This is a genomic window from Candidatus Accumulibacter sp. ACC005, from assembly GCF_907163215.1.
Taxonomy (GTDB): Bacteria; Pseudomonadota; Gammaproteobacteria; order Burkholderiales; family Rhodocyclaceae; genus Accumulibacter; species Accumulibacter regalis.
On the sequence record NZ_CAJQUB010000011.1, the window covers coordinates 56,962 to 171,273 of the forward strand.

A 114,312-nucleotide genomic window follows, 5' to 3' on the forward strand; every position below is an offset into this window, starting at 1 on the left:
TGCAGAACGGTCGCTGAGCGAAGCGACGCAAGTGGATTCCACGATGCAAATGACTGAATCATCCGACCCGCAATTACACCTCAAGAAGAAAGCGCGTCGCCGTCTCGTTGGCGCGGTGGCGATTGCCGGGCTGGCTGCGGTGGTCTTGCCAATGGTCATGGACGAAGAGCCGAAGCAGCCCGTCCAGGACATCCAGATCCGCATTCCGGGGCAGGACCAACAGCCCTTCGACCCCGGCGAACTGGTGGCGCGCTCGTCTCCGCCAGCGGCCGTGGCGACGGGTAGCGACGAGCACGTCGCTGCGCTGCCGGCCGACGCGCCAGCGGTCGCCGAGAAGGCGGAGGAAAAACGTCTGGAACATGCGGCCAAGCCGGTTGAGAAATCGCCGCCGAAAAAAGCCGAGAAACCGGTGCCGCCGCCCGCTCCGGCCATCGTCAAGAAGCCCGAACCGCCGCCGCCCCCTCCGCCGCCCCCGCCGGTCTCCTCGGACGGGCAGTACGTCATCCTGGTCGGCGCTTTCGCCGACCCGGCCAACGTCAAGAAGCTGGTCGCCAAGATCGACCGTGCCGGCGTTGCCACCTATACCGAAATCCTCAATTCGCCAGCCGGCAAGCGAACGCGCGTGCGCGCCGGTCCGTTTCCCAACCGCGAGGCGGCCGAGAAAGCCCTCGACAAGCTGAAGAAGATTGGCGTTGGCGGAGTCGTCGCCGGCCGCTCATGACCGTCTTCGACTACGTAGTGTTGTTTGTCGTTGGCGTCTCCCTGGTGCTCGGCATGTGGCGTGGTGTGGTTGGCGAGATCATTGCCCTGGTGGCGTGGGTGCTTGCATTTTTCGCCGCCCGCTGGTGGGGCTCCATGGTCGCCGAGGGGTTTACGTCGATTGCTGACCCGGCGCTGCGACTGGTCGCCGGCTGGGTGACCATCTTCGTCGCCGTACTGGTGGTGATGTCGCTGCTGCGTCTGGCCGTGCGTAGCCTGCTCAAGGCGCTCGGAATGACCTTGACCGATCGTCTGCTGGGAATCATCTTCGGCGCCGCTCGCGGCCTGTTGATCGTCCTGGTTCTGGTGTCCGTTGGCGGCATGACGTCGCTACCCAAAGAGAAGTGGTGGAGCGAGGCGTACTTTTCGGCGCCGCTTGAAACGGCAGTACTGGCGAGCAAGCCGTGGTTGCCATCAGAAGTGACTAAACGAATCAGGTTTGGCTAGGAAAAACACTATGTGCGGGATCCTCGGAGTTGTCGCAACGTCACCTGTAAACCAGTTGCTTTATGATGGGTTGATGGTCCTCCAGCATCGCGGCCAGGACGCGGCTGGCATTGCGACTGTCGAGGATGATGCCTTCCACATGCACAAGGGGTCCGGGCTGGTGCGCGACGTTTTTCGCACGCGCAACATGCGCGCTCTACCGGGCAACATGGGGATCGCGCATTGCCGTTACCCGACGGCTGGATCGGCGTTCGATTCCTCGCTCTCTCAACCTTTCTATGTGAACTCGCCGTTCGGGATCGTCCTCGGTCACAACGGCAACCTGACCAATACCCAGGAGCTCAAGGAAGAGATGTTCCGCCAGGACCTGCGGCACATCAATACGCACTCCGATTCGGAAGTGCTGCTCAACGCGCTGGCGCACGAATTGCAGGCCACCGCCAAGGGCTATCGTCTCGATCTCGATATCATCTTTGGTGCCGTGTCGGCGGTTCATCGTCGCTGCCGCGGCGCCTATGCCGTGGTGGCGATGATCGCCGGTTACGGCATGCTCGCTTTCCGTGACCCTTTCGGAATTCGTCCGCTGGTCTTGGGCATCAACGAGACGGCCGAAGGCACCGAGTACCTTTTTGCTTCCGAGTCGGTGGCGCTCGACACCCTGGGATTCAAGGTGCTGCGCGACGTCGATCCGGGCGAGGCGATCTTCATCGACCTCGATCATCGCATGCACCAACGGCAGTGCGCGCGCCACTCGGCGTTGGCCCCGTGCATTTTCGAGTTTGTCTACCTCGCGCGTCCAGACTCGGTAATCGACGGCGTTTCGGTGTATGAAGCGCGACTGCACATGGGCGAGCATCTGGCCGACAAGCTGGTGAAGCATATTCCGGTCGAGGAGATCGACGTGGTCATCCCGATTCCCGATTCGAGTCGCCCCTCGGCGATGCAGCTCGCGCAGCGCATCAACGTTCCCTATCGCGAGGGTTTCGTCAAGAACCGCTACATTGGTCGCACCTTCATCATGCCGGGCCAGGCGACACGCAAACGCTCGGTTCGCCAGAAACTCAATACGGTTGCCCAGGAGTTCAAGGGCAAGCGCGTGTTGCTGGTTGACGATTCAATCGTGCGTGGCACGACCAGCCGCGAGATCGTCGAAATGGCGCGTGCTGCGGGGGCGCTGAAAGTTTATTTCGCGTCGGCGTCACCGCCGGTGCGCTACCCGAACGTCTATGGAATCGACATGCCGACGCGCGGCGAGCTGATTGCCACCGGCCGCACCGGCGAAGAGATCGCCCGTGAAATCGGCGCCGACGCACTGGTCTACCAGGATCTCGACGCGCTGAAGGCGTCGATCAGGGAATTGAAACCGTCGCTGTGCTGCTTTGACACGTCGTGTTTTGATGGCTCCTACATCACCGGCGACGTCAGCCCGGAGTATCTGAATGCCATCGAACTGGCCCGCGAAGGCTACGGTGCGGCGCGGGAAGAACTCTGGTCGTCCAACCAGTTGCAGTTGAACCTGATGTCCGTGGATTGAAGATGGAGCCAATGGAAGCAAGCGAATCGATGGCCTCAGGGGACACCCCGCGCAGCTACTCGCTGGAGACGCTGGCCGTGCGCGCGGGTCAGGAACGTAGCCAGTTCAACGAGCACAGCGAGGCGCTGTATCTGACCTCTAGTTTTGTCTTTGACAGCGCGGCCCAGGCAGCCGCCCGCTTTTCGGGTGAGGAAGAAGGCAACGTCTACTCGCGCTTTACCAATCCGACAGTGACGACCTTTCAGGAGCGTCTGGCCGCGCTCGAAGGCGCCGAGGCCTGCGTCGCCACCGCCTCGGGGATGTCGGCCGTTCTCTCGCTGGTGATGGCGCTATGCAGCAGCGGCGACCACATCGTTGCCTCGACGGGGCTGTTTGGCGCGACGCAGCAGATGCTTGGCAGCATCATGCCGCGCTTCGGAATCCAGACCAGCTTTGTCGCCCAGACCGACAATGCCGCTTGGCAGGCGGCGCTGCGGCCAGAAACCAGGCTCCTGTTCCTGGAAACACCGTCGAATCCGCTGACGGCAATTGCCGACATCGCTGCGCTGGTCAGCATTGCGCACGCCCGGGGTGTCCTGGTGGTGGTCGATAACTGCTTCTGCACGCCGATTCTGCAGCGGCCGCTCGATCTCGGTGCCGATCTGGTACTGCATTCGGCGACCAAATATCTCGATGGTCAGGGTCGGGTGCTCGGCGGCGCCGTCGCCGGGCCGAGGAGACTGACCGATGAGGTGTTCAGGTTCCTGCGCACCGCCGGCCCGACGCTTTCCGCGTTCAACGCCTGGGTACTGCTGAAAGGCCTTGAGACGCTGCAGATTCGCATGCACGCGCAGTCGGCGAAGGCACTGCAACTCGCGCAGTGGCTGGAGCGGCATCCTCGGGTGGAACGTGTCTACTATCCGGGCCTGGCTTCGCATCCGCAGTTCGACCTGGCGTGCAGGCAGCAGAAAAGCGGTGGGGCGATCGTCTCGTTCACCGTCAAGGGGGCGCGTCAGGAAGCCTGGAAGGTGGTCGATAGCTGCCGTTTGTTGTCGATTACCGCCAATCTCGGCGATACGAAAACGACGTTGACGCATCCGGCGACGACAACGCACGGGCGAATCACGCCCGAACAGCGGGCCGCGGCAGGCGTCAGCGAGGATCTGCTGCGCATTGCCGTCGGCCTCGAAGCCGTCGTTGACCTGCAGAACGACCTCGACGGCGGCTTGTCTTCGATCTAGCGGCCGACGCTGCGCGGCTCCCGGCGTTTCGGCCGGGCGAGATCGTCGCGGTCACCGGCTGCTTTCATCAGCGCCTCCTTGGCGTCTCGGGGCATCATCAGATAGGTCATCAGGCTTGATCCGATGCAGACCAGCCAGAAGAGCAGAAAACCTGTCGAGTAGGTGGCGGTGACCGACCATTCGACGCGTTGTCCGAAGAGGTACAACTGCTCGGGGTCGATCATCGTAAAGAAGATCGTTTCGGCAATTCCGGCCGCGATGAACGCTGGCCAGAATACCCAAATCACGTATTTCATGCTTTCTCCATGTGCCTGGTGGGCTTGCTGGGTGGTGTTTCGATGCCGTGCTCGCGCTTAGGAATTGCGCCGAAAAGGCGCGCCCAGGACCGCAAATGTGGCACAGACGACGCTCCTGTTCAAGGAGTGGAAGAGCGCAGGGGGCGTGCGCTGGCGGTAAGGCGGGCAGATGGTCCGCGCCCGGCGCGCACCGCGGGACCGTGCCCGGGCGGGTCATTGCGTGGCGGCTTCCCCGGAGCTTTCCTGTTCTCCGTTCGCCATCGCTTTTGCCCGACGCGCGAAATAATCGCCAAACGCCAGATCGTGCTTGAGAATGTGCTCGACCAACCAGTTGCGGAGGAAGCGGTGGGTGTCCCTGTCGATCCGCAACGAGCCCGCGGCGAGTTCTTCCGAGAGACGGAAGAGCGTCATGTAGAGCGCCTCGTGCAGCGCGCAATGCTCGGCGTGTAGCGGATACTCGCTTTCCCGCATGCTCTCCTCCTCGTGGCGAAAATGCTCCTCGGCATATTGCACCAGGCGGTTGAGAATCTGCGCCAGAGCTTGCGCATCGGCGCCGCCGCGGTGGCTGTCGTGGAATTCGTTGATCAACTCGAAAAGATAGCGATGCTCCTGGTCGATGTCGGCGACCCCGACGCGATACTGGTTTCGCCAGCTCAGAAAAGGCATCGTTTTTCCCCGCTCAAGTTATCCCGGGCGCAGCCGGGTCGTCGATGAATGTGTTGCAAGACCGGCTAGATTAAGGGATTCTGCGCCAAGAATCGAGGGGTTGCCCTTGCCCCATCCCGGGGATGCGAACTGCAGGCGTCTTCCTCCCCGCCACGGGCAGCTTGCGCACGCAAAAAAAACGGGCGCCACGTGGGCGCCCGAAGGGGAGAGTTCTTGACGGTCGATCGGCTCAGTAGTGGTAGGCCGATTCGCCGTGTGAGGTGATGTCGAGGCCTTCGCGCTCTTCGTCTTCCGGGACCCGCAAGCCGATCACCAGGTCGACAAGCTTGAAGGCCACGACTGAGACGACGCCGGACCAGACGATCACCGTGCCGACGCCCCACAGCTGGCTGATCACTTGCGCGGTCATGTCGTATTCGCCGACAGCGTTGGCGACGTAGTCATAGACGCCGCTGCCGCCCAGTGACGGTGCTGCGAAGACCCCCGTCAGGATCGCGCCGAGAATGCCGCCGACGCCATGGACCCCAAAGACGTCGAGCGAATCGTCGGCGCCGAGGAGATGCTTCAGACCATTGACACCCCACAGGCAGATCACGCCGGCCAGCAGGCCGATGACGATGGCGCCCATGACACCGACGAAGCCGGCTGCCGGAGTGATCGCCACCAGCCCGGCGACCGCTCCGGAAGCTGCACCGAGCATCGAAGGCTTGCCCTTGATCATCCATTCGGCGAGCATCCAGGACATTGTCGCGCAGGCCGTTGCCAACCAGGTGTTGACCATCGCCAGCGCCGATCCACCGCTCGCTTCGAGTGCCGAGCCGGCGTTGAAGCCGAACCAGCCGAACCACAGCAGTGAGGCACCGATCATGGTGAAGGTGAGGCTGTGCGGGGCCATCGATTCGCGGCCGTAGCCGATCCGCTTGCCGATCATGAATGCACCGACCAGGCCGGCAACCGCCGCGTTGATGTGCACCACGGTGCCGCCGGCGAAGTCGAGCGCGCCTTTCTGGAACAGGAAGCCGGCGGTTGCCCCGGCCGCCTCGCCGGCAGCGGCATCGACATAGGCATCGGGACCTGCCCAGTACCAGACCATGTGTGCCATCGGTGCGTAGGAGAGGGTAAACCAGATCACCATGAAGACTAGGATCGCTGCGAACTTCGCGCGCTCGGCGAAGGCGCCGACGATCAGGCAGCAAGTGATCGCTGCGAAAGCACCCTGGAAGATGACGAAGGTCAACTCGGAGATGAACACGCCCTTGGAGAAGGTGGCGCCAAGCGAATCGGCGGTGATTCCTTTCAGGAAGACCTTGTCGAGCACCCCGAAGAAGCTGCCTCCTTCCGTGAACGCCAGCGAGTAGCCATACACCACCCAGAGCACGCTGATCAGCGCAAAGGTCACGAACACCTGCATCAGCACCGAGAGCATGTTCTTGGTGCGTACCAGGCCACCGTAAAAGAGGGCCAGCCCGGGCAGCGACATCAGGATGACCAGCGCGGCGCAGACCATGATCCATGCGTTGTCGGCCTTGCTGAGGGTCGCCACCGGCGCAGCGGCGGCAATGGCCGCGGCGGTGGCGGCAGCGACTTCTGCCGTTGCTGACGGAGCCTGTGCCAGAGTCATGGCAGCGCTCGTCGCGGTGAGCCCGGCCGGGGTCTCGGCAGCCCACGCCGGGGCGCCGATGCCGACGGCTCCAAGCAGGGCGAGGATGGCGAAAATGCGTATCATGGCAGGCTCCTCACAGGGCTTCCTCACCGGTTTCACCGGTGCGGATGCGGATGACTTCTTCAATGGTCGAGACGAAGATCTTGCCGTCGCCGATCTTGCCGGTGCTGGCCGACTTCTCGATGGCCTCGATGGTTTGCTCGAGGAGGTCGTCGCGGATCGCTGCTTCGACTTTCACTTTCGGCAGAAAATCGACGACGTACTCGGCGCCGCGATAGAGCTCGGTGTGGCCTTTTTGACGTCCGAAGCCTTTGACTTCGGTGACCGTAATGCCCTGCACGCCGATCGCCGACAGCGCTTCTCGCACTTCGTCAAGCTTGAAGGGTTTGATGATGGCGGTAACCAGTTTCATGTTGCACTCCATGTCAGGGGAGGGCGGAGCCTCCCCGGTCGAAACAAAAGTTGTCTAGAAGCTGTGCGGCTCACCCGCATTGCGGCGCTTTCCCTGGTGGACCTGCCTGTGCCTTACCCGCTGGCCAGTACGCCGCCGGGAACGAGCTTGAAAGCGCGCCATTTTTCATGCTTGAGCCCTGAACAACGGAATAAACGAACTGCTGCCCAGGTACAAGCATTTTCCGTGCCACGATTTTTTATGTTGATTAATCAATGGTATGAAGGATCTCTTCGGCACCCTGAATTGGTTGCTGCACTGCGATAGAGCGGCGCCGGCAAGGAGATGCACCGTAATGGTGCGTTCGCGGTTGCGCGACGCGCCTGTGCTAAACTCGGCGCACTCAGAAACCAACTGCGTCCCGGTGATTCCCATGCTCGACCCCAGAATTCTCGAAGAACTTGGCGCCCGGCTGGGAGGCATCATCGCCGCCAGTCCCGCTGCCGATATCGAAAAAAACGCCCGTTCGCTACTTGCCAGCTTCTTCAGCAAGCTCGATCTGGTCAGCCGCGAGGAGTTCGATATCCAGACGCAGGTCCTGCAGCGCACCCGCGAGAAGCTGAAGGCGCTCGAGCTGCGCCTGGAGTCCCTGGAGCGGCTTGAAAACCCGCCGGACCCGTCGGCCTGAGCGGGGGCGCGGCAGGTCCACCGGATTGACTGCATTTCGTCGCCCTGCCCCTGGCGCGCATTGACGATCGGCGACCATGTCACTGGCCATCGTTCACAGCCGCGGACTGGACGGTCTTTCGGCCCCGGAAGTGGCCGTCGAAGTGCATCTCGCGGGGGGCTTGCCGAGCGTGACGCTGGTTGGCCTGCCCGATACCGAGGTCAAAGAGGCGCGCGATCGGGTGCGGGCGGCGCTGCAGAACTCGGGCTTCAGCTTTCCCAGCAAACGGATCACGGTCAATCTCGCGCCGGCTGACCTGCCCAAGGAATCGGGCCGCTTCGACTTGCCGATTGCGCTCGGCATCCTGGCGGCGACAGGCCAGATTCCCGCCTCCGCGCTGGCTGACCATGAATTCGCCGGCGAGCTGTCGCTCTCGGGCGAGCTGCGGCCGATCCGTGGCGCCCTGGCAATGGTCCTTGCCGCCGGCAGCCGGGGACGAAGCTTCGTTCTGCCGGCGAGCAGTGCGCGCGAGGCTGCGCTCGCCCGCCAGGTGCGGGTCCTTGCCGCCAATACCCTGCTCGAGGTTTGTGGTCACCTGACCGGACAGGGTGCCTTGGCCGAATGCCTGCGCGCAGACGACAGCCGCGAGGACGACAGCGGCGACGATTATCCCGATCTCGCCGATGTGCGTGGTCAGGCGCAGGCCAAGCGCGCGCTCGAAATTGCCGCAGCGGGCGGGCATTCGATCCTGCTCGCCGGCCCGCCGGGTACCGGCAAGTCGATGCTCGCCAGCCGCCTGCCGGGCTTGCTGCCGCCGATGACCCTGTCAGCGGCGCTGGAGTCGGCGGCCGTATTGTCCCTGGCCGGGCAGTTTCGCCCCGAGTTCTTCCGCCGCCATCCCTATCGGGCGCCACATCACACCGCTTCGTCGGCGGCACTGGTCGGCGGCGGCAGTGTGCCGCGTCCCGGCGAGATATCACTGGCGCATCAGGGCGTACTCTTTCTCGACGAAATCCCCGAGTTCGACCGGCGCGTGCTCGAGGCGCTGCGCGAGCCGCTCGATAGCGGCCGCATCCACATCTCGCGCGCCGCGCGACAGGCGGAGTTTCCAGCCCAGTTTCAGCTGGTTGCCGCGATGAATCCCTGCCCCTGTGGCTATCACGGCGACCCGGCTGGCCGCTGCCGGTGCACGCCGGAGCAGGTGCGGCGCTATCGGAGTCGGCTCTCGGGTCCCCTGCTCGACCGCATCGACTTGCAGATCGAGGTTCCCGCCTTGCCCGCCGAAGCGCTGCAACAGCCGGCTGATGGCGAGGCGTCGGCGGTGGTGCGTTCCCGCGTCGTGCTGGCGCGCGAAACACAGATCAGGCGTCAGGGCAAGGCCAACGCGCGCTTGGAGACCCGGGAAATCGACCATTGGTGCGCGCCCGAAGCGGCCGCTGCGGCCCTTCTGAAACACGCGATCAGTCGCTTCGATCTCTCCGCCCGTGCCTACCATCGCCTGCTCAAGGTCGCCCGCAGCATTGCCGACCTGAGCGGCAGTTCGACCGTCGCGGCGCAGCATGTTGCCGAAGCCGTGCAGTACCGCCGCATCACAAGAGATTGAAGTGCCTGCGCCGCGGCGAAATCAGGGCGTCTGCCTGGCGTAGGTTTCCTTGGCAAACGGGATCAGGCACAGCGAAACCACCAGGCAGCCGGCCATCAGGCTGAAGCCGGTCTGATACGCGGTGGCATCATAAATCCGGGCGCCACCCTCCGTCGCTCCCAGCCAGTTGTCGTCGAGCAGCCAGCCAACGGCCGGCTGCAGCAACATGCCGCCGAGCAGCGGCCCCATGTTGCAGATCCCCGAAGCGGTTCCCGTCAGGCGCGCCGGCACCGATTCCTTGGCGAAAGCGAAGCCGATGATCAGGTTGCCGGAGACCAGCCCGGTGAACAGCAGGGTGACGATCAACAACCACATCGGTAGCGGCGCGTAGATGATCACCAGCCAGCCGGCGAGTGCCGCCGCGGTCGTCCACACATAGAGCGGTCGGCGGCGGCCCATGCGCTGGGACAGGGTGCCGAGGAGCGGTCCTCCGACCGCCCAGGCGATCAGCAGCAGCGACGTAATCGCCGCCGCGGTGCGGGTATCGAGGCCATGCACCTGGCGCAGAAAGGGTACGCCCCACAGACCGGCGAAGGTGAGGACCGATCCGGCAATGCCAATCGGCGTAATCAGCAGAATCCAGGTGTTGCGGTAGGAGAGCACTTCGGCCATCCCGCGCAGGATCGAACCGTGCTGCCCGCTGCCGTGCGCCGCCTGCGCGTGGCTTTCGTAAGCCCAGTCGGCCGGGTCGTCGCGCACGCGCAGCCAGATGGCGATGGCCAGCAGTGCGGTCAGCGCCGCCGAGACGCCCATCACCGAGCGCCAGCCCCAGGCTTCGATGAGCATGCGCAGAGGGACGCCGGCAATCACTCCGCCGACGACGCCAAAGACCAGCGCCAGTCCGGAGGCGAGGGCGAATTGCTGCGCCGCGAACCAATGGCTGGCCAGCTTGAGCATCGAGACGAAGGCAACGGCGACCGAGGCCCCGATCAGCAGACGTCCGCCGTTTGCCCACCACAGATCGGGAGCGCTGGCAAAGAGCGCGCTGCCGATTGCCGCGACGAACGCGCCCGCGCTCAGCAGACGGCGGGGCCCCCAGCGGTCGGCAAGGATCCCGGTCGGGATCTGCATCGCCACGTACGAGTAGAAATAAAAGGCCGAGAGATTGCCGAGTTCGGTCGCTCCGATCGAGAAGTCGATCATCAGCTGGTCGGTCATCACCGCCGGGGCGACACGCTGGTAGAAGCCGACCAGATAGAGGAGGGCGCCCAGCCCCCATACGCTCCAGGCGACGGCGGCGGGCGGATAGCCGCGCTGGCCAGCGTTCAAGGGCGATCCTCGCGACGACATGCAGTGCCTTCTATGGCTTCTGCCGATAGACGCCGTCGCCGGTTCCCGAGCTCTGCACGGCGTCCGCATTTGCTCGCCGGCTGCGCTGCCTTGCGGGCAATACCTGCGGGTTCGATCGGGCTCACAGGGGCTCCTTGCTGTCGGGTCGTCTATACTCGCGGCTTCGCGGAACCGATTCTAGTCGCAGTCAGTGGAGCGCGGTAAAACATGTCGATGAAACTCTTCGCCGGTCTCCTGCTTTCCGGACTGGCCGCACTTGCCTTCTCGGCCTGCGATGCGGACCGGCTGAGCAAACTCAAACCCGGCGTCAGCAGTGCCGATGAAGTGCGCAAACTGATGGGCGAACCCACTCTGGAGTGGGTAGAAGCCGACGGCACGCGTATCTGGGAGTATCCGCGTACGCCCGAGGGAGTCGTCAACTACATGCTGGTCATCGGGCCCGACAAGTTGCTGCGCGAGGTGCGTCAGGTGCTCACCGAGGAAAACTTCGCCAAGGTTCGCCCGGGCATGAGCAGCGACGAAGTGCGTTACCTGCTCGGTCGACCGGCGCACGAGCTTTACTTCTCGCTGAAACAGGAAAAGGTGTGGGACTGGAAGACCAAGGTCGAGCCGGGGATGACCTGGTACTTCAACGTCCATTTCAACAACGACGGGGTGGTCACCAGGACCAGTACCAACTTTGCGCCGGCCGGCGGGTGATGCCGTGCCGCTTGGCCAACGCTCCTTGCCCGTGGCCGGCACGGGCGCACACCCGCCGGTGACAGATTCCAGCGCCTCGTTTTTCAGGCGAGAGCGGTCTTGCGCAGCCCGTAACACCGACCTTCCGGTGCCTTTTGCGGCGCCGCTCCGTATTCGGCGGTGGTGATCAGTAGGGGTGTCCCGGGGTATACTCCGCGGATTCGCTCAACAAGAAGAATGCCGGGAGGTTTCGTGGAATCGCTGCGCATTACCCTCGATCAGTCCGAAATTCCGACGCACTGGTACAACGTCGTCGCCGACCTGCCGACGCCGCCGCTGCCGCCGCTCGCTGCGGACGGCGAGCCGGTTTCGCCGGAGCAGATGGGGGCGATATTTCCGGCGGCGATCATCGAGCAGGAAATGTCGGGTGAGCGCTGGATTCCGATCCCCGAGCCGGTGCGCGAAGTCTACCGGCTGTGGCGTCCGTCACCCTTGATCCGCGCTCGGCGGCTCGAAGAGCTGCTCGCCACGCCGGCGCGGATCTATTACAAGTACGAGGGTGTTTCACCCGCCGGTTCGCACAAGCCAAACACCGCCGTAGCACAGGCTTTTTACAACCAGCAGGCGGGGATAAAACGGATCACTACCGAGACCGGGGCTGGCCAGTGGGGTTGCTCGATGGCTTTTGCCGGCCAGATGTTTGGCCTTGACGTACGCGTCTACATGGTCAAGGTCAGCTTCCAGCAGAAGCCCTACCGGCGTTCGATGATGCAGACCTGGGGTGCCGAGGTGTTCGCTAGCCCATCGCCAATGACACAGACTGGGCGTGATCTGCTGGCGAGCGATCCAGACAACCAGGGCTCGCTCGGAATTGCCATTTCCGAGGCCGTCGAAGAGGCCGCCGGGCGCGCGGATACCAGTTACGCGCTCGGCTCGGTGCTCAATCACGTGGCGCTGCATCAGACGATCATTGGTCAGGAAGCGAAGAAGCAGTTCGAGAAGGTCGCCGACTGGCCGGACGTCATTTTTGCACCCTGTGGTGGCGGTTCGTCGTTCGCCGGGCTGGCATTTCCGTTCATCGCCGACAACGCCGCCGGTGGCCGGAACGGTCGACCGACCAGGCTGGTCGCCGTCGAGCCGACCTCGTGCCCGACCTTGACGCGTGGCGCCTACGCCTATGACTTTGGCGATGCCTCGGGCTTTACGCCCTTGATGAAGATGTACACCCTCGGGCATGACTTCATGCCCCCGGGGATTCATGCCGGTGGATTGCGGTACCATGGTGACTCGCCGCTGGTCTCGCAGCTCTACCACGAGGGCTTGATCGAGGCGGTCGCGGTCGCGCAGCTTGCCACTTTTGAAGCCGGCGTCATGTTTTCTCGTGCCGAGGGAATCATTCCGGCGCCCGAGTCCAATCACGCGCTGCGGGCGGCGATCGACGAGGCTTTGCGTTGCAAACGCAGTGGCGAGGCGAAAACGATTCTTGTCAATCTAACGGGTCACGGGCATTTCGACATGGCAGCCTACGACCGGTATTTCGCCGGCGAACTCGATGATTTCGAGTATCCGGCGGAGGCCATACGTGCTTCGCTAGAAAACCTGCCCAAGGTCGGATGATCATTTCGATGCGAATCACCGTTTTCCTGCTCCTGCTCGCCAACCTTCTGTTGTTCGTGTGGACGCAGGGTTACCTGGGCGCGTCGGACAACCCTGACGCGCGGCGCCTTGCGCAGCAACTCGTGCCGGAGCGTGTGAGCATCGTCTCGCGTGGCGAACCGCCCCGGCCAACGAGCAAGAAAGCGGACGCCGAGAAAGTGCTCGACAATGGGGGGGACAAGAAGCCCGTCGAAAGCTGTCAGCGGTGGAGCCAGCTGGTCGCTGGCGATGCCGACCAGGTCGAGCGTCTGCTGGCGGATCGATTTGCGGCGCTGAAGGTGAAACGCAATACGGTTGGCGAGATCACTGGTTACTGGGTTTTCATTCCGCCGCTGGCCAGCAGGGAGGAAGCCAACCGGAAAGTCGTCGAGTTGCAGGAGCTCGGTGTGAAGGACTATTTCATCGTTTCGAGCAGCGGCCCCAGCCCGCTGGCGATTTCGCTGGGAACCTATCGCAACGAGGACGCCGCCAAGGCGCGCCTCGAAGCGCTGCGCGCCAGAGGGGTGCGCTCGGCCCGCGTCGGCGAGCGCCGGAGTGAGGCGGCGCTTACCGAGCTTGAAGTCCATGGTCCTGCGGTCGAGCTGGACGCCTTGCGGCGGGCGGTTGTCGCGCTGCTGCCGAAGGCCGGCGCTGCCCCCTGTCCCGCGCCGGCTGAGGTGACGCAATGAGTTTTGTCGTTGGTTTGACCGGAGGCATTGGCAGTGGCAAGAGTACGGTGGCTGAGCTCTTCGCGGCGCGTGGCGTGGCGCTGGTCGATACCGACGCCATCGCCCATGAGCTGAGTGGCCCGCAGGGTGCGGCAATGCCGGCGATCGAGGCGGCCTTCGGTGACGCTGTGCTGCGTGCTGACGGCGGTCTCGATCGCACTGCGATGCGCCGTCTCGTGTTCGCCGATCCGCTCGCCAAGGAGACGCTGGAAGCGATCCTGCATCCGCTGATTCGCCTGCGCAGCGACGCGTGCTGTGCCGCCGCCGAGAACGCCCCGTACGTAATGTTGGTGGTGCCCTTGCTGATCGAAACGGCGAGCTATCGTCGGCGCGCTGATCGGGTGCTGGTGGTCGATTGCCCCGAAGCTCTGCAGATTTCCCGGGTTACGGCGCGCAACGGCCTGGCCGTCGAGGCCGTGCAGGCGATCATGGCCGCACAGGCGACGCGTGCCGAGCGGCGAGCGGCGGCCGACGACGTGTTGCACAACGATGGCGGACTCGACGCCTTGCGTCCTCAGATCGAAGTCCTGCACCAGCGCTATCTGCAGCTGGCCAGTGCCAAACTTCATGCTGGGCGTTGAGGTTTTGTTGCAAATGCTTCAGAATTATCGAAAATTCCCGTTTCTGACGCTGGCGGAAGTGTGATTACCTACGAATATCCTTTCAATGAACGCATACGCACCCTGTTGCGTCTGGAGGATTTGTTCCAGAAGGTTGGCAGCTTCATGCAGCGTGACGGCTCGCATGAGCACCACGTCGCGCTGCTGACCCTGTTCGAGATTCTCGATGTCTCGGGCCGTGCCGACCTGAAAATGGACTTGATTCAGGAGCTGGAACGTCAGCGCCAGAGTCTGCTCGCTTTTCGCAACAACCCGGAAATCTCAGAACAAGCGCTCAACGCCGCCCTCCAGGAAGTCGAGCAGGCGTCGGCGGCGCTGCTCGCCATGACTGGAAAGATCGGCCAGCACCTGCGCGACAACGACTGGCTGATGAGTATCAAGAGTCGGGCCAGCATTCCCGGTGGGGTCTGCCAGTTCGATCTGCCGTCCTACCACTACTGGCGGCACCAGGAGCCTGGCGCGCGGCGTGAGGCGCTGCTTGGCTGGCTACAGCCGATGCTGCCCCTGCGAGACGCCCTGGCAATCGTCCTACGTCTGTTGCGTGCGAGCGGCCGTCCCGAACATCACGTGGCTGCCAATGGTGCTTTCCAGATGATGCTCGGTGGGAGCAGCTCGCAGATGGTGCGTATTTCCCTGAAGCTCGACGATCCCTACATTCCCGAAATCAGCGCCAACAAGTACGCACTGAATATCCGCTTCACTCGTCCCGACAGCGATCATCGACCCCGTCAGTCGGATAGTGAAGTCGAATTCGACATGCTTTTCTGCAATCTGTAGGCAGCAAGAGCGCTCTTTCGGGCGGGCTTCAGATCGCGCCGGCCTCGCTTCCTCGCTTCCTCCTTCCTCCTTCATGTTTTACTGCGTGCTGCCGTCCTGATCCAGCCCGCTCCTCGCCCGTCGACGCGTCCCTTGCCGGCAGGGTCGGCAAAGGCGACCCGAACGGGAGCCAACTCGTTCTACAATCCGGGCTTCCGGACGACAGTCCGCCAGATCGCGAGCCGCCCGATGTTCCGCACTCTCAATCAACCTGCCTTGTGGGCGGTCACCCTGTCGGCTGCCGGCATCCTGATGGTCACCATGGGCGCCCGGCAATCGCTCGGGCTTTTCCTCTCGCCGTTGAATACCAGCACTGGCCTGGGCGTCGTCTCGATCAGTCTGGCGATGGCCGTCGGGCAATTTACCTGGGGCGCCATTCAGCCACTCGCCGGCGCAGTGGCTGACCGTTACGGGCCGGGGCGGGTGCTGTTCGGCGGGCTGCTGCTCCTCGCTTTTGGCAGCGCGATTACCCCCTTCATGAGCAGCACCGCCGGTCTGGTCGTGTCGCTCGGCCTGTTCTCGGCGATCGGCTCCGGTGCCGGCAGCTTCTCGGTTCTGATCGGGGCTTCGAGCCAGCGGCTGCCGCCAGCGGCGCGGGCGGCAGCTTCCGGGGTAATCAATGCGGGCGGATCGTTCGGGCAGTTCGTTTTTGCCCCCCTCCTGCAGGCCTTGATTCAGATGTTCGGCTGGATGGGGGCGATGTGGTCACTGGCGGTGATGACTCTGGCGGCGACGCCGCTGGTCCGGGTGGTGTCGCGACCGATTGAAAAGCCGTCGGCGCCCGCCGGCGAAGCGGGTTTGTGGCAGAGCGTGCGCGGCGCCGTCGGCGATGGCAGTTACCAGCTGCTCAATCTCGGCTTCTTCAGCTGTGGCTTCCACATCGCCTTTCTGGTGACGCACTTGCCGGGCGAAGTCGCCCTTTGCGGCCTGCCGTCGTCGGTCGCCAGCTGGGCACTGGCAATCATCGGCCTGACCAATATCTTCGGTAGCCTCTACGCGGGTGCCTGCATCGGCCGCTACCGCAGCAAGTACGTCCTGTTCTGGATGTATGCCTCGCGTGCGGCGATGATTGCCATCTACCTGCTGGCACCGAAGACCGACCTGACCTTCTACATTTTTGCCGCTGGACTGGGTTTCACCTGGCTGGCCACGGTGCCCCCGACGGCAGCGATCGTCGGCAAGCTATTCGGCGTGCGCTACCTCGGAACGCTGTTCGGCATGACTCTGCTCTCGCACCAGGTCGGTGGTTTTTTCGGCGCCTATCTTGGTGGCCTTGCGCTGACGCAGTTCGGCGACTACAGCTGGATGTGGTATGCCGACATTGCCCTGGCGGCGGTGGCGGCGTTGCTGAACCTGCCGATCAGGGAAGCGGCGCTTCCCCAGCCCGGCACGGCGAGCTAGCGCTTCAGGGCGTCGCGCCGTTGCCGGTACGCGGCGTGGAAAGCGCTGCGTTCGGCGGCACTCCAGCCTTCGGTATGGCGCATCAACTGGTCAAGATCGTGCGCACCGACACGCCCGCGGCTGATCCCCTGGCGTAGTTTTTCCAGGTCGATGAAGCGGATGTCGCTTTCCTGGTAGGCGGTGCCCAGCTTCGCCGCACGCGGCACAAAGATATGTTTGCCGTACAGACAGCTGTGCTGCAGGCGGTGATGATGCAGGCGCGCGCAGGCCTGGGCAACGGCCGTAATCAGCGATTGGCGCTGCCCCTGGCCGCTGTCCGCATGCGCGACATTCCACTCGTCGAGGCTGCTGAAGCTGTCAAGTGCGCGGGTGACGAGGATTGCCTGCCAGTGACCGGGTTCCTGCCGGTGGCCATAATAGAGGGCCTCGAGCGTACCGATCCGGTGCTGGTCTAGGCGCCGGATGTTGCGGTATTCGCGATAGAAGGTCGGGATGCCGCGGAGCGGATGGCGCAACGTCCGGCAGAGATGGTTGTCCTGTCGCTTGAGGAAGATGGCGCTGCCGTCGCGCAAAAGGTGCCGACTGACGCCGCTCCAGCCGCCGCGCCGTTCATTGGGAGCCTCGTGCCAGTCGGTCTCCAGAGACCACAGTGCGCCAAAGCCCGCCAGATCGTTGGCGGCCAATTGCTCGCGGCTTGCCTGATCGCGAAAGAGGTCGACCGCGTTCATCGCGCAGTTCCAGCTCGTCTGGACTTCGCGGGTTCGGGCGGCTTTCTTGCGCAGAACGTAGGGGGGCCAGACGAACAGGCGCAACCCGAAGTCGCTAGGCGGTCGGAGAACCACTTGCGATGGCGAACGTGGGGGTGCCGTCGCGAACGAACGTCCGCCGAGTTATCCGAAACGCATGGCTGGAGGGGCCGTTCTTGCTTGGCGCGCATAGGTCTGCTCTGAGTCGGAGGCCCGGGCCGGAGCGGCACTCGGGAGGGCTCAAGCATAGCACAGCGCCCTCACGGCCAAGCCCGGGCTGGCGCTGCGCTGGGTGCCGATGGTGTGCCTCCTATGCCGAGCTCGGCATAGTCGCCACTATGCCGCGTTCCGAACTATTCCGAGTTTGAGTCTCGACCCTGCCAAGGCTGGTCGATGAGCACCGGTATGCTCGGCATAGTCTGATCTCCTTCCGGGGCAATACGCCCCTATGGAAGGAGATCGTAATGGAACAGTTCTACAAAGATCCGCATACGCCGGTCCGCATGCGAGAAGGCTTGTTCGGTGCGTATGTCGACGTGTTTGCCAAGCAATTGAGCGCCGAAGGATACGCCCGGGCTTCGAGCCGTTATGCGCTGCAAGTCGTGGCCGATCTCGGTCACTGGTTGAGTGAGCGCGGAATCGTTGTCCCGCAACTGACCACGAAACACCTTGAACGCTATCTGGATTGCCGATCAAGCCACCGGCACCGCAGGTCGGGTGATTCGGCGATCCTGCGACGACTGTTCGCCCTTCTGGTCGAGCAAGGCATCGTAGCCCAAGAGCCGGAAAGGGAGCGCACGCCGGCCGAACGGTTGGCGCAGGAATTCCGATGCTATCTGGAACAAGAACGCGGATTGGCGCCGGCGACGGTGGTCACCTACCTGGAATTCACTACGCGCCTGCTCGTTCACTGCTTTGCCAATGGCGAACCGCGGCTCGAGGATTTGCGGGCGGCCGATGTGGTGGGCTTTGTCCAGCGGGAAGCGGCTCGCCTCCATTGCCCCAAGCGCGCCAAGCTGGTGACGACGGCCGTACGCGCATTTCTGCAATACGCGCGGTACCGAGGCCTCATCACGATTGATCTGCGATCGATCGTTCCGACGGTGGCCATTTGGTCGATGGCGTCGTTGCCGAAGGGACTGTCATCGGACGAAGTGGAATGCCTCCTGTCCCACTGTGATCGAGAAACGGCGCTTGGCCGCCGCAATTGGGCCATTCTGCTCTTGCTCGCTCGGTTGGGGCTGCGTGCCGGCGAAGTGGTCGCCCTGCTGTTCGAGGATCTCGATTGGGAAGCGGGAGAGATTTCTATTCGGTCCAGCGAGACGCGTACGGACCGACTACCGATTCCTCAGGATGTCGGCGCGGCATTGGCTGAGTATCTGCATCACTCGCGTCCCGCTTGCTCCTCCAGACGGGTGTTCATCCGCATGCGCGCGCCGTACCGCGGATTTCTGAGTTCGGCAGCGATTGGCACCATCGTTCGTCGCGCACTGGATAACGCCGGCCTGAATCCCGCCCACAAGGGCGCGCATCTGCTGCGCCATTCGGTAGCGACCCGGATGCTCCGGCAAGGGGCGTCGCTGACCGAGATCGGTGAGATCCTGCGCCACCGCAACCCGCAAACCACGATGATCTACGCCAAGGTCGATCTGGATTTGTTGCGTCCTTTGGCCCTGCCGTGGCCGGGAGGTGCGCAATGAGCCCACTGGCACAAGCAATTGAGGATTACCTGGCCTTGCGACGTAGCTTGGGATTCAAACTGCGCGATGCCGGAATCTGTCTGGCGAAGTTTGCCGCGTTTCTTGAGGAGCGAGGCGCCGCGCACGTCACGATACCGCTCGCTCTCGAATGGGCACAGCAGAATCCATCCGCTGAGCCGTCAACCTGTGCACAGCGTCTTGGCCATGTACGCAGTTTTGCCCGTCACTATCAGGCGAGCGACCCACAAACCGAGATTCCGCCGCCGGAGCTACTGCCGTATCGCCCCCGCCGAGCACGACCGTACCTGTACTCAGACGAGGAAGTCGCGCGCCTGCTTCGTGGTGCTCTGGACCTTCCGCCTGGCGATGGCTTGCGCCCCTGGACGTTTCACTGTCTGTTCGGCTTGCTCAGTGTCGCTGGCTTGAGGATTGGTGAGGCCATTCGCTTGCAGATCGACGATGTCGATTTGCAGGAGGGCTTGTTGACGGTTCGCGGCACGAAGTTCGGGAAATCCCGTCTGGTGCCGATTCATCCGTCGACCCAAACGGTGTTGGCGCAGTACCAAGCACGCCGAGAACGCTTCGTCGCAGATCACCCCGCTTCCTCGTACTTCTTCATCACCAGCCGAGGAAATCATCTGGACATCGGCGATATTCACCGCACCTTCTACAAGCTGTCACGCCAGATAGGCCTGCGCGGTGAGACGGCCAGTCACGGGCCGCGCCTGCATGACTTTCGGCATAACTCCGAGACCGGGATTATTCCGAGGGCGGTGCCATACGGCGCCGCGCCGTCGGAGTTGAATGGGCGATCAGGCAGCGAAATCCTCGGAATTATCAGAGGCTCTTCAGGAAGTCCATTACATGGTCGCTTGGCCGGAAGCGGGGTGTCGGGAGCTTTTTGGCAGTCGTATGGGCGAGCGCGCGTTCCTTGAGCTGCATGTCTGCATGAAGGTAGATCGACGTGGTTTCGGGCGATTCATGCCCGAGCCAAAGAGCGATCATGGTCTGGTCGGCACCGTTGTGAAGTAGGTCCATCGCCAGCGTGTGCCTCAGCACATGGGGGGTTACCCGCTTGCCTGCCAACGATGGGCACTGTCGACCTGCGGCGATGAGATGCTTGTCCAGCATGTATTGCAGCGCATCGTGACTCAATGCAGTTCCGCGCGTAGTCGGAAAGACCGGCTCGCAAGGCTGGCCTTGGCGCTCGCGCAACCAGCTGCGTATCACGCGAACGGTGTCTTTACGCAGCGGCGTGCACCGATGCTTGCGGCCCTTACCCTCGCATCGCACGTGTGCACCGGCTCCGAGCACGATGTCCTCGCAGCGAAGGCCGGTGAGTTCCGCGGCGCGCAGCCCCGTCTGGATGGCCAGCATCATGAGCGCCCGATCACGGCGCCCTGACCAGCTCGTGAGGTCAGGCGCGGCAAGCAACGCGTCGACTTCGACCGACGTCAGAAAGGCGATCGGGCAGCGCGAATAGCGCTTGCTCGGCATGGCCAACACGCGCTGCGCCACTGCGCTGTGCTCCGGTGCATGCAGTGCCACGTAGCGGAAGAACGAATGAATGGCAGCGAGGCGAACGTTGCGGCTGCGGGCGCTGTTCTTGCGCTCACGCTCAATGTGATCGAGAAAAGCGCCGAGCAGCGGCGTGTCGAGTTCTGGCACCGTCAAATTCGAGGGCGCCTTGCGCAGGCGTTGTTGCGCAAACTGCATGAGCAAACGAAAGGTGTCGCGATAGCTCGCAATAGTGTGAGGGCTCGCCTGACGTTGCTGCATGAGCCGATCCATGAAGAACCCCTGCAGCAGGGACGGCAGCGTACTGATGGCGGTCATGGCCGCTGTCCTTGCTTGGAGCGCTCCACGCGTTGCAGGGCGTAGTGCAGCAACTTCGGCGTGGCGGTCAAATACCAGTAGGTGTCCGTGATATGGGCGTGCCCGAGATAGGTCGACAGCTGCGGCAGGTGCCGCTCGACGTCGACGCCGCGCTGATACCACCGGAGGAGCGTGTTGATGGCCAGTCGATGACGTAGATCATGTAAACGAGGTCCTCTGGAATCGCCAGCGCCGCGCAGGCCGATCTCATGCGACAACTTGACGAAGGTCCAACGCACGCACCAATCCGTCAGCCGGGTTCCGCGGTCCGAGACAAAGAAGCTCGGCGTTTCGGGATCGTGGCACCAACGATCCCGTCGCGCGGCGTAGCGTTGCAATGCACGTTGCGTGGTGGGGTGCACCGGCACGTAGCGCGACTTCCCGAATTTCGTGTCGCGAATCGTCAGCACTCCGTTGACGAGATCGACGTCATCGCGGTCGAGCCGCAAGGGCTCATTGGCCCGCAGACCGGCGGCCACGTACAGGCCGAACAGCGTGGCGAATGTATGAGGCCGCAGACCCGTAGCAGACGGTAGGCGTCGTGCTGCCTCGAGCAGGCGCGTGATCTCCTCGTCGCGATACAGGTAAGGTTCGGGACGGTGGTACCGGTGGGGAAGCAAGTCCGACGGTGGCACGATGGTGCGCGGATCGCTCGCGCTGCAATATAGCGCGAAGCGACGCACCATCCCAAGGCGGTTAGCCCATTGGGCGGGCTGCGCAGCGGCGGGCTGTGTTGCCCAATTCAATGCGAGCTCGGAGGTGATGTGGGTGGCACCCTCGCGCTCGGCGAATTCGACAAAGCGTTGCAGCAAGCGCCCGGCCAAGCGTAGCTTGTACCCAAGGGCGCGATGAACCGCGAGGTACTCATCGAGTGCAGCTTGCAACTTGCTCATGACGCACCTCCCGGCCACGCCAGGGCAATGCCACGCAGGGCCGCGATGTCCACCTTGGCATAGATCTGTGTCGTCGTTGGCTGCTGGTGACGCAGCAGCTGTCCAATCTCGCCCAGGGACGCGCCTCGGTGAAGCAGGTTGGTTGCAAGGGAGTGCCGCAGTAGGTGAGCCCCCTTGAACTCGGGGTTCAACCCAGCGCGCTGGAGGGCGCGCCGAACAATGCAACAAACGGCCACGGGGCCCGCAAGACCCTGCAGGGGAGCCTTCATCCGGATGAATACGCGACGCGTCGCACAAGCGGGGCGGACCTCACACAAATAGCACGCCAATGCCGCGCCAACGTCCTCGGGCAGCGGCAAACGTTCCAGCCGTTGGCCCTTGCCGCGCACGACAATCTCACCGCGCTCCCAGTCGAGATCCTCCAAGGTCATGGCCAGCACCTCGCCGCCACGCAATCCAAGCCGGGCCAGGAGCAACAGGATCGCGTAGTCGCGCTTGCCCGTCGGGGTGCTGCGATCGCAGCACGCGAGCAATTGTTCCACCTGCTTGGGAGGTAGCGACTTGGGCAGATGCGACAGTCTCCAGCTGGCCACTCCTGGAAGCGTGCGGGCCAGGTCGGTCTGGATAGCGCCACGCTGCAGCAAAAAGCGCAAGAACGAGCGCAGCGCGGTGATGACTCTCTTGCCATGGCTACGACTGATACGCAGGAGCTCGCGAAGAATGAAGCCGTGCAAATCCTGTGGTCGCAATAGTTCGAGGTGCAACGCCTCGCGCCCAAACCGCTCATCGAGGAAGCGCCGCACGATGGGCAAGTAGGAGATCAGTGTTGACCGTGACAGACCTCGCTCGGAGTGGAGGAACTCCTCGAAATCGCCCGTGAGGCAGGCGGCCGGAGTTCTATCAATCCTCTGTGCAGCCGCCGCGATTTCGTCACTGCCGCGCAGATACTCGAGAAGCTGCTGACCGGTGGCCGAATCGCCTCGCCACTTCTTCTCCCCGTGGCGAAGGGTTGCCAAGAACTGCGTCAGCCGATCCTCATCAAGCGCTGCCAGAGTCAGCCGACGCCGCTCGAGCCAGCGGCTGAGATCGGCCAGCACATTACACTTTGCGCGAACCGTGGTCTGCGCGTACCCCTTGCGCGAAAGTTGCGCTGCAAAGCCCTCGACGTGGGGTGCCAGCGGGCCAGTGCAAGGCTGTCCATCGGGTGCTGTTGTCGCACCGTGGCGAGTGAGCGTCATCGTCTGTCTCCTTGAAGATCCGGGAAGATTCCCAGTTGGAGACGACAATCGAATAATGCCGAGAAATCAAGCGCCGCTTCCGGCGCAAGTCGAGCAACAACTCGATGTATTGAAAACTACCGACACCGCCCTCGGAATAATCCCGGTCTCGGAGTTATGCCGATAATTCCGGTCTCGGAATTAACGTCATCGCTTTGCGGTTGAGACACTGTTGCAATGGTACCGCTCGGGCGAGGACGTCGAGCGACGCTTGCCGGTCCTGTCGACCTACCTCGGACATGTCCATGTCGCCGACACTTACTGGTATCTCAGCGCTTCTCCGGAATTGATGGGGCAGGCGATGGCGCGTCTCGAACAACGCTGGGAGGAACAGCCATGAACGTGACGGTCAGTTTCCCCGCGCTATTGCAGGGCTTCTTCACGCGGCGGCTGATGCAGCAACGTCGGGCCAGCCCGCATACGATTGGCTCCTACCGGGACACCTTCCGCCTGCTGCTGCGGTTTGTGCAAGCAAAGCTCGGTCAGCCACCCAATCAATTGGCATTCGAGCAGATCGACGCCCCGTTGATTGCTGAATTCCTGGAGGACCTGGAGAAGAACCGCGGCAGCACTGCTCGCAGCCGCAATTTGCGACTCACCGCGATCCGCTCCTTCTTTCGCTACGCGTCCTTCGAGGTGCCGGAGCACGCGGCCCAGATCCAGCGAGTGCTCGCCATTCCCAGTCAGCGATTTACGCGCCGTCAGGTCGGTTTCCTGACTCGACCGGAAATCGAAGCCTTGCTGGCCGCCCCCGATCAGCGTACGTGCTCGGGACGTCGCGATCACGCCATTCTCCTGGTCGCCGTTCAATGCGGGCTGCGCCTTTCCGAGCTGACCGGCATGTGCCGAAATGCGGTGTTTCTGGGCACGGGTGCTCATGTCAGAGTGCTTGGCAAGGGGCGAAAGGAACGCGCCACGCCGCTGACCAGGGAAACGGCAGCCGTTCTGAAAGCGTGGCTGTGCGAGGTTCCAGACAGCGCTGATGCCATCGTGTTTCCCAGCGCCCGTGGAACTCGCCTGAGTTCGGACGGGGTCGAATATCTCCTTGCCAAGTATGTCGTGATTGCCGCCAAGACGTGCCCGTCTTTGATGCACAAGCGGGTGACACCGCATGTGCTGCGTCATACCGCGGCCATGGAATTGTTGCAGGCCGGGGTGGATCGTTCCCTGATCGCGTTGTTGCTTGGTCATGAATCGGTCGAGACCACGCAGATCTACCTCGACGCGAATCTGGCCATGAAAGAGCAGGCTTTGGCCAAGGCGGCACCTCCCGGTAGCAAAGCCGGCCGCTACCATCCCGATGATCAACTGTTGGCTTTCCTCAAGGGGCTATAGTCCGCGACGATCAAGACTATGCCGACCGAAAATGCCATGTGGTGCTCGAAAGGCAGCTGGTTACGTGCTTGAGGCGCAACCAGCTGCATTGATCGGCATAGTTCGGAACGCGACATAGTGTTGCACAGCGTGCAGCAATGCCTCCATATGAGGGCCGCTGGCGGCCGGGCCGTGCTAGCTGAGAACGAGGTTGTCGCGGTGGATGATCTCGGGCTCCTCGACGTAGCCGAGGATGCTTTCGATGTCCTGGCTGGCGCGGCGCGCAATTCGTCGCGCGTCGCTGCTGCCGTAGTTGATCAGGCCGCGCGCGATCTCGCGGCCTTCATTCGAAACGCAGGCGACGGCTGCGCCGCGCTCGAACTCACCGCGCACGGCGGCGACACCGATGGACAGGAGGCTTTTCCCTTCGCGCAGGGCGTTGATCGCGCCGTTGTCGAGAACGAGTTTGCCGTTGAGTTGCAGGTGGTCGGCGAGCCATTGCTTGCGTGCCGTTATCGGCTGCGTTTCGGCCACCAGCAGCGTACCCAGCGACTCACCGCGCGCCAGACGCAGAATGACGTCGTGTTCGCGACCACTGGCGATGACGGTATGCGCGCCGCTGCGCGCGGCACGCTTGGCGGCGATGACCTTGGTCAGCATGCCGCCGGTGCCGAACTGCGTGCCCGCGCCCCCAGCCATGGTCTCCAGAGCGGCGATCCCGGCACGTGCTTCACTGATCAGGCTGGCTGCCCGATCCTTGCGCGGGTCGGCGGTGAACAGGCCCTGCTGATCGGTGAGAATGATCAGGCAGTCGGCTTCGACGAGGTTCGCCACCAGTGCCCCAAGCGTGTCATTGTCGCCAAACTTGATCTCGTCGGTAACCACGGTATCGTTTTCGTTGACGATCGGCACGACGCCGAAGCGGAGCAGCGTGTTCAGGGTCGAGCGCGCATTGAGGTAGCGCTTGCGATCGGCGAGGTCGTCGTGGGTCAGCAGGACCTGCGCCGTGTGCAAGGAGTACCTGGCAAAGGCTCGCTCGTAGACCTGTGCCAATCCCATCTGGCCGACGGCTGCCGCTGCCTGCAGTTCGTGCACGGCGTGTGGGCGCTTGCGCCAGCCAAGACGCTGCATGCCACAGGCGATCGCACCGGAGGAGACGAGAATGACCTGCTTGCCCGCCTGGCGCAACTCGGCGATCTGTCTCGCCCATTCGTCGATGGCGCCAAGGTCCAGGCCTTCGCCGTTGTTGGTGATCAGCGCCGATCCGGCCTTGATGACCAGTCTGCGGGCGTTGCCGATGCGGCTGCTGGCCATCTTCAGGTTTCGTCTTGCTGGTCTGCGAACAGGTCGCCGGCGAAGGGGGGGGCGACTGTAGCGCTCCTCGTGTCGACGGCTTCGGCGGCGACCAGGTTCTGCAACGCCTCCTGCAACTGGCGCGTGAGTTCGCGGCAACCCTCGGCACTGATCGCGCTGATGCGGAAATGCGGAATGCCCGTCGCCTGCGCGTGACAGCCCTGCAGGAAGTCCGCAATGCGTTGCTCGCGTTCGTCCGCGGGGATCAGGTCAAGCTTGTTGAGGACCAGCCAGCGTGGCCGGGTGGCGAGTTCCGGATCGTACTTCTCGAGTTCGCGAACGACCGTTTCTACGTCGCGTACGGGATCGGCGGCGGGGTCGACCGGCGCCAGATCGACAATGTGCAGCAGCAGGCGGGTTCGGGCGAGGTGCTTGAGAAAGCGGATGCCAAGGCCAGCGCCCTCTGCCGCGCCGTCGATCAGCCCGGGAATGTCGGCGATGACGAAGCTCTGGTCGTGGCCTACCCGCACCACACCGAGATGTGGCTGCAGGGTGGTGAACGGGTAGTCGGCGACCTTGGGACGTGCTGCCGAGACGGCGCGCAGGAAGGTGCTCTTGCCGGCGTTGGGCAGGCCGAGCAAACCGACGTCGGCCAGCAAGCGCAGTTCCAGGCGCAATTCGCGCTGCTCGCCTTCCTCTCCACGCGTGCACTGACGGGGCGTGCGATTGACGCTCGACTTGAAATGGATGTTGCCGAGGCCGCCTCGTCCGCCTTTGGCGAGCAGCACCTTCTTGCCGTCGACGTCGAGGTCGGCAAGGAGTTCGTTGCTGTTGACGTCGGCGATGGTGGTGCCGACCGGGACGCGCAGCGTCAGGTCCTTGCCGCGCTTCCCGTAGCAGTCGCTGGAACCGCCATTCTGGCCACGCTGGGCGCGATGCCGGCGCGCATAGCGATACTCGATCAGGGTGTTGACGTTGCGATCGGCGACAAAATGTACGCTGCCGCCGTTGCCGCCATCGCCGCCGTCCGGGCCGCCCTCGGGCTCGTACTTGTCGCGTCGGAACGAGGCGATGCCGTTGCCGCCGTCACCAGCGGCGACAAGAATTCTCGCCTCATCGATAAATTTCATGGCTGCGTCTGTCCGCTCTGTCCGTCTTTCCAGATATGCAAGCAAAAAGCCCTATCGCCAGCGATAGGGCTTGGTACCGCCGGGCTGGCTGCTTGCGCAAGCCAGCGTACCGGTGGTTCAGTCGGCAGTTGGAACGATGCTTACTGTGCGCCGGCGCTGGGCGCCTTTGATGGCAAACTGGACGTGGCCGTCGACCAGCGCAAAGAGCGTGTGATCCTTGCCCAGGCCCATGTTCTCGCCAGGGTGAAAGGCCGTGCCACGCTGGCGGACGATGATGTTGCCGGCGCGGACCAATTGACCGCCGTAGCGCTTGACGCCCAGCCGTTTTGCTTCGGAATCGCGGCCGTTGCGTACGCTGCCGCCAGCTTTCTTGTGTGCCATGAGTCAGACTCCTCTCAAATCAGGCTGAAGGGTCGAGCGCCGCGCCATTGGCAATCGCGTCAACCCGGATTTCGGTGTAATTCTGGCGATGCCCCTGATGCTTCTGCGAATGCTTGCGCCGACGAAACTTGAAGATCCGGATCTTGTCGTGACGACCTTGCGAAAGCACAGTGACCTTGACCGAGGCGCTGGCGATGAACGGTGTGCCAATGGCCACCGTTTCGCCTTCGCCAACCATGAGCACCTGGTCGAAGGTGATTTCTGCGCCAACGTCTGCCGGTATCTGTTCTATTTTCAATTTTTCGCCGTTGACAACGCGATACTGCTTGCCACCGGTTTTTATGACCGCGTACATGTTGGACTCCAAGGAACTGAACAAAGTGAGATGAAGAACCGCGCATTATACGGAATCTTCCTGCTCCGTCAAAGAGTTTGCGATCACTTGGGCCATCGCTCGCTTGACGCAAGGCGGGCCGGCGCCTAAGATTCCGAGGTTTTTGTGCCAAGGTGCCTTCTCGTGAGAATGGAGCAGTTGTACAGCCTGATCGGGGCGGACATGAGGGCCGTTGACGCGGTGATCCGCCAGCGCCTCCATTCCGAAGTGGCTTTGGTCCGTCAAGTTGCCGAGTACATCGTGCAGAGCGGCGGCAAGCGGCTGCGTCCGGCGCTGGTACTGCTGTCGGCTGGGGCCTTGGGCTACCGCGGCACCCATCATCACGAGTTGGCGGCGGTGATCGAATTCATCCACACGGCCACCTTGCTTCATGATGATGTCGTCGATGGCTCGGACTTGCGGCGCGGCCGTGAGACGGCCAATGCCATGTTCGGCAATTCGGCCAGTGTGCTGGTAGGCGATTTCCTGTACTCGCGAGCTTTCCAGATGATGGTGGTGGTCGACGACATGCGCATCATGCGGGTGTTGTCGGATGCGACGAACGTCATCGCCGAGGGCGAAGTGCTGCAGCTGATGAACTGCCATGACGCAAGCATCGATGAGCAGGGCTACCTGCAGGTCATCCGCTACAAGACTGCCAAGTTGTTCGAGGCGGCGGCGCAGTTGGGCGCGATCATCGGTGGCGGTGACGCAGCGGTCGAAAAGGCCATGGCCGTTTACGGCATCCACCTGGGCACGGCGTTTCAGCTGATTGACGACGTTCTCGACTACTCGGGCGCCGAAGTCGAGACCGGCAAACATCTGGGCGATGATCTGGCTGAAGGCAAGCCGACGCTGCCGCTGATTTTCGTCCTGCGCAATGGCAATCCGGAACAGGCGGCTTGCGTACGCCGGGCCATCGAGAACGGTGGCCGGGACGATTTCCCGCAGGTTCTGGCGGCCATTCGTACCACCGGTGCACTCGACTACGCGAGACAGAAAGCCAAGGTCGAGGCTGAACTTGCAGCAGCAGCTTTAGACGTTGTGCCTGCTTCTCAATACAAGGATTCCTTGCTAGAATTATGCCTCTTCGCTGTCGCTAGAAATTATTAGCGCAGTTGTCGCCTCGGTCGGGGCGTAGCTCAGCCTGGTAGAGTACTGCGTTCGGGACGCAGGAGTCGGAGGTTCGAATCCTCTCGCCCCGACCACCCGTTTCACCGCGGCCTTTCTGGCCTTCGCGGCATCGTTTGATCAACTTCGGATCCTCTTCGTGACCAGTCGCAGCCATCTTCGCGGTGACTGCCAGGTCCGTTCCGTGCGCCATGGTTGGTGGCAATGCTTCGCCCCTGCCGGTCTCGTTGCTGGTGAGGCTTTTTCCTGGCGTCTTGTCGCTTGTCGTTCCCCGTCTGCGAGCGCCTCTGCTATTCTTGCGCGCTGTGCTGGGTTTTTCTTTCGATGACGAAATATCTACTGCTAATCGGGCTGGTTTGGGTGCTCTGGTGGTTCTGGCGCAAGTCGCGGACGTCGTCACGCGGCAGCGCTGCCAACCACCACACCACTGTCCAGCGCGAAGCCGAACGCATGGTGCAGTGCACGCGTTGCGGGGTTAATCAGCCAGTGAGCGAGAGTGTTCTGGCCGACGGCCGCTACTACTGCTGCGCTGCCCATCGCGACGCTGGTGCGTCTGACGATTCCTGAGGTGCCATCTTGACCACCGCCACCCTCGGCGTTGAACATTTCTCCGAGACGCACTGGAAGTCACTACGCTACTTCAACCTCTACCGCTTCGTCGTCGCCTCGCTGCTCTTCACGTCGGCGCTGTTGTACCCCTCCGCTTTTCCCTTCCTCAGCCCGAACCAGAGTCTGCAGCACCTGGGCCTGGCCAGCGCGTACCTGTTGAGCACGGCGCTGGCGGTGATCTTGGCGTATCGTCATCGGCAGCACGCCACCATGCAGTTGACGGCCAGCGTGCTGGTCGACGTCCTGGTCATGACGCTGTTGATCCATGTCGGCGGCGGCCTGGGCAGCGGTCTTGGTTCGATGCTGCTGGTGACCCTGGCCGGTGCCGGTCTCGTCGGGCAGGGGCGCCTGGTCTTGTTCTACGCGGCGATGGCGACCTTGGCGGTCTTGTTCGAGCACTCCTACCGCGCCTTGCAGGACGCTGTCGACGTGGCCGGCTTCTTTCACGCCGGCCTGTTCAGTGCCGGCTTCTTCGCGGTCGCGGTATCGGCGCGCTTGCTGGCTCGCCGGGTGATCGCCAATGAGGCCTTGGCGCTGCAGCGTGGCGTCGACCTGAAGAACCAGACGGTGATCAGTCAGCGGGTCATCGAGGAGATGCAGGATGGTGTGGTGGTCCTTCGCCGTGATGGCCGGGTCAGGCAGAGCAACCCGCGCGCCAGGCAATTGCTGGCCCTCGACAGCAGTCGCGAAGATCTATTGGCCGAGTACTCGCCCGAACTGGCGCTTGGTTTCGTCGAGTGGTGTCGGAGCGGCGGCGAAGAGGTGGTGCTGGTGCGCATTCCGGGGAGCGGCATGCAGTTGCGAGCAAGGTTTGCGCCGACCGCGAGTTCGGAAAGCGATGTCCTGGTGTTTCTTGAAGACCTCGGTCGCTTGCAGGAACAGGCTCAGCAACTGAAGCTGGCCGCGCTCGGCCGCCTGACGGCCAATATCGCGCACGAAATCCGCAACCCGCTGTCGGCGATCAGTCATGCCGGCGAACTGCTGCGTGAAGAACGCCGTGGCGAGATGTACGAACGCTTGCTGCGCATCATGCTGGATAATACCAAGAGACTTGAGCGTATCGTCAGCGATGTGCTCGAACTCGGACGCCGCGATCGCACCTATCGGGAAGTGATCAACTTGCGCGAGACTTTGCCGTTGCTGATCGAGGAGTATCTGGTCAAGGAGAAGTTGCCGGCCGATGTCGTGCACCTCGAGTTGTCGGGCGTGGCCGCTCTTTGTTTCGATCGCTCACACTTTCATCAGGTGTTGGGAAATCTTCTCGGCAATGCGCTGCGTCATTCGCAGCGCATTGCCGGCAGCGTCTGTGTCGTCGCGTGCGATGGCAAGGCCGACACGCAGGTCGAATTGCATGTCATTGACGACGGCGAAGGGGTTGCCGCCGAGCAGCGCGAACACATTTTCGAGCCCTTCTTCACCACGCATCACCGCGGTACCGGTCTGGGTCTCTATATCGCACGCGAATTATGTGAGGCGAACGGAGCGCTGCTCGAACTTCATGGCGCCGGGCCGGGTGCCGATTTTCGTATGTCGGGGAGGGCTACAGGGTGTCAATAGCCAAGACGGAGCGTCGCCCGCGCGGCGAGTTGGCGAGAGTGCTGGTGGTCGATGACGAGGCAGACATTCGTGAACTTCTCGACCTGACGGTGGCGCGTATGGGTTTGTCCGCCGACTGTGCGGCAAGTATCGCCGAGGCACGGGGGTTTCTCCAACGGCAGTCCTATCAGTTGTGCATTACCGACATGCGATTGCCCGACGGTGACGGGCTGGAGATCGTCAAGCTGATCGGTGAGGATTACGGCGAGACGCCGGTGGCGGTGATCACGGCTTTCGGCAGCGCCCAGAACGCCGTCGCTGCACTGAAGGCGGGTGCCTTTGATTATCTGGCCAAGCCGGTCGCCCTGGACCAGCTGCGCAGCCTGATCAAGTCGGCGCTCAGTTTGCCACGGCGGGACGGCGTTTCGGATGACGGGCGTTTGGTCGCCGCCACCGGCCGGCTGATCGGTGCGTCGGGGGCCATCGAGCAGGTTCGCCAGATGATCGAAAAGCTGGCACGAAGTCAAGCGCCGGTCTATATCTCGGGCGAGTCAGGAACCGGAAAGGAACTCGCTGCGCGCCTGATCCACGACCAGAGTTCACGGCATGCGGCGCCCTTCGTTCCCGTGAATTGTGGCGCGATTCCCGAGAACTTGATGGAGAGCGAGTTCTTCGGCTATCGCAAGGGGGCGTTTACCGGCGCCGATAGCGACCGTGAAGGTTTTTTTCAGGCGGCGAAAGGGGGGACGCTCTTTCTCGACGAGGTTGCTGATTTGCCCTTGGCGATGCAGGTAAAGCTGCTGCGCGCGGTACAGGAGAAGAAAGTCCGCAAGGTGGGTAGTGCCGTCGAGGAGTTGGTCGACGTGCGCATCATATCGGCGACCCACCAGATCCTGAAGATCTGCGTTGATGAGGGGCTCTTTCGCCAGGACCTCTACTACCGTCTGAACGTCATCGAACTGCGTATGCCGCCGCTGCGCGAACGTCACGAAGATGTGGCGCCGTTGGTGGCGGCCTTGCTGGCGCGCATCTGCGACGGGCAAGTGCCGCGTCTGGAGCCGCAAGCCTTGCGTGCGCTGGAGAATTACAGTTTTCCCGGCAATGTCCGCGAACTTGAAAATATTCTCGAACGCGCCACTGCCTTGTGCTCCGGCAATGCGGTCCTCGTTGACGACCTGCAACTGGCGCCCGCCACCGCGGTCGGTGGCAGCCTCGGTCGGGACGGTGAAACACTCGACGACTACATCAACCGCATCGAGAAGCAGGCGATTCTGGAGGCCTTGAGCAAGACTGCTTTCAATCGTACCGCCGCGGCCAGGCTGCTTGGTGTGAGCTTCCGCTCCTTGCGCTATCGCATCGAGCGGCTGCGCATCGAGGAATGAGCTTGCGCCATTGCGCGAGCGCTCGCCAGCTGCGCGCTGACGGCTGGTTGCCAGGCGCGCGGCGAAGCGAATCGGCCAATCAGGACGCGCGTCCCGAAGGAGAGGCCGTGTCACTGATCGTCGTCCATGCGATCAGCCTGCCGCCGGGAGAGTTCGGTGGTGACGGGATCATTCGTCTGTTCGGGAATTGCCTAGACGCATTTGCTCACCCCTATTTTGCGCAGATCAGCACGCTGCGCGTCTCGGCCCATTTCCTGCTCCGTCGAGACGGCGAGCTGATCCAGTTTGTTTCCTGCGCGCAACGCGCCTGGCACGCGGGTCTGTCGAGCTGGAACGGGCGTCAGCGGTGCAACGACTTTTCTCTGGGTATCGAACTCGAGGGCTGCGACGACTTGCCCTTCGCGCCGGTTCAGTACCGTCGCCTTCGCGCCTTGATCAGGGCCTTGTGCGCGGCCTACCCGATCGAAGCCGTCGTTGGCCACAGCGATATCGCGCCAGGTCGAAAGACAGACCCGGGTCCTCACTTTGATTGGCGCCGCCTGGCGTCAATCGGCGACTTCCCGGGCGCTTGCCGCTGACCGCCTAGCGCGGCAGGTGAGGGCCGTTTTCGCGATCGGTCAGCCGAGAAAGCGGCGAATCCTGTCGACCGCTTCGGTCAGGCGCTCGACGCTGGCCGTGTAGGCGAAGCGCAAGTATTTTTCTGGGTCGTTGCGACCGAAGTCGAGGCCGGGGGTGACCGCCACCCCGGCCGCCTCGAGCAAGTCGCGCGCAAAGCGATCGCTGTTGTCGGTCAGTTTGCTGCAATTGGCGTAGACGTAGAAGGCGCCTTCGGGCTTGGCCGCCTGGCGGAAACCGAGGTTTTCCAGCGCTGGCGCCAGGAAGTCACGGCGGCGCTTGAACTCCTGACGGCGCGTTTCGAGGATGGCGAGGGTGGCAGGCGAGAATGCGGCCAGTGCCGCGTGCTGGGCCGGCGTCGATGGCGAGATGAACAGATTTTGCGCCAGCTTCTCGATTTCGCGCGTGTAGCGCTCGGGCACGACCAGCCAGCCGAGTCGCCAGCCAGTCATGTTGAAGAACTTGGAAAAGCTCTGCACGACAAAGATGTCATCGCCGAAGGCCAACGCCGTCGTCGCGGCACGCTCGTAGGTCAGGCCGTGGTAGATCTCGTCGACGACCAGTTGTCCGCCTTTCCGACGGACAAGGCTGGCGATGGCGGCCAGCGTTGCGTCATCGATCAGAGTGCCGGTGGGGTTGGCCGGCGAGGCCAGCAAGGCACCTGCCGTACGTGCTGTCCAATGCGCTTCCACTTCGGCCAGCGTTGGCTGGAAGTTGTTTTCGGCGCGCACCGGGATGCTTACCGGTAGCCCTTCGAAGCTGCGCACGAAGTTGCGGTTGCACGGGTAACCCGGGTCGGCGAGCAACCATTCGCTGCCCGCTTCTGCGAGGCAGGCCATCGTCAGCAGCAAGGCGCCGGAGGCTCCGGCAGTGACCACGATGCGTGATGCGGGGATGTCGATGGCGTAGCGTGTGGCATAGAAACCGGCGATCGCCGCACGCAATTCGGGAAGTCCGAGGGCTGGCGTGTAGAACACGCGGCCGCTGGCAATCTGCGCTTGCGCGGCGGCGACGATTGGCTCGGGCGTCGGGAAATCGGGTTCGCCGATTTCCATATGAACGATGTCGCGCCCGGCCGCTTCGAGTGCTTTGGCGCGGGTCAGAAGTTCCATGACGTGGAAGGGCGCAATGTGCGCAAGGCGGCTGGCGGGAAAGATCGGCATGATTCGTCGGGAGCAGTTGGTGGCGAAGAAAACAGTCTAGCGACTGGCGGTGATCGAGGGCAAAAAAAAGGCCGCCCGCAGGCGGCCTTTCCAGGACCCGGATCGGGTCGAGAACACGGGTCAGGCGGCGAAACCCTTCTCGAGTTCGTCACGGATGGTCGCCAGCTTGGGCGGCAACTTGTCGCCCATCTTCCCGAACCATTCCTTGACGCCATCAAGCTCGCTCTTCCAGGCCTGCTTGTCGAGGCTGGTCACGTTGGCGAATTCCTCCTTGGAAAAGTCGCTGCCGGACCAGTCGATGTCCTCGTAGTTGGGCATCCAGCCGAGGGTGGTCTTGCGGGCTGAAACCTTGCCTTCGCAGCGGTCGATGATCCACTTGAGGACACGCGCGTTATCGCCAAAGCCGGGCCACGCGAATTGGCCTTTTTCGTTCATCCGGAACCAGTTGACCATAAAGATCGGCACCGGCGTGTCGGCGGCGTTGCCCATCTTCAGCCAGTGGCTGTAATAGTCGGCCATGTTGTAACCACAGAACGGAAGCATGGCAAACGGGTCGCGGCGAACGACGCCCTGCGCGCCAAAGGCGGCGGCAGTGGTTTCCGAACCCAGCGTCGCGGCAGCATAGACGCCGTGATCCCAGTCAACGGTCTCGCAGACCAGCGGCACGGTCGAGGCGCGACGGCCGCCGAACAGGAAGGCCGAGATCGGGACCCCTTCAGTGCTCTCCCACTGGTCGTCGATGCACGGGCACTGCGAGGCGGGAGCTGTGAAGCGGGAGTTTGGATGCGCGGCCTTGGTGCCCTTCTCCTTGGCGATGGCTGGCGTCCAGTCGTTACCCTGCCAGTCGATGGCGTGCTCGGGTGCCGGGCCCATGCCTTCCCACCACACGTCGCCATCGTCGGTCAGCGCGACATTGGTGAAGATGGTGTTCTCGGCCAGAGAGGCCATGGCGTTGAAGTTGGTCTTGTCGTTGGTGCCCGGGGCGACGCCGAAGAAGCCCGCTTCCGGGTTGATGGCGTAGAGGCGGGTGACGCCGTTGGCATCCTTGCGCGGCTTGATCCAGGCGATGTCGTCGCCGATGGTGGTGACTTTCCAGCCGCTCAGCGTGGCCGGCGGGACGAGCATGGCGAAGTTGGTCTTCCCGCAGGCCGATGGGAAGGCAGCAGCGACGTAATGCTTCTTTCCCTCGGGCGATTGGACGCCGAGGATCAGCATGTGCTCGGCCATCCATCCGTCATCACGCGCCATGTTCGAGGCAATGCGCAGGGCCAGGCACTTCTTGCCGAGCAGCGCGTTGCCGCCGTAGCCCGAACCGTAGGACCAGATTTCGCGCGTTTCGGGATAATGGACGATGTATTTGGTCGTCGGGTTGCACGGCCAGCGCGGATCCTTCTGGCCAGGTTCCTTGGGTGCGCCGATCGAATGCACACACGGAATGAAGGTGCCGTCGGTGCCGAGGACGGGGAATACGGCCTTGCCCATGCGGGTCATGATCTTCATGTTGACGACGACGTAAGCGCTGTCGCTGATCTCGACGCCGATCTGGGCGATCGGCGAGCCAACCGGACCCATCGAGAACGGGATCACGTACATCGTGCGGCCCTTCATGCAGCCCTTGAAGACGCCCTTCAGCGTTTCACGCATCTTGGCCGGGTCTTCCCAGTTGTTGGTCGGGCCGGCGTCTTCCTTTTTCTCCGAGCAGATGTAGGTGCGGTCTTCGACGCGGGCAACGTCGGATGGATCGGAAAAGGCCAGGAACGAGTTCTTGCGCTTCTTCAGCTTGATGAAGGTGCCGGCTTCTACCAACTCGGCGCAGAGACGGTCGTATTCGGCCTGAGAGCCGTCTGCCCAGACCACATTGGCGGGTTCGGTGAGGGCTGCGATATCGGCAACCCATTTCTTCAGGCGTTCATGTTTGACGTAGTCCGGGGCATTGATGGAAACAGTCTGGTTCATGGTAATCACTCTCAAAGTAGGTGGAGGAGCGGAACTTACCGTGGCGTGGCGCGCGCAGAAGCTGTCCAACGGAGCCGGGCCCACGAGGACCCGTCCAGCTCAGTCGGGGGCGACGCGTCGGTCGCGGCTGGATAAAACAAGCGCGGTGCAAGCGGGGGTGTTCGGCATGCGCGGCGTTGGTGCTGCAAGATGGTCAATGTTTGTGTAATTATGCCACAGGTCCAACACGCACTGGCGACCCTTCGCTACACGCCGCGCTGTCCGCAAGGCAGCGTGGGGCACTTCGGGACAAGTCGTCGGTCGACAGTTGGCCCGCTATCAGCAACCGCTGTGGCCTGTCATATGCTGCCAGGAGAATGAGCATGAGCAAAGAAAAAGACCAGCTGCGTGCAGCCGCCCTCTTCTATCACCGCAATCCAAAACCGGGCAAGGTGGCGATACTGCCAACCAAGCAGTTGACCAACCAGTACGACCTGTCGATGGCTTATTCGCCGGGGGTTGCCGCCGCCTGCGAGGAGATCGTCGCCTTTCCGGCCGAAGCGAGTACCCTGACCTCGCGCGCCAACCTGGTCGGCGTGATCACCAACGGGACCGCGGTCCTTGGGCTTGGTGCGATTGGCCCGCTGGCGGCCAAGCCGGTGATGGAAGGCAAGGCCGTGCTGTTCAAGAAGTTCGCCGACATCGATGTTTTCGACCTCGAGGTCGAAGAGCGCGATCCCGATAAGCTGGTCGAGATCATCGCCTCCCTGGAGCCGACCTTCGGCGGCATCAATCTGGAGGACATCAAGGCGCCGGAGTGTTTCTACGTCGAGCGGAAGCTGCGCGAACGGATGAAGATTCCGGTCTTTCACGACGACCAGCACGGCACGGCGATCGTCGTTGGTGCGGCGATCCTCAATGGCCTGCACCTGCAGGGGAAGGCCCTCGACAAGGTAAAACTGGTCACCTCCGGCGCTGGCGCCGCGGCCCTGGCCTGCCTCGATCTACTGGTGATGCTCGGAATTCCGGTGGCCAACATCTGGGTCACCGACATCAAGGGGCTGGTCTACGAGGGGCGCGTCGAGGACATGGACGAGATCAAGGCGCGCTACGCGAAGCAGACTGACGCGCGCACGCTTGGCGAGGTCATCGCGGGTGCCGATGTCTTCCTCGGCTTGTCGGCCGGTGGCGTCCTGAAGCAGGAAATGGTGGCCAAGATGGCGCCATCACCGTTGATCATGGCGCTGGCAAACCCCAGCCCCGAGATCCTTCCGGAAGACGTCAAGGCGGTGCGTAGCGATGCGATCATGGCCACCGGGCGTTCGGATTATCCCAACCAGGTGAACAATGTCCTTTGTTTCCCGTTCATCTTTCGTGGTGCGCTCGACGTCGGCGCGACGACCATCACCGAAGAGATGAAGCTGGCCGCGGTCAAGGCGATCGCTGAACTGGCGCGCGCCGAGCAGTCGGAAGTGGCGGTCAGGGCCTACGGCGAGAAGGTTGCCAACTTCGGCCCCGAGTATTTGATTCCGAACCCCTTCGATCCGCGCCTGATCAGCAAGATCGCGCCGGCAGTTGCCGAGGCGGCGATGGCCTCGGGCGTTGCCACCAGACCGATCAGGGACCTGGAGGCGTACCAGGACAGCCTTGACGAGTTCGTTTATCACTCCGGCCTGATCATGAAGCCGGTTTTTTCGCAGGCCAAGCAGGCGCCACGGCGCATCGTCTTTGCCGAAGGTGGTGACGACCGCGTGCTGCGCGCGGTGCAGGTGATTGTCGACGAAGGTATCGCCAAGCCGATTCTCATCGGTCATCCGGGTGATATCGCCCGCAAGCTCGAGGCCGCGAATCTGCGCGTACGTCCGGGTATCGATTTCGAGGTCATTTGCGCCGGTCACGGTCACTTTTTCGACGAGCATTTCGAAGCTTACTGGCAGGAATATCGACGGCTGATGGAGCGAAAGGGCGTTTCAGCCGATTTTGCCCGGCGTGAGGTGCGCCGTCGCCCCTCGCTCTTCGGCGCGCTGATGGTACGCCAGGGCGATGCCGATGGCCTGATCTGCGGCACCTTCGGTCGTCACCGCGTTCACAGGGAGCACGTCGAGAATGTCATTGGTCTGGCGCCGGGAGTCAAGAGTCTGTATGCCATGAGCGTGCTGCTGCTGCCCGATCGCACGCTGTTCATCGCCGATACCTATATCAACTACGAGCCAACCGCCGAACAGCTGGTGGACATGACGCTGCTGGCTGCCGACGAGGTGCGCCGTTTCGGCGTCACCCCGCGCGTGGCGCTACTGTCGCATTCGTCGTTTGGTTCGGAGAACACGCCAACGGCCTTGAAAATGCGTGAGACCTTGCACCTGCTGAGGGAGCGCGCCCCGCGTCTCGAGGTCGAGGGCGAGATGCACGGCGACGCGGCGATCGACGATCAGATTCGCCAGCGAGTTTTCCCGGGCGACGCGCGCCTGAAAGGGCAGGCCAACCTGTTGATCATGCCGACGCTCGACGCCGCCAACATCTCGTTCAACCTGTTGAAGATCGCTTCGGGCAATAACGTTACTATCGGGCCCATTCTGCTTGGCGCCGCCCAGCCGGTGCATATTCTGACGCCGACAGCGACCGTTCGCCGCTTGGTCAACATGACGGCTCTGACTGTTGTCGACAAGCTGATGAACGAGCGCTGAGCACCCGGCGCGGAGCTGGTCTGAGCAGATGCATCCTGTTCGAGAGGTCCTGTGGCGCCGCGCTGAGCGATCTTGCTCAGCGCGGCGCCACGCTCGGTAGGGAGCAGCTGAACGCCGTTCTTGAACTCTGAATAATTGATGTGCTACATTACATAGCCTATCTATCCCCTTATTTTTTCAGCTGTTGGCTCGCGGGTGGTGGGCTGCAGTAGAATTGTCGTCAATTATCGGTTCATGCAGGAGGCTTGCGATGCGGATGATGCTGAGAGCAGTAGTGCTGTGGGGGGCCCTGGTCGTGGGTACCGGATTGGCCTCGATGGAAGCCGTGCACGCGGCCGACAAGGCCGGCAGCAAGAGCGAAGCGCAGAAGAGCAAAGCCCGGACAGCGGAAAAAGCGAAAGCGGCACCGGTCAGCAAGAAGGCGTCGAGCAAGAAAGTTGCGCAGCAGGGCAAGGCCGTGCCGCGGGTGTCGAAGGCCAAATCCACCCGTGTCGCCAAGGCCAGTTCGGCGGCGCCGATTGGAAAAAGCAGTGCTTCGCGCATCGCTAAGAAGCAGAAGACCTTGGACCCGTCGATGGCCAACGCCGTTGACCTGTGGCATGGCCAGGAGCACCTGGCGGTCCGCTCGGGTTCGGCACTGGTGATCGCACAGGACGGGGGTGAGGCTCTCTACGAGAAGAACGCCAGGATTGTCGTTCCCATCGCGTCGATCACCAAGGTAATGACGGCCATGGTGGTGCTTGACTCGATGCCTAACCTGCAAGCGCCGATTACCATTACCGACGAGGATGTCGACTACCTGAAGGGGAGTCGGTCACGCTTGCAGGTGGGCTCTGTCCTCACCCGTGAAATGGCCCTCTTGCTGGCGCTGATGTCCTCCGAGAATCGTGCAGCGAACGCCCTCGGCCGTCACTATCCCGGGGGCTTGTCGGCCTTCGTGGCGGCAATGAATCGCAAGGCGGCAGCGCTGGGAATGAGCAGGACGCATTTCGAGGATCCGACCGGCCTGACCAGCAATAACGTGTCTACCGCACACGACCTGGCGAGAATGGTCGCTGCCGCCTATCGCTACCCCCTAATTCGCGAGTTTTCGACGACCCCGGGCGCCACCGCGGAAGTGAAGGGGCGCGACCTCGAGTATCGCAATACCAATCAATTGGTCAAGAGCCCGACCTGGGAAATTGGTCTGTCGAAGACAGGCTACATTCAGGAAGCAGGAAAATGCCTGGTTATGCAGGCGCGTGTCGCCGACCGACCGGTGGTGATCGTGCTGCTTGACTCATCTGGCAAGCAAACGCGTATCGGTGATGCAAACCGCATCAAGCGCTGGATGGAAAGCGCATCAGCATCAGGCAAAGCAACGCCTGCGTGACCCTGCAGCAGCGGACGAAAGCCACGGCATGCCGTGGCTTTTTTTTCGCTGGCCGAGCAATTCGTCGTCATTCTGCGATCATACCCAGCCCTGCCCGGAGGCGCGCGCTCGTTCAGGGCAGCGGTCGCGCAGCTCCGCGGCTAGGCTGGCAGGCAGAGACAGGGGAGTCTGAATGAATTGCGCGCCCTGACTGCCGTACGTGGGAACGCTCTCCTCGCGTTCGCTGAAGCGCGAATTCTTGCGCATCTTGTCTGGTAGGATGCGCCGTGATGGAAGAGACTCTTATCATTAAATTCGTGAGTTGGGTTCGCTGGACGCAGTTGCTCTGCGTGCTGGCGGTCGCCTTTATGGCCGCCGCAGCGCAGGCGCAGCCAGTCGAGCCAGCGATGGTGGTCATCGCTCACCAGGCGACCAGTGAGGAAGCCATCCCGCGAGCATCCCTGCGCGCCATCTTTGGCATGCTTCTGCAGAAATGGCCGAGCAACACGCCGGTGAAGGTTTTCGTTTTGAGCGATGACGCGCCCGAGCACGCCATTTTCAGCAAGAGCGTGCTGCAGGTGTTTCCCCACCAACTGCGAATGGCCTGGGACCGACAGGTGTTTTCGGGTCAGGGACAGTACCCCGAACAGGTCGGCTCGACCAAGGAGATGCTCTCTCGGGTGGCGTCCACGCCTGGCGCAATGGGTTACGTCAAGGCGAGCGAGGTTGATCAGAATGTACGTGTACTCAAAGTTCGCTAGGCCTCTCTTCGGCATTGCCGCGATAGCGATGCTCTTGCTATCGGCGACACTGGCGCGGGCGGTCGATTTCCTGGACGGCGATCTGCAGTTGCATGGTTTCTTTTCGCTGACCCTGGTGAACACCTCGAACAACAACTTTTTCGGGCCGAGCGATGACCAGATCAGCAATGAATTCAGCGAGGTCGGGGTGAACGCTTCGTGGCGACTGACACCAGACGTTCAACTGTCTGGCCAGCTGCTTTCGCATCGAGCGGGTGGCACCGATGATGGCCAGGTACGCCTCGATTACGGCCTGCTTGACTGGACCACGGCGTCGAGTGAGGACGGGCGGAGCGGCGTGCGGGTAGGGCGGATCAAGACGGCCTACGGTTTGTACAACAAGACGCGCGATGTTCCATTTACCCGACCGAGCATTATCCTGCCGCAATCGATCTACTTCGAGAGAACGCGTAACTTGACGGTTTCTGCCGATGGTGCGGAGATCTACCTGGAACGCTACGACGAGGCTGGTTCGCTTTCCGCCAGTTTCGCGCTTGGCCAGCCACAGACGAACAGCGAGTCGGCGACGGTGGCCTTGGTCGGTGTGAATCCACCCGGCCATCTGGATGCGAAGCTGGCTCCGGATTTTCAGGTGCTGTACGAAGGCCAGGGCGGCAAGTATCGGCTCGGGTTCACCGCCCTGCATGTCGACCTGCGTTACAAGCCAGGCTACGCCGACCGCCTTGGTGCTGGCCGTTTCAGGCTCACGCCCCTGATCTTCTCGGCGCAGTACAACGCCGAGAACTGGAGCCTGACGGGTGAGTACGCCAGTCGTCGTATCTCGGTGAAGGATTTTGGCCCGTTCTTCTACAACGGCGACGCGCTTGGCGAGAGTTACTACCTGCAGGCCACCTACCGTCTGGCACCAAAGTGGGAAGCTCTTCTGCGCTACGACGTGTACTATGCGGACAAGGGTGATCGCAATGGCGAGGACTTTGCCGCAGCCACCCGTATGCCCGGTTTTACGCGCTACGCCAAAGACTGGACAGCCGGCGTTCGTTTCGACGTCACTCCGCAGTTCATGCTCCGCGCGGAGGTGCATCAGGTTGATGGAACAGGTTTTCTGGCGGTTCAGGACAATCCTAACCCGCAGGATCTTCATCGTTACTGGGACAGCTTCATGCTCCTCGGTTCGTTCCGTTTCTAGTCTCTGCAAATGTTGGCCAGTTCGCCTTCGGCGAAAGCGCGTAGCGCCGCCCGTTTCCTCAGCCTGAGGTGGAAAATCCTGTTGACTCTCGGCGGTGTGATGCTGTCGGTCAACGGGGCGCTGTCGTGGCTGCACTTCCATGACCTGACGACGCGCTTCGAGGTGCAGCGGACGGCGACCAGAGAGCGTCTGGTGGGCCAGGCACTTGCTCTGCGCACCGACTTCGGCCTCCGTTTGCAGGCGCTGGCCGGCATGCTGGCGGCTCTCGACTCCGTCGGCGTCGGCCTTTTCCAGACGCAGGCAGGCAATGCCCTGCTGCGACAGCACTTCGACAGCTACTGGTCGGTCCTGCAACTCGACCTGGGGCTGGATTCGCTGCAGGTCTACGCGCAAAGCGGTCCGCCCTTGGCCACCTGGCGCACCCATGCCCTCGCTGCGGTGGAGCCGGACGCCGAGGTTCGCGCCGTCATCGGGCAGGAACGAGCGATGCACTGGACGCGCTGCGAGGAGGTGTGCACGCAGTTTGCCGCGGCGCCGATCCTCTCGGCTGGTCGCGTTGCCGGAGCGGTGGTCCTGGGCAGTTCTCTGGCCGACGTGGTGGTCTCGTTCCACCGCTTGTCCGGTGCCGATCTCGGCGTTCTCGTTCCAGCCGCCGACCCGGTGGGCAAGAACGCGCTGCCTGCCTTGGGTCTGCAGGTGATCGGGTTGAGCAATGTGGAGCGCAACCTGCCCCTGCTGCAGCAGCTGACGGATCTTCCGCCGCTGCGTGCTGAGCGCGCCTGGCGTCTGCTCGCGTACGATGGCCGGCAGTTCGAGTTGTCGTTTCTGGCGCTCGATCCCGGCGTCGAGGGACAGGCGTCGGCCGTGCTGGTCGTCGTTGACGATCTCACCCAGGCGCTGGCCGATATTCGAAAATCGGTCTGGAGTCGCCTGCAGGGCGAATTGCTGGCTTCACTGTTCTCGCTAGTGTTGTTGGCGCTGCTGGTGCACGCGCCCTTGCAACGTATGACCCAGGCAGTGCGCGCCATTCCTCTGCTCGGGCGCAGCGCCTTCGCCGAGGCGCGGGCGAGAATTGCGCCGCGCACTCGGCGACTGGTCGATGACGAAATCGACAGCCTGGACGAGGCGGCGGTTGCCCTGTCGCATCGGCTGGAAACGCTGGAGAGCGACGTCGCGGCCCATTCCGCCGAGATGCAGGGGATGCTGCAGCGGATTTCTGTCGAGCGCGATTTCAGCAGGAACCTGCTCGACACCGCGCAAGTGATCATTCTGACCCAGGCTGCCAACGGCCAGATTCTTACCCTGAATCGCTACGGACAGTTGCTCTCGGGTTGGGCCGAGGAGGATTTGCCGGGCAAGCGCTTTTCCGAACTGCTGTGCCCGGACGGATCTTCGGAACTGTTGATTCAGCAGGCGGTGCGGGAAATCGTTGCCGGCGAACGTCAGCACGTGCAACTGGAATCGATCATGGCGAGCGCCAACGGCCAGTTGTACGAGATTACGTGGAACCACTCCCGGCTTTCCGGGCCTCGCGATGCAGTGATGATTCTCTCGGTGGGCATCGACCACACGGAACGCAAGCGTGCCGAGTCGCATGTCAGCTATCTCGCCGAGCACGATCCGCTCACGGGTCTGGTGAATCGACAGCATTTCCAGCATGAGCTCGATCAGGCGCTGGCCAGCGCCCGCCGTTCCTTGCATGACGGAGCACTGCTTTATCTCGACCTCGACGGGTTCAAATACGTCAACGATCTGAACGGGCACCAGGCAGGTGATGCCCTCCTGCGGGTGGTCGCCGACGAAGTCGGCAGTGTGGCGCGGGGCAGCGATCTGTTGGGCCGCCTGGGTGGTGATGAACTGGGCATCTTGCTGCACGAATGTGATCGCGACGGTGCCATCCAGGTGGCCGAGAAAATCAACAGGCAACTTGCCGAGATCAAGTTCCCCGGCCTGGGAGCGAACCATCGGGTCTCCGCCAGCATCGGGATCGTCGTTTTTTCCGAGTCCATGATGGACGTCAAGCAGCTTCTCGCCAACGCCGACATCGCCATGTATCAGGCCAAGTCGAAAGGCGGCGCCGGCTGGCACCTCTATTCGGAGGGTGAGGGTGTGCAGGAGAAGATGCAGAGTCGCCTGTACTGGGAGGAGATGATCAATCGCTCGCTGGGCGACCGCGGTTTCATCGTGTACTACCAGCCGATCCTGGATATTCGCGCTCGGCAGGTCAGTCACTACGAGGCCCTGGTACGCATGCGGGGAGAAGATGGCTCGCCGATTCCGCCCGGTGCGTTCATGGAAGTGGCCGAGAACAGTGGCCTGATACGCGACATCGATCGCTATGTGATCCATGACGTTTTTGGCCGGATGCTGGCCCTGTTTGCTGCCGGAAAGTACTATAAGTTCTCGATCAACCTGTCGGGCGTCAGCATCAATGATCCGCGCCTGCTTTCGTTCATTCGCGATGAGCTCGCGCGTGGCGCGATGTTGCCGAGCCATGTCATCTTCGAGATTACCGAGACCGCGGCGGTGTCGGATTTTTCCAAGGCCCGAGCGTTCATGAACGCCGTACGGGAACTCGGTTGCGCGTTTTCGCTCGATGACTTTGGCGTCGGCTTTTCTTCGTTCAACTACGTCAAGCAGTTGCCTGTCGACTACGTCAAGATCGACGGATCGTTTGTCCGCACCCTGGTCGATAGCCCGGATGATCAGGTCTTCGTACGCGCACTCGCCGAGGTCGCGCGTGGCTTTGGCAAGAAGACGGTGGCCGAGTTCGTGGAAGACGAACGGGCGCTGAACATGTTGCGCGCCTTTGGTGTTGACTACGCGCAAGGCTACTTCATCGGCAAGCCTGGCCCGGAGATTGTCTGAGCCGCGGGGTTTGGCCGGATCGAGCACGCTTGCGTGCGCCGGGAGGCTTTCGGCGGCGGTGCTATAATCGCCTGCTGACTTGCCACCCCTCTGCCTACCGTCCCCCAAGCATGGCGCTGTTCACCATTGGTATCAACCACCACACAGCACCACTCTCGGTTCGCGAGCAGCTGGCGTTTCATGCCGAAAGCCTGCCGCATGCACTGGCTGACCTGGCCCACTGCAAACCGGTCCACGAGGCAGCGATCCTGTCGACCTGCAACCGCACCGAGCTGTACTTCGCTACCGATGCAGTCGACGTCGCAACCCAGTGGCTTGCCGATTACCATCGCCTGGCGCGTCATGACATTGTTCCCTACCTCTACACCTATCCCGAGCGCGACGCCGTACGGCATGCTTTTCGAGTCGCCAGCGGGCTGGATTCGATGGTTCTCGGCGAGCCGCAGATTCTCGGTCAGATGAAGGAGGCGGTACGGGTTGCCGAGGAGGCCGGAACCCTTGGCACGACTCTGCACAAGCTCTTCCAGCACTCCTTTGCCGTGGCCAAGGAGGTGCGGTCGACGACGGCGATTGGGGCCAATGTGGTCTCCATGGCCGCCGCCGCCGTGCGCCTGGCGGAGCGAATTTTCGAACGTATCGCCGAGCAGAAAATCCTCTTTATCGGTGCGGGTGAAATGATCGAGCTGTGCGCCACGCATTTTTCGGCGCAGCACCCGAAACAGGTGGTCATCGCCAACCGCACGGTTGAGCGCGGCCGGGTGCTGGCCGATCGACTGGGAGGAACGGCGATCAGGCTGGAGGATCTCGGCGAGCGCTTGTCACAGTTCGACATTGTCGTCTCATGCACCGCCAGCCCGCTGCCGATCCTCGGCCTGGGGATGGTCGAGCGGGCGATCAAGGTTCGCCGCCATCGCCCGATGTTCATGGTCGACCTGGCCGTTCCTCGCGATATCGAGGTCGAGGTCGGCGAAATGGACGACGTGTTCCTGTACACCGTCGACGACCTGGCGCAGGTCGTTGAATCGGGCCTCGAGTCGCGTCAGGCCGCGGTGGTGGACGCGGAATCGATCATCAGCGAACGTGTCGAGGGCTTCCTGCGCTGGCTTGCCACGCGTGGTACAGTGCCGCTCATTCGGTCACTGCGCGATGCTGCCGACCGTGCGCGTCGCCACGAGATGGAGCAAGCGCTGAAGCTGCTGGCCAAAGGTGAAGACCCGGCCCGCGTCCTCGAGCGCTTCTCGCATCGCCTGACCAACAAGTTTCTGCATGCGCCGACGCAAGCATTGAACCAGGCCGGTGCAGACCAGGACGAGTTGCAGACGCTGGTCGGACGCTTGTTCCACCTTCATCCGGATTCGCGCTTCGGCGAGTAGCCCCTCCGGCAACCGACGCCAGGCGGCAGCATCATTTTGCGCCGCTCGGCGCGCTTTAAGCGACTTCCCCATGAACCAGAGCATTTGCGACAAACTCGAACAGCTGACCGGTCGCCTCGACGAACTCGGCCGCATTTTGGCCAGCAGCGAAGCAACGCAAGACATGGACGAGTTCCGCAAGCTGTCGTGCGAGTACGCCGAACTTGGCCCGGTGGTCGCTCTCTACCAGAGCTGGCGACATGCCGAGTCCGAGCTGTCGTCGGCGCTAGAGATGCTCGCCGATCCGGAGATGAAGGAGTTGGCGGCGGCAGAAGTCGTCGCCGTTCGGGAGCGCTTGCCGCAGATCGAGAAGGAGCTGCAGAAAATGCTGCTGCCAAAGGATGCCAACGATGCTCGCAACGTTTTTCTCGAGGTGCGAGCGGGTACCGGCGGTGAGGAATCGGCGCTTTTTGCCGGCAATCTCTTTCGCATGTACACCCGCTACGCTGAACGCCAGCGGTGGCAGGTGGAAGTCATTTCGGCCAGTGTTTCGGACCTCGGCGGCTACCGCGAGGTGATTGCGCGAGTCATCGGCAACGGCGTCTACTCGCGACTGAAGTTTGAGTCAGGGGCCCATCGCGTGCAGCGGGTTCCCGACACGGAAACGCAGGGTCGCATCCACACTTCGGCGTGCACGGTGGCGGTGATGCCCGAGGCCGACGCGCTTGAGGAGGTGCACATCAACCCGGCCGAAATTCGCGTCGACACCTACCGCGCTTCCGGTGCGGGCGGACAGCACATCAACAAGACGGATTCGGCGGTACGGATTACCCATCTGCCGACGGGGATCGTCGTCGAATGCCAGGATGATCGCTCGCAACACAAGAACAAGGCGCAGGCCCTGTCGGTCCTGGCGGCGCGCATTAGGGATGTGCAGGAGCGCGAGCAGCACGCGAACATCGCATCGACGCGGCGGGACCTGATTGGCAGTGGCGACCGCTCGGAGCGAATTCGAACCTACAACTTCCCGCAGGGTCGAGTCACCGACCACCGCATCAATCTGACCCTGTACAAGATCGAAGCAATCATGGACGGCGACCTTGACGAATTGCTGGCTGCGCTTGCCGCCGAATACCAAGCCGATCAGCTGGCGATGCTTGCCGACAGCGAGTGATGCGAACTGCCCGCAACGAAGGGCGGAGATCACTCTTGACCCTGCTCGCTGCTCTGCGCCGGGTCTTGGCTGAGCGCCGATCCGAATGACGATGACGCTTAATGCTGCATGGCGCTCGGCGAGCCGGCGTATCGATCGCCTTGATGCGCGCCTGCTTGTCGAGCAGGTGGCCACCTGTACCCATGCCGACCTGATTGCGCACTCGACACGCACACTCTCGGCAGATCAGCTGTGCCGGTTCGATGCGCTGGTTGGCCGGCGCGCGTCCGGCGAGCCGCTGGCCTATCTTCTGGGCAGCGCAGAATTTTATGGGCGGGAGTTTGTCGTTACGCCGGCAGTGCTGATTCCGCGTCCGGAGACGGAACTACTGGTCGACCTGGCGATCGAACGACTTCGCTCGTTGCCAAACGCTCGGATACTGGATCTTGGTACCGGGTCCGGTGTTCTGGCCGTGACTCTGGCGCGGCTATGCCCGGGGGCGTTGGTTACGGCGGTCGATCTTTCGCCGGCCGCGCTTGCCGTAGCCAGCGGCAATGCGGTAGGGCACGCAGTAGAAGTGAGCTTTCTTGCCGGTCACTGGTACACGCCGCTTGGCGAAAGCCGCTTCGATCTGATCGTCGCCAACCCGCCTTATGTGGCGCATGCGGACCCGCACCTGCAGGGAGATGGTCTGCCCTATGAACCACGCATCGCGCTGACCGATGGCGTGGTCGGCGGTGACGGTCTGGCCTGCCTTCGCGAGATCATCCGCGGAGCCGTGACGCATCTGCGGCCGGCTGGCTGGCTGCTGGTCGAGCACGGATACAATCAGGCCGCTGCGGTGCGGCAGTTGTTGGGCCAGCAGAGGTTTGTCGAGATTGGTTCGTGGTGTGACCTGGCGGGAATTGAGCGCGTCAGTGGGGGGCGACTCGATTGACGCTGGGCGCCGCGACCCGGTAAACTGTTCTGTTGATTGTTTTTCATAACGAGTGGTCACTAAGAGGTTTTACGATGGATGCGCAGCAATTGATCAAAGAGCAGGTAACAAGCAACCCCGTGGTCCTCTACATGAAGGGGACGCCGCAGGCGCCACAATGCGGGTTCTCGTCGGTAACGGTGCAAATCCTAAAGGCTTGCGGAGTGTCGAGCTTCCTGAGCGTGAACGTACTCGAGAACCCGGAGATCCGTAGCGGTATCAAGTCCTACGCCAACTGGCCAACGATTCCTCAGCTTTACGTGCGCGGCGAGTTTGTCGGCGGCTGCGACATCATGCGCGAGATGTACGAGGACGGCGAGTTGCAGAAACTTCTTGAAGGCCTGGTCGATCCGCTCTGATCGCCAAAGTGCTTCTGCGGCCGGGCCCTCGCAGTGCGTCTCGCTGCGCGGGCCTTTTCTCAAGCGCTGGCCGGCGTCGCCTTGCCGACGCTCAATTCCTCGTACGCCCTGACCGCCTCGGCGGCATACATCAGTGTCGGGCCACCACCCATGTAGGTGCAGACGGCGAGCGTTTCCATCAGCTGCGCACGACTGACACCCAGGCGAATCAGCGCTTTCACATGAAACCCTATGCAGGCGTCGCAGCGGCTCGAGACGCCGATCGCCAGGGCGATCAGTTCCTTATCCAGCGCCGACAGCACGCCTGGCGCGAGGGCCGCTTTGGCCAGCGCATTGAAGCCCTGAATCGTCTCGGGAATTTCGTGGCGCAGAGTTCCGAGTGCCTTCGAAACATCGTGCGTGATCGTGTCAAATGACTTGCTCATCTGCGTCGTGCTCCATTAATTAGAAAGCACTAATATACTGCGGCGGAGCGTCTTCGGGCAAGCCGTCGCCAGGCTGGAAACCTTGCGCGATCCGCGGTCTGCGCAGCGCCAATGGACGCGCGGCTGGTGACTGATGGACGATAGCCGGGCTGGGGGGCGGGGTGACGCCGGATACCCACTGCTCTCGGCTTTGCGGTCGCTGCGGATACTGTCAGAAGGTGACCAGGCGCGTATTGGCTGATGTCAAGCGCTCGCTGAGGACCGCCAGAAATGACTGGTAGAAGTGCCCTCGGCAAGCCTCCGACGAAGAACGCAACGAGCAGGCGTCAATTCGTACCAGCTTGGCTTCGGTCACCGCGACAATGTCGGCGCTGCGTTTGCAGGTCGACTTGCCGATGACGGCCATTTCACCGAAGCAATCACCGGCTGTCAGCATGTCCAGGAGCAGGCCATTCTTGAGCACCTTCAATTCGCCGTCGGCGAGGACGCAGAAGAAGTCACCGAGGTCGCCGTCGCGAATGATCAGCGTTCCGGGTGAAGCGCGGCTCCACTGCGAAAAGCCCACCACTTCCCATATCTCGACATCGGAAAAATCTGCGAAGAACGGGAAGCGGCGCAGGGTATCGAATTTTTCCAGATCGGCCATCGCGTCTGCCGAGGCCTTCGGTCGCCGCTGGCGAAAGGCTTGCGCCAGATCTTGGGCGAACTCCTGCCAGGTGGCGTAGCGAGTATCGAGTCGTTTGCTCATCGCCCGCGCGACGATGGCGTCGAGCTCTGCCGGAATCTCCCGGCGCAGCGTCGAAGGTCGGCGTGCTTCGGCGTTGATGATCTGGTAGATCATGTCGTAGCTGTTACGCGCCTGAAAAGGCAATTGACCGGTGAGCAACTGATACATGACGACACCGAGCGAGTAGATGTCGGTCTGCTGATCGAGCGCCTGTTCCTTGACCTGTTGCGGCGACATGTAGGCGGGCGAACCGATCCCCTGCACCAGCGTGCGGTCGGGGGCGCCGATGATCGCCGCGCCGAAATCCGAGATCTTGATATCGCCTTCGGTGGGGTCGGTGCAGGTGAACAGGATGTTTGCCGGCTTGATGTCGCGGTGGATGATGCCTGCGCGAAAGGCGAAGTCGAGCGCCCGTGTGCACTTGAAAATGATCTCGACGATGCGTTCGATCGACAACCGTCGGTCGGGCGTGCAGACGGCTTCCAGCGTGCCGCCGGCAACGTATTCCATGACGATGTAGCAGAGGTGGTCGTCTACGACCGCGTCATAGATCTGGACGATGTGCGGGTGCGACAGTCTGCCGATCAGTGCCGCTTCGTTGAGGAATAGGTGAGTGTAGAGCCTGCCCCGCTTCGGGTCTTTCAGGATGCCGGGAAACGCGACCTTGACCGCTACTTCGCGCTGGGTAAACGCATCGCTCCCCAGGTAGACGGTAGACGTTGCTCCATGGCCGATTTCGCGGAGCAGTTCGTATTTGCCGATCTTTTCCACTGGCCGGGTGCCTGCAGCGGGGGCCTAGCCGCGACGGGCGCGGGAAACTGCGGCCAGGACCTGCTCCGGCGCGGTGCCGCCGATGTGCCTGCGGGCGGCCAGCGAGCCGTCGACGGTAAGCACCGCAAAGACATCGTCGCCAAGCAGCGGTGAGAAGCGTTGCAGTTCGGCGAGCGGGAGTTGTGCCAGGTCGACGTCCAGTTCTTCCGCTCGACGCACTGCCAGTCCGACGGCTTCGTGTGCGTCGCGGAAAGGCAGCCCCTTGCGGGTCAGATAATCCGCCAGGTCGGTCGCGGTGGCGAAACCTTCGGCCAGGGCGCTGTGCATCCTTTCGCGATTGACGGTGATGCCGGCAATCATTTCGGCAAAGATGCGCAGCGTGTCGCTTACCGTATCGATGGCGTCGAACAGCGGCTCCTTGTCTTCCTGGTTGTCCTTGTTGTAAGCCAGCGGCTGGCCTTTCATCAGCGTCAGCAAGGCCGTCAGGTCGCCGTACACGCGGCCGGTCTTGCCGCGTGCCAGTTCCGGGACGTCTGGGTTTTTCTTCTGCGGCATGATCGAACTACCCGTACAGAAGCGGTCGGCGATCCTGATGAAGCCGAAGCGCGGATTCATCCACAGCACCAGCTCTTCCGACAGGCGCGACAGATGCATCATCAGCATGGCGCAGACGGCGCAGAATTCGATCGCGAAGTCGCGATCTGAAACTGCGTCGAGCGAGTTTGCGCAAACCCCCTCGAAGCCCAGCAGCTCGGCGACGTAATGGCGGTCGATCGGGTAGGTGGTGCCGGCCAGCGCCGCCGCACCCAGTGGCAGACGGTTGGTGCGGCGCCGGCAGTCGGCAAGGCGTTCGGCATCCCGCTGCATCATCTCGAAGTAGGCGAGCAGGTGATGGCCGAAAGTGACGGGTTGGGCGACCTGGAGATGGGTGAAGCCGGGCAGCGGCGTGGCGGCTTCCTTTTCGGCCAGGTCGAGCAGGCTGGTCTGGAACTGACGCAGCAGCGGAAGCAGGTCATCAATCGCGTCGCGCAGGTACAGGCGGATATCGGTCGCGACCTGGTCGTTTCGCGAGCGCCCGGTATGAAGGCGCTTGCCGGCGTCGCCAACGAGGGCGGTCAGGCGCTTCTCGATGTTCAGGTGGACATCCTCGAGGTCGAGCGTCCAGACAAAGGTGCCATCCTCGATCTCGCCGACCACCTGCGCCATGCCACGTTCGATATCGGCGAGGTCGGCGACGCTGATGATTTCCTGCTTGGCGAGCATGGTCGCGTGCGCCAGCGAGGCGCGAATGTCCTGTCGCCACATCCGGCGATCAAAGTCTACCGACGCGGTATAGCGTTTGACGAGGTCGGACATTGGCTCGGAAAAGCGGCCGGCCCAAGTGTATTGGGAAGAATCCGATTGGCTCATGGGGGACGAGTTCCTGGGCTAGAATCACTCGTAGAAACTTGGACAGGCGCCAATTCGAGTAATGGCAAGTATAAAGCAAAACCTGGCCGGCCAGCCGCTACCGGATTTCCGCAATTCCGGTGTCATGCTGCGAATCCTGCTCGGCGTGAACCTGCTGGCGCTGGGCGCCGCACTGGTGCAGAGCCAGGGGGTGCAGGACAGCGTGCAGCACTTCATCGACATGGCCGCCTGGGTGCAGCCCTTGCTGCTCTTCAATCTGGCGCTGCTGGCAATCCTTGTCAATATCCTGCGGCGGGCGCCAGCCTGGATCGGGCGGTTGACGGTGTTGCTGCTGGCGGTCACTTCGGCGATGGCGTTGTCGGCGCTGTGGAATCACCTGCTCTTCGCCGACGCTGGTGGCCAGAGCCTGCTCAGGGCAGGCCTGCTTGCCGGGCTGGCGGCCGGCTTCATGCTTGCCTACTTTGCCTTGCGCGTCGGCGCCCTGTCGCCGGCGCTGGTCGAGGCGCGACTACAGGCGCTGACCGCACGCATCCGGCCGCATTTTCTCTTCAACACCCTGAATGCGGTGCTCTCGCTGATTCGCGCCGACCCGCGCCGTGCCGAGACGGCGCTTGAGGAACTGGCCGAGCTTTTTCGCGCGCTGATGCGCGATCATCGCGAACTGGTGCCGTTGGCTGACGAGCTGGCCCTGTGCCGGCAGTACCTGGATCTCGAAAAACTGCGTCTCGCCGAGCGTCTGCACGTCGAATGGGACATCGCGCCCGATCTGCCGCTCGACCTGAAAGTCCCGCCACTGATGGTGCAGCCACTGCTGGAGAACGCCGTTTATCACGGCATCGAGCCGTTGGGTGATCGCGGGTGCATCCGCATCGGCATCGGCCGCCGCGCTGACGCGCTGCAACTCGATATCGTCAATCCCTGCGCGGGCGGCGCCGATAATCAGCACGGCAGCCACATGGCGCTCGCCAACATTCGCGAGCGCCTGGCGCTTTACTATGACCTTGAGGCGCGCCTCGAAACCGACGCTGTAGCACTGGCCGACGGCCGGCACGAGTACCGGGTGCGCATCGTTCTGCCGTGCCGGGAGCAGGGGCGATGACTGTGCCCGCTACAGCTTCCCCTCTTTCTCTGCTGGTTTGCGACGATGAGGCGCCGGCACTGGCGCGTCTGCGTGACCTGTTGTCCGATATCGCGCCGGAACTGCCAAACGAGATCGTCGCCGAAGCCGACAACGGCCTGCGTGCTCTGGCGGCCGTCGAGGGCCGCCGGGTTGATGTGGCGCTGGTTGACATCCGCATGCCGAAAATGGACGGGATTGAACTGGCGCGTCACCTGTCCCGGCTTGAACACCCGCCGGCGGTGATCTTTGTTACCGCCTACGACGCCTACGCGGTGCAGGCCTTCGAGCTCAACGCCATTGACTACCTGGTGAAGCCGGTGCGTGCGTGGCGCCTGTTGGAGGCATTGCGGAAAGTGCGCCGGAAACGAGTGCCGCCCGGGTTGCTCGCGCAACTGCCGCAGGCTGCGCGCAGCCACCTTTCCTGCCACGAACGGGGCCGGCTGTTGCTGATTGCGGTGGCTGACATCATTTACTTGCGGGCCGACTTGAAATACGTCACGGCGCGTACCCGTGATCGCGAGTTCCTGCTTGACGAGTCGCTGACCCATCTCGAACAGGAGTTCGGCACGCAGTTCATTCGTCTGCATCGCAGCGTGTTGGCAGCGCGGAACGCGCTTGCTGGTTTCGAGAAGGGTAGCGATGGCGACGACGCCGACGCGCAGTGGCAGGCGATCCTGCGCGACGTTCCCGATCGGCTGCCGGTCAGTCGCCGGCAGTGGTCCTTGCTCAAGTCCTTCGCGCGCCAGCTGAGTTCCTGAGCGACAACCGCGGCACCTGGAAGCAAGCTCGGGAGTCGCTTCTTGACGCTCATCAAGGTGGCCGGTGACGGTTTTTCTATAATTCCGGCTGCCATCCGACGAGGTCGTCATGACGCACTTTCAAGGCTTGAGAAAACTTTTCTACCTCCTGCTCGGGGGAGCCCTCGTTCTGCCGGCTGCGGCGCTCGACATCGATCGCGCCAAGGATATCTACGGTCCGTGCGCGGCCTGCCATGGCCCCTTCGGCGCTGGCGGCAAGCAAGGCGAGTACCCACGCATCGCCGGCCAGTTGCCAAAATACGTCGAGCAGCAGCTACTGGCCTTCCAGAGTCAGGTGCGGATCAACTTGCCGATGTATCCGTATACGCGGGAGCGCGAACTCGACGATCAGGACATCAAGCTGGTCGCTGCTTACCTGGCGCAGATCGAGCTGCCGACGCGGCCGCCGGAATTCAAGGACAGCGACGACGCCCTGGCGCGCCTGCTGGCAATGGAGAAGGTGATGATCATCCCGCGTGCCGCCGGCGATATCGAAAACGGGAAGGCGGTCTACCAGAAGAACTGCGCCGTCTGCCATGGCAAGACGGCGCAGGGGCGCGGCATGTTCCCGATGCTCGTTGGCCAATACACGAACTACCTGCAAAAGCAGATCGACGCCTACCTTCAGGGGGATCGCCCGCACGACGAAGAAGGTGCCAGGACGGGAGCCTTGTACCGGCTGAAGGACGGCGATAGCCAGGATGTGCTGGCCTATCTGACGACCCTTCAGGCGGTCGAGCGCTAAGCTGCGCCGTTCGAGAGAGTGAGTCTTCAAATGACATGTTCATTCCCGCTTTCCGGGTAACGGTCCGCGTAGGTAGCCAGCGCAGGCGGGTCTTTCCGGCGCTGCGGGCACGCAGAAGACGATTTCAACGACTGCATTGTCGGGGCAAGCGCGCTGGCCAAGCGTGTTAGAATCGCCTCCTGATCAAGATGCCTTTGGGGTGATGCTGCCCTCGCGCGCCGGTTTTCCGGCGAGCTTGGCAGCGCGTTTACCGGAGACCTGCCTTGAGCTCTGCACGTCCAGATGAGTCGCGTATCGTCATCGCCTCGCGCGAGTCGCGCCTTGCCATGTGGCAAGCGGAGTACGTGCGCGGGCGTCTCGCAGAACTATACCCACAGCGCAACATCGAGATCCTCGGCATGACCACCCGTGGCGACCAGATCCTCGATCGCCCGCTGGCGGCCATCGGCGGCAAGGGTTTGTTCATCAAGGAACTCGAAGTGGCGATGCAGAACGGCCAGGCCGATATCGCGGTGCATTCGATGAAGGACCTGCCGATGGACATGCCCGAGGGCTTTGTCCTGGGCGCCATCACGTCGCGCGAGAACCCGTGCGACGCCTTCGTTTCCAACCGCTTTGCCGGGCTCAACGATCTGCCGGCCAAGGCGGTGATCGGCACCTCGAGCCTGCGCCGCGAGGCGAGTCTGCGCGCTCGCTACCCTGATCTGGTCATCAGGAGCCTGCGCGGCAACCTCGATACGCGTCTGCGGAAGCTTGATGCGGGTGAGTACGACGCCATAATCCTCGCTGCCGCGGGCCTGATTCGACTTGGGCTGGTCGGTCGAATTGCGTCCGTGTTGACCCCCGAGCAGTCCCTGCCGGCGCCGGGCCAGGGCGTGCTCGGTATCGAGGTGCCAGCCCAGCGCGCTGATTTGATCGCCTTGGTGGCTCCGCTCAACGATCCGGCTGCGGCTCAATGCGTGCGCGCGGAGCGTGCCTTTTCACGCGCCCTGGGCGGCAGCTGCCAGCTTCCTCTGGCTGCGCATGCGATGCTCGAGGGCGGTTTGCTCTGGCTACGTGGCTTTGTCGCTTTACCAGACGGCAGGCAGCTGCTTGCGGGTGAGTTGCGCGGCGCTCCAGACGACGACGAGGCCGTCGGCCGTGCCCTGGCGCAGATGCTGCGCGACCAGGGGGCAGGCGCCATACTTGACCAGCTTGCAGCAGGGCAATGACCGAGGCATTACGCGGCAAGACAATCGTCGTCACGCGGCCGCGTGCGCAAGCGCCCCGTCTGGCTGCCTGGATCGCCGAACACGGCGGCGAGCCGCTGCTTTTTCCGTTACTCGAGATAACGCCAGTTGACGACCCGGAGCAGTTGCGCTTGGCAATCGCTGCCCTTGACGGCTATTCGCTGGCGATCTTCATCAGCCCGAATGCCGTCGAGCACAGTGTCCCGGAAATCCTTGCGGCTCGCCAGTGGCCGGCCGGTTTGCAGGCGGTCGCCATTGGTCAGGGGAGCCTTTCCTTACTGCTCGCGTACGGGATCAGGAACCCGCTCGCTCCGCTCGAACGCTTCGATTCAGAGTCCCTGCTCGAACTTCCGGCATTGCAGAGCCCCGCTGTCGCCGGCCAACGGGTGGTCATCTTTCGCGGCAACGGTGGCCGTGAGTTCCTTGCCGACAGCTTGCGGGAGCGCGGGGCGCAGGTCGACTACGTGAGCTGTTACCAGCGTTCGTCGCCGGCTAGTGCCGCCGTGCTCGAAGCGCTCTGGCGCAACGGCCGCCTCGACGCCCTGACCGTCTCCTCCAGCGAGGGTTTGCGGAACCTTGTCGACCTGCTCGACGCCTCCGCGCGTGCGTCTCTGTGTACCACTCCGGTGTTCGTGCCACACCAGCGAATCGCCGACTTGGCGCAGAAACTTGGTTTGCAGCGGGTGATTCTGACCGAACCGGCAGATGCTGGGATCATTGCTGCTCTGAACGTATATAATTGGCGGTCATGATGAAAGAAGAAATCGACCCAAGGTCTCCACTTTCCGAACAAGCGGCCGCAGAGACGGCTGCCAAGCCGCCGCCAGAGGAGCAACCGTCGGCGGGTTCTCGAGCAGAGCCCGAGAGCGAGTCGTTGCCCGCGGGCGAACAGCGGCCGGAGATGGTTTCCCCGGCGAAGGCCGAGCCGGTCCCGGAAGCTGAGTCGCCGGTCGACAAGGAGCCGTTGCCGGACAGTCGAGCAACGACGGTTGAGGGTCCGCCAAGCGCCGAGGTGCAGGCATCTGCAAAGAGTGCTGCTCAGACACCATCGCCAGCCAGTCAGCCAACGCCTGCCAGTGCGCAGGGTACAGGCGACCAGCCGCCGGCAAGCCGGGCGGCGGCGGATCAGCAGCCACCCGGCTGGCGCAGTCCGTGGTTGCTGGTGGTGCTGGTGGCCCTTGGGCTGGCCGGCTGGCAGTGGTTCGAAACCCGGCAGAAGCTGGCCGATACGCAACAGGAGTTGGCCCGTCGCCTCGCCGACAGCGATTCGAGTGGCGCCGAAATCCGTGCGCTATCCAAGGGCGCGACCGAGCAGGTGGCTGGCGTCCTCGGTCGCCTTGCGGCCCTTGAGGGGAAAATTGCCGAATCGCAGAGCCAGCAGGCGATGCTCGAGAAGTTGTACCAGGATATCGCCCGCAACCGGGATGAGTGGGCGCTCGCCGAAGTCGAGCAAAGTGTGACCCTGGCCGCGCAGCAGTTGCAGCTGGCGGGCAATGTGCAGGCAGCCGTGCTCGCCCTGCAAACCGCCGACGCCCGCCTGGCGGCGAGCAGCCGGCCACAGTTCGTCAGCCTGCGCAAGGTTTTGAGCAATGATCTCGATCGCCTGCGTGCTTTGCCGCAGATCGACGTTGCGGCCATGAGTTTGCGCCTGGAAAGTGTCATAAATGCCATCGACACGATTCCCCTTGCTGTCGATGGGCGGTCCCGGCCGAATGGCGAGGGCGCAAAAGAAAGCGCAGACGGTGCGGCGGCGGAAGCGTCGTCGCCGCCGGCCGCTGAATGGCCTTCGGTAAGCAGCGTCGAGTTCTGGCAGCAACTGGTCAGCGCCGAGTTGTGGCAGCGATTGGGTCGCGAGATCTGGGGCGAAGTCAAGTCGCTGATCCGGATCCAGCGCGTTGACCGCGATGAGCCGGCCTTGCTCGCGCCGGGCCAGGCGTTCTTCTTGCGCGAAAACCTCAAGTTGCGTCTTCTCAACGCGCGCCTGGCTTTGCTGGCGCGCGATCAATGGACTTTCCAGAACGAGCTGAAGCATGCCCGGGCGTGGATCGATCGCTACTTTGACACCAGCGATAGCTCGTTGCAGACCGCGCAAAGCAATCTGGATCAACTCGTTGCCACCGAGATCAACATCGAGATGCCGACGCTCAATGAAAGCCTGTCGGCGGTCAAGACCTTCAAGCTCGGTCAGGAGCGCCAGTGAGAGGGCTACTTTGGCTACTGGCACTTGCTGCCACGGCTGTCGGCATTTCGCTGGCAGCAAGGTACAACGACGGCTACCTGCTGCTGATCGTCCCGCCGTATCGCATCGAGATCGCACTCAGTCTGGCGATTCTCCTCTTCTTTACCTCCTTCGCCCTGCTCTACCTGCTGCTGCGGACAATTGGGCTGACGCTCTCCCTGCCCGGCCGTATTGGTGACTATCGGGCACGGCGCCGTCGCGAGAAGGCCGCGGCGTCGCTTCATGAGGCCATTCGCCTGCTCTTCGAAGGGCGTTTCACGCAGGCTTTGAAGAAGGCCGGCGAGGCGCACGCTGCTGGCCACTCGCCGGGCGTGGCAGCCCTGCTCGCCGCACGGGCGGCGCATGGCCTTCGCGAACCCGAGAAGGAGCAGGAGTGGCTCGGCCGCGTCAACGACGCGCGGCTGGATCCTGCCCGGTTGATGCTGGAAGCCGAAATGGCCATCGACCATGAGCACTATGCCGAGGCGGTGAGCTTGCTGCACGCCCTGCAGAACATTTCCGGTCGGCACATCGCCGCGTTGCGCCTTGAACTACGTGCGCAGCAGGGTTGCGGCAACTGGCCGGAGGTGTTGCGGCTGGCCCGCCTGCTCGAGAAGCGCGAAGCTTTGGCCCCTGAATTGGCGCAGGAAATCAAGACTCAGGCGCACCAGGAAACCATCCGCCGGCAGCAGCAGGCCGACGAGGGCCAATTGCTCGCCTACCTGCGCGCCATACCGGCCAAGGAGCGCAGCCTGAGGCTGACGCACACCGCCTGCGAAGCTCTGCTTGAACACGGCGTTTACGACGATGCGCAGCGCATGATCGAGAAACAACTCGAGGGGCAGTGGGATTCGGAGCTGGTGCAACTGTATGGCCAGGTGCGGGGTAGCGACCTGACTTCGTGTATTGCTCGCGCCGAGAAATGGCTGCCGCAGCATCCCGACGACGCACAACTGCTGCTCGCCTTGGGCCGCCTGTGTTTGCACCAGCGTTTGTGGGGTAAAGCCCAAATCTACCTCGAGGCCTCACTGTCGCTGGTCGATCAGCGCGCGGTCAGGCTTGAGTTGGCTCGCCTCTTCGAGCAGACCGAACGCTGGGATGACGCCATGCCGCACTACCGGGCCGCCGCCGAGCAGGTCGCCCTGCGTCCTACGCCGCTTCTTCGCCTTGGCCTAAGCTCTCCTCGCTCAGTGCCTCGTTTGCCCGGCTAGGTCTGTCTATCGGTCTCTCGCCCGCTTAGACCCACTCTCGCGGTTCGAGCAGCGCGTAGAGTTCTGCTTCCGGGCTGCCGGCCGCGGGTCGCCAGTCGTAACGCCATTTGACCGTCGGTGGCAGCGACATCAGGATCGACTCGGTTCGTCCGCCCGACTGCAGGCCAAACAGCGTTCCGCGATCCCAGACCAGATTGAATTCGACGTAGCGCCCCCGCCGATACGCCTGGAAGTCGCGCTCGCGTTCTCCGTAGGGCGTTCCTTGGCGCTTGTCGATGATCGGCAGGTAGGCTTCGGTAAACGCTTCTCCGACGGCCTGAGTCAGCGCGAAGCAACGCTCGAACCCCCCCTCGCTCAGGTCGTCGAAGAACACGCCACCGACGCCACGTGGCTCATTGCGGTGTTTGAGGAAAAAGTACTCGTCGCACCATTTCTTGTAGCGCGCATGGACGTCTTTCCCGAAAGGGAGCAGCGCCTGCTTGCACGTGGCGTGAAAATGCCGGATGTCTTCGCTGAATGGGTAGTAGGGGGTCAGGTCCATGCCACCGCCGAACCACCACACCGGTCCGGCATCGCTCCTGGTCGCCACCAGCGCGCGCACGTTCATGTGCGCGGTCGGGCAGTAGGGGTTTTGCGGGTGTAACACCAGCGAGACGCCCATCGCTTCGAAGGCGCGACCGGCCAGTTCTGGCCGCTTTGCGGTCGCCGAAGCGGGCAGCGTGGAACCGCTGACCTGCGAGAAGGCCACCCCACCGCGCTCGAAGACGCGACCGCCCTCGATGATGCACGTGCAGCCACTGCCGGCGAGCGGCTCACCGGCTGCCTTTTGCCAGCTATCGGCGCGGAATTGCCTGCCGTCGGCGCCCTCGACTGCTGCAAGCGCCGCGACGATGCGCGTCTGCAAGCCGGTGAAATAGCTCCTCAGGAGTGCCGCGTCGATCATTTCGAGGCTTTGCCGGCCGACCCCCACCAGATCCCCTGCCTGCTCTGACTCCTCATCGTGGCACGGCGCGGTGGCCGATGTCGTGGCGATACTGCATACCGTCGAAGTGAATTCCGATAATCAGATTGTAGGCGCGCTTCTGTGCCTGCTTGACGTTGTCGCCGAGCGCCGTGACGCAGAGTACGCGGCCACCGGCGGTGACCGTCTGGCCCTCGTGTTCGCGGGTCCCGGCGTGGAAAACATGACTGTCTTCGCTGCTTGCGCCGCCTTTCGGCAGGCCGCTGATCACGTCGCCCGTGCGCGGGGCGCCGGGGTAGTTGGCGGCCGCGAGAACGACGCCCAGGGCGACGCGCCGATCCCAGGTCGCTTCGACCTGGTCGAGCCGGCCGGCGACCGCGTGGTCGAGCAGCATGAACAGGTCCGACTTCAGGCGCATCAGGATCGGTTGCGCTTCCGGGTCGCCGAGGCGGCAATTGAATTCAACCGTCTTGACCGATCCGTCCTTGCCGATCATCAGCCCGGCGTAGAGGAAACCGGTGTAGGGGATTCCCTCGGCGGCCATTCCGCGCACCGTCGGCAGGATGATTTCGCGCATCGTCCGGGCGTGCACCTCAGGCGTCACCACCAGCGCTGGCGAGTAGGCGCCCATGCCGCCGGTGTTGGGGCCGGTATCGCCGTCGCCGATACGCTTGTGGTCCTGACTCGACGCCAGCGGCAGGACGTCCTTGCCGTCGACCAGGACGATGAAGCTGGCTTCCTCGCCCTCCAGGAACTCCTCGACGACCACCTGCGTCGGTGTGCCACCTTCCGGTGCGCACGCGCCATTCTCTGGCAGCATGCGGTCGAGCGCAGCGTGCGCCTCGACGAGCGTCATCGCCACCACCACCCCCTTGCCGGCGGCGAGGCCATCGGCCTTGATGACGATTGGCGCACCCTGCTGGTCTACGTAGGCGTGCGCCGAAGCGCGGTCGGTGAAGCTTGCGAAGCGCGCCGTCGGGATACCGTGCCTGGCCATGAAGCGTTTGGCAAAGTCCTTCGAGCTTTCAAGTTGCGCGGCTTCCTTGCTCGGGCCGAAGATCTTCAGGCCGCGGGCGCGAAAAAGGTTGACTATGCCCGCCGCCAGCGGCGCTTCGGGGCCGACGATGGTCAGCGACACCTTTTCTTCTTCGGCGAAGTCGGCGAGCGCGTCGAGATCGGTGATGGCCACATTCTCCAGCGCCCGGTCCGCAGCTGTGCCGGCGTTGCCAGGCGCGACGAAGACCTTCTGCAGGCCGGGCGTCTTGGCCAGACACCAGGCGAGTGCGTGTTCGCGACCGCCCGAACCGATGACCAGTAACTTCATAAAAATCCTCTCCCCCGAGAGCGGCCGCGGCGGCATGCTGCTGGTCCGCAGCAGAACGATTGCCGTCGACAATTCCGCCGGTATTTAGATCAGCTCAAAAAGCCCGTCACACATCGTGTCTTTGCCGCCGCATCGCGATCAGTGCCGGAAGTGACGGGCGCCGGTGAACACCATCGTCAGTCCATGCTCGTTGGCGGCGGCAATCACCTCCTCGTCGCGCATCGACCCTCCCGGCTGGATGACCGCCTTGGCGCCCGCCGCCGCGAGGACGTCGATGCCGTCACGGAAGGGGAAGAAAGCGTCGGAGGCGACCACCGAACCGGCCAGTTCGAGACACGCGTTCTGGGCCTTGCTTACGGCAATTCGCGTCGAGTCGACGCGGCTCATCTGGCCGGCGCCAACGCCCAGGGTCATGCCGTGGCCACAGAAGACGATGGCATTGGACTTGACGAACTTGGCGACGCGGTAGGCAAAAAGCAGGTTCTCGATCTGCGACGCGCTCGGCACCAGGGCGCTGACCACCCTGAGGTCGGACGCCTGCACGTTGAATCGGTCCGGTGTCTGCAGCAACAGGCCGCCGCCGATGCGCTTCATCTCGAAGTCGTGGTAGACCTTGGCCAGTGGCAGTTCCAGGACGCGCAGGTTTTGCTTGCCGGACAGCAGTTCCCTGGCCGCGGCGGTGAACCCGGGAGCGAGAAGAACCTCGACGAAATGCTTGCGCGAATTCATGGCCACGATGACGTCGGCGTCTACCGTGCCGTTGAAAGCAATGATGCCGCCAAACGCCGACGTCGAGTCGGTCTGAAAGGCTTTTTCGTACGCCGACAGCAGATCGGCGCTGATCGCGACGCCGCAGGGATTGGCGTGCTTGACGATCACGCAGGCGGGCGTGTCGAAGGTCTTGACGCATTCCCAGGCGGCGTCCGCGTCGGCGATGTTGTTGTACGACAGCTCCTTGCCCTGTAGCTGCCGGTAGTTGGCGATCGAGCCTGCGACCGGCTCTGGATCACGGTAGAAGGCGGCCTGCTGGTGTGGGTTCTCGCCGTAACGCAGCGTCTCGCCGCGATCGAAAGCCAGCTGCAGCCGCTCGGGAAAGGGCTTTGCCTGTTCGCTTTCGTCAAGAGAGGTCAGCCAGTTGGCGATGGCCGCGTCGTAGCGTGCGGTATGTACGAAGGCTTTCTTGGCCAGGGCGAAGCGGGTGGCTGCGCTCAGCCCGCCACCGTTGCTCGCCATTTCCGAGAGGAGTGCCGGGTAGTCTTCGGGATCGGTGACCACGGCCACGCCGGCGTAGTTCTTGGCCGCCGAACGGACCATGGCTGGACCGCCAATGTCGATGTTCTCGATGGCCTCGGCGAGCGTGACGTCGGGTTTGGCAATCGTCTCGCGGAAAGGGTAGAGGTTGACGCAAACCAGATCGATCGCCGGAATGCCGTGCTCCTCGATAGTCGCCAGGTGTTCCGGCAGATCGCGGCGGGCGAGGATGCCGCCGTGCACCTTCGGATGCAGCGTTTTCACGCGGCCGTCGAGCATTTCCGGGAAGCCCGTGTAATCGCCGACCTCGGTGACCTCAAGCCCGGCATCGCGCAGCATTTTGGCCGTGCCGCCGGTCGACAGCAGTCTGACGCCGTAGGCGGCAAGGCCCTGGGCAAATTCGAGAGCACGATTCTTGTTGGAGAGGCTGATCAGGGCTTGGCGTATTTTCATGGTGGGCAGGTTTGCGACAGGGTAGGGAGGATTGGAGCAAGAGGTCGGTTCAGGCGATGAGCCGGTGATCGACCAGCTTCTTGCGCAGGGTGTTGCGGTTGATTCCGAGAATTTCGGCAGCGAAAGTCTGGTTGCCGCCGGCCTGTTTGAGCACGACTTCGAGCATCGGGCGTTCAACGCTCTTGATCACCATCTCGTATACCGGTGCCGGCTTTTCGCCGTCAAGGTGCTGAAAATAGTTTTCCAGCGCCTTGCGGACGAAACTTGCAATGTCCTCATCCTCATCGTGTTGTCGCTTCATGCGGCGAGATCCTCACAATTGGCGTTGGCCAGCGCCGGCGTGGCCGGATCGCTGCTGACGTAGGGCAGGTGCTCGTTGTGCTCGGCGAGCGCCAGGAAAAAGTCGTTGACCGCTTGCCGTTGCAGGGCGATCGTCGGCAATTGGTTCATCATGTGGCGGAAGGCTGCCGATCCGACCAGCCCCTTCGTGTACCACGAGATATGCTTGCGCGCGACGCGCACGCCAGTTTCCGTGCCGTAGAAGAGGTAGAGGTCTTCAAGGTGGGCGAGCAGGATGCGGTGAATCTCGCTGACCCGCGGCGGCATCAGAGGCGTGCCGGTGTTCAGGAAGTGCTCGATCTCGCGGAACAGCCAGGGACGACCCTGGGCCGCGCGGCCGATCATCAGCGCGTCAGCGCCGGTGCTCTCGAGAACGAACTTTGCCGTCTCCGGCGAGACGATATCGCCGTTGGCGATCAGCGGAATGCGGGCCTCGGCCTTCACCGCGCGCATGGTGTCGTACTCGGCGTGACCGCTGTAGCCACAGGCGCGCGTCCGGCCATGCATGGCCAGAGCCCGGATCCCGGACTGCTCGGCAATTTTCAGAATGCTCAGGGCGTTACGGTTGCCGGTGTCCCAGCCGGTCCGGATCTTCAGCGTCACCGGCGTCTGCGGTACCGCCTTGACCACCGCCGACAGGATCTTGCCGACCAGAGGCTCGTCGCGGAGCAGGGCAGAGCCGGCCATCACATTGCAGATCTTCTTGGCCGGGCAGCCCATGTTGATATCGATGATCTGCGCTCCGCGGTCGACGTTGTAGCGCGCCGCATCGGCCATCATCGCCGGGTCTGCGCCGGCGATCTGCACCGAGATCGGCGCCACTTCGCCATCGTGATTGGCGCGGCGGCGGGTTTTCGCGCTTCCGTAGAGCAGTGAGTTCGAAGTCACCATCTCGGAGACGGCGAGGCCGGCGCCAAGGCTCTTGCAGAGCTGTCTGAAAGGCCGGTCGGTCACACCTGCCATCGGCGCGACAAACAGGTTGTTGCGAAGCGTAAATCCGAGGAATTCCATGGCGGTGCGGTGCCGGGGCGCAAGGCAAGACCGGGATTCTACCGCGATTGGCGCCCGAAAAACAGACGATCTTGCGTGCCGGCGACATTGATCGCCTTGGCGATGGCGTCACGGCATCGGCAGGCCTGCCGCCGGACTGGGCCTTGAGCTCAGCCGTCGCTACCTGCGTCCTGCGGCGTCAGCGTGCGCGGCGCTTCTCGCCCTGACGGCTACCCGAGTTGGCCGTCAGGCGCTGTCCTGAGCCTTGTTGGCCGTGTCCGGCATGACGATGTTCACCTCGAGTACTTCCATGTTTCCCTGCTTCTCGATCGATACCTTGATATCTTCCGGGTTCACCGAGACGTACTTCGAGATCACCGCCATCAACTCCTGCTGCAATGCCGGCAGGAAGTCGGGCGTGTTGTTACTTTCATTGCGTTCGTGGGCAATGATCAGTTGCAGGCGTTCCTTGGCAATGGACGCCGTCTTGGGCTTGCTGCCGCCGAAGATCAGGGAGAACAGGGACATCCTTATTTACCCCCGAAGAATCGCTTGAACAGGCCGGGCTTCTCGTAGTCGACGTAACGCAGGGGGATGGTTTCGCCGAGGAAGCGGCCGACCACGTCAAGGTAGGCGCCGGCAACATCGCTGTTGGCGAGGTGGATCGCAGGCGAGCCGGCGTTCGAAGACTGAAGTACCGCTTCAGACTCGGGAATGACGCCGATGATCGGCACGCGCAGAATCTCCTGCACATCCTTGTACGAGAGCATTTCCCCCTCTTCGACGCGTTTTGGCGAGTAGCGGGTGATCAGCAGATGTTCCTTGACCGGCTCGCCGCCGCTCAGGGCACGGCGTGACTTGGCCTGGATGATGCCGAGAATGCGGTCCGAGTCGCGTACCGAGGAAACTTCCGGGTTGCTGACCACCAGCGCTTCGTCGGCAAAGGTCAGGGCCAGAACCGCCCCGCGCTCGATGCCCGCCGGCGAATCGCAGACGACGTAATCGAAGGCCATGTGTTCGAGTTCCTTGAGGACTTTCTCGACCCCTTCTTCGCTGAGCGCGTCCTTGTCGCGAGTCTGTGAAGCCGGCAGGACGAAGAGATTGCCGTTCTCGCAGTGCTTGTCCTTAATCAGCGCCTGGGTGAGCGTTGCTTCTCCGTTGAGAACGTTGACCAGGTCGTAGACCACGCGGCGCTCGCAGCCCATGATCAGATCCAGGTTGCGCAGACCGACGTCAAAATCGATGACGGCAGTTTTGTAACCACGCAGGGCGAGCCCTGATGCGAAGCTGGCGCTGGTGGTGGTCTTGCCGACTCCACCCTTGCCCGACGTTACGACGACAATACGTGTCACGGATGTTTCTCCGCAGATTAAAGACGAGATTCTACCCGCAGAATGGGCTTTCTGCTGATCCGCGCAGCGCTTGCGGTGCCATTGCCGCTGCCCGAGTCGCTGCTACTCTGTCCTGAGTGGCTCGACAACCAGTTTACCGGAGCTGTCGCCAGTTTTTTCAGCGAGCCTGACCTGCACCGCTTTGCCCGCCAGATCGCTCGGTACGCCACTGTCGAAAGTCCGATACAGTCCGGCAACCGAGACCAGCTGGGCATCGAAGCGAGTGCTGAAGATGCGTGCCTCGGTATCGCCGCTGGCGCCCGCCAGTGCACGACCGTGCAAGGGGGCGTAGATGTGGATGTTGCCGTCGGCGATGACTTCGGCACCGGAGTTGACCGCGGCGAGAACGACCAGGTCGCCGCCACGTGCGTAGATCTGTTGCCCCGAACGCAAGGGCCGAGTGAGGAACAGCGTTGGCGACCTTGCGCCAGTGCTGGCGGCGGCGGGCTCGGGCTTTGCTTCCCGCGCTGGCTCGGGCTTAGCTTCCGACTTTGCTTCCGGCGCTGGCGGCGGCGCGGCGGGCGCCGTACGCTCGTCGTCGGCACGGGGCGCCGCGCGTAGCGAACGATCGACGGCGGCGTAGGTCGGCAGGCCGGCCGTGCGGGCGCTTTCGCGAAGCTCATCGCTGCCGCCCCGGACACCGATCACGTTCAGCCCGTGGGTCCTGAAGAGCTCCTTTAAGAACTGCCATTTGGCCGACGAGGCGGCAGCCGCCTGCGACAAGTCGAGCACGGCAGCCTCGCCATCGAAAAAGGGATCGTCGCCGAACAGCGCGCTGGCGGCTTCGCCGAGTTCGCCCAGTTGCAGCGATCGCAGGCTGACCGTGACGATGGGCAGGGTGGTTCCCTTGAACTCGATCAGTGGTGGGGTCTTGTTGGTTGGCGGCATGGGATCGTGAGGGCGCTCTTGCTGGAACTGGGGAATCGGCGAAGTCTAGCGGAATCGCCTGTAAAAGCGAACTGCGGCGACGACATTTTCGTGCTTTGCGGGCGCTCTTGGCTGCGCTTAAGCGCAGCCAAGAGCCTGGCGTCGACCGTTCATGGCCAGGCGCGGGCCCCCCAGATCATTCGTTTGGCGACGAAGTGGCGCAGCGGCGGCAAGACGTCGAGTGCCAGCAGCCCTGCGCCACGAGCGATCCGTAGCGGCGCCAGGTCTATGCCGAAGACGCGCACGAGGCCGTCGGTGAAGGCGATGCTGCCCTGGCGGTCAAGGCGGCGAGAACGCGCGTAGGCGGCCAGGACAGCGGCATTGCCCGCGTCGCCGCTGGCGTTGGCAAGCAGCACCGCCGCGAGTTCCCAGGCGTCGCGCAAACCGAGGTTGAAGCCCTGTCCGGAAACCGGGTGCAGGCTTTGCGCGGCGTTGCCGATCCACACCTGGCGTCGGCCAGCCAGTTGCTCGCGGACCCGCAGCGCCAACGGAAAGCTGGTGCGCGGACCACTGGCAACGAAAGCGAGGCGGCTGCCGAACTGCGCCCGTAGCGCGGCGAGGAAGTCACCCTCGTCGAGGGCGAGCAGGTTGGCGGCCTTTTCCGGTGGCACGGTAAACACCAGCGAGTAGTCCTGCCCCAGCGGCAGCAGGGCAAGCGGACCATCGGGCGTAAAACGTTCCCAGGCGCGCTGCTGGTGACCAGGAACGGGGCGAACTTCGGCGACCACGGCGTGCTGCCGGTAATCGTAAACGCGCACGTCGGGGTCGCTGACCGGCGTACCTTCGGCGTGCACAACGAGTCTGGCCCGGATTCGTCGCGGCGCGGCGGGGTCGCCGTTCTGCGCCGCCAGCGTAATCTCGGCCGTGTCGTTGCCGGTCGTGATGTCGAGCAGCGTGCAGTCGTGCAAGCACTGCGTCGCGTCGATGCGCGCGTCGAGGGTGGCGGCGAGATCGCGGTAGCGCATCACGTAGCCGAGCGCGGCGATGCCGTATTCGCTGGCATCGATTAGCGTGCGACCAAAACCGCCGCGCTGCGAAACGTGGATGCTTTCGATCGCCGTTGCCGCGCTTGCCTTCCAGGCGCCGAGACGTTCAAGCAGCTGGCGGCTGCCATGCGCCAGCGCCAGCGCGCGCGGGTCGCGGGCCCAGGCCGCGTGCGGGCGGCTGTCGAGCAAGAGCACGCTCTGCGGCCCGCCGGCCAGCGCCAAGGCCAGCGACATGCCAACTGGCCCGGCGCCGACGATGGCGACGTCGACAGAGCTTGCGTTCGTGCTCTCCGCGCCGTTCGCCGGCTCACTCATGGCGCATGACCTCCTCGATTTCGGCAACCGTTCGCGGTGCATTGGTGTACACCAGGCAGCCGTCGCTGGTGACCAGTACGTCGTCCTCGATGCGCACGCCAATGCCGTGCAGGTGTTCCGGAACGGCGCTGCCGGGGCGCAGGTAGAGGCCCGGTTCGACGGTCAGCGTCATGCCCGCAGCCAGCTTGACCCAGTCGTCGTCGGCCGTGCCGGTCTTGTAGTCGCCGGCATCGTGGACGTCGAGCCCCAGCCAGTGGCCGGTGCGGTGCATGTACCAGGGTTTGTAGGCTTCGCTTTCGACGGCGCCGTCGACGCTGCCGGTGAGCAGCTTGAGATCGATCAGCCCCTGCGTCAGGACGCGCAGCGCCGCCTGGTGGTAGTCGGTGAACGAGGCGCCGGGGTGTACTGCGGCAATCGCCGCCTGCTGCGCCGCGAGGACGATTTCATAGACCTCGCGTTGCTCGGCGCTGAAACGTCCGCCGACCGGGAAGGTGCGGGTGATGTCCGAGGCGTAGCCGGCGACCTCGCAGCCGGCGTCGATCAGGACCAGCGATTGGCCCGCCAGGAGTTTGTTGTTGTCGACGTAGTGCAGGATGCAGGCGTTGGCGCCACCGGCGACGATCGGCGTGTAGGCGTGGCCGTCGGCGCCGCGGCGGCGAAATTCGTAGCTCAGCTCTGCTTCGAGTTCGTATTCGGCCATGCCCGGCCTGCACGCGCGCATCGCGCGGCTGTGGCCGGCCGAAGCGATGTCGGCGGCGTGGCGCATGAGCTGGACTTCGTGCGCGTCCTTGCTCAGCCGCATCTGATCGAGCAGGCCACGCAGGTCGCGGATTTCACCGGGCGCGCGCGTGCCGCTGCGCCCCTGGGAACGAACGGCATTCAGCGCGTTGCCGATGCGGCTGTCCCATTCTCTGTCGTGACCCAGCGAGTGCCACAGCGCCGCGTGGTTGGCGATCAACGTGGGCAGCATTTCGTCGAGACAGCCGATCGGATGCGCTTCAGTAAAGCCGAAGGCGGCGGCGGCAGCGTCGGGGCCGTAGCGAAAACCGTCCCAGGTTTCGCGCTCCTCGTTCTTCTCGCGGCAGAAGAGGATCGCTTTCGCTTCCGCGCCGCCGACCAGGACGATCACCGCATCGGGCTCGGGGAAGCCGCTCAGATACCAGAAGTAGCTGTCGAAGCGGTAGGGATAATGCGAGTCGCGGTTACGCAGGCGCTCTGGTGCCGTGGCCAGGACGGCGACGCCGTCCCCGAGGCTGTCGAGTACCCGCTGGCGACGCTTGGCGTAGGGTTTGAGACTCATCTGCTTGAGGCAAGCTCCATGTCGAGTTCAGCGAGGCGTTCGCGGGTTCCGACGTCGACCCAGCGACCGCCGTGTCGTTCGCCGGTGAGCGTACCGCGGGCAATGGCCGCGTCCAGCAGGGGGCGAAGTTTCATTTTCACGCCGGCCGCGACGGTGGCAAAGAAGTCGGGCGGGAAGACGCCAATGCCGGCGTAGGTCAGAGAGCCAGTGCGGTTTCCGGTCGCTGCGCGCACGATCTGGCCATCCAGGCAAAAGTCGCCACCAGGATGGTGTGGCGGGTTGTCGACCAGCAGCAGATGGGCGTGCTCGCGGTCGAGGGTGCTGGCGATGCGCCTGGCCCGCGAGAAATCCCAGTCGCACCAGATGTCGCCGTTGACCACCAGGAAGGGTTCGTCGCCAAGCAGTGGCAGCGCGCTGGCGATGCCGCCGGCGGTTTCCAGCGCTCCGCCGGCTTCGGGTGAGTAGGCGATGTGCAGGCCGAAGTCGCTGCCGTTGCCCAGTGCCGCCTCGATCTGTTCGCCGAGATGGGCGTGGTTGATCACCACCTCGCGCCAACCGGCCCTGGCCAGGCCCTGCAGATGCCAGGCGATCAGCGCCCTGCCGCCCGCCATCAGCAGTGGTTTGGGGGTCGTATCGGTGAGCGGGCGCAGGCGTTCGCCGCGCCCGGCGGCAAGAATCATGGCCTTCATCAGAAGCTGTAGCCGACGTCGACCGGCCGCTTCTCGACCACGTCGAGCAGGCGTGCCAGCGGCCGCAGTTCTCTGTAGCGCTCGCAGCTTCGCCGCAGATAGCCGAGCACGCGCGGCATGTCCGCGAGGTAGTTCTCCTTGCCGTCGCGATGGCACAGGCGCGCGAAGATGCCGAGCACCTTGAGCTGGCGCTGTACACCCATCCATTCGTAGTCGCGGTAGAAGTCGTGGAAATCGGCCTCTACCGGCAATCCGGCCTGGCGCGCGCCTTCCCAGTAACGGATCACGAAATCGAGCTCCTGATCTTCCGGCCAAGCGATGTAGGCGTCACGGTAGAGCGAGACGAGGTCGTAGGTCAGCGGACCGTAAACAGCATCCTGGAAATCGAGAATTCCGGGGTTGCTCGGAAAAGCGGGCGCGGGCTCGCCGACGAGCATCAGGTTGCGCGAGTGGTAGTCGCGATGTACGTAGACCCTTGGCTGTCGCAGGTTGTTGGCCAGGATCGCTGCGAACACCGTCTGCAGGGTGGATTGCATGCCTTTGTCGATGGTCACTCCGAGGTGACGGCGCAGGTACCAGTCGGGGAACAGGGCCAGTTCGCGGCCGAGCAGGTCACCGTCGTATTCGGGAAGAACACCTGGTCGACTGGCGAGCTGAATGGCGAGCAGTGCCCGGTTGGCGTCGGCGTACAGTCGCGCCGCCGTGCTCCGGTCGTGCAGGGCACTCAGGTAAGTGCTGCTGCCGAGGTCAGAGAGGAGCAGGAAGCCTTGTTCGAGGTCGGCGGCGAGCACCGCGGGCAGATGCACCTCGGCCTCGCGAAAGAGGGCGGCGACCTTGATGAAGGGGCGACAGTCTTCTTTCTCCGGCGGCGCGTCCATGACGATGCGCGTCGTTCGATCGGGGAGCTCGACGCGAAAGTAACGCCGGAAGCTGGCGTCGGCTGAGGCCGCTTCGAGGCGCGCATCCCAGCCTGGGAAAGTTGGCTCAAAGACCTGTCGGAGCCAGTTGCGCAGCAGGGCGGTACGCGGCATGCCGCTTCTCCTTGAACGATGGTGCTAAAATATGCGACCGATTCTACCATCCGGGCAGTGCTTGAAGTGCCGCCGCAGAGACGACCAAACCCACAGCCCGGCGTCCGAACAATCGGAATGGTCCCAACAATTCCTGGCATTCTTTATTGACAACCTTGGCATGACGTTTCCCTTTCGGCGCAAGCCGCGGACCTTGATCTTTCGTTGCGCCGTGGCCACGACGCTTCTCGCCAGCCTGCCCGGCGTCGCGCAGGCGCAGCCGGCGCCACCGTTGCGCGTCGATCCGGCCTTGCTTGGCCTGCCGGCCATTGTGCCCGCCGCCCCGGTCAAGCGGTCGCCTGAGGGGCAGGCAGACGCTGCGCCTGCGGAGAGCAAGCCTGTCGTGACTCCGGTCATCGAAGCGCGACCCGTGCCAACGCCGACGACCGCGGAAGAGCCAGTCCAGGCTGCAGTCGAGGTCAGCGAGCAGCCGTCGGCTGAAGGCGTCAGTTCGCCGGCTGCGAACGTCGGGCCCGACGTGCAGGCGGGGAAAGCGCTGGCGCGGGACGCGGAGCAGCCGGTGATCAGCCAGCCCGATCAAGGCCAAGCCGCACCGCTCGCCGAGACGCCGAAAGCCAGTGCCCGTGGCGCGGAGACCGTGGCCCCGTCGGCGCTATCCGCGTCGCCGGCCACGACAATCGCCGTGCCGCCGCCAGCCGAAAAGGCGGCGCCGAGCGTGGACAAGGCGGCGCCGAGCGTGATTTCCACGCCCTCGCCGGTGCCGGTCAAGCCGGCCGGGGCGGTGGCTGCCGTGCCGTCGCCCTCGTCGCCGGCCAGCGCTACGCCGCCCGCCGAGGCGGAGGCCGGGTCGCAAGCAACCTTCCTGAGTGCGCAGAGGATTTCGGGCGTCGTTGACCGGGAGCTCATTGCCCAGGACGACGCCGAGTTGCGCCAGGCCGACAAGGTATTGACGGCCGATCAACTGACCTACTGGCCGGTCGAAGACGAGGTCGAGGCGGTCGGGAGCGCGCGCTTTCAGCAGCGTGATGACGTCGTCTCAGGGACCAAGATGCGTATGCGGCTCGAGGATCATTTTGGGTTCTTCGACGATGCTTCGTATTTCGTGAAGCGCCCGCCGCGTTCTGCGGCAGGAGCGAAATCCCGCGGCGACGTCGCTTCCGGCCTGGCACCAACCGAAGCAGACAGCGAATTCAGCGGCGGTTTTGCGGCACCCATGTCCTTCGGCCTGCTGCCCGGGCAGACCAAGCTCAAGTATCACCAGGACGCAAACGGCGAGCCGACCGAAGCACGCGGCACGGCGCAGCGCATCGATTTCGAGGGCGAGAACCAGATTCGTCTGAGTTCGGCGACCTACACCACCTGCAAGCCCGGTAATGACGACTGGTTTCTCAGCGTCGCCGACCTGAAGCTCGACTACGACAACGAGGTGGGGAGTGGCAACGATGCCACCGTCCACTTCCTCGGAGTGCCGATTCTCTACTCGCCGTGGTTATCCTTTTCGCTCAACAATCACCGCAAGTCGGGTTTTCTGACGCCAAGCTACGGAACGAGTAGCGACAGCGGTTTCGAATTCACCCTGCCCTACTATTGGAACATTGCACCGAACATGGATGCCACGTTCGAGCCGACCCTGCTCACCAAGCGCGGTCTGCTGCTCGGCACCGACTTTCGCTACCTCAACGCGGCGTACGGGGGAACCTACTTCGGCAACGTCCGTGGCGAGTATCTTCCGAATGATCGGGTGGCGAACCGCGATCGCTGGGGTGTGGCCTTGACCCATTCTCAGGTCGCCGCCAACGGTTTCTCGGGCGCGATCAACTACAACCGGGTCTCGGACAGCGATTACTACACCGACCTGTCGAGCGAGATCACCAAGACCTCCGAAACGCAACTTCTGCAGCAAGGCTTGCTCAGCTACGGTGGTGGCGGATGGTGGAATGCGACGGCCAACGTGCAGACCTTCCAGACCCTGCAGCCGGACCCGCAGAACCCGGTCACTCCGCCCTATCAGCTCTTGCCGCAAATCACCGTAAACGCGCGCCAGCCGGATTTGTTGTCGACCGACAGCGCCTTTTTCGGGCAGTACACCAGTTTTGTCCGTCCCGATTCCTCTACCGTCGACGGGCAGCGGACGGTCATGCAACCACAGATTTCACTGCCCTACACCACCCCCGGCTGGTATGTCACGCCGCGCGTCGGCGTCAATGTCACTCACTATGCCCTGAATTACCCAGGCTCGACGAATATCCTCCCGACTTCGATCAATCGCAACCTGCCGATCTTCAGCGTCGATTCGGGAATGACTTTCGAGCGCCCCAGCAACTGGTTCGGTCGCGACTATACGCAGACCCTGGAGCCTCGTCTTTACTACCTCAACATACCGTACGAGAATCAGGACGATATTCCGATCTTCGATACCGCGCTGGCCGACTTCAATTTTGCGCAGATCTTTGCCGATAACCAGTTCTCCGGCTGGGACCGCATCAACAACGCCAATCAGCTGACCGCCGCCCTTTCCTCGCGCCTGATCAATCCGACTTCCGGTAATGAGATCATGCGCGGGATGGTCGGTCAGCGGCTCTATTTCACCAAGGACAAGGTGGCGCTGCCGGGAGCGACCACTCGGCAGTGGGACAGGTCGGATTTTCTGGCCGGCTTCACCGGGCAGATCCTGCCGCGGGTCTATGCCGACGCCGCCCTGCAATACACCGTGGACGATCAGGAGTTTCAACGCTATTCCTTCGGTGCGCGCTATTTCCCGGAGGCCGGCAAGCTGCTCAATGCGTCGTACAGTTACAACACGCAGGCGGTGACGCCGATCAAGCAGGTCGACGTTTCCGGGCAGTGGCCGATCGATGGCCGCTGGCAGGCGGTCGGTCGCTACAACTATTCGTTTCTGCAGAACCAGCCGATCGAAATTATCGGCGGCCTGGAATACAACGCCGGCTGCTGGGTGGTGCGCGTCGTCGGGCAGCGTCTGCAGACCACCGAGGCGGACGCGACGACGCGAGCCTTCGTGCAACTTGAACTGAGCGATTTCTCGCGCCTGGGCTCGAATCCGATCAGCCTCCTCCAGCGCCGGATTCCCGGCTACGGTGTGGCCAATCAGCCGCAGACGGATTCGGCTCTGGCCGAACAGTAGGTGTTGACCATGATGCTTTTATTTCGCGCGCTGCTGCTATCCCTTTTTTTCGTCGGAGTGGCCGCGGCGCAAAGCGCTGCACAGCCCTCCAGCCAGCCGCTGCCTGCCGACCGTATCGTCGCCGTCGTCAATGACGAAGTGATAACGCATCACGAGTTGCGCTCGCGTCTCGCTTCTGCGCTGAGTCAACTGCAGCGCCAGGGGACCACCCTGCCGCCGCGGGATGTGCTCGAAAAACAGATGCTTGAGCGTCTGGTCATGGACAAGGTGCAGTTGCAGTTCGCCCGCGAGGTCGGCCTGCGCGTCGACGACGCACAGCTTGACCAGGCTTTGCAACGTATTGCTGCCAACAACAAACTGTCACTCGCACAGTTTCGCGTCGCCCTGGAAAAGGACGGTATTGCCTTTGCCAGCTTTCGCGAAGAGATTCGTGCCGAGATGACCATTGCACGCTTGCGTGAGCGTGAGGTCGACAGCCGGATTTTCGTCTCCGAAGGCGAGATCGATAACTACCTCGTGGGCGAATCCGGGCCGGCTGCCGGCGAGGAGTATCAGATCGCGCATATCCTGCTGCGCGCTCCCGAGTCGGCCAGCCCGGAGCAGATTCAGCAATTGCGCGCCAAGACCGACCAGATCGTTGAACGGCTGCGCAAAGGCGAGAACTTTGCCCAACTGGCTGCCGCTTATTCCGATGCCCCGGATGGTCTGCGTGGCGGCGATCTTGGCTGGCGTTCGCTCAACCGCCTGCCGACCATGTTCGCCGAAGTGGCGACGACGCTCAAGGTGGGCGACGTGTCGCCGGTTCTGCGCAGCTCGAATGGATTTCACTTGATCAAATTGCTGGACAAGCGGGGTGGCGGTGCCTTGCCGGCTGTTCAGCAGACGCACGCACGGCATATCCTGATCAAGGTCAACGAAGTGGTCTCGGAGCCCGAGGCCAGGCACACCCTGGAGAGTCTGCGCCAACGGATCAAGCACGGCGAGAGCTTTGCCGACCTGGCCAGGCTCTTCTCGCAGGATGGCTCGGCGTCAAAGGGTGGTGATCTTGGCTGGATTTACGAGGGTGACACGGTTCCGGAGTTCGAGCGGGCGATGAATGCGCTGGCCCCGGGCGAGCTCAGCGAGCCGGTGCAGTCACCCTTTGGCTTCCATCTGATCGAGGTGCTCGAGCGTCGTGTCCAGGATGTATCGAGTGATCGCCAACGCGCTGCAGCACGGCAGGTGCTGCGTGAGCGCAAGCGTGACGAGGCCTATCAGGACTGGCTGCGCCAGACGCGAGATCGCGCCTACGTGGAGCTTCGTCTGGAGGAGCGTTGAGCGCCGTGTCGAGCGCGCCGGTGATCGCCGTCAGCAGTGGCGAACCGGCCGGCGTCGGCCCCGAGATCTGCCTGCGTCTGGCTGATTGCGCGCTGGCTGCTCGCTTCCCGGCACGAATCGTCGTTCTTGCCGATCGCTCACTGCTCGCCGAGCGCGCCGAGGCCCTGCACTTTCCCGGCCAGCTCCGTGACTGGCAAGCCGGTCTGCCGCCGCAAGCCGGCACGCTGGAAGTGCTTCACCAGCCATTGGCCGCCGCGGCGACCCCCGGTCGCCTCGATCCGGCCAATTCCCGCTACGTGCTGGCACTGCTGGAGCGAGCACTGAGCGGCTGCCAGAGCGGTGAATTTGCCGCCATGGTCACCGCCCCGGTGCACAAGGGTGTCATCAACGATGCCGGCATTCCCTTCAGCGGGCATACCGAGTACCTGGCCGAGCGGACGGCAACGCCACGGGTGGTGATGATGCTCGCCGGCGGCGGCTTGCGGGTGGCACTGGTGACGACGCATTTGCCGCTGCGTGACGTGCCAGCGGCGGTCACCCAGACGGCCGTCGAGGAGACCCTGCGTATCCTGCACCGCGAGATGAGCGCGAAGTACGGCATCGATCGCCCGCGGATTCTGGTTGCCGGCCTCAATCCGCACGCCGGCGAGGGGGGCTACCTCGGTCATGAGGAGATCGAGGTGATCGCGCCGGTGCTCGAGCGGTTGCGGGCCGAAGGCATGACCCTGCTCGGCCCCCTGCCGGCCGATACGATGTTCTCTCGGCCGGTCCTCGAGCGCGGCGACTGCGTTCTCGCGATGTACCACGACCAGGGCCTTACCGCGCTCAAGTACGCGAGTTTTGGCCACGGCATCAATGTCACGCTGGGCCTGCCGATCATCCGTACCTCGGTCGATCATGGCACCGCACTTGAACTGGCGGGCAGCGGACGCGCCGATCCCGGCAGCCTGCTGGTGGCCATCGAGCAGGCCATCGAAATGGTGGCGCGCGCCGCTGGCAGCAGGCCAGCGAGGGCATGAGGAAGCACGTCGCGCGCAAGCGCTTTGGCCAGAATTTTCTCGTCGATGAACAGGTCATCGACGAGATCATCGACCAGCTGGCCGTACGCCGTGGCGAGAAGGTGGTCGAGATTGGCCCAGGGTTGGCCGCCCTGACCGCTCCCCTGTTGCGGCGCCTTGACCATCTGCACGTCGTCGAGATCGACCGCGACATCGTTGCCCGACTCGGGAAGATCTATTCGGCGGACAAACTGACGGTGCACGAGGGTGACGCACTGGCCTTCGATTTCGGTCGACTGGCCAGCAGCGCGGGCGCTCACCTGCGCATTGTCGGCAATCTGCCGTACAACATCTCGACGCCACTCCTTTTTCATCTCGCCGATTATTCCACCTGCGTGCGCGACATGCACTTCATGCTGCAAAGCGAGGTCGTCGAACCGCATGGTCGCCGAGCCGGGTAGTGGCGATGTCGGCAGGCTGACGGTGATGCTGCAGTACCGTTTCGTCATCGATCGTCTGCTCGACGTGCCGCCAGAGGCGTTCGATCCGCCGCCCAAGGGTGCACTCGGCGCTGGTGCGCCTGATTCCGCGTTCGCCGGAAACTCTGCTGGCGGGCGACGAAGCGCGCTTTTCGGCGCTCGTCGCCAGCGCTTTCCGGCAGCGCCGCAAGATGCTGCGCAACAGTCTCCGGGGGATGGTCGACGAGGATCAGCTGGTGGCGCTCGGCGTTTCACCGACTTGTCGGGCGGAGGAGCTGTCGGTGGCCGATTACGTTCGCCTGGCCAACAGCCTGACGTGAAAACGGCGTCGCCGGTCCGGCGACGCCGTTCGCGCAGGCAGCTCGCCGTTCAGCCGGTTTTCTTGACCGGACAGGTGTTGGCTCCAAGCAGCAGGTAGGCGGGACAGACACCAAACAGGCCGGTCAGCAGCGGTACCACGCCGATCCAGCCCCAGGCGCCGACGACCCCGAGGGCGGCCATCGTGATCAGCGCGATGCCGACGACGATACGCAGGATTTTGTCGATTCCACCGACATTGGTTTTCATGATTGGCTCCGTGAGCGTTGGTGAGTGACGGCGCCAGAGTACGCCGCTGCAGCCTGGCTGTATGTAACCGCAGTCACAGAGTCACAGGGTCAACGGGGTCACGGCGGCAATGCCGCGCCGCCAGCGGGGGGCCAGCGGCGATCAGCGAGGGCTGTCCGCCAGTTGCTGCAGCCCGCTCGCGTCGATCACCGTGATCTGTTCGCGGCCCAGCCTGACCAGTCCCTGCACGGCGAAGCCCTTGAGTAGACGACTGACCATCTCGCGGACGCTGCCGAGTTCCTCGGCCAGCGCCTGGTGTGTGACTTGGATGCTTTCACCCCTGGCCACGAGCAGCTTTGCCAGGCGCTGGTCGAGGCGGTGGAAAGCCACTTCTTCGACCAGTTGCATCAGCTCGGCTATGCGCTCGGCAAACAGGTGGAAGACGAAGTCGCGGAAGCGCCCGTTTTCGGCGAGCAGTTTCTCGAACGCGGCAATCGGCAGGAGCAGCAGCGACAGGGGCGTCTCGGCAATGCCGCGCGCCGAATAAGGCGTGTGACCGAGCAGGCAGCTCGAGCTGATGATGCACGAGCCGCCCGGCTCGACACGGTAGAGCAGCATCTCGCGGCCGCCGGCGGTGCTCTTCACGACCTTGATCGTGCCGGCAAGAATCAGCGGGAATCCCAGGCAGTCCTGCCGTTCGCTGAACAGTTTCGTGCCGGCGGGCAGGTCGCGCTGCGTCATTTTCTGGCCGAGATCCGCGAGTTGATCGGCCGGCAGCGAGCTCAGTGCCGGATAGAGTGCGAGCAGGGATGGCGGCAGACTGCCAGGTTGCGGGCTGTCCATCAATCGGCCAGTTCCGCGGTCACCGGCGCGTGATCCGACGGTCGTTCGAGCTTGCGCAGGTCGCGCTTGATTTCGGCCCCCGTACAGCGTCCGGCGAGCGCCGTCGACAGCAGGATGTGGTCGATGCGCAGCCCGCGGTTCTTCTGGAAACCGAGCATCCGGTAATCCCACCATGAAAAGCTCTTCTCCGGCTGCTCGAAGAGGCGAAAGCTGTCCCGCAGGCCGAGGTCCAGAAGGCGCTGGAAAGCCGCCCGCTCGGCTGCGGAGCACAGGATCTGTCCAGCCCAGGCTGCCGGATCGTGCACGTCGCGGTCGTCGGGCGCAATGTTGAAGTCTCCGGCCAGGACCAGGCGTGGATTCTCGGCCAGCTGCGCGGCGATCCAGTCGATCAGCGCATCGAGCCAGGCAAGCTTGTAGGCGTACTTGTCGCTGCCGACTGCCTGGCCGTTCGGCACGTAGGCGCAGATGAAACAAATCCCGCTCACCGTTGCCGCCAGCAGGCGTTTTTGCGGATCCGCATGGAGCGGGTTGCCGAAAACGACATCCGTCGGCGGCTCGCGAGTCAGTAGAGCGACACCGTTGTACGTCTTCTGTCCGGAGAAAACGACGTGATAGCCGGCGGCCTCGAGCTCCGCCTTCGGGAAGAACGGGTCGTCGAGCTTGGTTTCCTGCAGGCAGACGACAGCGGGTTTCTGCGCCGCCAGCCAGTCGAGCAACTGCGGCAGCCGGACCTTGAGCGAATTGACGTTCCAGCTGGCGATCTTCATTCGCGGGGCGGGCCGGCAGGTTTGAAGCCGTAGGGAGCGGTGGCCGGATAGCCGGCAAAGTCGAGCAGCTCGTTCCAGGTGGCGGCAGTAAAGCCGGTGGCGCTTTGCCGGCCGACGCTGATGCTTGGCAGCACGGCGTCGCCGCCCAGTTGCCGGCCAAGCGCCGTCAGCTCGTCCTGGCTGGTGAGCAGTTTTTCCACGAAGGGAACGCCGCGGCCATTGAGCAGCACGCGCGCCTGCTGGCAGGCGCCACAGTCGGCGCTGGTGTACAAGGACGACGGGGAATCTGGCGCTCGCCTGGCGTATGGCGTAAGGAAGTCGCTGCTCGTCTTCGCCTGCGTTGGCCCCCTCGGAGACGGTTACCCCGGGCGTTCCCGGCGGCGGTGGCCGGTCGGATATCACGGTGACGCCGCTGCGCGCGTCGATCCAGCGGTAGGTTTGTTGCGCGTTGACCGCGCTGGCCGTCAAGCAGGGAAGCGGCGATAGCGGCGAAGCGGACGGCGGTTGTCGGGTGCATGGGCGTGACCTTCCTTTACACCGAAACCATGCCGCTGTGCCTGAGCAGCGCGTCGACCTGCGGATCGCGACCGCGGAAGGCGCGGAAGTTCTCGATCGCCGGGCGACTGCCGCCGACCGACAGAATGCTGCTCAGGAAGCGTTGTCCGGTGTTCTGGTCGAAAGGGTCGCCGGCCTCTTCGAAAGCGCCGTAGCAGTCGGCCGAGAGGACTTCGGCCCACTTGTAGCTGTAGTAGCCGGCGCCGTAACCGCCGGCGAAGATGTGCGCGAAGCTGTTCGGGAAGCGGTGCCACTCGGGCGGGACAAGAACCGCGACTTCGCGGCGCACGTCGCCGAGCAGGTCGAGCACGCTGCGTTCTCCAGCCGGGTCGAAGTCGCTGTGCAGGAGCAGGTCGAAGAGCGAAAACTCGATCTGGCGAAGCGTCTGCATGCCGCTCTGGAAGTTCCTGGCCGCCAGCATCTTGTCGAAAAGTGCGCGCGGCAGCGCGTGGCCGGTGTCGACATGGCTGCTCATCCCCTGCACGACGCTCCACTCCCAGCAGTAGTTCTCCATGAACTGCGATGGCAGTTCGACGGCGTCCCACTCGACACCGTGGATGCCGGCAACGGCCAGCTCGTCGACGCGTGTCAGCAGGTGGTGCAGGCCGTGGCCGGTCTCGTGAAAGAGGGTGATTACTTCGTCGTGCGTGAAGGTCGCCGGCCTTGCCTGACCATTCGTGTTACCGATCGGGCGCGAGAAGTTGCAGTTGAGATAGGCCACCGGTTTCTGGATGGGGTCGGTCGCCGCGGCAGCGGAAGACCGTCGGCGACGGGTGATCGCTTCGTCCATCCAGGCGCCGCCACGCTTCGTTTCACGGGCGTAAAGGTCGAGGTAGAACTGGCCAAGCAGTTCGCCGGCGGGCGTTTCGATGCGGAAGAAGCGCACGTCCTCGTGCCAGACTGGCGCGTTGTCGCGTTTGAGACAGACGCCGAACAGCGTTTCGACGACTTCGAAGAGGCCACTGAGAACCTTGTCCTCGGTGAAATACTGCTTTACTTCCTGCTCGGAGAAGGCGTACCGCTCTTGCAGGAGCTTTTCGGAAACGTAGCCGACGTCCCAGGGCTCGATGTCCTGGAGTTGCAGCTCGCTACGCGCGAAGGCGCGCAGGTCGGCAATGTCCCGTTCGGCGAAGGGCCTGGCCTTGATCGCCATGTCGCGCAGAAAGGCCAGTACCTGGGGCACCGAATCGGCCATTTTTGGCACCAGCGACACTTCGGCGAAGCTGGCGTAGCCGAGCATCTGCGCCTCTTCACGGCGCAGCCGGAGAATCTGGCCGATCAGCGGCGTATTGTCGAACTCGGCAGCCCCGAATTCGGCGGCGCGAGTGGCGTAGGCACGGTACATCACCGCCCGCAGACGGCGACTGTCGGCGTATTGCATCACCGGCAGGTACGAAGGCATGTGCAGCGTGAATTTCCAGCCGTCGTGGCCATCCTTCTCGGCTGCCTCGGCCGCGGCCTGGCGGGCGTCGTCGGGCAGGCCGGCCAGTTCGGCCTCGTCGCTCACCAGTTCGGCAAAGGCGTTGGTGGCGTCGAGCAGGTTTTCCGAGAATTTGGCCGAAAGCTGCGAAAGTTCCTCCGCAATCGCCTGGAAGCGCGGCTTCTGATCGTCGCGCAGCTCCGCGCCGGCGAGCCGAAAGTCGCGAATCTCGTTGTCGATGATGCGCTGCCGGGTTGGCGAAAGCCTTGCGTATTCAGCGCTTCCGGCGATTGCCTGGTAAGCGGCGAAGAGCTTGAGGTTCTGACCGAGTTCGGCATAGAAGCGCGAGACTTCGGGGAGCATGCGGTTATACGCCTCGCGCCATTCGGGGACGTCATTGACGGCGTGCAGATGGCCGACAACTCCCCAGGCGCGCGACAGCGGTTCGAGGCCGTCACTCAACGCTGCCGCGAAGCTGTCCCAGGTCGTTGTGGCGCCTTCCGTGGTCAGCCGCACGATCAGCGCGCGGCAGTCGTCGAGAAGCTTGCCGATAGCCGGCTGCACGTCGCTCGGCACAATGGCGTCGAAGCGCGGCAGGCCGGACAGGTCAAGCAGAGGGTTGTCGCACAGGGGGGAGGCAGTCATCAGGGGTTCCGTGGTTGCAGAGGAGGGTGCTCGCCAGCACCTCGCTATTCTACAAGGTCGCGATAAGCGTGCCACGACGCGTGCCCGATCAAGGGCATGAGAACGACCAAGCCAAAGAACAGGGTGGCAATACCGAGGACGGTCAGCGTTGCAACAATGGCCGCCCAGAGGACCATCAGGCGTATGTTGGCGTCGACCGCATGCAGGCTGGTGCGCATCGCAGTGATGAAGCCCACCTGGCGATCGAGCAGCAGCGGCACCGAGACGACGGTGACGGCGAAGACGAGCAAAGCCAGACTGCCACCGCTCAGCAGCCAGATGATCATCAGATCGCGATGTTCCGGCAACTTGGGCATCTCGGCGAGCAAGATCAGCAGATCGGGCGGGATATGGGGTGCCAGGAGCAGGAAGAGCAGCGTCGAAATGCGTTCCCAGCACAGTCCGACGATGGCCAGCAGCAGTCCCAGTTTGACCAGCTCGCGCGCATTGCGGCGACCGCCGGCCAGCGATATCAGAAAAGTCGAAGACTGACCGGCCTGGCGGCGGCGGCTGATCTCGTACAGCCCGCCGCAGAGCAGCGGCGCAATCAGCAGGAAGCCGGAAGTGGCGGCGATGAACAGGTGGCCCTGCCGCCAGGCAAAAATGGTGATCAGGTCGCCAAAGATGGCAAACAGCAGTCCATACGAAAGGCTGGCGACGGGATTGGCGCGCATGTCGCGCCAGGCTGCGGCCAACCAGATCAGGGGCTGGCCGATGGCGACACTGCGAACGTTCAACGGCGCTCGGCGCCGCTCAGATGACGTGGCTTCTAGACCCATGCGGTCTCCTTGCTGAAGGGCGTAGGCCGGTTGTCATGCGCCGCGCGCACGCGGCGGTCACTCGACAGGTTTGTCTCCGGTGAGGCGCTGCAGGGCCTCGACATAGCGGGCATGTGTTCCGGCGATCACCGCCAGCGGCAGCGCCGGGCCAGGCGCCTGCTTGTTCCAGGGCAGCGTTTCCAGATAATCGCGGATGTACTGCTTGTCGTAGGACGGGGGGTTGCTTCCCTCACGGTAGGCGTCGGCTGGCCAGAAACGTGACGAGTCGGGGGTCAGTACTTCGTCGATCAGGTGCAGCGTGCCGGTGGCATCGAGGCCGAACTCGAACTTGGTGTCGGCGATGATGATGCCGCGTGCAGCGGCGTGCGCGGCGGCGGCGGTGTACAGAGCGATGGCCACGTCGCGTGCCTGCGTGGCAATATCGGCGCCGCTCCTGCCGCTGGCGGGAAGGATGTCGGCGAGCGTGCGTGCGCAGTCGGCTTGCGCGCGCTCGAACGAAACGTTCTCGTCGTGATCGCCAAGGGCAGCCTTTGTCGCCGGCGTGAAGATCGGCTCGGGCAGGCGGCTGGCGAGGCGCAAACCCGGTGGCAGCGGGATGCCGCAGACGCCGCCGCTGGCCTGGTAATCTTTCCACCCCGAACCGATCAGATAGCCGCGCACCACCGCTTCGATGGGCAACGGCCGCAAGCGCTTGACGACCAGCGCGCGGCCATGCACCTGCGCGCGCTCGTCGGCGGCGACTACCGTTTCAGGATCGATCCCGGTCATCTGGTTGGGGACGACGGCCGCGAGTTTTTCGAACCAGAAGCAGGCCAGCTGGGTGAGCAGCTGGCCCTTGCCCGGAATCGGGTCCGGGAGGACGACGTCGAAGGCCGAGAGGCGATCGCTGGTGACGATCAGCAGCTTGTCGTCGCCGACGGCATAGATGTCGCGCACCTTGCCGCGGCCGAGCAGCGGCAGGCTCTTGATCGTCGATTCGAAGAGGGCATCGGTCACGTGGCTGATCCGGAGGGGAGTGATGTGAGCGGGGAAATCGCAGCGGCGGCAGTCGAGCGTTGGGATTATAGGACACATCACGCTTGCCAAGAGCGCGTCGTCGGCGCTCGCCTTTCTGCGTCGCCCGGCCCATAGCGCTGCCCGCGTCGCCAAATCCCGGCTACGCCTCCTCGCAATGACGTGCACGCTGCTGTGGCGCTGCATTTCCGACGCGACTTTCAGCGCGCCGGACAGCCCGCCTGAAACCATGTCGCCGCCAGCATTCTCATGTTCCCTACTGCGTGCAACAGTGCACTAGTTGGCGTCAGCTCGCAGCGGGTTGCTGATCGCCCACGCGAACGATTTTCAGCGTATTGGTACCGCCGCTGTTGCCCATCGGCTCGCCAGCGGTGAGCACGATGAAATCGCCTTTTTCGACCAGATTCTCCTTCATCAGCAACTGTTCGGCCTCGTACAGCAACTCATCGCGGCTACTCGGTTGCTGGTCCATCAGCACCGGGAAGACGGCCCGATAGAGGCTCATCTTGGTCAACGCTGCGCTGCGCGGGGTCAGCGCGTAGACCGGTACTCCGCAGTTCAGACGGCTCATCCAGAGCGCCGTCGAACCGGACTCGGTGAGCGCGGCGATCGCCTTTACTTTCAGGTGATGCGCTGCCCAGATGGCGGCCAGTGAAATGGTCTGATCGATGCGCGTGAAGACCTGGTTGAGGAACTCGCGTTCGAGAGTCACTTCGGCGGACTTCTCTGCTTCCAGGCAGATCCGCGCCATCGCTTCGATGGTTTCGACCGGAAAGCGGCCGGCCGCCGTTTCCGCCGAGAGCATCACCGCGTCGGTGCCGTCAAGAACCGCGTTGGCGACGTCGGAAACTTCGGCACGGGTCGGCGCTGGCGAGACGATCATCGACTCCATCATCTGGGTTGCCGTAATCACCAGCTTGTTTCTCTCGCGCGCCATGCGAATCATGCGCTTCTGCAGCGCCGGTACGGCGGCGTCGCCGACCTCGACGGCGAGGTCGCCGCGGGCGACCATGATCCCGTCCGAGGCGCTGATGATCTCTTCGAGGGCGGCAACCGCCTCGACGCGTTCGATCTTGGCGATGGTCAGCGCGTGTCCGCCGGCGGCATGCATCAATTGCCTGGCCATGTACATGTCGGCCGCGCTCTTGGGGAACGAGATGGCGACAAAATCAACGTCGATGCTGGCCGCGGTACGAATGTCGTCCATGTCCTTGGCGGTCAGCGCGGCGGCGGAGAGGCCACCTCCCTGGCGGTTGATGCCCTTGTTGTCGGACAGTTCGCCGCCGTGACGAACGATGGTGAAGATTTCCGAGCCAAGCACGCGCTGAACGTCGAGGACGATGCGGCCGTCGTCGAGCAGGAGGACGCTGCCCGCCGAGACGTCGCGCGTCAGATCCTTGTAGTCCAGGCCGGCGCGGTCGGCGTTACCCAGTTCGCACTTGGCGTCGAGGATGAAGGGGGCGCCTTTATCGAGCCAGATCTTGCCGTCGGCAAACTTGCCGACACGGATTTTCGGACCCTGCAGGTCAGCGAGGATACCTACTGGGCGCCCGACACGGGCCGCCGCCTCGCGTACCAGCTGCGCGCGGGCAATGTGGTCCTGCGGTTTGCCATGGGAAAAATTGAGGCGCACGACGTCGACGCCGGCGCGGATCATGCGTTCGAGCACATCGGCGTCCGACGACGCGGGCCCGAGGGTGGCAACGATCTTGGTATCGCGGGGCATGGGGTTCCTATTCTTGTTGTACAGACGAGGCTTCCATCTGGGTCGGTTTTCTTGGCGTGTTGGCGGGGCACGCACGAGCCGACTTGTCAGCCGTTTTCTCTGACAGTGCCTGGCCGTGCCACGTTCAACCGGGAGCGTTGTCCCTGCCGAGCGTGCCGATTCTCGGGTGGGTGAGAATGAGAGCGGAGTCACGGCTATCCGACTTGAGCTGAGTGCAGGCGTCAGATCCGCCGCTGCGTGATTGCCGTGCAGTGTACGCGCAACGCAGCAAAGGGGGGCGAGTGCTTGCCTGGCGATCGCTTGGCGATCGTTTTCGCGGCGACGGGTTGCAGCGCGTGTCGAGGGGCGGCATGGCGAGTGGCGATGGGCTCAGTGCGGGCGCTGTCGGCCCCGGTCCAGCGGCAACAGGTGCCTGCCGAGCGACCAACACGAGGTCGTCAAGGGCTTTTCCTCAGGAAACCGGGGAGGGCGCGGGGAGGGCGGTAAGGAGGGTCAAGGAAAAGGGGCGCCCGAAAGCGCCCCTGAATGGCATTTTAGCGCGCCATTACCTTGATCATTTCCAGCACCTTGCAGGAGTAACCCCACTCGTTGTCGTACCAGGAGACGACCTTGACGAAGGTGCCGTCAAGCGCCATGCCGGCGTCCGAGTCGAACACCGACGTGCAGCTCTCGCCACGGAAGTCAGTGGCCACCACTTTTTCGTCGGTGTAGCCGAGAACACCCTTCATCGGGCCTTCCGACGCAGCCTTCATCGCCGCGCAGATCTGCTCGTAGGTGGTTTCCTTGTTCAACTCGACGGTCAGGTCGACGACCGAGACGTCCGACGTCGGCACGCGGAAAGCCATGCCGGTCAGTTTCTTGTTGAGCTCGGGAATGACCTTGCCGACGGCCTTGGCTGCACCGGTCGAGGACGGAATGATGTTCTCGAGGATGCCGCGACCACCGCGCCAGTCCTTGTTGGACGGGCCATCAACGGTTTTCTGCGTGGCGGTGGCTGCATGAACGGTGGTCATCAGGCCGCGCTTGATGCCCCAGTTGTCATTCAGTACCTTGGCCACCGGGGCGAGACAGTTGGTGGTGCAGGAAGCGTTCGAAATGATCGTCTGACCGGCATAGGTGCTGTCATTGACGCCAAACACGAACATCGGCGTGTCGTCCTTGCTCGGTGCGCTCTGGATGACTTTCTTGGCGCCCGCGGCGATGTGCTTCTGGCAGGACTCGGTGGTCAGGAAGAGACCGGTCGCGTCCACAACGATATCGGCACCGACTTCGTTCCACTTCAGCTCGGCCGGATCCTTGACTGCGGTCAGGCGGACTTTCTTGCCATTGACGACGAGCGAGTTGCCTTCGACCGCAATGGTGCCCTGGAAACGACGATGCACGGAATCATACTTGAGCATGTACGCCAGGTAATCGGGTTCGAGCAGGTCGTTGATGCCGACGATTTCAATGTCGTCCGAGAAATCTTGCACAGCAGCGCGAAACACCATCCGTCCGATACGGCCAAAGCCATTGATCCCTACTTTGATTGTCATGAAACGGTCTCCTTGAGAAATTACAACACTGTCTTCACGGTCGTGACCACATTGGTCACCGTGAAACCGAAATAGTCGAACACCTGGCCTGCCGGTGCCGACTCTCCAAAACGATCGATGCCGATAACGGCGCCGTCGAGTCCGACGTACTTGCGCCAGAAACTGCTGACGCCTGCTTCGATCGCCACTCGCGGTAGCGCGCGTGGCAAAACTGCTTCCCGGTACGACGCCTCCTGGCGATCGAAGACCTCGGCGCAGGGCATCGAGACGACGCGCACGGCGATACCTTCGTCGGCCAGCGCCTGGCGTGCGTCGAGTGCCAGCTTGACTTCCGAGCCGGTGGCGATCAGCAGCGCCTGTGGGTCGGCGCAGTCGGCCAGCACGTAGGCCCCGCGGCGAATCACTTCGGGCGCGACGCCACTGCTCACCGGCGGCAGATTCTGTCGCGAGAGCGCCAGAATCGTCGGCCCGTCGTTACGCTCGATGCCGGCGATCCAGGACACGGCCGTTTCGCTGGCGTCCGCCGGGCGCCAGACGTCAACGTTGGGAATCAGGCGCAGGCTGGCGACGTGTTCGACCGGTTGGTGCGTCGGGCCGTCTTCGCCCAGGCCGATCGAATCGTGCGTATACACCATGATCTGGCGCACTTTCATCAGTGCTGCCATGCGGATCGCGTTGCGCGCGTAGTCCGAGAAGACCAGGAAGGTCGCGGTGTACGGAATCAGGCCGCCGTGCAGGGCGAGGCCATTGGCGATCGCCGTCATGCCGAACTCACGCACCCCGTAATAGACATAGTTGCCGCCCTGGGTGCGGCTGATGCCCTGCGAGCCCTTCCACAGCGTCAGGTTCGATCCGGCCAGATCCGCCGAGCCGCCAATGAGTTCTGGCACCTGCGGCGCGAAGGCGCTGATGGCGTTCTGCGAAGCCTTGCGGGTGGCGATGTTTTCCGCCTTGCCCGCGACCTCGGCCAGCGCCTGCGCGGCAGTCGCGTTCCAGTCGGCGGGCAGCTCGCCATTCGTGCGGCGGCTGAACTCGGCAGCCAACTCCGGGAACGCGGCCTGATAGGTCGCGAAGCGCGCTTGCCAGTTGTTTTCGAAGACGTTACCGCGCATGCGGCCGTCCCAGCTCGAATAGACGGCGTCAGGAATTTCGAAGGGCGCGTGCGGCCAGCCGAGATGCGCGCGGGTCGCGGCAACTTCGTCGCTTCCCAGAGGCGCGCCATGGACGTCGTGACTGCCCACCTTGTTCGGCGAACCCTCGCCGATGCGTGTCTTGCAGCAGATCAGCGTCGGGCGGTCGCCGTCGGCACGCGCCGCGCGCAGCGCCTGGTCGACCGCTTCGCCATCATGGCCGTCGACGGCGGCGATGACCTGCCAGCCGTAGGCGGCGAAGCGTTGCGGCGTGTCATCGGTGAACCAGCCTTCGACATGGCCGTCGATGGAAATGCCGTTGTCGTCGTAGAGGGCGATCAGCTTGCCCAGTCCGAGCGTTCCCGCCAGCGAGCAGACCTCGTGTGAAATGCCCTCCATCAGGCAGCCGTCGCCGAGGAATACGTAGGTCGAGTGATTGACGATCTCGTGCCCGGGACGATTGAAGTCGGCGGCCAGGACCTTCTCGGCGATGGCCATGCCGACCGCGTTGGCCAGACCCTGGCCGAGCGGACCGGTCGTCGTCTCGACGCCCGGGGTATGTCCCACTTCCGGGTGCCCGGGCGTCTTCGAGCGGAACTGACGGAAGTTCTTCAGGTCGTCGATCGAGACGTCGTAGCCGGTGAGATGCAGCAGCGTGTACAGCAGCATCGAGCCGTGGCCGTTCGAAAGGACGAAACGGTCGCGGTCCGGCCAGTGTGGATTACCCGGGTTGTGGCGCAGATGGCGACGCCAGAGCACTTCGGCGATTTCAGCCATTCCCATTGGCATGCCTGGGTGGCCGGAGTTGGCTTGTTGCACCGCGTCCATGGCAAGGGCGCGGATGACGTTGGTCAGGGCGGTAAACGCAATAGGCACGATAATTTGCCGATCAGAAGCGGGTTGTTGGGTCGCATGGGCAAATTATCCGCCAAAACAGCAGGCATTGCCACCTTCCCTTGTGACGCCGCACGAGGAGGTGGCTGCTTGTGACTACAGACAGCGATGGCTCATGCGTAGTGATTTATTAAATAGTAAAAGCTAACTATAAATGGAAAAAAGTTTAACTTTTAATTATCTATTGTGCCGCCTACACTGGTCGCTATCGAACGACGCCATGTGACCCGAATGCACGCAGACCAGCCGGCCGAACGCACAATGATCTCGCGCCCTTGCAGCGCGACGCTTGGGCAATCGGTCGTCCTGCAGGCGGCCATCTTCGACGTTGACGGGACGCTCGCCGATAGCGAGCGGGACGGCCACCGCGTGGCCTTCAACCGGGCTTTTGCACAGTCCGGCCTGGACTGGGAGTGGTCGGTCGCCACCTACGGCGAATTGCTCGCGGTGACCGGTGGCAAGGAGCGCATCCGTCACTTCGCGGCACAGCACGCACCGCAGTGGCTGCAGCGGCCAGCGAGTGAAGCCTGGCTGACGGGATTGCATCGCTTGAAGAGCGAAATCTACGCGCAGCTGGTGGGCGCCGGTCGCATCGCCCTGCGCCCTGGCGTGGCGCGCCTGCTGGGCGAGTTGCGCCGCGCGGGTGTGCGCCTGGCGATCGCCACGACAACGACGCCGTCGAGCCTGCACAGCCTGCTGCTCACCCGCTTTGGCGACCGGGCCGAGTCGCTCTTCGAAGTCATCGGCGCCGGTGATGTGGTGGCCGACAAGAAGCCCGCTCCGGATATCTATCGCTGGGTGTTGCGGCAAATGAACCTGCCCCCGCAAGCCTGCCTGGCGGTCGAGGATTCGCTGCCCGGGCTGCGGGCGGCGACGGCCGCCGGCATCCCGACCGTAATCACCGTCAACGCCTATAGCGCAGACGACGACTTCGCCGGTGCGCTGAGCGTGCTTTCCGATCTCGGCGAGCCTGGCGCGCCCGCGCGCCGCCTGGCGGGGGCGCCGCTGGTCGGGGAATGCGTCGATCTTGCCCAGCTGCGCCTTTGGCAGCGCAAGGCGGTGGTCGACATGAACCACTGACGGGCAGCCGGCCTACGGGTAAAAACACCCACGAACACTTTCTTGACCATTACTCGACACGGAGACAAGCATGGACCAATCGAATCGTTACGCCGACCTCAGCCTCAGGGAAGACGAGCTGATCAGTGGCGGCAAGCATATTCTGGTGGCCTACAGGATGAAGCCCAAGGCCGGTTACGACTACCTGCAGGCCGCCGCGCACTTTGCCGCCGAGTCGTCCACCGGGACCAACGTCGAGGTGTGTACCACCGACGATTTCACCCGCGGCGTCGATGCCCTGGTCTATCTGATCGACGAAGCCAGCGAAGAGATGCGTATCGCCTATCCGCTCGACCTCTTTGACCGCAACGTCACCGACGGTCGGATGATGATCGTTTCCTTCCTGACCCTCGTGATCGGCAACAATCAGGGCATGGGTGACATCGAACACGCCAAGATCTATGACTTCTACGTGCCCGAGCGTGCTCTGCAGTTGTTCGACGGTCCGGCCAAGGACATTTCCGACATGTGGCGCATTCTCGGCCGTCCGGTCAAGGACGGCGGCTACATTGCCGGGACCATCATCAAGCCCAAGCTGGGCCTGCGCCCCGAACCGTTCGCCAAGGCCGCGTACCAGTTCTGGCTCGGCGGCGACTTCATCAAGAACGACGAGCCGCAGGGCAACCAGGTCTTTGCGCCGATGAAGAAGGTCATGCCGCTGGTGGTCGACGCGATGAAACGTGCGCAGGACGAGACCGGGCAGGCAAAGCTCTTCTCGGCCAACATCACCGCCGACGATCACTACGAGATGTGTGCCCGTGCCGACTACATCCTCGAGACCTTCGGGCCCGACGCCGACAAGGTCGCTTTCCTGGTCGACGGCTACGTCGGCGGTCCGGGCATGGTCACCACCGCGCGTCGGCAGTACCCCAACCAGTACCTGCACTACCACCGCGCCGGTCACGGCGCGGTCACCTCGCCGAGTTCGAAGCGCGGTTACGACGCCTACGTTCTGGCCAAGATGGCGCGCCTGCAGGGGGCCTCGGGAATTCACGTCGGCACCATGGGCTACGGCAAGATGGAAGGCACCGCCGACGACCGGGCGATCGCCTACATCATCGAGCGTGACGAGTACCAGGGCCCGGCCTATTTCCAGAAGTGGTACGGCATGAAGCCGACGACGCCGATCATTTCCGGCGGCATGAACGCCCTGCGTCTGCCCGGCTTCTTCGCCAACCTCGGCCACGGCAATGTCATCAACACCTCGGGTGGCGGTTCGTACGGCCACATCGACAGCCCCGCCGCCGGCGCCATTTCACTGCGCCAGGCCTACGAGTGCTGGCAGGCCGGTGCCGACCCGATCGAATGGGCCCGCGAGCACCCGGAGTTTGCGCGTGCCTTCGAGTCCTTCCCGGGCGACGCCGACACGCTCTATCCAGGCTGGCGCGACAAGCTCGGCGCGCATCGCTGAGCGGCGGGCTGGCCGCCGCACGAACGACTTCCGAACAGCGATCGAGACAGCAACGGGAACAGGACCAGGCAATGACCGACAAGGAGCAGTTCAAGGTTCGCGAAGAGCCTTTCTATCAGGCGCAGGGCAAGGAAGTGGCGCTTTACGAGGCGGCGTACGCGGCGCGTCTGCCGGTGATGGTCAAGGGGCCGACCGGCTGCGGCAAGTCGCGCTTCATCGAATACATGGCCTGGAAGCTCGCGCGCCCGTTGATCACCGTTGCCTGCAACGAAGACATGACCGCGTCCGATCTGGTCGGGCGCTACCTGCTCGAAGCCAACGGCACCCGCTGGCTCGACGGGCCGCTGACCACCGCGGCGCGTATCGGCGCCATCTGCTACCTCGACGAGGTCGTCGAAGCACGCCAGGACACCACCGTCGTCATCCATCCGCTGACCGACCACCGACGCACGCTGCCGCTCGACAAGAAGGGCGAGCTGATCCAGGCGCACGCCGATTTTCAGCTGGTGATCTCGTACAACCCCGGCTACCAGAGCCTGATGAAGGACCTCAAGCAGTCGACCAAGCAGCGCTTCACCGCTTTCGAGTTCGACTACCCGGACGCGGCGCTGGAAATCGCCATCCTGGTCAGCGAAAGCGGCATCGACGAAGCCACCGCCACGCAACTGGTGAGCGTCGGCGCCGCCGCCCGGCGCCTCAAGGGGCATGGCCTCGACGAGGGAATTTCGACGCGTCTGCTGGTTTATGCCGCAACGCTGATCAAGGGGGGGGTCGCCCCGGTGGATGCCTGCCGGATGGCGCTGGTGCGCCCGATCACCGACGACCGCGACATTCGCGATACCCTCGATCATGCCATCGACGCCACCTTCGCCTGAGCGCGGTCGCCAGGCACAGGTCCAGGCCATGGCCCCTCCCGAAAATACTGCCGGCCCGGCCTGGGAACAGCGCCTGCACGGCTACCGCGAACAGCTCGCCTGTGGCTTCCCACAGGTCGGTGACGTCTTCGCGGAGTGCATGCGCGAAGCGCTGGCCGTACTCTCGGCCGAGGGTGTCGACGGCTATCTCGATACGGCGCGCTTCCTCGGCGGCATGGGCCGTGGCGTCGAGCCGGTACTGGTTTTCCTTGAAGAGTGGCCGCCGATCGCCACGCTGGTCGGCGAAGCGGCCCTGCCGGCGATCACCGCCAGTCTGCATGCCCTGTGCAAGTCGCCGAATGCCAAGGCGATCACGCCCTTCCTGCAGACCCTGGCCGCTGTCGCCCGCCGCCTGCCTTCGCGCCAGCAGCTGCAGCGCTACCTGGACCTGACGCAGGAGTTCAGCGAGCGTACGACCGGTTCGATCCACGGCATTCACCAGACTTTCGCCAGCCCCGGCCTGCCCGATTTCCTCGCCCAGGCACCGACGCTGCTCGACCAGCTGTCGATCGCCGGGCTGCGCAACTGGGTCGATTACGGTATCCGCAACTACCCCAACCATCCCGAGCGGCAACGCGACTACTTCAGCCTCAAGTCGGCGGACAGCCGCGCCGTCCTGCAGCGCGAGCGGCACGGCACGCTGCTGGTCGACAACGAACGCCTGCTCGACCTCTACCTGCGCGGGCTTTGGGGCGACAGCACGCAGCTGGTGCCGTATCCGGGCCACCTCGACCAGGCGCAGAAATCGCTGCCCTATTACGACGCTTCCGGCATTCGCCTGCCCGACGTGCTGGACGACGCGCACGGCGTTTCCGGCATCGACCGCTACCGTGCAACGCTGGCGCACATCGCCGGCCATCGCCGCTGGAGCACGCCGATGTTCGCCGACAACTGCAGCCCGATGCAGCGCATGGCGATCGAGGTCTTCGAAGACAGCCGCATCGAGACGCTGGTCATGCGCGCCTACCCCGGCCTGCGGCGGACTTTTCTGGCCCTGCACCCGGCGCCGCGCGCCGGCGCCTGCGACCCGGAAACCACCTCCTGCCTGCGCCATCGCCTGAGCATGCTCTCGCGCGCCTTGCTCGATTCCGCACACGCTTACCAGGACGCCGAGCTGCTCAAGTTCGTGCGTCACTTTCACGAGACGATGGCGCGGGGCGAGTCGAGCAGCGAAGAAATCGCCGACCTGGCGCTGGCCTACATCGCCCGTACCCGCCGCCAGAGCGACCAGTTGGCCGACGTCCATTTTGCCGATACCGAAGTCAGCTATCGTGACGACAACCGCCACCTGTGGCGATTTCACGAACTCAGCGACGACGAGGAAATGTTCGACGAGCAGCGTCCGACGCCCGTCGCTGCCGACGTCGACCGCCTGCCGCCGCGCCACTACCCAGAGTGGGACTATCAGAGCCAGAGCTATCGACCGGACTGGGTCAGTCTCTACGAATCGCTGCACCCGGCGGGCGACGCCGCGGATATCGACCGTCTGCTCGAAAAACACGCCGCGCTGGCCAGGCGTTTGAAGCGTCTGCTGGACATCCTCAAACCGCAGGACAAGGTGCGCATTCGCTACCAGGAAGACGGCAGCGAACTCGATCTGGACGTCGCCCTGCGCTCGCTGATCGACTTCAAGGGCGGCGCCAGCCCGGATTCGCGCATCAACATGAGTCACCGCACGAACGGCCGCAACCTGGCCGTTCTGGTCCTGCTCGACCTTTCGCAGTCGCTCGCCGACAAGGTCAAGGTCGGCGCCGGCGGCGGCGAGCAGAGCATTCTCGAACTGAGCCAGGAAGCGGTGTCCCTGCTCGCCTGGTCGGTCGAGCAACTCGGCGACCCCTTCGCCATCGCCGGTTTTCACTCCGACAGCCGCCACGACGTCCGTTACCTGCACCTCAAGGGTTACAGCGAGCGCTGGGGCGACGTCGTCAAGGGCCGTCTGGCGGCGATGCAGGCCGGCTACTCGACGCGCATGGGCGCCGCCATGCGCCACGCCGCGCACTACCTGGCGGCGCAGAAGGCGGACAAGAAACTGCTGCTCGTGCTCACCGACGGCCAGCCCGCCGACGTCGACGTCCATGACGAGCGCCTGCTCATCGAAGACGCCCGCAAGTCGGTCGAGGAACTCGATCAGCAGGGCATCTTCAGCTACTGCATCAACCTCGACCGTCAGGCCGACGACTACGTCGGTGACATCTTCGGTCGGCGCTATACGGTGATCGACAACATCGAGCGCCTGCCGGAACGGCTGCCGGAGCTGTTCATGGCGCTGACGCGGTAGCCGGCAGAGCAGTGGGGATGCGTGTGCGCTGGAGTGGCGGCGTGATGAAGAGCGCCCAAGCTCAAGCCACCGTCGCCTGCATGGACTAGAATCAGCGCGATGGCGGCAGCTGCTCACGCGCCAGGTCGAGAACCGCTGCGCAGCGCGAGCTGGCCGCAGAGCTTCTCGCACAAGACAAACCGTAGTCGCCACAGGTCGCATTTCCCGGAACACGGTTGTCGAACCCGTCGGGCGGTCGCCCCCCACGCAAGCGAAAGGAGTCGCAATGGCACGAATCGAAAAGGACTTCCTGGGCGAGAAGGAATTGCCCGATGACGCGTACTACGGCGTGCAAACGCTACGCGGACTGCAGAACTTCCACATCACCGGCATCCCGATGTCGGCCGAGCCGTTCTTCGTGAAGGCTTTCGGCTATGTCAAGAAAGCGGCGGCGCTGACCAACCGCAATCTTGGCGTCATCGATGCACGCGTTGCCGATGCGATCATCGGCGCCTGTGACCGTCTGATTGCTGGCGAGATGGACGAGCAGTTCGTCACCGACTTCATCCAGGGCGGCGCCGGCACCTCGACCAACATGAACGCCAACGAGGTCATCGCCAACCTGGCGCTCGAAAGCCTTGGCCACAAGAAGGGCGAGTACGAGTTCGTCCACCCCAATGACCACGTCAACTGCGGGCAATCGACCAACGATGTCTATCCGACCGCTTTCCGGCTGGCTCTGATCCTGCGCCTGACCAGCTACATGGACGCACTGCGCCGCCTCGAGGACGCTTTTCACGCCAAGGGCAAGGAGTTCGAGGGCGTCCTCAAGATGGGGCGCACGCACCTGCAGGATGCCGTGCCGATGTCGCTCGGGCAGGAATTCCACGGCTGGGGTACGACCATCGGTGAGGAAGTGCACCGTATCGCCGACGTGCGCCAGCTGTTGCACGAGGTCAATCTCGGCGCTACGGCAATCGGCACTTCGGTGACCGCTGCCTCGGGTTACCCCGAAATGGTCACCCGCTGCCTGTCGGATCTCACTGGAATCAAGCTCATCCTGGCCGGCGACCTGGTCGAGGCGACTTCCGACACCGGCGCCTACGTGCAGTTGTCGGGCGTGCTCAAGCGCACTTCGGCAAAGCTTACCAAGATCTGCAACGACATTCGCCTGCTCGCCTCGGGTCCGCGCTGCGGATTCAACGAGATCAATCTGCCGCAGATGCAGCCCGGGTCGTCGATCATGCCGGGCAAGGTCAATCCGGTGATACCGGAAGTGGTGAACCAGACGAGTTTCCTGGTCATCGGGCTCGATCTGACCGTGACGCTGGCCGCTTCGGCGGGCCAGCTCCAGCTCAACGTCATGGAGCCGGTAATCACCTTTGCCTTGTTTACGTCGATTTTCACGATGGAACATGCGGTCAACAGCCTGCGCGTGAACTGTGTCCGCGGCATCACCGCCAACGCCGACCACTCGCGCGACATGGTCCTCAACTCGCTCGGCATCGTTACCCTGTTGAAGCAGTCGTTGGGCTACAAGCAGTGTGCTGAAATCGCGCGCGAGGGCTACGAGACCGGCAAGTCGCTGCAGCAGATCGTGGTCGACGAACGCAAGCTGCTGAGCCAGGAGAAATGGGACGAGCTGTTCTCGCTCGAGAACCTGATCAAGGGGAATCTCGGGAAATAAGCGTCCGCACCTGCGGCCGACTCGCGAGGCGCGCGTCGGCCAAGCAAGTCGTCGTCAAACAGGCCGGGATAGGGATTCCGGCCACTACCTGGGGGAGCGGTCGTGACACTGGCTATCTTTCTGCAATTCGTCGTCGTGCTGGCGGCAATCTGGATGGGCGCGCGCTACAGCGGTGTCGGGCTCGGCCTGTGGGGTGCGGTCGGACTCCTGGTGTTGATCATCGGCTTCGGCGTCACGCCGACGTCGCCGCCGATAGACGTGATGCTGATCATCCTGGCGGTGATCATGGCCGCGTCGGTGATGGACGCGGCCGGCGGCATTGACTTCCTGGTGCGCGTCGCCGAACGCATCATCCGCGCCAACCCCAGATACGTCACCATCGTCGCGCCACTGACGACCTGGTGTTTCACTTTCGTCGCCGGAACCGGCCACATCGTCTACCCCTTGCTGCCGGTGATCTACGAGACCGCGCACCGCAGCGGCATTCGTCCCGAGCGACCGATGGCGATCGCGACCATTGCCTCGCAGCAGGCGATCACCGCCAGTCCGGTCGCTGCGGCGACGGCGGCGATGATCGGCCTGTTTGCCGAGAAGGGCATGACGCAGTGGGGACTGCCGCAGATTCTGATGATCTGCGTTCCCGCCACCCTGACCGGTGTCATCGCCGCCGCCGTCGTCTCGATGTTCCTCGGCAAGGATCTGAAGGACGATCCCGAGTACCAGGCACGCTTGCGGGCGGGCGAGATCCCGGCGCCGCAGGCGGCCGCCGATAGGCCACCGCTGAAGCCCGCCGCCAAGCTATCGGCGTACCTCTTCCTGAGCGGCGTCGCGCTCGTCGTGCTGCTCGGCTTCTTCCCGGAACTGCGACAATTGCCCGGCGCCAAGAGCGCCATCGGCATGCCGATCGTCATCGAGGTGGTGATGATGGCGGTCGCGGCGATCATGCTCATGCTGACCCGGGTGAACGTCGACGAAGTGCCGAAAACGGCAACGCTGCGCGCCGGCGTGGTGGCGGTGATCGGTATTTTCGGTCTGGCGTGGCTGGGTGACAGCTTCATCGCCGCGAACAAGGAGGTGATCGTTCCGGCGATCGGCCACTTGGCGGAGGTGGCGCCGTGGACCTTTGCCTTTGGCCTGTTCTTCGCGTCGGTATTGCTCTACAGTCAGGCTGCGACGACCCGTGCGTTGATGCCACTTGGAATCGTCCTCGGTATTCCGCCGCAGTTCCTGATCGCGATGTTCCCGTCGGTGAACGGTTACTTCTTCATCCCCACCTATGGTTCTCTGATCGCGGCGATCAACTTCGATCTGTCGGGGACGACAAAAATCGGTAAATACGTGTTGAATCACTCGTTCATGATCCCGGGGCTTGTGGCGACGGTGACCGCCGTATCCACCGGCCTGCTGCTGGCCCGCCTTGTTTTCTGAGCGGCCTACGCCGCGCTGTACGCCGCGTAGGCCTGCCAGGCGGCGAGCAGCGCCAGGATCAGGAAAAAGGCACCGCTGATCCGGTGCAGCAGCGCGATCGGGATTCTTTGCAGGAGGGTGCGACCGGCGACGATTCCCAGCGCCGACGTGGCGGCCAGTGCCGCGGTGGCGCCGAGCCAGACCGCGGCCGGAACCTGAGTGCTGCTCAGGGCCACCACCGCGAGCTGCGTCTTGTCGCCGAACTCGGCCACCGTCAGCAGGATGAAGGTGGTGAAGAAAATGCCCTGGCCGCTTTTCTCCTCGACTTGTTCGTCGCCTGCGTCGTCTTTGGCGCGCAAGGCGTGGACGCCAAAGAGGGCGAACAGGACGGCGACGATTGCGCCGACGACGTAGGGTGGCAACCAGTTGGCGATGGCCACCCCGAAGACGACCGCCAGCGTATTGAGCAGGGCGAAGGCGGCCAGTGCGCCGAGCATCACCGGTGCCGGCCGGTGCCGGGAGGCCAGGGTCATGCACACCAGCTGGCTCTTGTCGCCGATTTCGGCGGCGGCGATCAAGACGAAGCTGGTCGCCGTCGTCGCCGACAGCTCGACCAGGTTGCCGGTGCTCAGCAGGGAGGCAAGGGATTCCATGGGGCTCTGCGCGTTGTCGATCGGGGTTTCCGGAAAGGGATCACGGAAGCGGCCTGCTCACGATGGCGGAGTTCGCTCATCGGCGCGCCGCGAAGTGCGCGAGTATAACCGTTCGCGGCAAGTCCGGAGGCATATCGAGAGCACGAATTGACAGTTGTTGACAGATATTGGCCGCCGCGCCGAAACCCGCCCGGAGACCCCTCCAGCAGGAGCAGGACTCGCAACCAGCACAGTGCAATGCCATCGACGCCGGGATTGCCGGTGTTGCCTGGTTGCGGCGACAGGCCGGTCTACCTCGCCCGGCTGCCCGCCGTGGCGCGGTGGACGTAGAAACTCTGCGGCGCGGATGTGATCAGCAGCTTTCCCGAGCGGTCCATTATCGACACCTGGAGTTGATGCTCGACGCTGTCCGTGGCGGCTGCCTGCCATTGCGAAGCACTGATTTCGAACTGCGCCGTGGTGTAGGTGCCGGGCAGCGCGCCACCATCGAGAGTGACTACGATGGCGTCACCCTGTTCGGCGCGCAGCGCCGGCTGGATGGCGAGCCGAACCGGGATCTGGCCGGTGTTCGAGTGGATCGTTCCGCCGCTTGCGGGCTCGGTGATCGCCAGCGACTGGTAGTGGGCAGCGACGGCCGGGGTCTGGGCGGGCGGTTTCGGCGCCGCTGGCGGCGAGTCGCTGAGGTTGATCGGCGGCAGGGTCACCTCGGTCGCCCCCGGGCTTGGCAGGTCCCGCCCCTGGCTTGGCAGGTCCGAGAAGACGGGACCATCCTTGCCGGGCGTTTCGTAGATTGGCTGCGCCGCGGCGGCCGCTGCGGCGAAAACTCCCAGGAGAAGGTAATGAACGGTCTTCATGTCGATCATCCAGTTGTGCTGCGGGTCGTGCCGGTACGGCGGATTGAAATATAGCATCTTCAGCGAATCCTTCGTCGGCAGCACCCGCTTTTGCAGCAACGAGCGCGCCAACCCTCGCTGCTGCCGACACCGGGTCCCCGGCGCAGGGGCGAACGGCTCGTTCATGGGCTTCGCTTTGCGCCAGGCGATAGCGTTGCTCTGATGTAGAATTCCGGGCGCGGAGACTCTTCGCCGGAAAAAGGGTTTATCTTGACGGCGGCATTCGCCGCCGCCGTGAGTATCCGTAGTCCGGCCATTCAGCCGAGAAGACGTCGCCATGAAGCTCGAGTTAGGGGCAGGTCGTCTCGCCCGCGAAAGGCCGGCGGACCACCGACTACTTCGAGCCAACCGTGTCACAGGAGAATTATTGATGAGCAACCTAGTCGTAATCGCCTACGAAGACCAATTCAAAGCCGAGGAGGTCCGCACCATGCTGCGCAAGATGCAGCGGGAATACCTCATCGATCTCGAAGACGCAGTGGTTGCCGTCAAGGACGACCAGGGCAAGGTGAAGCTGCATCAGATGTACCAGCTTGCTGCGGCCGGCGCCTTGAGTGGCGGTTTCTGGGGCGCCCTGATCGGCTTGATCTTCATGAGCCCGCTGCTGGGCATGGCCGTTGGTGCGGGTGCCGGTGCGGTCAGTGGCGCCTTGACCGACGTCGGCATCAACGACGACTTCATGAAGAACCTCGCCGCATCGTTCAAGAACGGTAGCTCGGTGCTCTTCGTTCTGGTCCGCAAGGCGACGCCCGACAAGGTGCTGGAACAGCTGCAGGGTACCGGCGGCAAGGTCATCAAGACTTCGCTGACGCACGAAGAGGAAGAGAAGCTGCAGGCCGTACTCAACACCGCCAACGCCGCGGCTGCGGGCTGACCCCGGCGCAGCTTGCTGGCAATCACGCCCCGGGTGAGCGCTTGGGGGCGCGGACGAGGAGGATCAAGAATGGATTTGAGCGTTTACCACTGGCTCCTGATTGCCGCCTTCGTCGCTATCGTGATCTGGGTGTTCGGCCGCAAGCGCAAGGCGCGCTTCGAGGAAGAGTCGCGGATTCCTTTCGAAGAAGGAAAGGACTGAGCGGCGAGCCAGCCGTTCGTTCGCGGGCTGGCGGCCAGAGGCACGTCGGGGCCCGCCAGGCTTCAGACCCTTCCCGGCGAGCCCCATTGCAGGTGGCATTCGGCTGGCCGGGGAGGGCGAGCTGTCGGCCGTTCTTGGGTTGCACGTTTTCCTGATCACCCTTTTGTCTGGAGAGAGCCGTGGCAGAGGTTGGCAAGCAATCAAACGCAGGCGCCGGAAGCAACGCCGCCGCTCCCGATCTCGAGAAGATTCCGGTCGACGAGGTTCTCTCCGCACTTGCCGTAAAACCCGACCAGGGCCTGAGCGCTGCCGAAGCGCAGCAGCGCGCGGCCAGATACGGCCCAAATGCGATCATCGTCAAGGAAAGGAGCCTCGGCGAGCAGATTCGCGGCTACTTCACCGGCTCGATGGCCTACGTCATCGAGGCCGCTGCACTGGTCTCCGCGCTGCTCGGCCACTGGGACGACTTCGTGATCATCGGCTCATTGCTGGTGTTCAACGCGGCGCTCGAATACTGGCAGGACCGCAAGGCGTCGAACGCGCTGGCTGCCCTGAAGGCCGGACTGGCCCCCGAGGCGACCGTCCTGCGCGACGGCCAGTGGAGTACGGTGCAGGCATCGACGCTGGTGCCCGGCGACATGGTCAAGATCCGCCTCGGCGTGATCGTGCCCGCCGACCTGCGCCTGACCAGCGGCGACTTCGCGTCGATCGACCAGGCGGCGCTCACCGGTGAATCGTTGCCGGCCAGAAAGCAGGTCGGCGACGAAGCCTACTCGGGCAGTGTCGTCAAGCAGGGCGAGATGGAGGCGGTGGTCATCGCCACCGGCGGCAACACCTTCTTCGGTCGTACCGCCAAGCTTGTCGCCGGCGCCGGTTCGGTCAGCCACGCACAGAAAGCGATGTTCCAGATCAGCAACTTTCTGATCATCGTGGCCGTCTGTCTGACGCTGGTCATGGTGGCCGTCAAGGTCTACCACGATATCGTGATTGCCAAGGACTGGAACCTCGCCGACGCCCTCGGCATCCTGCAGTTCGTTCTGGTGCTGATGGTCGCCTCGATTCCGGTGGCGATGCCGGCCGTTTTCTCGATCACCATGGCGCTCGGCGCACTGGCGCTGTCGAAAGAGCAGGCGATCGTTTCCAAGCTGTCGGCGATCGAGGAAATGGCCGGCGTCGACATTCTCTGTTCGGACAAGACCGGCACGCTGACCAAGAACCAGTTGAGCCTCAGCGAGCCGATGCTCTTCGCCGCCAGCGATCCGCAGGACTGCATCCTGGCCGCGGCACTGGCGTCCAAGCTCGAGGACAAGGACGCCATCGATACCGCGGTGATCACCGCGCTCAAGGACCAGAGCGTCCTCAAGAGCTGGACCCTGACCAAGTTCGTGGCCTTCGATCCGGTCACCAAGCGCACGCAGGCGACGGTCAGCGACGCCAGCGGCAAGTCGTTCATGGTCGCCAAGGGGGCGCCGCAAGCGATCGTCGATCTTGCCCAGGCGTCTGCCGATGTCGCGCAGAAGGTCAAGGACGCGGTGGACAAGCTGGCCGCGCAGGGCGCACGGGCGTTGGGCGTCGCGCGCTCGGCCGACGGCGGCGCGAGCTGGTCGTTTCTCGGCATCCTGCCGATGTTCGACCCGCCGCGCGACGACTCCAAGGAAACCATCGACAAGGCGGCGGAGAAAGGCGTGCGGGTGATGATGATCACCGGCGACGACACCGCCATCGCCATCGAGACCGCACGCCAGCTCGGCATGGGAACGAATATCATCCCGGCGGCGGATGCCTTCCCCAAGGACATGGATCCCGACAAGGTGCCGCCGGCGATCATCGACGCGATCGAACGCGCCGACGGTTTCGCGCGCGTCTTCCCCGAGCACAAGTACGCCATCGTCAAGGCGCTGCAGTCGCGCGGCCATCTCGTGGCGATGACCGGAGACGGCGTCAATGACGCACCGGCACTGAAGCAGGCCGACTGTGGCACGGCCGTTTCGGGCGCCACCGATGCCGCCCGCGGTGCCGCGGCGCTGATCCTCACCGCCCCCGGCCTGTCGGTGATCAACGGCGCCATCGACGAGGCGCGCCGCATTTTCGGGCGCATCAACAGCTACCTGACCTATCGCATCGCGCTGACCCTCGACATCATGTTCGTCGTCGTCCTATCGACCATCTTCCTTGCCTTCTCGCCCCTGACGGCGATCATGATCGTCGTCATGTCCCTGCTCAACGACCTGCCGATGATGACCATCGCCTACGACAACACGCCGGTCAGTCCGCGGCCGGTGCGCTGGGAACTGCCGCGTATCTTCGGCCTGGCCTCGATTCTCGGCGCCTTCCTGGTGGCCGAGTCGTTCGGCCTCTTGCTGTTTGGCGTCAAGGTGTTGTCGGAGCCACATTTGCAGGCGGACTTCGGGCTGGCAACGCACGCGCAGCTGCAGACGATGATGTTCCTGCAGCTGGTGGGCGGCGGGCAGCTGCTGCTGTTCGTTACCCGTACCGAAAACTGGTTCTTTCAGCGGCCCTACCCGGCCGCACCGCTGCTCTGGGCCATCGCCGGAACGCAGGTCGCGGCGGCGCTGATGTGCGGCTTTGGTTTGCTGGTCCCGGCGATTCCCTGGAAGCTGGTCGGCTGGGTGTGGCTCTACGTGGCGACCTGGATGTTCATCCTTGGCGGCGTTCGCATTGCCTACGACCGCTTCGCCAGCTACCGGACCGCACGGCACATGAAGAGCGCCGCGCTGGTCAACCAGTCGCTGCAACCGCACGTCCCGGCAGCATAGGGCCCTATCCGACACTCGGCAAAGGAGTCGCAAACGATGGACTATCGCAAGGAATTCGTCGTCAACCCCACGAAGAAGCTCAAGCTGGCCAGGATCGATCCGGCGCAGAGCGGCGGGCACGCCTCGAACGAGGCGGCGCAGCCGGAGATCACCAAATACGTTACCCGCATGGCCGAGTTGCAGGCGCTGCTCTACGCCAACGCCGACCAGTCGCTTCTGGTCGTGCTGCAGGCGCTCGACGCTGCCGGCAAGGACGGCGTCGTGCGTCACCTGTTCAGCGGCATGAATCCGCAGGGGACGTCGGTGTTCGGCTTCAAGCAGCCGAGCGCCGCCGAAGCGGCACACGATTTCCTGTGGCGCGCGCACCAGCGAACGCCGGGCAAGGGCGAAGTGGTCGTTTTCAACCGTTCCCACTACGAGGATGTCCTGGTCGTGCGCGTGCACGAGCTGGTCCCCGAATCGGTGTGGTCGAAACGCTACGCGCTGATCAACGACTTCGAGAAGCTGCTTACCGAGAACGGCACGCGCATTCTCAAGTTCTTCCTGCACATCAGCCCCGAGGAACAGCTCGAGCGTTTCAAGCAGCGGCTCGACGATCCCGCCCGCAACTGGAAAATCAGCGAGTCGGACTACTCGGAGCGCGAGCTGTGGCCGCAGTACGTCGAAGCGTATGAAGAGGCTCTGGTCAAGACCAGCACCGCGCATGCGCCGTGGTACGTCATCCCGGCGAACCACAAGTGGTTCCGTAACCTGGCGACTTCGCAGATCATCGCCGAGACGATGGAGGAGATGAAGCTCAAGCTGCCGCCGACGCGGGTGGACCTCGAAGACGTGCGCCGCAAGTACCACGCGGCGGCCGCGGCGCAGGAAAAGCGGAACGGCAAGGGCTAGCGTAGTGTTGCGCGCAGAGTGGAACATGGACATCCCCGCCACCGCGGGGCTTGCGCGCGGCTGTCGGGCTGGCTGAAAGCCGCGTCGGGAAGGCGGCAACACGCCAGCCCGCTGGTCATTGCGAGGAGGCGCAGCCGACGCGGCAATCCAGTTCCCTCCTCTTGCCATCTTCCGCCGCAGCGACCGCGCGAAGAGCAAGACCTCTGGATTGTCGCGTCGGCTTCGCCTCCTCGCAATGACGGTGTGGGGCATGAGCGCCGTGGATGGCGACGACGGCCGCCCCGGCATGGGCGCTGCGAATTTCAGCCAACACCGGGTTTTCGCCCTGCTTTCGGCAGACCCAAAAAGTCGCATCAAGAATGCAACACTGCACTAGCATAGTGTTGCACGCCGTATGGAAGCTAGAGATGCCGGCGACGACATCGTTGCAAGCGGCTGTCCGGCTTGCCGGAAGTCTCGGCGCTCATGCGGCGCCCAGCCGGGTTGCCCGCGGCCTTCAAGCTTGCGCAAGGTCTGGTCAAGAACGCACGCTACGCCAGCGTGCCCTGCGGTGAGAGAGGGAGAGTCACAATGACACAGGCGCGCGAGGAAAGGGGCTACCGCTGGCCGATCCTGCAGGGCATCCTGCCAATCGACCGGGCCGGCGTCGGTCGCGACATCATCGCCGGCTTCACCCTCGCCGCGCTGTCGATTCCGGGGACGATGGGCTACACCAAGATCATCGGCACGCCGGTGATCACCGGCTTGTACACCATCCTCATCCCGATGTGCCTGTTCGCCATCTTCGGCTCGTCGCGCTATCTGTCGGTCAACGCCGATTCGGCAACGGCGGCCGTGGTCGCCGCCGGGCTCGCCGGCATGGCCGTGCGGGGATCCAGCGAGTGGCTGGCGCTGTGCAGCCTGCTGGCACTGATGGCGGCGGTATTCATGTTCGCCGCGCGCGTCCTGCGGCTGGGCTTCCTCGCCGACTTTCTCTCGCGCACGGTGCTCACCGGCTTTCTCACCGGCGTCGGCGTGCAGGTCTCGCTGCTCGAGGTCTCCGGCTTGCTGGGCCTGCCGCGGATCAGCAACCATCCGCTCGCGCAGATCGTGCACGACGCGCAATCGATTGGCCAGACCAATCCCTACGCGCTGGCGATGGCGCTGGCCGTGCTGGCGGTGATCCTCGGCAGCAAGAAGGTGTCGGAGAAGATTCCCGGTGGCCTGGTCGCCGTCATTGGCGCCATCGCCGTCAGTTGGGCGCTGGGTATCGACGCCCACCTGGCAACGCTGGGTGCGGTACCCAGCGGTCTGCCGACGCTCGGTCTGCCACAGGTCGACTGGAGCTGGCCGCTGCTCTGGAAGCTGGCGCCGATCGCGCTGGCCTGCTTCGTGGTCATCCTCTCGCAAAGCGCCGCGACCTCGCGTGCCTACGCCGCCAAGTACAACGATCGCTTCGACGAGAACGTCGACATGGTCGGTCTGGGCATGGCCAACCTGGGTGCCGGGCTGTCCGGGACCTTCATCGTCAATGGCAGCCCGACCAACACGGCGATGGTCGCCGGCGGCGGTGGCCGCAGCCAGATTTCACAGATCACCACCAGCGCCATCGTGTTGCTGGTCCTGCTCTTCCTCACCGGCCCGCTGGCGCATTTGCCCGACGCCGTCCTTGCGGCGATCGTTTTCCTGGTGGCGGTGAGAATGATCGACATCAAGGGCATGACGCGAATCTTCGTCGAAGCGCGCACCGAGTTCTGGGTCGCCCTGGTGACGGCGGCAACGGTCGTCGTCGTTGGCGTCGAGCAGGGCATCGTCCTGGCGATGATCCTGTCGCTGCTCGATCACGTGCGGCGAAGCTACCGCGGCACCAATTCCGTGATCGCCGCGGACAAGAGGAAGAAGGGCTGGCAGATGGTGGCGCTGAGCGCTCCGCAGCAGATCGCGCCCGGTCTGATCGTCTATCGGTTCAGCCACAGTCTCTACTATGCCAACGCCGGCCAGTTCGCCGACGAGGTTCTCGAACTGGCCAAGACCCCGGGGCCGTCGCCCCTTCGATGTCTCTGCGTCGAAGCGGCGGCGATCGGTGACGTGGATTTCTCGGCGGCGGCGATGCTGCGCGACACCTGCAAGCTGCTCGCGGAGCAGGGCATCCGGCTGGTATTCGCCAACCTCGCCCCGGACGTGTGCGCGCAATTCGAGCGCCACGGAATCACCGCGATCCTGGGCCAGCACGCGATCTACGGCTCCATCCACGCGCTCGTCGCCGAGTACGAGGACCCGCCCGCCAGCGCCGAGGCGGCGGTCGCCGAGGGCGACGGCACGCCGCCAGCCTGCCCGGCGGCCACGAGCCCGTCAGCATGACCCGGAGCACCTCTGCCGTCGCCGACGGCAGCCACGCGTTCTCCCGCGCTTCCCCATCGGGCAGTAGGCGACGCGCCGTCAAAGCGCTACGCTGCACGGCCATGGCGAAACAAGACTCTGCACGCAACTGCGTGGCCGTGGTCGATGACGAACAGCGTCGCTCCTTCGCGCGCCTGCTCCGTGCGTCGGGCATGTAGCCGGTCACCTATGCATCGGCGCATGTTTCTCGAGGACAACGATCCGAAGCCCGCCGCCGATGCGATCAGGAAATACACCCGGATTTATCCCTACCAGGCCGCGGTGTGGGCACTCCGATCGCCGAGTTCCTGGCTGGCAAGGCGAAGCTGGGGCCGGTCACGCCGCCCCCGCCGACCGTGTTCCACGACGGGAGCGGCAAGGTGATGAACACTCTTCCGCCGAACGACTTCAGCTACTTCGAATCCCTCAACGAGGTCGTGCAGCAGGAGCCGGCGACCTCCCTCGATCCCGAGTTGATGGGGCCGATCGCCGCCATCGGCATCGTCAAGGGCAAGTCGTTTGCCCCGGATGCGCGGATGAAGAAGATCATGACCGAGGCGGTCGCACTCGCCAACGCCACGGCGCGCAGCTTGTTCATGAATCCCCGCGATCCGAGTTGGTATCACTATCCCGACTCGGGCTGGGTGAACATGCTGTTCGAGAGCGGCTACGAGTTCGAGACGCCGATTCCGGAAATCACGCGGGAAGGTGTGAAGCCGTTCCCGCCCACCGGCTACCGCCAGCTGGACGCGCGCAGCGCCTTCTTCTACGGCGTCACCGGCATCACGCCGGCGATGGCCATGCGCCTGCCCGGCATCGGCTCGCAATACGTCTGGACCATGGTCGACGCGGACAAGAACTATCTCGATGGTGGCAAGACCTACAAGGTGACCTTGCCCAAGGGCATCCCGGCCGGCAAGTTCTGGTCGTTCACGCTCTACGACACCATGACGCGCTCGATGCTCGACACGCCGCAACGCTTTCCGCGCGCCGGCAGCCAGAGCTATCCGTCGCCGGCCGCCGAAGCGGGCGCCGATGGTTCGACCGTCGTGTTCTTCGGCCCGAAGCAACCCGGCGGGGTCAAGCGCGGCAACTGGATCCAGACCACGCCCAACAAGGGATTTATCGCCATGCTGCGCCTGTACAGCCCCCTCGAACCGTTCTTCACGCAGAAGTGGCGGCCGAGCGAGGTGGAACTGGTGAAGTGACCCGGCTGATTCGCCGGTGAGGCACGCGGGCCGCGATCACCCGGTTGCGGCCCGCCCTCCATCAAACCATCCACAAATGGTTTCTCTACGGCAAGGCCACCGTCACGGCGGAGCTGACGGTCGCCGATGGCGACCGCCGGACCGTGCCTGTCGGAGGCAGCAGCGCCGATATCGGGCCTGCCGTGCGCGCCCGCGACGGAAACTGGCGCAGCGACCACGGCCAGCCTGCTGCCGATTGGCTCTGCGGATGATATCCTTCGGGCCGAAGAGGGCGCTTTGCCGCTGTCGTAATGCAGGCGATTGCCACGCCGTCGCGAACCCGTCGGAACACGCACCCGATCACTGTCACTCAACCAAGCTAGGAGAACGTTTCATGAGCAAGCTCGTGGTAATTGCCTACGATGATCAATTCCGGGCAGAAGAAGTCCGCACCAAGCTGCGCAAGCTGCAGCAGGACCACCTCGTCGATCTCGCGGAGGCGCTTGTTGCCGTCAAGGACGACCAGGGCGAGGTCACCCTGCTGCAGATGTACAAGCCGGCCGCCGTGGTCGAAGGACGCAAGGGTTTCTGGAATACGCTGGTCGGGGCCATCGTCATGGACCCGGTGCTCGCCATGGCGAGCGACGCGCGCGGCGGCGCGATCAGGGGCGCGCTGGCCGGCGCCGGCGTCGACGAGGACTTCCTGAAGGATCTTGCGGCGACGTTCAAGAACGGCAGTTCGGTACTCTTCGTCCTGGTCCGTCAGGCAAATCCCGACAAGGTGCTGGAAGCACTGCAGGGCACCGGCGGCAAGGTCATCGAGACGACGCTGTCGCACCAGGACGAAGCGAAGCTGCAGGCGGCCCTCAGCGCCGCCCCGGCGGTCGGCTGAGCGTACGGCAGTCGGCGGTCAGTCGGCGCGCCGTCGCCACTCGCCGGCAATGGCGCCCCGCAGACGGCAGATGAACAGGCCATTATTCCTTCGTATCGCGACACCCATGCTTCAGGAGAACACACCATGAAAACCCGCCTGCTGGTCTGCGCCGCAGCCATCTGTCTCGCTTCGCCACCGCTCGCCGCCGAGCAATGGTCCTGGGACCCCGTGAAGGACGTTGAGAACGTCCTGCCCGCGGGCGTACCGAACGAAGGAAAGATCATTCAGGGCCGGCAGCAGGTTCGCGAGATGGCACAGGATGCGCTGAGCTCGCTCTACGAGATTGCGCCGGGCGCGCATCGGGCGATCGAGCGCTCGGCGGGCTATGCCGTTTTCAGCACCTTCGGCATCAAGCTCTTCTTTGCCGGCGGCACCACCGGCAAGGGCATGGTCGTCAATCAAATGACCGGTCGCCAGACCTTCATGCAGATGGCGCAGGTGCAGGGCGGGCTGGGCTTCGGGGTCAACAAGAACCGCCTGATCTTCGTCTTCGCCAGCGAGCAGGCCCTGCGCAACTTCATCGACCAGGGCTGGGACTTCGGCGGCCAGGCCAGCTTCGCGGCGATGGACCGCGGTCAGGGCAGCATGTTTGCCGGCGCCGCGTCGGTGGCACCCGGCGTTTACCTGTACCAACTGACCGAGAGCGGGCTTTCGGCCACGCTCACGGTGTCGGGGACAAAATTCTTCAAGGACCCCGACCTCAACTGAGTCCTTCTCGCTGCACCGCCGTTTCGTTCCTCAACCCTTCGTTTCGCTGGCAATCTGCGCCGCAGTTCGGGCGCAGGCGCCCGCGGACGCCACTTTCACCGCAAGGAAACATCCATGAGATTCATCAAGTCCCGCGTCCTGCTCGCCGGCGCCGCTTCGCTGCTCGCCCTCGGCGCCTGCAACTCCGAGCAAAAAGCCGCTGCACCGGCAGCGAAGGAAGCCGCCGCGCCGGTGGTGCAGGAAGACGCCGTGGCGACCGTGAACGGCACCGCCATCACCAAGGCGCGTGTCGACATGATCGTCAAGCAGGGCGCCAGCACCGGCCAACCGGACACTCCCGAAATGCGCCGGGGGATCATCGAGCATCTGACCGCGCAAATGCTGATCGCCGAGGAGGCGGTGAAGAAGGGGCTGGACAAGATGCCCGAGATCAGCGAGCAATTCGATATGCTCAGGCAGTCGATCCTGGCCAACGCCTATGTCCAGGACTTCATCAAGACCCATCCGGTCAGCGAAGAAATGCTGAAAGCCGAATACGAGCGCATGAAGGAAATGGCCGCCGGCAGCGAGTACAAGGCGCGCCATATCCTGGTCGAGACCGAGGCCGAAGCCAGGGACATCATCGCCAGGCTGAAGAAAGATCCGGCGGCGTTCGAAAAGCTGGCCCGGGAAAAAAGCAAGGATCCCGGCTCCAAGGCCAATGGCGGCGAGCTGGGCTGGTTTGACACGGGCTCGATGGTGCCGGAGTTCGGCAGCGCAGCCAGCAAGCTGGAAAAGGGCAGCTTCACGCAGGAGCCGGTGCACACCCAGTTTGGCTATCACGTCATCCTCCTGGAAGACACCCGGCCGGTACAAGCACCTCCCTTTGACCAGGTCAAAGCCGATCTGGCGCAACACCTGCAGCAGCAACAACTGACGAAACTGCTCGACGATCTCAAGGCCAAGGCCAAGATCGCGATTGTCGAAGCGTCAGCGCCGGCCGCAGCGCCGGCAGCCACCCCGGCGGCAGCGCCAGCCCCGGCGTCTGCAGGCGCCGCCGGCAAGTAAGCCCTGCTCGTGGTGTAGTGCTGCACGCCGGTTGAAATTCGAGACTTCCCGCCGGCCTGTCATCTTTTGCGCGGCTTTCGGAGTTGGCGAAAGTCTCGTCAGGAATGCAGCACTACACCCGCCGCCCCACCCCCCCACCCCCGTCATTGCGAGGAGGCGCAGCCGACGCGGCAATCCAGTTCCATCCTCTCTCTCGTTCCCGCCGCATTGACCTATTGATCACGCGAAAAGCCAAACCTCTGGATTGCCGCGTCGGCTACGCCTCCTCGCAATGACGACGGGTGGGTGGCGGATGGTGAAGCGGATGGTGGCCGAAGGTCCGATCACGAATGGCGCGTTCCAGCGGGCTCGTTTCGCCACGCTTCGAGCGCGTCGAGCACGGCCTGCAGGGTCGGCAGCAGCACGATGCCGGTCTCCGGCGTCGCGCGTTGAGCACCCGTGCCGCCAACCCACAGGTCGATTGCCGCGGGCAGCATCTGGCGCAACTGGCTGACCAGCGCAGCGACCTGTCGTCCCGGGAAGGCAGCCGAAATCGAGATGGCGACGATGTCGGCCTGGTGGGCGCGGGCGGCCATTTCGATGTCGACCAGTGGCGTTTGCGTGCCCAGCGAAATGCAGGTCGCGCCCTCGAGTGCGAGCAGCGCTTCGACCATCAGCAGGCCGAGCACGTGTTGTTCGTCGGGCGGAGTCGTCAGCAGGATGCGCGGCGCGCCGCCAGCGGCCGGCAGGTTGCCGATCGCCTGCCGCAACAGCGACCTGATCTGCTCGCTGTACAGATGCTCCTCGAAAACCTCGAACTCGCCGCTCATCCAGGCTTCGCCGACGGCGTCATTGAGCGGCGCGACGACGTCGATGACGAAACGCTGCAGGCCGAGCCGCATCATCGCCTGGTTGAGCAGCTGGCGGAGCGCCGCAACGTCGTTCGCCTTGACCAGGGCGAGCGTCTGGCCGATCACCGCTGCGTGCTGCCCGGAGTCGTCGCGCGGCGGCGCTGCGCAGGCCTTGCTCAGCTCGGCAAACTCTTCCTCGCTGGCGGCACACAGGCGGCCGGGGCGCAGGCCCTGGTCGATCAGGCGCTTCATCACGCGTAGCCGATCGACCTGCTCGGCAGGATAGGCGCGTTCGCCGTGCTCGTCGCGAGTCGGCTGCGGGAAGCCATAGCGGCGCTCCCAGACGCGCAGGGTGTCCTTGCCGAGACCGGTGTCGCGCTCGACAGCGCCGATGTTCATGACTGGAAGCTTGTTCATATCGTGCCGGGAAGTGGTTGCAGGAAGGGCGCTCATGGCGTAACCGCCTGCCGTGCAAGTTAGCCTAGATGTCTGAAATTGTCCAGGACATTTTTCCGGTTCGCAGTGCTGAGGCTTCTGCTGTTCCCGGAGTGGTAAAAGCGCTGGCAAAGTCCATGGCCGGTCGAGCCTGGTCGGGGACCTTCGGCTGGTCTGCGCCAAGGTCGGTTCGCCAACGATCATTCCTGAGGCGGTTCGCTGGATGTCCTGGACAAAATGACAAAAAGGCCTTGACACGTCGACGATACGCCAATAAAGTGCGAGACATGTATTTATGTCCTGGACAAAAAGTCTTCTCGCGGTGTCCGTTTCAGCGCCGACGGCGACCGGAAAATTCGGCGCACGCCGTCGCTGAGCGACTGAGATTGGCTGCTGGGCTGCTCCCGACGGGAACAAGCCAGCGGCCGGGAGCGATTGCCGACCATATCGGGCCCTGGTTTATATGTCCTGGACACGAAGGCCCATCGCTTCGATGCGCGGTCTTGCGGCCGGCGACCATCGAGCACTCGCTTTTTCGCCACTGGAGAGTACGCCATGAACGCACCTGAATACTTTTTCCTCCCCGACATACAGGCCAGTGCCGATCAGCGGCAACTGGCGATTCACAAGGTTGGCGTCAGGGGCCTGCGTTACCCGCTGGCGCTGCTCGACGCGGCCGGCAGGGTGCAGAACACCGTCGCCCGGCTGTCGATGTCGGTCGGTCTGCCGCCCGAGGTCAAGGGAACGCACATGTCGCGCTTCGTCGAGCTGCTCGAAGAGAAGCGTGCGCCGCTGAACGTGAACCGCCTGCTGCGCATGCTCGACGAAATGCTCCTCCGCCTGGATGCGCAGAGCGGCGAGATCGAACTGGCCTTCCCCTACTTCATCAGCAAGGTGGCGCCGGTGTCGTCCGCCAAGAGCCTGCTCGACTACGACGTGCGCATGATCGCCGAGAAACGTGCAGGGCAGCGCAGCGAGCTGACCCTGGCGATTGTTGCGCCGGTGACCAGCCTCTGCCCGTGTTCCCGGGAGATCAGTGCCTACGGCGCGCACAACCAGCGCTCGCACATCACGATCAGCGCTCGCCTGCGTTCGGGGATGTCGCCCGAGGAACTGGTGCGGCTGGCCGAGGAGGAAGCTTCGTGCGAAGTGTTCGGACTGCTCAAGCGAGCGGACGAGAAGTGGGTGACCGAGCGCGCCTACGACAATCCGAAGTTCGTCGAGGACCTGGTCCGCGACATCGCGCTGCGTCTGATGAAAGAGCCACGGATCGCGCAATGGACGGTGAAGTCGGAGAACTTCGAATCGATCCACAACCACTCGGCCTATGCCGAGATCTGTGGCGAAAATCCTCAGCGCGCCTGAACGGCAAGGAGATCAATATGCGTAGTGCACAGCGTGTCGCGGTCGTCGGTTCGGGGATTTCGGGCCTGGCCAGTGCCTGGCTGCTGGCGCAGAAGCATCAGGTGACGCTCTACGAGGCGGGCGACGCGCTCGGCGGGCACACCAACACCGTCGATGTGACGCTGGAAGGCGTGAGCCATCCGGTCGATACCGGTTTCCTGGTCTACAACACGCGCACCTATCCGAACCTGACCGCGATGTTCGCCCATCTCGGTGTGGCCAGCGTCGAAAGCGAAATGTCGTTTGCGGTCAGCCTCGACGAGCCCCGTCTGGAGTGGGCGGGAAGCAGCCTGGCGACGGTTTTCGGGCAGAAGCGGAATCTGCTGCGGCCCGACTTCTGGCGGATGCTCTCCGACATCGTGCGCTTCAACCGCGAGAGCGTCGCCTGGCTCGACAGGCACGGCGATGACAGCCTGAGCCTGCGCGACTTCCTCGCCGCAGGGGGCTACTCGCGTCCCTTCGCCGAGTGGTACCTGCTGCCCATGGCCGCCGCGATCTGGTCGTGTCCGGCCGGGCAGATGCTCGATTATCCGCTCGCCAGCTTCGTGCGCTTCTGCCGCAACCACGGTCTGCTGCAGGTCTTCGACCGGCCGTTGTGGCGAACGGTGCGTGGCGGCGGGCGGCAATACGTCAATAAGCTTGCCGCGTGTCTCGACGATGTTCGCCTGGCGACGCCGGTGCGCGCCATCGAGCGAACCCTGGGTCGCCCTGCGCAGGGTCTGATCGTGCGCACCGACGCGACTGTCGAGCGCTACGATCAGGTGGTTCTCGCCTGCCATAGCGATCAGGCGCTGTCCGTCCTGGGCAAGGCGGCGACACTGGCCGAGCGCCGCTTGCTGGGCGCCGTTCGCTATGCGCCGAATCGCGCCGTGCTGCACAGCGACGCCGCGCTCCTGCCGCGCTCGCCCGCTCTCTGGTCGGCGTGGAACTATCTCGCCGGTGGGCAGGAACTCGACCGGCACCCGGTCAGCGTTTCCTACCTGATCAATCGCCTGCAGCCGCTGCCCTTCGCCACGCCAGTCGTGGTGACGCTGAACCCGCAGCGCCAGCCGGCGCGCGAGCGCGTGATCGCCGAGTTCGACTACGAGCATCCGATTTTCGACCGCGCGGCGATCGCCGCGCAGCGCGAGTTGCCGGCGGTTTCCGGTGCGCACGGGGTGTGGTTCTGCGGCGCCTGGAACGGCTACGGCTTCCACGAGGACGGCCTCAAGTCGGCGTTGCAGGTGGCCAACGCCCTCGGCTGCCACGCGCCGTGGCAGGGTTTCGACGCGGCTGTCCGGGGTCGCCCGGCGGCCGCGCGGATCGAGGAACTGGCGGCATGAACGCGGCACCGGCGCGCCTCTTCGTCGGGCAGGTGATGCACCGCCGGGTACGGCCGGCGGCCAACCGC

At 63.7% G+C, this 114,312-nt stretch carries 101 protein-coding genes, 1 tRNA gene and 4 pseudogenes (2 of these 106 cut by a window edge); 62 read left to right on the forward strand and 44 right to left on the reverse strand.

Translation table 11 applies throughout. The features are described 5' to 3' along the window. The 5 genes in view from folC to QZ613_RS12610 are tightly spaced (at most 32 nt apart) and all read left to right on the forward strand, a layout consistent with a single transcriptional unit that may run on beyond the window. Positions 1-17, forward strand: partial view of a bifunctional tetrahydrofolate synthase/dihydrofolate synthase gene (gene folC / locus QZ613_RS12590; RefSeq protein WP_291982718.1) — the end only. 1,318 nt of this gene lie to the left of the window's left edge; only the last 17 of its 1,335 coding nucleotides appear in the window; its start codon lies off the left edge, out of view; it ends in the stop codon at positions 15-17. Between the two features lie 32 nt (positions 18-49). Beyond that, positions 50-721, forward strand: a complete 672-nt coding sequence (locus QZ613_RS12595; protein ID WP_043567168.1) for an SPOR domain-containing protein — start codon at positions 50-52, stop codon at positions 719-721. Continuing rightward, positions 718-1,206: a CvpA family protein gene (locus QZ613_RS12600; protein ID WP_043567106.1), complete on the forward strand. Its 489-nt coding sequence runs from the start codon at positions 718-720 to the stop codon at positions 1,204-1,206. Before QZ613_RS12595 ends, QZ613_RS12600 begins: the two co-directional genes overlap by 4 nt. A 10-nt stretch (positions 1,207-1,216) precedes the next feature. Continuing rightward, positions 1,217-2,740: an amidophosphoribosyltransferase gene (gene purF / locus QZ613_RS12605; RefSeq protein ID WP_043567105.1), complete on the forward strand. Its 1,524-nt coding sequence runs from the start codon at positions 1,217-1,219 to the stop codon at positions 2,738-2,740. An 11-nt stretch (positions 2,741-2,751) separates the two neighbouring features. Continuing rightward, entirely contained in the window at positions 2,752-3,960 is a 1,209-nt protein-coding gene (locus tag QZ613_RS12610) for an O-succinylhomoserine sulfhydrylase (RefSeq protein WP_291863163.1), read from the forward strand. Here QZ613_RS12610 and QZ613_RS12615 read toward each other — a convergent pair. The 4 genes from QZ613_RS12615 to glnK all read right to left on the reverse strand — a co-directional run bounded on the left by QZ613_RS12615 (position 3,957) and on the right by glnK (position 6,997). Then, positions 3,957-4,256: a hypothetical protein gene (locus tag QZ613_RS12615; RefSeq protein WP_291863165.1), complete on the reverse strand. Its 300-nt coding sequence runs from the start codon at positions 4,254-4,256 to the stop codon at positions 3,957-3,959. The genes QZ613_RS12610 and QZ613_RS12615 overlap by 4 nt on opposite strands. A 213-nt stretch (positions 4,257-4,469) precedes the next feature. Beyond that, on the reverse strand, positions 4,470-4,922 hold the full coding sequence (locus QZ613_RS12620) for a bacteriohemerythrin (RefSeq protein WP_291982720.1): 453 nt from the start codon (positions 4,920-4,922) through the stop codon (positions 4,470-4,472). Between the two features lie 229 nt (positions 4,923-5,151). Further along, on the reverse strand, positions 5,152-6,648 hold the full coding sequence (gene amt / locus QZ613_RS12625) for an ammonium transporter (RefSeq protein WP_291982722.1): 1,497 nt from the start codon (positions 6,646-6,648) through the stop codon (positions 5,152-5,154). A gap of 10 nt (positions 6,649-6,658) precedes the next feature. Beyond that, positions 6,659-6,997, reverse strand: coding sequence for a P-II family nitrogen regulator (gene glnK, locus QZ613_RS12630; protein ID WP_043567103.1), 339 nt, complete (start codon positions 6,995-6,997; stop codon positions 6,659-6,661). A gap of 412 nt (positions 6,998-7,409) precedes the next feature. Here glnK and QZ613_RS12635 point away from each other — a divergent pair, with 412 nt between their 5' ends. Then, a complete protein-coding gene (locus tag QZ613_RS12635) occupies positions 7,410-7,664 on the forward strand; it encodes an accessory factor UbiK family protein (protein ID WP_043567160.1) in 255 nt (84 codons plus the stop codon). 76 nt (positions 7,665-7,740) lie between these two features. After that, positions 7,741-9,246, forward strand: coding sequence for a YifB family Mg chelatase-like AAA ATPase (locus tag QZ613_RS12640; RefSeq protein WP_291982724.1), 1,506 nt, complete (start codon positions 7,741-7,743; stop codon positions 9,244-9,246). A gap of 21 nt (positions 9,247-9,267) precedes the next feature. Here the strand turns inward: QZ613_RS12640 and QZ613_RS12645 are convergent, their stop codons facing one another. After that, positions 9,268-10,554 (reverse strand): MFS transporter, encoded by a 1,287-nt coding sequence (locus QZ613_RS12645; RefSeq protein WP_291901041.1) that lies wholly within the window; start codon positions 10,552-10,554, stop codon positions 9,268-9,270. A gap of 228 nt (positions 10,555-10,782) precedes the next feature. On the opposite strand from QZ613_RS12645, the gene bamE reads away from it, so the two are divergent. The 6 genes from bamE to QZ613_RS12675 all read left to right on the forward strand — a co-directional run bounded on the left by bamE (position 10,783) and on the right by QZ613_RS12675 (position 16,453). Continuing rightward, positions 10,783-11,274: an outer membrane protein assembly factor BamE gene (bamE, locus tag QZ613_RS12650; RefSeq protein ID WP_291863172.1), complete on the forward strand. Its 492-nt coding sequence runs from the start codon at positions 10,783-10,785 to the stop codon at positions 11,272-11,274. 231 nt (positions 11,275-11,505) lie between these two features. Beyond that, a complete protein-coding gene (locus tag QZ613_RS12655; RefSeq protein WP_291982727.1) occupies positions 11,506-12,870 on the forward strand; it encodes a TrpB-like pyridoxal phosphate-dependent enzyme in 1,365 nt (454 codons plus the stop codon). Positions 12,871-12,878: 8 nt separating this feature from the next. Next, entirely contained in the window at positions 12,879-13,577 is a 699-nt protein-coding gene (locus QZ613_RS12660; protein WP_291901044.1) for an SPOR domain-containing protein, read from the forward strand. Beyond that, positions 13,574-14,197, forward strand: a complete 624-nt coding sequence (coaE, locus tag QZ613_RS12665) for a dephospho-CoA kinase (RefSeq protein WP_043567096.1) — start codon at positions 13,574-13,576, stop codon at positions 14,195-14,197. Before QZ613_RS12660 ends, coaE begins: the two co-directional genes overlap by 4 nt. A 60-nt stretch (positions 14,198-14,257) precedes the next feature. Beyond that, positions 14,258-15,013 (forward strand): cell division protein ZapD, encoded by a 756-nt coding sequence (gene zapD, locus QZ613_RS12670; protein WP_043567095.1) that lies wholly within the window; start codon positions 14,258-14,260, stop codon positions 15,011-15,013. A 228-nt stretch (positions 15,014-15,241) separates the two neighbouring features. After that, positions 15,242-16,453 carry an MFS transporter gene (locus QZ613_RS12675; protein WP_291901047.1) on the forward strand — a complete coding sequence of 404 codons (1,212 nt, stop codon included), beginning with the start codon at positions 15,242-15,244 and terminating at the stop codon, positions 16,451-16,453. On the opposite strand, the gene QZ613_RS12680 is transcribed toward QZ613_RS12675, so the two are convergent. Then, entirely contained in the window at positions 16,450-17,181 is a 732-nt protein-coding gene (locus QZ613_RS12680) for a lipopolysaccharide kinase InaA family protein (protein WP_291982729.1), read from the reverse strand. The genes QZ613_RS12675 and QZ613_RS12680 overlap by 4 nt on opposite strands. A gap of 482 nt (positions 17,182-17,663) precedes the next feature. Here QZ613_RS12680 and QZ613_RS12685 point away from each other — a divergent pair, with 482 nt between their 5' ends. Both QZ613_RS12685 and QZ613_RS12690 read left to right on the forward strand, forming a co-directional pair. Continuing rightward, positions 17,664-18,899, forward strand: coding sequence for a site-specific integrase (locus tag QZ613_RS12685; RefSeq protein ID WP_291981328.1), 1,236 nt, complete (start codon positions 17,664-17,666; stop codon positions 18,897-18,899). Continuing rightward, complete coding sequence (locus QZ613_RS12690; RefSeq protein WP_291982731.1) at positions 18,896-19,834, forward strand: tyrosine-type recombinase/integrase; 939 nt, start codon at positions 18,896-18,898, stop codon at positions 19,832-19,834. Before QZ613_RS12685 ends, QZ613_RS12690 begins: the two co-directional genes overlap by 4 nt. Here QZ613_RS12690 and QZ613_RS12695 read toward each other — a convergent pair. Genes QZ613_RS12695 through QZ613_RS12705 form a run of 3 tightly spaced genes read right to left on the reverse strand, consistent with a single transcriptional unit; the run spans position 19,737 to position 22,905 of the window. Next, the gene (locus QZ613_RS12695; RefSeq protein WP_043565948.1) at positions 19,737-20,735 is read right to left on the reverse strand and encodes a tyrosine-type recombinase/integrase; all 999 of its coding nucleotides are present in this window, start codon (positions 20,733-20,735) and stop codon (positions 19,737-19,739) included. The two genes, QZ613_RS12690 and QZ613_RS12695, sit on opposite strands and share 98 nt — an antisense overlap. Then, positions 20,732-21,667: a tyrosine-type recombinase/integrase gene (locus tag QZ613_RS12700; RefSeq protein WP_043565945.1), complete on the reverse strand. Its 936-nt coding sequence runs from the start codon at positions 21,665-21,667 to the stop codon at positions 20,732-20,734. The genes QZ613_RS12695 and QZ613_RS12700 overlap by 4 nt, the downstream gene beginning before the upstream one ends. After that, complete coding sequence (locus QZ613_RS12705) at positions 21,664-22,905, reverse strand: site-specific integrase (protein WP_043565942.1); 1,242 nt, start codon at positions 22,903-22,905, stop codon at positions 21,664-21,666. The genes QZ613_RS12700 and QZ613_RS12705 overlap by 4 nt, the downstream gene beginning before the upstream one ends. 184 nt (positions 22,906-23,089) lie before the next feature. Here QZ613_RS12705 and QZ613_RS12710 point away from each other — a divergent pair. Beyond that, positions 23,090-23,284: pseudogene (locus tag QZ613_RS12710) on the forward strand (integrase); the annotation flags it as partial. After that, positions 23,281-24,279, forward strand: a complete 999-nt coding sequence (locus tag QZ613_RS12715) for a site-specific integrase (RefSeq protein ID WP_291865017.1) — start codon at positions 23,281-23,283, stop codon at positions 24,277-24,279. The pseudogene QZ613_RS12710 and the gene QZ613_RS12715, both read left to right, overlap by 4 nt. A 174-nt stretch (positions 24,280-24,453) precedes the next feature. Here QZ613_RS12715 and proB read toward each other — a convergent pair whose 3' ends face one another. From proB to rplU, 4 genes are all read right to left on the reverse strand, one after another. Continuing rightward, positions 24,454-25,572: a glutamate 5-kinase gene (gene proB, locus QZ613_RS12720; protein ID WP_291982733.1), complete on the reverse strand. Its 1,119-nt coding sequence runs from the start codon at positions 25,570-25,572 to the stop codon at positions 24,454-24,456. Between the two features lie 2 nt (positions 25,573-25,574). Then, positions 25,575-26,681, reverse strand: a complete 1,107-nt coding sequence (gene cgtA / locus QZ613_RS12725; protein ID WP_043567091.1) for an Obg family GTPase CgtA — start codon at positions 26,679-26,681, stop codon at positions 25,575-25,577. A gap of 117 nt (positions 26,682-26,798) precedes the next feature. Next, positions 26,799-27,062, reverse strand: coding sequence for a 50S ribosomal protein L27 (rpmA, locus tag QZ613_RS12730; RefSeq protein WP_043567090.1), 264 nt, complete (start codon positions 27,060-27,062; stop codon positions 26,799-26,801). Positions 27,063-27,081: 19 nt separating this feature from the next. Then, positions 27,082-27,417: a 50S ribosomal protein L21 gene (rplU, locus tag QZ613_RS12735; protein ID WP_043567087.1), complete on the reverse strand. Its 336-nt coding sequence runs from the start codon at positions 27,415-27,417 to the stop codon at positions 27,082-27,084. A gap of 162 nt (positions 27,418-27,579) precedes the next feature. Here rplU and QZ613_RS12740 point away from each other — a divergent pair, with 162 nt between their 5' ends. The 6 genes from QZ613_RS12740 to ampD all read left to right on the forward strand — a co-directional run bounded on the left by QZ613_RS12740 (position 27,580) and on the right by ampD (position 32,671). Beyond that, a complete protein-coding gene (locus QZ613_RS12740) occupies positions 27,580-28,548 on the forward strand; it encodes a polyprenyl synthetase family protein (protein ID WP_291982735.1) in 969 nt (322 codons plus the stop codon). Between the two features lie 18 nt (positions 28,549-28,566). After that, positions 28,567-28,643, forward strand: a tRNA-Pro gene (locus QZ613_RS12745). Between the two features lie 247 nt (positions 28,644-28,890). Further along, positions 28,891-29,133 (forward strand): PP0621 family protein, encoded by a 243-nt coding sequence (locus tag QZ613_RS12750; protein ID WP_291863180.1) that lies wholly within the window; start codon positions 28,891-28,893, stop codon positions 29,131-29,133. A gap of 9 nt (positions 29,134-29,142) precedes the next feature. Next, a complete protein-coding gene (locus QZ613_RS12755) occupies positions 29,143-30,732 on the forward strand; it encodes an ATP-binding protein (RefSeq protein ID WP_043567082.1) in 1,590 nt (529 codons plus the stop codon). After that, on the forward strand, positions 30,723-32,093 hold the full coding sequence (locus QZ613_RS12760; RefSeq protein WP_291901051.1) for a sigma-54 dependent transcriptional regulator: 1,371 nt from the start codon (positions 30,723-30,725) through the stop codon (positions 32,091-32,093). Before QZ613_RS12755 ends, QZ613_RS12760 begins: the two co-directional genes overlap by 10 nt. Beyond that, a complete protein-coding gene (gene ampD, locus QZ613_RS12765) occupies positions 32,090-32,671 on the forward strand; it encodes a 1,6-anhydro-N-acetylmuramyl-L-alanine amidase AmpD (protein ID WP_043567077.1) in 582 nt (193 codons plus the stop codon). Before QZ613_RS12760 ends, ampD begins: the two co-directional genes overlap by 4 nt. Before the next feature lie 39 nt (positions 32,672-32,710). Here ampD and QZ613_RS12770 read toward each other — a convergent pair whose 3' ends face one another. Together QZ613_RS12770 and QZ613_RS12775 are read right to left on the reverse strand one after the other, a co-directional pair. Beyond that, positions 32,711-33,871 (reverse strand): pyridoxal phosphate-dependent aminotransferase, encoded by a 1,161-nt coding sequence (locus QZ613_RS12770; RefSeq protein WP_043567075.1) that lies wholly within the window; start codon positions 33,869-33,871, stop codon positions 32,711-32,713. 120 nt (positions 33,872-33,991) lie between these two features. Then, positions 33,992-35,827, reverse strand: coding sequence for a phosphoenolpyruvate carboxykinase (GTP) (locus QZ613_RS12775; RefSeq protein ID WP_291863185.1), 1,836 nt, complete (start codon positions 35,825-35,827; stop codon positions 33,992-33,994). Between the two features lie 362 nt (positions 35,828-36,189). Between QZ613_RS12775 and QZ613_RS12780 the strand changes: the two genes are divergently transcribed. The 9 genes from QZ613_RS12780 to grxD all read left to right on the forward strand — a co-directional run bounded on the left by QZ613_RS12780 (position 36,190) and on the right by grxD (position 48,496). Beyond that, the gene (locus QZ613_RS12780; protein ID WP_043567071.1) at positions 36,190-38,490 is read left to right on the forward strand and encodes an NADP-dependent malic enzyme; all 2,301 of its coding nucleotides are present in this window, start codon (positions 36,190-36,192) and stop codon (positions 38,488-38,490) included. A 250-nt stretch (positions 38,491-38,740) separates the two neighbouring features. Further along, a complete protein-coding gene (gene pbpG / locus QZ613_RS12785; protein ID WP_291863187.1) occupies positions 38,741-39,862 on the forward strand; it encodes a D-alanyl-D-alanine endopeptidase in 1,122 nt (373 codons plus the stop codon). A 269-nt stretch (positions 39,863-40,131) separates the two neighbouring features. Continuing rightward, positions 40,132-40,602 (forward strand): hypothetical protein, encoded by a 471-nt coding sequence (locus QZ613_RS12790; RefSeq protein WP_043566376.1) that lies wholly within the window; start codon positions 40,132-40,134, stop codon positions 40,600-40,602. Next, on the forward strand, positions 40,577-41,788 hold the full coding sequence (locus QZ613_RS12795; RefSeq protein ID WP_291864722.1) for a hypothetical protein: 1,212 nt from the start codon (positions 40,577-40,579) through the stop codon (positions 41,786-41,788). Before QZ613_RS12790 ends, QZ613_RS12795 begins: the two co-directional genes overlap by 26 nt. Before the next feature lie 81 nt (positions 41,789-41,869). Next, complete coding sequence (locus QZ613_RS12800; protein WP_291864719.1) at positions 41,870-44,656, forward strand: EAL domain-containing protein; 2,787 nt, start codon at positions 41,870-41,872, stop codon at positions 44,654-44,656. Between the two features lie 110 nt (positions 44,657-44,766). Next, on the forward strand, positions 44,767-46,029 hold the full coding sequence (gene hemA, locus QZ613_RS12805) for a glutamyl-tRNA reductase (protein ID WP_043566382.1): 1,263 nt from the start codon (positions 44,767-44,769) through the stop codon (positions 46,027-46,029). Between the two features lie 70 nt (positions 46,030-46,099). Then, the gene (gene prfA, locus QZ613_RS12810; protein WP_043566392.1) at positions 46,100-47,182 is read left to right on the forward strand and encodes a peptide chain release factor 1; all 1,083 of its coding nucleotides are present in this window, start codon (positions 46,100-46,102) and stop codon (positions 47,180-47,182) included. 85 nt (positions 47,183-47,267) lie between these two features. Then, the gene (prmC, locus tag QZ613_RS12815; RefSeq protein ID WP_291982737.1) at positions 47,268-48,098 is read left to right on the forward strand and encodes a peptide chain release factor N(5)-glutamine methyltransferase; all 831 of its coding nucleotides are present in this window, start codon (positions 47,268-47,270) and stop codon (positions 48,096-48,098) included. Between the two features lie 74 nt (positions 48,099-48,172). Beyond that, complete coding sequence (grxD, locus tag QZ613_RS12820) at positions 48,173-48,496, forward strand: Grx4 family monothiol glutaredoxin (RefSeq protein WP_043566396.1); 324 nt, start codon at positions 48,173-48,175, stop codon at positions 48,494-48,496. A gap of 59 nt (positions 48,497-48,555) precedes the next feature. Here grxD and QZ613_RS12825 read toward each other — a convergent pair whose 3' ends face one another. From QZ613_RS12825 to argH, 3 genes are all read right to left on the reverse strand, one after another. Next, positions 48,556-48,921, reverse strand: a complete 366-nt coding sequence (locus QZ613_RS12825; RefSeq protein ID WP_043566400.1) for a carboxymuconolactone decarboxylase family protein — start codon at positions 48,919-48,921, stop codon at positions 48,556-48,558. A 211-nt stretch (positions 48,922-49,132) separates the two neighbouring features. After that, on the reverse strand, positions 49,133-50,419 hold the full coding sequence (locus tag QZ613_RS12830; protein WP_043566402.1) for a serine/threonine-protein kinase: 1,287 nt from the start codon (positions 50,417-50,419) through the stop codon (positions 49,133-49,135). A 24-nt stretch (positions 50,420-50,443) separates the two neighbouring features. Further along, positions 50,444-51,829, reverse strand: a complete 1,386-nt coding sequence (gene argH / locus QZ613_RS12835) for an argininosuccinate lyase (RefSeq protein WP_043566404.1) — start codon at positions 51,827-51,829, stop codon at positions 50,444-50,446. Positions 51,830-51,890: 61 nt separating this feature from the next. On the opposite strand from argH, the gene QZ613_RS12840 reads away from it, so the two are divergent. The 7 genes from QZ613_RS12840 to QZ613_RS12870 all read left to right on the forward strand — a co-directional run bounded on the left by QZ613_RS12840 (position 51,891) and on the right by QZ613_RS12870 (position 59,149). Then, on the forward strand, positions 51,891-52,928 hold the full coding sequence (locus QZ613_RS12840; protein WP_043566406.1) for a histidine kinase: 1,038 nt from the start codon (positions 51,891-51,893) through the stop codon (positions 52,926-52,928). Further along, the gene (locus QZ613_RS12845) at positions 52,925-53,707 is read left to right on the forward strand and encodes a LytTR family DNA-binding domain-containing protein (RefSeq protein ID WP_043566408.1); all 783 of its coding nucleotides are present in this window, start codon (positions 52,925-52,927) and stop codon (positions 53,705-53,707) included. The genes QZ613_RS12840 and QZ613_RS12845 overlap by 4 nt, the downstream gene beginning before the upstream one ends. A 109-nt stretch (positions 53,708-53,816) precedes the next feature. After that, the gene (locus tag QZ613_RS12850; protein ID WP_291901058.1) at positions 53,817-54,491 is read left to right on the forward strand and encodes a c-type cytochrome; all 675 of its coding nucleotides are present in this window, start codon (positions 53,817-53,819) and stop codon (positions 54,489-54,491) included. Between the two features lie 263 nt (positions 54,492-54,754). Then, positions 54,755-55,702, forward strand: a complete 948-nt coding sequence (gene hemC / locus QZ613_RS12855; protein WP_043566410.1) for a hydroxymethylbilane synthase — start codon at positions 54,755-54,757, stop codon at positions 55,700-55,702. Then, positions 55,699-56,472, forward strand: coding sequence for a uroporphyrinogen-III synthase (locus tag QZ613_RS12860; RefSeq protein ID WP_043566412.1), 774 nt, complete (start codon positions 55,699-55,701; stop codon positions 56,470-56,472). The genes hemC and QZ613_RS12860 overlap by 4 nt, the downstream gene beginning before the upstream one ends. A gap of 122 nt (positions 56,473-56,594) precedes the next feature. Beyond that, positions 56,595-57,920 (forward strand): uroporphyrinogen-III C-methyltransferase, encoded by a 1,326-nt coding sequence (locus QZ613_RS12865; protein WP_291864700.1) that lies wholly within the window; start codon positions 56,595-56,597, stop codon positions 57,918-57,920. Next, positions 57,917-59,149: a heme biosynthesis HemY N-terminal domain-containing protein gene (locus QZ613_RS12870; RefSeq protein ID WP_291864697.1), complete on the forward strand. Its 1,233-nt coding sequence runs from the start codon at positions 57,917-57,919 to the stop codon at positions 59,147-59,149. Before QZ613_RS12865 ends, QZ613_RS12870 begins: the two co-directional genes overlap by 4 nt. Positions 59,150-59,174: 25 nt before the next feature. Here QZ613_RS12870 and hemF read toward each other — a convergent pair whose 3' ends face one another. The 12 genes from hemF to QZ613_RS12930 all read right to left on the reverse strand — a co-directional run bounded on the left by hemF (position 59,175) and on the right by QZ613_RS12930 (position 71,106). Then, on the reverse strand, positions 59,175-60,092 hold the full coding sequence (gene hemF, locus QZ613_RS12875) for an oxygen-dependent coproporphyrinogen oxidase (protein WP_043566415.1): 918 nt from the start codon (positions 60,090-60,092) through the stop codon (positions 59,175-59,177). 52 nt (positions 60,093-60,144) lie between these two features. Next, a complete protein-coding gene (purD, locus tag QZ613_RS12880) occupies positions 60,145-61,434 on the reverse strand; it encodes a phosphoribosylamine--glycine ligase (protein ID WP_043566418.1) in 1,290 nt (429 codons plus the stop codon). A 138-nt stretch (positions 61,435-61,572) separates the two neighbouring features. Next, positions 61,573-63,138 (reverse strand): bifunctional phosphoribosylaminoimidazolecarboxamide formyltransferase/IMP cyclohydrolase, encoded by a 1,566-nt coding sequence (gene purH / locus QZ613_RS12885; RefSeq protein ID WP_291864693.1) that lies wholly within the window; start codon positions 63,136-63,138, stop codon positions 61,573-61,575. A 49-nt stretch (positions 63,139-63,187) separates the two neighbouring features. Beyond that, entirely contained in the window at positions 63,188-63,439 is a 252-nt protein-coding gene (locus QZ613_RS12890; protein ID WP_043566425.1) for a helix-turn-helix domain-containing protein, read from the reverse strand. Continuing rightward, positions 63,436-64,488: a tRNA dihydrouridine synthase DusB gene (dusB, locus tag QZ613_RS12895; protein WP_043566428.1), complete on the reverse strand. Its 1,053-nt coding sequence runs from the start codon at positions 64,486-64,488 to the stop codon at positions 63,436-63,438. Before dusB ends, QZ613_RS12890 begins: the two co-directional genes overlap by 4 nt. 225 nt (positions 64,489-64,713) lie before the next feature. Then, positions 64,714-64,995, reverse strand: a complete 282-nt coding sequence (gene minE, locus QZ613_RS12900; RefSeq protein ID WP_043566430.1) for a cell division topological specificity factor MinE — start codon at positions 64,993-64,995, stop codon at positions 64,714-64,716. A gap of 2 nt (positions 64,996-64,997) precedes the next feature. Continuing rightward, complete coding sequence (gene minD, locus QZ613_RS12905) at positions 64,998-65,819, reverse strand: septum site-determining protein MinD (RefSeq protein ID WP_043566434.1); 822 nt, start codon at positions 65,817-65,819, stop codon at positions 64,998-65,000. A gap of 102 nt (positions 65,820-65,921) precedes the next feature. Beyond that, positions 65,922-66,746: a septum site-determining protein MinC gene (gene minC, locus QZ613_RS12910; RefSeq protein WP_291901068.1), complete on the reverse strand. Its 825-nt coding sequence runs from the start codon at positions 66,744-66,746 to the stop codon at positions 65,922-65,924. Between the two features lie 149 nt (positions 66,747-66,895). After that, complete coding sequence (locus tag QZ613_RS12915) at positions 66,896-68,086, reverse strand: FAD-dependent oxidoreductase (RefSeq protein WP_043566439.1); 1,191 nt, start codon at positions 68,084-68,086, stop codon at positions 66,896-66,898. Continuing rightward, the gene (locus QZ613_RS12920; RefSeq protein WP_043566442.1) at positions 68,079-69,386 is read right to left on the reverse strand and encodes an aminopeptidase P N-terminal domain-containing protein; all 1,308 of its coding nucleotides are present in this window, start codon (positions 69,384-69,386) and stop codon (positions 68,079-68,081) included. Before QZ613_RS12920 ends, QZ613_RS12915 begins: the two co-directional genes overlap by 8 nt. Continuing rightward, positions 69,383-70,075, reverse strand: coding sequence for an N-acetylmuramate alpha-1-phosphate uridylyltransferase MurU (murU, locus tag QZ613_RS12925; protein ID WP_043566445.1), 693 nt, complete (start codon positions 70,073-70,075; stop codon positions 69,383-69,385). Before murU ends, QZ613_RS12920 begins: the two co-directional genes overlap by 4 nt. Continuing rightward, positions 70,075-71,106 carry a phosphotransferase gene (locus tag QZ613_RS12930; RefSeq protein WP_043566446.1) on the reverse strand — a complete coding sequence of 344 codons (1,032 nt, stop codon included), beginning with the start codon at positions 71,104-71,106 and terminating at the stop codon, positions 70,075-70,077. Before QZ613_RS12930 ends, murU begins: the two co-directional genes overlap by 1 nt. 160 nt (positions 71,107-71,266) lie before the next feature. On the opposite strand from QZ613_RS12930, the gene lptD reads away from it, so the two are divergent. From lptD to rsmA, 4 genes and pseudogenes are all read left to right on the forward strand, one after another. Then, positions 71,267-74,248: an LPS assembly protein LptD gene (gene lptD / locus QZ613_RS12935; RefSeq protein ID WP_291982740.1), complete on the forward strand. Its 2,982-nt coding sequence runs from the start codon at positions 71,267-71,269 to the stop codon at positions 74,246-74,248. 9 nt (positions 74,249-74,257) lie between these two features. Beyond that, positions 74,258-75,565, forward strand: a complete 1,308-nt coding sequence (locus tag QZ613_RS12940) for a peptidylprolyl isomerase (RefSeq protein ID WP_043566677.1) — start codon at positions 74,258-74,260, stop codon at positions 75,563-75,565. Positions 75,566-75,570: 5 nt separating this feature from the next. Further along, complete coding sequence (gene pdxA, locus QZ613_RS12945; protein WP_043566681.1) at positions 75,571-76,584, forward strand: 4-hydroxythreonine-4-phosphate dehydrogenase PdxA; 1,014 nt, start codon at positions 75,571-75,573, stop codon at positions 76,582-76,584. After that, positions 76,581-77,362 (forward strand): annotated as a pseudogene (gene rsmA / locus QZ613_RS12950) (16S rRNA (adenine(1518)-N(6)/adenine(1519)-N(6))-dimethyltransferase RsmA). The gene pdxA and the pseudogene rsmA overlap by 4 nt, the downstream one beginning before the upstream one ends. 49 nt (positions 77,363-77,411) lie before the next feature. Here the strand turns inward: rsmA and QZ613_RS12955 are convergent. From QZ613_RS12955 to tkt, 11 genes and pseudogenes are all read right to left on the reverse strand, one after another. After that, complete coding sequence (locus QZ613_RS12955; protein WP_043566451.1) at positions 77,412-77,609, reverse strand: DUF2892 domain-containing protein; 198 nt, start codon at positions 77,607-77,609, stop codon at positions 77,412-77,414. A 141-nt stretch (positions 77,610-77,750) separates the two neighbouring features. Continuing rightward, positions 77,751-78,431: a Crp/Fnr family transcriptional regulator gene (locus tag QZ613_RS12960; RefSeq protein ID WP_043566454.1), complete on the reverse strand. Its 681-nt coding sequence runs from the start codon at positions 78,429-78,431 to the stop codon at positions 77,751-77,753. Continuing rightward, positions 78,431-79,198 (reverse strand): exodeoxyribonuclease III, encoded by a 768-nt coding sequence (gene xth / locus QZ613_RS12965; RefSeq protein WP_043566458.1) that lies wholly within the window; start codon positions 79,196-79,198, stop codon positions 78,431-78,433. The genes QZ613_RS12960 and xth overlap by 1 nt, the downstream gene beginning before the upstream one ends. Next, the gene (locus tag QZ613_RS12970) at positions 79,195-79,470 is read right to left on the reverse strand and encodes a glutaredoxin family protein (protein ID WP_291982742.1); all 276 of its coding nucleotides are present in this window, start codon (positions 79,468-79,470) and stop codon (positions 79,195-79,197) included. The genes xth and QZ613_RS12970 overlap by 4 nt, the downstream gene beginning before the upstream one ends. Positions 79,471-79,561: 91 nt before the next feature. After that, positions 79,562-79,666 (reverse strand): annotated as a pseudogene (locus tag QZ613_RS21180) (DUF4124 domain-containing protein); the annotation flags it as partial. Between the two features lie 64 nt (positions 79,667-79,730). Next, positions 79,731-81,818, reverse strand: a complete 2,088-nt coding sequence (locus QZ613_RS12975) for a M3 family metallopeptidase (RefSeq protein WP_291982744.1) — start codon at positions 81,816-81,818, stop codon at positions 79,731-79,733. A 44-nt stretch (positions 81,819-81,862) separates the two neighbouring features. Beyond that, positions 81,863-82,636, reverse strand: coding sequence for a DUF2189 domain-containing protein (locus QZ613_RS12980; RefSeq protein WP_291982747.1), 774 nt, complete (start codon positions 82,634-82,636; stop codon positions 81,863-81,865). A 57-nt stretch (positions 82,637-82,693) separates the two neighbouring features. Next, complete coding sequence (locus QZ613_RS12985; protein WP_043566461.1) at positions 82,694-83,632, reverse strand: phosphoribosylaminoimidazolesuccinocarboxamide synthase; 939 nt, start codon at positions 83,630-83,632, stop codon at positions 82,694-82,696. A 304-nt stretch (positions 83,633-83,936) separates the two neighbouring features. Next, positions 83,937-85,376, reverse strand: a complete 1,440-nt coding sequence (gene pyk, locus QZ613_RS12990) for a pyruvate kinase (RefSeq protein ID WP_043566465.1) — start codon at positions 85,374-85,376, stop codon at positions 83,937-83,939. 533 nt (positions 85,377-85,909) lie between these two features. Then, on the reverse strand, positions 85,910-86,911 hold the full coding sequence (gap, locus tag QZ613_RS12995) for a type I glyceraldehyde-3-phosphate dehydrogenase (RefSeq protein ID WP_291901088.1): 1,002 nt from the start codon (positions 86,909-86,911) through the stop codon (positions 85,910-85,912). A gap of 20 nt (positions 86,912-86,931) precedes the next feature. Continuing rightward, positions 86,932-88,917: a transketolase gene (gene tkt, locus QZ613_RS13000; protein ID WP_291982749.1), complete on the reverse strand. Its 1,986-nt coding sequence runs from the start codon at positions 88,915-88,917 to the stop codon at positions 86,932-86,934. Positions 88,918-89,196: 279 nt separating this feature from the next. Between tkt and QZ613_RS13005 the strand changes: the two genes are divergently transcribed. From QZ613_RS13005 to QZ613_RS13030, 6 genes are all read left to right on the forward strand, one after another. Then, positions 89,197-90,015 (forward strand): HAD-IA family hydrolase, encoded by an 819-nt coding sequence (locus QZ613_RS13005; RefSeq protein ID WP_291982751.1) that lies wholly within the window; start codon positions 89,197-89,199, stop codon positions 90,013-90,015. 70 nt (positions 90,016-90,085) lie between these two features. Next, complete coding sequence (locus QZ613_RS13010) at positions 90,086-91,465, forward strand: ribulose-bisphosphate carboxylase (RefSeq protein ID WP_291982753.1); 1,380 nt, start codon at positions 90,086-90,088, stop codon at positions 91,463-91,465. A gap of 71 nt (positions 91,466-91,536) precedes the next feature. Continuing rightward, positions 91,537-92,340, forward strand: a complete 804-nt coding sequence (locus tag QZ613_RS13015; RefSeq protein WP_291982754.1) for a CbbQ/NirQ/NorQ/GpvN family protein — start codon at positions 91,537-91,539, stop codon at positions 92,338-92,340. Positions 92,341-92,368: 28 nt separating this feature from the next. Next, on the forward strand, positions 92,369-94,657 hold the full coding sequence (locus QZ613_RS13020) for a VWA domain-containing protein (RefSeq protein ID WP_291982756.1): 2,289 nt from the start codon (positions 92,369-92,371) through the stop codon (positions 94,655-94,657). A gap of 265 nt (positions 94,658-94,922) precedes the next feature. Next, entirely contained in the window at positions 94,923-96,323 is a 1,401-nt protein-coding gene (locus QZ613_RS13025; protein ID WP_291982758.1) for an aspartate ammonia-lyase, read from the forward strand. A gap of 102 nt (positions 96,324-96,425) precedes the next feature. Continuing rightward, entirely contained in the window at positions 96,426-97,751 is a 1,326-nt protein-coding gene (locus tag QZ613_RS13030; protein WP_291982760.1) for an anaerobic C4-dicarboxylate transporter, read from the forward strand. A gap of 5 nt (positions 97,752-97,756) precedes the next feature. On the opposite strand, the gene QZ613_RS13035 is transcribed toward QZ613_RS13030, so the two are convergent. Further along, the gene (locus QZ613_RS13035; RefSeq protein ID WP_291982762.1) at positions 97,757-98,383 is read right to left on the reverse strand and encodes a TMEM165/GDT1 family protein; all 627 of its coding nucleotides are present in this window, start codon (positions 98,381-98,383) and stop codon (positions 97,757-97,759) included. 290 nt (positions 98,384-98,673) lie between these two features. Beyond that, the gene (locus QZ613_RS13040; protein WP_291982764.1) at positions 98,674-99,294 is read right to left on the reverse strand and encodes a hypothetical protein; all 621 of its coding nucleotides are present in this window, start codon (positions 99,292-99,294) and stop codon (positions 98,674-98,676) included. Positions 99,295-99,646: 352 nt separating this feature from the next. On the opposite strand from QZ613_RS13040, the gene QZ613_RS13045 reads away from it, so the two are divergent. The 10 genes and pseudogenes from QZ613_RS13045 (at position 99,647) to QZ613_RS13090 (ending at position 110,253) form a co-directional block, all read left to right on the forward strand. Further along, positions 99,647-100,150, forward strand: a complete 504-nt coding sequence (locus tag QZ613_RS13045) for a DUF1269 domain-containing protein (RefSeq protein ID WP_291982766.1) — start codon at positions 99,647-99,649, stop codon at positions 100,148-100,150. Between the two features lie 69 nt (positions 100,151-100,219). Next, entirely contained in the window at positions 100,220-100,351 is a 132-nt protein-coding gene (locus QZ613_RS13050; RefSeq protein ID WP_291868500.1) for a CcoQ/FixQ family Cbb3-type cytochrome c oxidase assembly chaperone, read from the forward strand. Positions 100,352-100,530: 179 nt separating this feature from the next. Continuing rightward, the gene (locus QZ613_RS13055; protein WP_291982768.1) at positions 100,531-103,128 is read left to right on the forward strand and encodes a plasma-membrane proton-efflux P-type ATPase; all 2,598 of its coding nucleotides are present in this window, start codon (positions 100,531-100,533) and stop codon (positions 103,126-103,128) included. Positions 103,129-103,164: 36 nt separating this feature from the next. Beyond that, on the forward strand, positions 103,165-104,019 hold the full coding sequence (locus tag QZ613_RS13060) for a polyphosphate kinase 2 family protein (RefSeq protein WP_291982770.1): 855 nt from the start codon (positions 103,165-103,167) through the stop codon (positions 104,017-104,019). Positions 104,020-104,589: 570 nt separating this feature from the next. After that, a complete protein-coding gene (locus tag QZ613_RS13065) occupies positions 104,590-106,359 on the forward strand; it encodes a SulP family inorganic anion transporter (protein WP_291982772.1) in 1,770 nt (589 codons plus the stop codon). A gap of 216 nt (positions 106,360-106,575) precedes the next feature. After that, a pseudogene (locus QZ613_RS13070) lies at positions 106,576-107,585 on the forward strand (DUF1214 domain-containing protein); the annotation flags it as partial. A gap of 44 nt (positions 107,586-107,629) precedes the next feature. Next, positions 107,630-107,836: a hypothetical protein gene (locus tag QZ613_RS13075; RefSeq protein ID WP_291982774.1), complete on the forward strand. Its 207-nt coding sequence runs from the start codon at positions 107,630-107,632 to the stop codon at positions 107,834-107,836. 122 nt (positions 107,837-107,958) lie between these two features. After that, the gene (locus QZ613_RS13080) at positions 107,959-108,456 is read left to right on the forward strand and encodes a DUF1269 domain-containing protein (RefSeq protein WP_043566511.1); all 498 of its coding nucleotides are present in this window, start codon (positions 107,959-107,961) and stop codon (positions 108,454-108,456) included. 126 nt (positions 108,457-108,582) lie between these two features. After that, the gene (locus QZ613_RS13085; protein WP_291982775.1) at positions 108,583-109,206 is read left to right on the forward strand and encodes a YSC84-related protein; all 624 of its coding nucleotides are present in this window, start codon (positions 108,583-108,585) and stop codon (positions 109,204-109,206) included. 114 nt (positions 109,207-109,320) lie between these two features. Continuing rightward, a complete protein-coding gene (locus QZ613_RS13090; protein ID WP_291982777.1) occupies positions 109,321-110,253 on the forward strand; it encodes a peptidylprolyl isomerase in 933 nt (310 codons plus the stop codon). Positions 110,254-110,576: 323 nt separating this feature from the next. On the opposite strand, the gene QZ613_RS13095 is transcribed toward QZ613_RS13090, so the two are convergent. Beyond that, the gene (locus tag QZ613_RS13095) at positions 110,577-111,536 is read right to left on the reverse strand and encodes a MerR family transcriptional regulator (protein WP_291982778.1); all 960 of its coding nucleotides are present in this window, start codon (positions 111,534-111,536) and stop codon (positions 110,577-110,579) included. Between the two features lie 537 nt (positions 111,537-112,073). Here QZ613_RS13095 and folE2 point away from each other — a divergent pair. The 3 genes in view from folE2 to QZ613_RS13110 are tightly spaced (at most 17 nt apart) and all read left to right on the forward strand, a layout consistent with a single transcriptional unit that may run on beyond the window. Next, on the forward strand, positions 112,074-112,883 hold the full coding sequence (folE2, locus tag QZ613_RS13100) for a GTP cyclohydrolase FolE2 (RefSeq protein WP_291982780.1): 810 nt from the start codon (positions 112,074-112,076) through the stop codon (positions 112,881-112,883). A 17-nt stretch (positions 112,884-112,900) separates the two neighbouring features. Next, on the forward strand, positions 112,901-114,244 hold the full coding sequence (locus tag QZ613_RS13105; RefSeq protein ID WP_291982782.1) for an FAD-dependent oxidoreductase: 1,344 nt from the start codon (positions 112,901-112,903) through the stop codon (positions 114,242-114,244). Next, positions 114,241-114,312 carry the beginning of a DUF1365 domain-containing protein gene (locus QZ613_RS13110; protein ID WP_291982784.1) on the forward strand. 711 nt of this gene lie beyond the right edge of the window, so only the first 72 of its 783 coding nucleotides appear in the window; the start codon lies at positions 114,241-114,243; the stop codon falls past the right edge of the window. The genes QZ613_RS13105 and QZ613_RS13110 overlap by 4 nt, the downstream gene beginning before the upstream one ends.

What these genes read in the sequence shown, in the direction of transcription:
- QZ613_RS12920 (WP_043566442.1), bottom strand. Translation starts at nt 69,386, where the DNA reads ATGAGTCTCAAACCCTACGCCAAGCGTCGCCAGCGGGTACTCGACAGC.
- QZ613_RS12860 (WP_043566412.1), top strand. Translation starts at nt 55,699, where the DNA reads ATGACCGAGGCATTACGCGGCAAGACAATCGTCGTCACGCGGCCGCGT.
- dusB (WP_043566428.1), bottom strand. Translation starts at nt 64,488, where the DNA reads ATGGAATTCCTCGGATTTACGCTTCGCAACAACCTGTTTGTCGCGCCG.
- QZ613_RS13020 (WP_291982756.1), top strand. Translation starts at nt 92,369, where the DNA reads ATGGCCCCTCCCGAAAATACTGCCGGCCCGGCCTGGGAACAGCGCCTG.
- QZ613_RS13085 (WP_291982775.1), top strand. Translation starts at nt 108,583, where the DNA reads ATGAAAACCCGCCTGCTGGTCTGCGCCGCAGCCATCTGTCTCGCTTCG.
- pbpG (WP_291863187.1), top strand. Translation starts at nt 38,741, where the DNA reads ATGCGGATGATGCTGAGAGCAGTAGTGCTGTGGGGGGCCCTGGTCGTG.
- QZ613_RS13080 (WP_043566511.1), top strand. Translation starts at nt 107,959, where the DNA reads ATGAGCAAGCTCGTGGTAATTGCCTACGATGATCAATTCCGGGCAGAA.
- QZ613_RS12930 (WP_043566446.1), bottom strand. Translation starts at nt 71,106, where the DNA reads ATGCCGCGTACCGCCCTGCTGCGCAACTGGCTCCGACAGGTCTTTGAG.
- QZ613_RS12690 (WP_291982731.1), top strand. Translation starts at nt 18,896, where the DNA reads ATGAGCCCACTGGCACAAGCAATTGAGGATTACCTGGCCTTGCGACGT.
- QZ613_RS12940 (WP_043566677.1), top strand. Translation starts at nt 74,258, where the DNA reads ATGATGCTTTTATTTCGCGCGCTGCTGCTATCCCTTTTTTTCGTCGGA.
- QZ613_RS13095 (WP_291982778.1), bottom strand. Translation starts at nt 111,536, where the DNA reads ATGAGCGCCCTTCCTGCAACCACTTCCCGGCACGATATGAACAAGCTT.
- QZ613_RS12770 (WP_043567075.1), bottom strand. Translation starts at nt 33,871, where the DNA reads ATGCCGATCTTTCCCGCCAGCCGCCTTGCGCACATTGCGCCCTTCCAC.
- QZ613_RS12790 (WP_043566376.1), top strand. Translation starts at nt 40,132, where the DNA reads ATGGAAGAGACTCTTATCATTAAATTCGTGAGTTGGGTTCGCTGGACG.
- xth (WP_043566458.1), bottom strand. Translation starts at nt 79,198, where the DNA reads ATGAAGATCGCCAGCTGGAACGTCAATTCGCTCAAGGTCCGGCTGCCG.
- glnK (WP_043567103.1), bottom strand. Translation starts at nt 6,997, where the DNA reads ATGAAACTGGTTACCGCCATCATCAAACCCTTCAAGCTTGACGAAGTG.
- QZ613_RS12825 (WP_043566400.1), bottom strand. Translation starts at nt 48,921, where the DNA reads ATGAGCAAGTCATTTGACACGATCACGCACGATGTTTCGAAGGCACTC.
- QZ613_RS12615 (WP_291863165.1), bottom strand. Translation starts at nt 4,256, where the DNA reads ATGAAATACGTGATTTGGGTATTCTGGCCAGCGTTCATCGCGGCCGGA.
- QZ613_RS12635 (WP_043567160.1), top strand. Translation starts at nt 7,410, where the DNA reads ATGCTCGACCCCAGAATTCTCGAAGAACTTGGCGCCCGGCTGGGAGGC.
- murU (WP_043566445.1), bottom strand. Translation starts at nt 70,075, where the DNA reads ATGAAGGCCATGATTCTTGCCGCCGGGCGCGGCGAACGCCTGCGCCCG.
- QZ613_RS13065 (WP_291982772.1), top strand. Translation starts at nt 104,590, where the DNA reads ATGACACAGGCGCGCGAGGAAAGGGGCTACCGCTGGCCGATCCTGCAG.
- QZ613_RS12685 (WP_291981328.1), top strand. Translation starts at nt 17,664, where the DNA reads ATGGAACAGTTCTACAAAGATCCGCATACGCCGGTCCGCATGCGAGAA.
- lptD (WP_291982740.1), top strand. Translation starts at nt 71,267, where the DNA reads ATGACGTTTCCCTTTCGGCGCAAGCCGCGGACCTTGATCTTTCGTTGC.
- QZ613_RS13045 (WP_291982766.1), top strand. Translation starts at nt 99,647, where the DNA reads ATGAGCAACCTAGTCGTAATCGCCTACGAAGACCAATTCAAAGCCGAG.
- gap (WP_291901088.1), bottom strand. Translation starts at nt 86,911, where the DNA reads ATGACAATCAAAGTAGGGATCAATGGCTTTGGCCGTATCGGACGGATG.
- QZ613_RS12795 (WP_291864722.1), top strand. Translation starts at nt 40,577, where the DNA reads ATGTACGTGTACTCAAAGTTCGCTAGGCCTCTCTTCGGCATTGCCGCG.
- QZ613_RS13090 (WP_291982777.1), top strand. Translation starts at nt 109,321, where the DNA reads ATGAGATTCATCAAGTCCCGCGTCCTGCTCGCCGGCGCCGCTTCGCTG.
- QZ613_RS12780 (WP_043567071.1), top strand. Translation starts at nt 36,190, where the DNA reads ATGAGCAAAGAAAAAGACCAGCTGCGTGCAGCCGCCCTCTTCTATCAC.
- prfA (WP_043566392.1), top strand. Translation starts at nt 46,100, where the DNA reads ATGAACCAGAGCATTTGCGACAAACTCGAACAGCTGACCGGTCGCCTC.
- cgtA (WP_043567091.1), bottom strand. Translation starts at nt 26,681, where the DNA reads ATGAAATTTATCGATGAGGCGAGAATTCTTGTCGCCGCTGGTGACGGC.
- QZ613_RS12620 (WP_291982720.1), bottom strand. Translation starts at nt 4,922, where the DNA reads ATGCCTTTTCTGAGCTGGCGAAACCAGTATCGCGTCGGGGTCGCCGAC.
- QZ613_RS12660 (WP_291901044.1), top strand. Translation starts at nt 12,879, where the DNA reads ATGCGAATCACCGTTTTCCTGCTCCTGCTCGCCAACCTTCTGTTGTTC.
- QZ613_RS12915 (WP_043566439.1), bottom strand. Translation starts at nt 68,086, where the DNA reads ATGAGTGAGCCGGCGAACGGCGCGGAGAGCACGAACGCAAGCTCTGTC.
- QZ613_RS13025 (WP_291982758.1), top strand. Translation starts at nt 94,923, where the DNA reads ATGGCACGAATCGAAAAGGACTTCCTGGGCGAGAAGGAATTGCCCGAT.
- QZ613_RS12600 (WP_043567106.1), top strand. Translation starts at nt 718, where the DNA reads ATGACCGTCTTCGACTACGTAGTGTTGTTTGTCGTTGGCGTCTCCCTG.
- QZ613_RS13010 (WP_291982753.1), top strand. Translation starts at nt 90,086, where the DNA reads ATGGACCAATCGAATCGTTACGCCGACCTCAGCCTCAGGGAAGACGAG.
- QZ613_RS13005 (WP_291982751.1), top strand. Translation starts at nt 89,197, where the DNA reads ATGATCTCGCGCCCTTGCAGCGCGACGCTTGGGCAATCGGTCGTCCTG.
- QZ613_RS12845 (WP_043566408.1), top strand. Translation starts at nt 52,925, where the DNA reads ATGACTGTGCCCGCTACAGCTTCCCCTCTTTCTCTGCTGGTTTGCGAC.
- pyk (WP_043566465.1), bottom strand. Translation starts at nt 85,376, where the DNA reads ATGCCCCGCGATACCAAGATCGTTGCCACCCTCGGGCCCGCGTCGTCG.
- QZ613_RS12890 (WP_043566425.1), bottom strand. Translation starts at nt 63,439, where the DNA reads ATGAAGCGACAACACGATGAGGATGAGGACATTGCAAGTTTCGTCCGC.
- rpmA (WP_043567090.1), bottom strand. Translation starts at nt 27,062, where the DNA reads ATGGCACACAAGAAAGCTGGCGGCAGCGTACGCAACGGCCGCGATTCC.
- QZ613_RS12640 (WP_291982724.1), top strand. Translation starts at nt 7,741, where the DNA reads ATGTCACTGGCCATCGTTCACAGCCGCGGACTGGACGGTCTTTCGGCC.
- purF (WP_043567105.1), top strand. Translation starts at nt 1,217, where the DNA reads ATGTGCGGGATCCTCGGAGTTGTCGCAACGTCACCTGTAAACCAGTTG.
- grxD (WP_043566396.1), top strand. Translation starts at nt 48,173, where the DNA reads ATGGATGCGCAGCAATTGATCAAAGAGCAGGTAACAAGCAACCCCGTG.
- prmC (WP_291982737.1), top strand. Translation starts at nt 47,268, where the DNA reads ATGACGATGACGCTTAATGCTGCATGGCGCTCGGCGAGCCGGCGTATC.
- proB (WP_291982733.1), bottom strand. Translation starts at nt 25,572, where the DNA reads ATGGCCAGCAGCCGCATCGGCAACGCCCGCAGACTGGTCATCAAGGCC.
- ampD (WP_043567077.1), top strand. Translation starts at nt 32,090, where the DNA reads ATGAGCTTGCGCCATTGCGCGAGCGCTCGCCAGCTGCGCGCTGACGGC.
- amt (WP_291982722.1), bottom strand. Translation starts at nt 6,648, where the DNA reads ATGATACGCATTTTCGCCATCCTCGCCCTGCTTGGAGCCGTCGGCATC.
- argH (WP_043566404.1), bottom strand. Translation starts at nt 51,829, where the DNA reads ATGAGCCAATCGGATTCTTCCCAATACACTTGGGCCGGCCGCTTTTCC.
- QZ613_RS13105 (WP_291982782.1), top strand. Translation starts at nt 112,901, where the DNA reads ATGCGTAGTGCACAGCGTGTCGCGGTCGTCGGTTCGGGGATTTCGGGC.
- minC (WP_291901068.1), bottom strand. Translation starts at nt 66,746, where the DNA reads ATGCCGCCAACCAACAAGACCCCACCACTGATCGAGTTCAAGGGAACC.
- QZ613_RS13050 (WP_291868500.1), top strand. Translation starts at nt 100,220, where the DNA reads ATGGATTTGAGCGTTTACCACTGGCTCCTGATTGCCGCCTTCGTCGCT.
- QZ613_RS13015 (WP_291982754.1), top strand. Translation starts at nt 91,537, where the DNA reads ATGACCGACAAGGAGCAGTTCAAGGTTCGCGAAGAGCCTTTCTATCAG.
- QZ613_RS12840 (WP_043566406.1), top strand. Translation starts at nt 51,891, where the DNA reads ATGGCAAGTATAAAGCAAAACCTGGCCGGCCAGCCGCTACCGGATTTC.
- QZ613_RS12960 (WP_043566454.1), bottom strand. Translation starts at nt 78,431, where the DNA reads ATGGACAGCCCGCAACCTGGCAGTCTGCCGCCATCCCTGCTCGCACTC.
- hemA (WP_043566382.1), top strand. Translation starts at nt 44,767, where the DNA reads ATGGCGCTGTTCACCATTGGTATCAACCACCACACAGCACCACTCTCG.
- QZ613_RS12750 (WP_291863180.1), top strand. Translation starts at nt 28,891, where the DNA reads ATGACGAAATATCTACTGCTAATCGGGCTGGTTTGGGTGCTCTGGTGG.
- QZ613_RS12850 (WP_291901058.1), top strand. Translation starts at nt 53,817, where the DNA reads ATGACGCACTTTCAAGGCTTGAGAAAACTTTTCTACCTCCTGCTCGGG.
- QZ613_RS12715 (WP_291865017.1), top strand. Translation starts at nt 23,281, where the DNA reads ATGAACGTGACGGTCAGTTTCCCCGCGCTATTGCAGGGCTTCTTCACG.
- folE2 (WP_291982780.1), top strand. Translation starts at nt 112,074, where the DNA reads ATGAACGCACCTGAATACTTTTTCCTCCCCGACATACAGGCCAGTGCC.
- QZ613_RS13060 (WP_291982770.1), top strand. Translation starts at nt 103,165, where the DNA reads ATGGACTATCGCAAGGAATTCGTCGTCAACCCCACGAAGAAGCTCAAG.
- QZ613_RS12610 (WP_291863163.1), top strand. Translation starts at nt 2,752, where the DNA reads ATGGAAGCAAGCGAATCGATGGCCTCAGGGGACACCCCGCGCAGCTAC.
- hemF (WP_043566415.1), bottom strand. Translation starts at nt 60,092, where the DNA reads ATGATCGACGCGGCACTCCTGAGGAGCTATTTCACCGGCTTGCAGACG.
- QZ613_RS12705 (WP_043565942.1), bottom strand. Translation starts at nt 22,905, where the DNA reads ATGACGCTCACTCGCCACGGTGCGACAACAGCACCCGATGGACAGCCT.
- QZ613_RS12595 (WP_043567168.1), top strand. Translation starts at nt 50, where the DNA reads ATGACTGAATCATCCGACCCGCAATTACACCTCAAGAAGAAAGCGCGT.
- QZ613_RS12975 (WP_291982744.1), bottom strand. Translation starts at nt 81,818, where the DNA reads ATGACTGCCTCCCCCCTGTGCGACAACCCTCTGCTTGACCTGTCCGGC.
- QZ613_RS13040 (WP_291982764.1), bottom strand. Translation starts at nt 99,294, where the DNA reads ATGCTATATTTCAATCCGCCGTACCGGCACGACCCGCAGCACAACTGG.
- rplU (WP_043567087.1), bottom strand. Translation starts at nt 27,417, where the DNA reads ATGTACGCGGTCATAAAAACCGGTGGCAAGCAGTATCGCGTTGTCAAC.
- coaE (WP_043567096.1), top strand. Translation starts at nt 13,574, where the DNA reads ATGAGTTTTGTCGTTGGTTTGACCGGAGGCATTGGCAGTGGCAAGAGT.
- purD (WP_043566418.1), bottom strand. Translation starts at nt 61,434, where the DNA reads ATGAAGTTACTGGTCATCGGTTCGGGCGGTCGCGAACACGCACTCGCC.
- QZ613_RS12775 (WP_291863185.1), bottom strand. Translation starts at nt 35,827, where the DNA reads ATGAACCAGACTGTTTCCATCAATGCCCCGGACTACGTCAAACATGAA.
- QZ613_RS12955 (WP_043566451.1), bottom strand. Translation starts at nt 77,609, where the DNA reads ATGAAAACCAATGTCGGTGGAATCGACAAAATCCTGCGTATCGTCGTC.
- minE (WP_043566430.1), bottom strand. Translation starts at nt 64,995, where the DNA reads ATGTCCCTGTTCTCCCTGATCTTCGGCGGCAGCAAGCCCAAGACGGCG.
- bamE (WP_291863172.1), top strand. Translation starts at nt 10,783, where the DNA reads ATGTCGATGAAACTCTTCGCCGGTCTCCTGCTTTCCGGACTGGCCGCA.
- purH (WP_291864693.1), bottom strand. Translation starts at nt 63,138, where the DNA reads ATGAAAATACGCCAAGCCCTGATCAGCCTCTCCAACAAGAATCGTGCT.
- QZ613_RS13035 (WP_291982762.1), bottom strand. Translation starts at nt 98,383, where the DNA reads ATGGAATCCCTTGCCTCCCTGCTGAGCACCGGCAACCTGGTCGAGCTG.
- QZ613_RS12695 (WP_043565948.1), bottom strand. Translation starts at nt 20,735, where the DNA reads ATGACCGCCATCAGTACGCTGCCGTCCCTGCTGCAGGGGTTCTTCATG.
- QZ613_RS12680 (WP_291982729.1), bottom strand. Translation starts at nt 17,181, where the DNA reads ATGAACGCGGTCGACCTCTTTCGCGATCAGGCAAGCCGCGAGCAATTG.
- QZ613_RS12980 (WP_291982747.1), bottom strand. Translation starts at nt 82,636, where the DNA reads ATGGGTCTAGAAGCCACGTCATCTGAGCGGCGCCGAGCGCCGTTGAAC.
- QZ613_RS12675 (WP_291901047.1), top strand. Translation starts at nt 15,242, where the DNA reads ATGTTCCGCACTCTCAATCAACCTGCCTTGTGGGCGGTCACCCTGTCG.
- QZ613_RS12700 (WP_043565945.1), bottom strand. Translation starts at nt 21,667, where the DNA reads ATGAGCAAGTTGCAAGCTGCACTCGATGAGTACCTCGCGGTTCATCGC.